Raw genomic sequence first — 115343 nt, 5'->3', positions numbered from 1 at the left:
TTTAGAGAAAGCATTAGTAGGTGAAGAGAAGTGAAAGTAAATCAAGTTGAATTAGTGATCAGTGCCGTCAGGCCGGAACAGTATCCAGAAGGAGACCTGCCTGAATTTGCACTCGCCGGCCGTTCGAACGTGGGGAAATCATCGTTCATCAATAAAATGATCGGCCGCAACAGCATGGCCAGGATTTCATCCAAACCGGGTAAAACACAGACGCTTAACTTTTATAAAATAGAAGAAACACTTTATTATGTGGATGTACCAGGATACGGGTACGCAAAGGTATCCAAGAAAGAACGCGAGGCATGGGGGAAAATGATCGAAACGTATATTACCTCCCGTGAACAGCTGAAAGCCGTCATTCTGATCGTCGACCTCCGCCACCCGCCGACAAACGATGATGCAGTCATGTATGAATTTCTTAAGCATTATGACATCCCATGCATTGTGATTGCCACAAAAGCCGATAAAATACCGAAAGGCAAATGGCAGAAGCATCTGAAGGTAACAAAAGAAACCCTTGCAATGGATCAAGAGGATGAATTAGTATTGTTCTCTTCTGAAACTGGCCTTGGTAAAGACAAAGCATGGTCCGCCATTAAATCTTTTTATAAGTAATCAAGGAAATAAAAGAATGCCTTGCGTGAAAATCTCCATAAGCGGTATATAAAACAGTATAAAAATTCTATACGACTAATAAAAAAGAACTGCTTCAATAGTGGAAGACAAACTATTGAAGCAGTTCTTTTTTGTGTGAATGGATATTAAAGGGAGTTAGTACCTAAGTGTATCGAGAAATATACAGGATATGAAAGGAATGTGACGCATACTTGTCCATATGCGAGGTCAGTGACTGTCACCTTTAATTATGCGTAATTATAAATAATTATTAGGATATTTGAATTTTGAGAATTTTCTCTTTTGTTGATACAATTATGAAAGATATATGGTACATAAAAAAGGGGGACTTCAAAGAGTGAAGAAATTGACAGGTTTATTGGTAGTGTTATTCGTACTGATCCTCTCTGCATGCGGAGGGAAAGCGGAAACAGAAAGCGGAGCAAAGCTTGTAGAAGAAGGAAAGCTGATATATGCAGCTTCAGGTGAGTTTAAGCCCTTCAGTGTAACCGAGGGAGACGGTACGATGTCAGGATTTGATATCGAGGTTGCCGAAGCCGTTGCCAAGGAACTCGGACTTGAGCCTGAACAAAAGAAATTCAAGTTTGCAGGAATCGTGGAAGGAGTTAAGTCGGGCCGCTTCGATGTAGCGGTGGCCAGTCATACGATTACGGAAGACCGATTGAAGGAAGTGGACTTCTCGACTCCGTATTACTATTCGGGACCTCAGATCTTCGTCCGTCCCGACAGTGATGTACAAACATTGTCAGACCTTGAGGGTAAAGAGATTGCCGTATCAAAAGGATCCACTTATGCAGATACTGCGAAAGAAGTGACAGACAGCATCCAGCAATACGATAGTGATGTCGTTGCACTTGAAGCCTTGAACAAAGGGAAGCATGATGCCGTCATCACTGACTTCATCACAGGTAAAGAGGCGATTGCTTCTGGATTGAAGATTGAAGCGCGTGAACTGATCGGACGCAGCGAGCAGGCAATCGCGGTAGGGAAAGAAAATGAACAGCTTCTGAAAGATATCAATAAAGCACTGGAGAAGCTGAGAGAAGACGGCACATTGAAAAAAATCAGCGAAAAGTATTTCAAAACTGACATCACAACAGACCCGGAAGAGTAAGCGCAGCATGATGATAAGCGAATGTGCTTCGTGTGCACATTCGCTTTTTTTATCGATTGGCCGCTTTGTCCAGACACAAGCAAATAGTTGAATGGAGGGACATTCATGCATTTTCTCGAAACCTTTGCAGATACATATGACATATTTTTAAAAGGGATGCTGCTGACATTTCAGTTGACGGTCGTATCCGTATTGATTGCCATTGTAATTGGACTATTTTTTGCATTTTTAAAGATTTCAAAAGTGAAGCCGCTGGAACTTTTGGCAGATTTATATATCTTTGTCGTCCGGGGCACACCGTTGATCGTACAGATCTTTATTTTCTATTTTGGATTGACCGCACTTCATATTTCAGGATTCTGGTCGGTCGTTCTCGGTCTTGCCTTCCATAATGGGGCCTATATAGCTGAAATCTTCAGGGGCGCCATTCAATCCATCGACCGCGGTCAGATGGAAGCGGGCCGCTCGCTTGGAATGTCAAACGGATTGACCATGAGAAGGATCATCTTGCCACAGGCATTTCGCAGAGCCCTGCCGCCACTCGGGAATCAGTTTATCATCGCATTAAAGGATTCTTCTCTTGCATCCTTTATCGGTATGTTTGAGCTCTTCAGCGTCGCCACGACCTTGGGATCAAATAACTTCGACTATATGACATACCTGTTAATCGTTGCAATCTATTACCTGGTTCTAGTCCTGGTGTTCTCGACGATTGTCAATGTAATCGAAAAACGTATGTCTGTCAGTGATTAACGATGGAGGGATGAAAATGAGTCAGGAAATGATCAAGGTTGAAAAGTTGAATAAATCCTTCGGGGACTTGCATGTACTGAAGGATATTGATATGGACGTGAGGGAAAGCGAGGTTGTCTGCTTAATCGGTGCCAGCGGATCGGGTAAAAGCACGCTGCTTCGCTGCCTGAATTTCCTGGAATTGAAAGATAACGGTAAGGTGATTTTTGAAGGGGAGGTAGTGAATCAGGATACACATGATTTAAATGAAATCCGTCAAAAAGTGGGGATGGTCTTTCAGCACTTCTATCTCTTCCCTCATATGACGGTTTTGGAGAACGTCATGGAAGCACCTGTACATGTAAAGCGTGTCCCGAAAGCACAAGCCAGGAAAGATGCACAGGAATTATTGAAAAAAGTCGGATTGGCTGAAAAGGAAAACGTCTATCCTTCGAAGCTTTCGGGCGGGCAGAAGCAGCGTGTTGCAATCGCAAGGGCACTTGCCATGAAACCGGATATCATGTTGTTCGATGAACCTACATCCGCACTCGACCCTGAACTTGTCGGCGAGGTGCTGGCTACAATGAAAGAACTTGCCCTAGAGGGGATGACAATGGTCGTCGTCACTCACGAAATGGGATTTGCCCGCGAAGTGGGGGATCGCGTCGTTTACATGCATGACGGCAGAATCGTAGAAGAAGGCTATCCAAAAGAAATGTTCTCAAATCCAAAAGAACAAAGAACAAAAGAATTCCTGGATTCTGTTCTTTAATATTAAAGGCCATTCCCTTAAAGTACTTTGTTACATTTTGGGATGGGCCTTTTTTGTTCAGTTATTGCTTAGTGTTGCTTGATACCGGTTCCAGCAGTTGATTGGAGTGCAGGACGAAGACTCCTGCGGGAGAAGTGGCCAATGTGAGACCTGTCCAGCTCTGGCGACTAGAGGCTCGAGACATAAGCCAGGGCATCCAAAAAGGTAAAAGGCGCCTTTGTGGCTGCCCTGTCTTATGCTTGTCGCTTCTGAGCAAGCCGCCTCCGCTTTTCTGCCCGCAGGGATGTACGACCGAGGAGGCTCACGGGTCACCCGCGGAAAGCGAAGTCTTGCACGGAAATCAACTGCGGTATTTAACAGCATTTTTATTTTTTCCTGATGAATAATAAATAAACGCCGACAGCGATGATGACAATCGGCCAGAACTCCCATGCAGATCCGACCTGTCCTTTAATTAAGCCGAGATAGCCCATCACTTTATCATAAAATAATAGAATAATAGACAAGATCAAGAAGAGAATGCCTTGAAATAACCCATTCCCTGTTTTTTGGTATCGCAGCAGAAAACCCAACGAAATGATCAAGATGAATGTCCCCATGTGATCCGGCCATATATCCAGCTTATTTACAACGTGAAAATGCAGGCCGAATCCGACAAGGATGGTACCCGGCAAGATAGCCTCATAATCACGTGCACCATAGCCCTGACCTAAAAAGGCAATGCCGACTATCATAAGCAGGGTGGGCCATGTGAAAAACTCCTGAAACAGGACAATATTCGCCTGCTGCAGATAAAAGTAAAGTCCAAAACCAATTAGTATCAATCCCGGAAATATCCTTTGCTGTTTCATGATCGTCCTCCAATAATCCTTTGCAATGAAATAAGTAAATCATAATCCTTCGAAATGCGAGTGAGCAGTTAGGTTTATTTTCGTCAAAATGAGGAAAAATGGTAGAGAGAAGCTTATACTCATACTTTATACGCCGAAAATAGTGTGAATCCTTTCCATTACTTGATTCTTTCAGCTTGTTTTGTTAACCTACATTAGTAGGAAATGTCGAATTTTAAGAGAAATGAAACGGTTTTCAAAGATCATACGATGGAATCCGATCTTTACGGCTGATTTTTTTATATGGTACATCATAACATAGCCAGGTTTCAATTTCTGTTCACATTTACGGACAAAGGATACTTAACGGACATGTTATACTTAAGGTAATGATTTTATTGGGGGTGTAATGCATAGCATGTATACGATTGTCGTTGGTTTAAATTATAAAACGGCCCCTGTTGAGATTCGTGAGCGTTTATCATTCAATGAAACTGATCTTCCATTTGCTATGAGAGCGTTGAAGGAAAAGAAAAGCATTCTGGAGAATGTCATCGTTTCCACTTGTAACAGAACGGAAGTATATGCAGTAGTCGATCAGCTTCACACAGGTCGTTATTATATTAAAGATTTTTTATCTCAATGGTTTGATATAGATAAAGAGGAGTTCACCCCGTATTTGTTCATCTATGAACAAGAAGGAGCGGTCGAACACCTTTTTAAAGTGTCTTGCGGTCTGAATTCAATGGTCCTTGGTGAAACGCAGATACTCGGACAGGTGCGTACAAGCTTCTTCACTGCACAGGAAGCCGGTTCAACAGGAACGGTATTCAATCATTTGTTCAAGCAGGCAGTGACAGTGGCGAAAAAAGCCCATTCCGAAACTGAAATCGGTTCTAATGCCGTATCGGTCAGCTATGCAGCGGTCGAGCTTGCAAAAAAAGTATTCGGCAGCCTTGAAAACAAGCATGTACTGATTCTTGGAGCAGGTAAAATGGGAGAGCTTGCAATCAAGAACTTACATGGCAGCGGTGCAACGAAGGTAACAGTCATTAACCGGACGTTTGAAAAAGCACAGACACTTGCCGATCGGTTCGAAGGAAATGCAAAGACGCTTCAGGAACTTCAATGTGCACTCGTCGAGGCGGATATCATGATCAGCTCCACCGGCGCAAAGGACTTTGTGATTTCGAAGGAAACAATGTCGGTCGTTGAAAGCATGAGAAAAGGACGTCCGCTCTTCATGGTGGATATTGCCGTTCCCCGTGACCTTGATCCTTCCATCGGCGAATTAGAGAGTGTCTTCCTCTATGACATCGATGACCTGGAGGGAATTGTACAAGCCAACCTGGCTGAACGTAAAAAAGCAGCCGAACACATAGAATTGATGATCGAAGCCGAGATCGTTGCGTTTAAAGACTGGTTAAACATGCTCGGGGTTGTGCCGGTCATTTCGGCCCTGAGACAAAAAGCGTTATCGATACAGGCTGACACGATGGAAAGCATCGAGCGTAAAATGCCCAACTTGACAGACAGGGAACGAAAAGTGTTGAGCAAACATACGAAAAGCATCATTAATCAATTGCTGAAAGACCCGATTTCACAAGCGAAAGAACTTGCTGGCCTGCCTGATGCCGATGATAAACTGGATTTATTCGTTTCCATTTTCAATATTGAGAAACAAGTGCAGGAACAGACACAACTGAAAGCAGCCAATGAGAAGAGTGAAACGGGACCGAACTTCACTCCGCAACCTACTTTTCATGCTTAAGTGAGGTTATTGTCTATGTTTGAACAAACGATGACTAGGCTGCACGAACTGATGATTGTTCTGTATGCTATTAGTATTCTGTTTTATTTTATAGATTTTTTAAACAAAAACCGGAAGGCAAATCTTTTTGCCTTCTGGCTGCTTGCAATTGTTTGGGTCCTTCAAACAATTTTTTTATTTCTTTACATGATCAATACAGGCAGGTTCCCAGTCCTCACGATTTTTGAGGGACTTTATTTTTATGCCTGGGTACTGATTACACTGTCGCTGGTCATCAACCGGCTGCTCAGGGTCGACTTTACCGTCTTTTTCACCAATGTACTGGGGTTCATCATCATGGCCATACATACCTTTGCACCCGTCCAGGTGGAATCGCAGGCGATGGCGGAGCAGATGGTGTCTGAACTTCTTCTGATCCACATCACGATGGCGATTCTTTCTTACGGCGCATTTTCATTGTCCTTTGTATTTTCACTTCTCTACCTTCTGCAATTCAAGCTGCTGAAAGAGAAAAAGTGGGGACAGAGGCTGTGGAGGATCAGTGATTTGTCCAAACTGGAGAAGATCTCTTATATCCTGAACTCGATCGGGGTTGCCATGCTTCTGCTCAGTCTGATTCTCGGTATGCAATGGGCATTCATCAAGCTTCCGGATTTCATATTGTATGACCCGAAGATCATAGGATCATTCATTCTATTAATTTTATATAGTACGTATTTATATTTGAGGATAAAGAAGAACGTTTTTGGCAAATCATTGGCATTGCTTAATGTCGCGGCTTTCTTGATCATCTTGATCAATTTCTTCTTGGGGAGCCGGCTTTCATCTTTTCATTTCTGGTATTCATAAGCTTTCAGGAGGTTATTATGAGAAAAATCATTGTTGGATCTAGACGCAGCAAATTAGCACTTACTCAAACAAATTGGGTGATCGATCAGCTGAAGGCAATCGATCCCGCCTATGACTTCGAAGTGAAGGAAATCGTGACAAAAGGGGATCAAATCCTTGATGTCACTCTTTCCAAGGTTGGAGGAAAAGGTTTGTTTGTGAAAGAAATCGAGCAGGCGATGCTCGATAAAGAGATCGATATGGCGGTTCACAGCATGAAGGATATGCCGGCCGTTCTGCCTGAAGGACTCACAATCGGATGTATACCGGAACGTGAAGATCACCGTGATGCGTTCATCAGTAAGAATCATGTTGCGCTGAAAGATCTTCCTTCGGGTGCCATTGTCGGCACCAGCAGTTTGCGAAGAGGGGCGCAGGTTCTGTCAGTGCGTCCAGACCTGGAAATAAAATGGATCCGCGGAAATATCGATACACGCCTTTCAAAGCTGCAAAATGAAGATTATGATGCCATCATCCTGGCAGCAGCAGGACTCTCGAGGATGGGTTGGACGAGTGATGTCGTGACTGAATTCCTTGATCCCGATCTTTGCCTGCCTGCAGTCGGTCAGGGAGCGCTCTCGATTGAATGCCGTGAAGATGATGCAGAACTTCTTGATTTACTAAAGCATTTCTCGGACGAAGAAACGACTCAGACGGTCACAGCGGAAAGGGCTTTCCTTCATAAAATGGAAGGCGGATGCCAGGTTCCGATCGCTGGTTATGCAGAATTGAAAGATAATGGAGAAGTCGCACTGACCGGCCTCGTGGCGTCGCCGGACGGTCATACTATCTACAAAGAGTATATGATGGGCACAGATCCCGGGACAGTCGGTGAAAGAGTAGCGGAAAGCTTGACTGAACTTGGCGCGAAAGCCTTGATTGACCGCGTCAAAGAGGAGCTGGATCAATAATGGATGGTGAAAAGCCTTTAGATCAATTAAAGGTACTCATCACCAGGGGAAGAGAGGGAGCCAAGGAATTGAGCTCCCTTATTGAAGGTAACGGAGGGGTTCCGGTGGCGGTCCCACTCCTTGACTTCAAACCGTATGTTGACCCGCGCGAAGCGACGTTCATAGCGTCGATACATAACTATCAATGGATCATCTTCACAAGTAAAAATGGTGTTGCTTTCTTTCTTGAAAAATTGAAGGCGTATCACATCAACGTATCCTCATTCTCTGCAAAAATCGCTGCAGTAGGGACAAAAACGAAAAAATTCTGTGAAATGCATGGTCTTTCCGTTACATTCGTCGCCGATGATTTTACCGGGGATGACTTAGTACGGCAGTTCATTTCTGAGAGGAATCCATCGGGTAATATCCTTGTGCCAAAAGGGAATCTTGCGCGAAATGTCATTGCGGCGGAATTGAAAGAGGCTGGTGTCCATTGTGACGAATGGATCATATATGAAACGATCTTCCCCCAAGAAAGCATCGAAAAGCTGAAAGAGATCATCGAAACGGGGGGCGTGGATATTTTGACGTTCACAAGTTCATCGACTGTCCGTCATTTTATGAAGGTGGTCGAAGGAAACGACCTATATGAGAAAATCAGCAAACTCCCTGCAGCCTGTATAGGTCCGCTCACCAAAAAGACGGCTGAAGAGTGCGGATTGCATGTAAAAATATGCCCAAACACGTATACTGTAGATGAAATGGTTACAGAAATCATACAGTTTGTTTCTGCAGCCGGCAGCCAATCATGATAACCCTATCTATTGGAGGTTTTAAAGTGAAAGATATAATGTTCAACCGTCATCGCCGATTAAGACAAACAGAAAATATGCGTTCCCTGGTAAGGGAAACACATCTTAGAAAAGAAGATTTGATTTACCCGCTATTTGTGGTCGAGGGTGAGAATATCCGTAACGCAGTATCATCGATGCCTGGTGTCTTCCATATTTCCATGGATAACTTAAAAGCCGAAATGGATGAGATCGTCTCACTGGGTATTAAATCGATCATTCTTTTCGGTGTACCGGCAGAGAAAGACGATCTCGGTAAGCAGGCTTATCATGAGCATGGAATCGTTCAGAGAGCGACCCGATTTGTGAAAGAGCTTTACCCTGAAATGGTCGTCGTGGCAGATACGTGCCTGTGTCAGTATACTAGTCACGGCCACTGCGGAATTGTTAAAGAAGGAAAAATCCTGAATGATCCAACGCTTGACCTGCTGGCGAAAACGGCAATAAGTCAGGCGGAAGCAGGCGCGGATATCATCGCCCCTTCGAACATGATGGACGGCTTTGTCGCTGCGATCCGCCGCGGCTTGGATGAAGCAGGATTTACAGAAGTACCGATCATGTCATACGCAGTCAAGTATTCTTCCAGTTTCTACGGACCATTCCGTGATGCCGCTCATTCCACACCTCAATTCGGTGACAGAAGAACGTATCAAATGGATCCTGCAAACCGATTGGAAGCATTGCGCGAGGCACAGTCCGATATCGAAGAAGGAGCAGATTTCCTGATTGTCAAACCTGCTCTATCCTATATGGATATCATGAGAGAAGTGAAGGATCGTTTCAACGCCCCGGTTGTTGCTTATAATGTAAGCGGGGAATACAGCATGGTCAAAGCCGCTGCAGAAAATGGCTGGGTCAACGAGAAGGAAATCGTGATGGAAAAACTGACAAGCATGAAGCGGGCAGGGGCAGACCTGATCATCACGTATTTCGCAAAAGATGCAGCAGGGTGGCTGTCCTAAAACCAGTTCATCATTCCTGAATATCTTTAAAGGAGGAAATCGGATGCGTACATTTGAAAAATCACAAGCAGCATTCAAAGAAGCAAAAAAACTAATGCCAGGCGGTGTCAACAGTCCCGTCCGTGCATTTAAATCAGTCAAGATGGATCCCATTTTCATGGAGAGGGGAAAAGGGTCCAAGATCTATGACATCGACGGTAATGAATACATCGATTACGTCCTGTCATGGGGACCGCTCATCCTGGGACACAGCAATGACCGTGTAGTGGAATCGATCAAGAAAGTGGCAGAAAGCGGGACAAGCTTTGGAGCTCCGACTGAAATCGAAAACAAACTCGCCCAATTGGTCATCGACCGTGTACCAAGCATTGAAATCGTCCGTATGGTTTCTTCCGGGACGGAAGCGACCATGAGTACACTTCGTCTTGCACGCGGATATACCGGCCGAAATAAAATCATCAAGTTCGAAGGCTGCTATCACGGCCACGGAGATTCACTCTTGATCAAAGCAGGTTCCGGAGTGGCAACGCTTGGTCTGCCTGACAGCCCGGGTGTGCCTGAAGGAGTAGCGAAAAATACGATTACCGTTCCATACAATGATCTTGAAAGCATCCGTTATGCATTCGAACAATATGGTGACGATATCGCAGGTATCATCGTAGAGCCGGTAGCAGGAAATATGGGAGTTGTCCCTCCTAAGCCAGGGTTCCTGGAAGGGCTTCGTGAAATCACTGAACAGCACGGTTCACTATTGATCTTTGATGAAGTCATGACCGGTTTCCGTGTAGGATACGGCTGTGCTCAAGGCTTTTTCAATGTGACACCTGATTTGACTTGTTTAGGAAAAGTGATCGGCGGTGGACTTCCCGTAGGAGCTTATGGCGGAAAAGCCGAAATCATGGAACAGATCGCACCGAGCGGACCGATCTATCAAGCGGGAACCCTGTCAGGAAATCCGCTGGCTATGACAGCCGGTTATGAAACGCTCAGTCAATTGACACCTGAAAGCTATGAAGAATTCGGGCGCAAAGCCGATCTTCTGGAAGACGGGCTGAAGAAAGCGGCTGAAAAACATGGCATCCCTCACACAATCAATCGTGCAGGTTCGATGGTCGGATTATTCTTCACAAATGAAGAAGTGAAGAACTATGAAGGGGCAAAGTCCTCCGACCTGGAAATGTTCGCAGATTATTACCGGGAGATGGCGAATGAAGGAGTATTTCTACCACCCTCACAATTCGAAGGTCTGTTCTTATCGACAGCCCACAGCGATGAAGACATCGCCAAGACAATTCAAGCAGCAGAAAGAGCATTTGAGAAAATTAGTAAGAAATAATGATATGAGAAGAGGCTGGGACAGAAGTGTTTTAGTCTAAATCAAACCCGAACTAATTTGAATTCAAGGATTCAAGTAAGTTCGGGTTTTTATTCAACTGTTCATTTAGTATATAGCCTGTTCCAGCGGTTGATTGGAGTGCAAGACGTAGAATCCTGCGGGAAAAGTAACTTATGTGAGACCTGTCCAGCTCCGGCGGCTAGAGGCTCGAGGTCATAAGTCAATCAAGCCAAAAAGGCAAAAAGCGCCTTTCCGGCTTGCTCGTCTTATGCTTGTCGCCTCTGAGCAAGCCGCCTCCGCTTTTCTAATTGTCCAGCTCCGGGGCTTAGAGGCACATGTCATAAGTCAACTCGTCCAAGAAGGCAAAGAACGCCTTCGTGGCCGATTCGCCTTATGCCACACACCTCTGAGCAAACCCCCTCCACTTTTCTTACCCGCAGGAGCGAACGCGACGAGGAGGCTCACGGGCTACCCGCGGAAAGCGAAGTCTTGCACGGAAATCATTAGCGGCATTTAGAGTCTACACTCAAAATGTACACCTCTAGATAGATGTTTTTTTGTTTTGTCCCAGCCTATTTTTATTTTGATTCAAGGAACGGAAATCAATTGCGGTGTTAGAAGGGGGAGCTCTATTTTCTAAAACTTCTGCATCTCTATCATATTTCTCCCATTCAAATCATAAAGTGATAATGACATTGTCATACATTTCTTTGGTTTGGAACTTGAAAGGAGGAATTTCTTTGTCACAAGATCAACAATCGTGCCTGCGATTTTCTTTGGAAGAATCAATTTGGTTCAAAAAAGGACAGGAAGTTGAAGAATTGCTATCTATCTCCTTAGATCCACATATAACGATACAAGAACAGGAACAGTACGTCCTCATTAGGGGAACACTCGATTTATCAGGTGAATACCTGCCGAGCAGTCCAAGGGCTGAAGACGATGATGATCAATCTGAAGAAAGCGGTAAATTCGTTCAGATTGTAGAGAAAAGGGAAAGAGGGGAAAATGAATTTGTTCATCGTTTCCCTGTGGATGTGACGATCCCGAAAAACCGGATTGCCAACTTAGGGGACATTGATGTGTATGTGGAATCCTTTGATTATGTCGTGCCGGAAAATGCCTGCTTGAAACTGAATGCTGATTTGACCATCACAGGGATTTACGGTGAACAGCAGACCCATACCCCGCTTGAAGTGGAGTATAAGGAAGAAGAACTCTATGCCCCTCTGTATCGATCAGAAGCGTTTGCGGAAACACCTGTTGAAGAAGAGGAGGCAGTAAGACTTCAATACAATGATGCAGATGAGGATGAGAACGAAGAATCTGAAGATGACCAGTACGAAAATGATGATTCTGAAGAGGAATCAGCAGATGATTCTAAGGAAGATGATGAATATCAGCCATTCTCGCTGGAAGGGAGGACGCCACCTGCAGGTGAAGAGGATGAAATACCGGTTCAAATCCAGTATGATTCACATCCTTCCCATGAAGAAAGTTACTTCCGGAAAGAAAATGTATTCGAACTTCCGGAGCATGAATTAAGCGAATCTTCCCAGGAACAGGAAATACCTCCGCCTGCAGTTGAACAGAAGAAGATGCAAACTCCTGCACCGGTTCAGCAACAGTTGAAAGAAGAAGAGGAAGAAGAGTCGTCTTCGATGGAAGCGGAATTGGAAAGTGCTGAAGAACCAGCGGATAAAAAGAAAAAAATCAAAGGGAAGAAAAAATATGAAAGCATTTCGCTGACTGATTTCTTTGCAAGGAAAGAAGAGGAACGAGGTGCAAAACTCAGGGTGTGCATTGTACAGGAAGGGGAAACCCTCGATCACATTGCTGAAAAATATGATTTGACGATCGCCCAGCTTTTACGGGTCAATCATCTGGAAGCAAATCAAGAAGTATATGGCGGCCAGGTGCTCTATATTCCAAATGAAGAGCCGGTGTTCAAGATATAAGTTAAAAATGAACCAGAATGATAAATCAGGACTGACACCAACATACTGGCGGCAGTCCTTTCTTTTATATAATGGGGTCCAGTGAACGGGAATAAAGATGGGGAGGTGAACTATATGCAGACCATCGACAGTTTAAAACCTGTCTTGCAGCCATACGGAGTAGAACCTTTTTTTGTGGAAGACACAGGGAAGGTATGCAGGGTGTACTCGAACAAAGGGACGCTTGCGGTCAAACACATACCTGCTGAAAACGGTGTGGATTTCGTCAGGAACGTCCAGACACTCTTTCAAAGGGGATACAACCGGATCGTCCCCATTTATCCGACCATGGATGGAAGGTATGGTGTCTGGCACGAAGGAGAACTATTCTATTTGATGCCGTGGCTGAACAATCAGGAGAAGGAAGATCGATTTGAAAAACATCAGAAACTGTTCCGCGAACTAGCCAGGCTTCATACGATATCCTCGCAGGATGTGAAGATAAACAAAGAAGAAAGGGAATCACATTATGAACAGTTGACTTCAAGATGGGAAAAGGAACAGCAGTTTCTTGATGAATATGTGGAAACGTGCGAGAAGACAGCCTATATGTCCCCGTTTCAATATCACTTTTGTATGTTTTATAAAGATGTGTCACAGGCACTTAAGTTTTCACGGAAGATGCTCGACGAGTGGTATGAGAACACTAAGGAACTTGAAAAGGTGAGGACGGTCATCATTCATGGAAAAGTGTCGACCGAACATTTCCTATTCGACGACAGGGGATTGGGGTATTTCCATAACTTCGAAAACTCGAAAATCGCTTCGCCTTTTCACGACTTGCTGCCTTTTCTCTCCAGAACATTGAAGACGTACCCCAAGTATTATGACGAATGTGTAGAGTGGCTGGAAACGTACTTTCACCATTTTACCGTCCGAAACGAGGAAAGACTGCTGTTCATGAGTTATTTAGCCTATCCAAGTTCAGTGATTGCAGTGGTAGAAAAATATTTTCATACTGCCAAAGGGAAGAGGAATGAGCGGAAATCGCTTAAGAAACTGCAGCGTCACTATTGGCTTCTTAAAAATACCGAATATGTTGTCATGCGTCTGGATGAAATGGAAAAAAAGAAGCAGGAGCAGTCAGCCGAAACAGAATAAAAAAAGAACTGACGAAGACTGCATTCGTCAGTTTTTTAAATCCAATCGAAGTAAATGGCCAGGCCGATACCGATGAACAGGGTCAATAGGAGGACATCGAATGTGGTTGGAAGCAAAATGGTGCGGATCCCTTGAAAGACAGTGAAGGGTATGATGAATTGCTTACATATTAACCGGGCATTCCCCATCCACTTCTGCAAGGTGTATTGATTGATTTTTTTCATAATTATCCACTCACTTTCCTGGGTGAATTCACTACTTTATCTTATGATTTCAGTACGGAAGGGTGCCTGAGGCAGGCGGATTGAATATTTTTCAGTAAAATTGGCGAGAATGATTGACGAAAGTTCAGTAAATCCTATACTATAGTGAGTACATAAATAATTTTAAAAGCGTTGAACAGGAAGAGTACATTGCCCCCCGCTTTAAGAGAGGAAAATCATTTGCTGAGAGATTTTCCAAGCGAAGACGATGGAAGGTCGCCTGAAGAGCTGCTTCTATGAAGACAGTAGTAGAAGCCGGTTAAAAGCCGTTATTGTTCATTGAGAGTTCAGGAGTATTTTATGGCTTCTGAGAAAAAAGGTGGTACCGCGAAACGAATCCTTCGTCCTTTTACAGGGCGAAGGATTTTTTGTGTTCCAAAAATAAATCACCTTTATAGAAAACGATAACGATTCAGGGAGGAAATCACATGGAAACTCAAGATCAATTATCGATGCCGACCAAATATAATCCCAATGCGATTGAGCAGGGAAGATACAAATGGTGGCTGGAAGGAAAGTTTTTTGAAGCGAAAAGCGATAAAGAGAAGGAACCGTATACGATCGTCATTCCGCCGCCGAACGTAACGGGCAAGCTTCACCTCGGGCATGCTTGGGATACGGCGCTTCAAGATATCCTGACAAGAATGAAGCGTATGCAGGGTTACGATGTATTATGGCTGCCGGGTATGGACCATGCAGGAATCGCCACACAGGCAAAAGTAGACGAAAAGCTGCGTAACCAAGGCATTTCAAGGCATGATATGGGACGTGAGAAATTCGTAGAAGAAACATGGAAATGGAAAGAAGAGTACGCAGAGCATATCCGTAAACAATGGTCGAAAATCGGATTGGGCCTTGATTACAGCCGTGAACGATTTACGCTTGATGAAGGCTTATCACAAGCCGTACAAAAAGTGTTCATTGATCTTTATAATAAAGGCTTGATTTACCGCGGTGAATATATCATCAACTGGGACCCTGCCACGAAAACGGCTCTATCCGACATCGAAGTGATCCACCAGGATGTTCAGGGTGCATTCTATCACATGAAGTATCCACTGGCTGATGGAAGCGGGCATATCGAAATCGCTACGACACGTCCAGAAACGATGCTTGGGGATACGGCTGTTGCTGTACACCCTGAAGACGACCGTTACAAGCATTTAATAGGTAAGAAGGTCACTCTTCCAATCGTTGGACGCGAAATACCGATTGTCGGTGATGATTATGTGGATATGGAATTTGGTTCCGGAGCAGTGAAAATCACGCCTGCTCACGACCCGAATGACTTTGAAATCGGGAACCGCCATAATCTTGAGCGCATCCTAGTGATGAATGAAGATGGCACGATGAATGAAAAAGCAGATAAGTATAAAGGGATGGACCGCTTTGACTGCCGTAAACAGATTGTCAAAGATCTTCAGGAAGCAGGCGTTCTGTTTAAAGTCGAAGAACATATGCATTCGGTAGGGCACTCAGAACGCAGCGGAGCGGTTGTAGAACCTTATTTATCCACACAGTGGTTTGTCAAGATGGATCCATTGGCTCAGGAAGCAGTCATACTCCAGGAACAGGAGAACAAAGTCAACTTTGTTCCTGACCGTTTCGAAAACTCTTATCTTCGCTGGATGGAAAATACACGTGACTGGTGTATTTCACGTCAACTATGGTGGGGACACAGAATCCCTGCATGGTACCACAAAGAAACAGGTGAAGAATATGTAGGTAAGGAAGCACCTGTTGACAGTGAAAACTGGACACAGGAAGAGGACGTTCTGGATACATGGTTCAGCTCAGCGCTTTGGCCATTCTCCACAATGGGCTGGCCGGATACTGATTCTGAAGACTTTAAGAGATACTACCCGACCAGTACCCTGGTAACGGGCTACGATATCATCGGTTTCTGGGTTTCCCGCATGATTTTCCAAGGTCTTGAGTTTACAGGGGAGCGCCCATTCAAAGATGTATTGATCCACGGTCTCGTTCGTGCTGAAGATGGACGCAAAATGAGTAAATCCCTTGGAAATGGTGTCGATCCGATGGAAGTCATCGAGAAGTATGGTGCAGACTCACTGCGTTACTTCTTATCGACAGGCAGTTCACCTGGTCAGGACCTGCGCTTCTCATTCGAGAAAGTGGAATCGGTTTGGAACTTTGCCAATAAAATCTGGAATGCATCACGCTTTGCATTGATGAACATGGATGGAATGACCTATGAAGAGATTGATCTGAGCGGAGAGAAATCCGTAGCGGATAAATGGATCCTTACCCGTTTGAATGAAACGATCGAAAACGTTACACGTCTTGCAGACCGTTATGAATTCGGCGAAGTGGGAAGAATCCTTTATAACTTCATCTGGGATGACTTCTGTGACTGGTATATCGAAATGGCGAAGCTTCCTTTATACGGTGAAGACGAAGCGGCCAAGAAAACCACCCGTTCGATTCTCGCATACGTTCTCGACAACACAATGCGGCTTCTGCATCCGTTCATGCCGTTTATTACCGAGGAAATTTGGCAGAACCTGCCGCATAAAGGCGAATCGATCACGGTTGCAGCCTGGCCGGAAGTAAAAGAAGAACTTACCGATGCAGATGCCTCCGAAGAAATGAAACTGCTCGTGGAAATCATCAGGGCTGTACGTAATGTCCGTGCAGAGGTAAACACGCCGATGAGCAAACAAATCAAACTTATCCTGAAAGCGAAGGATGAAAAGATCCTGCGTACGCTGGATAAAAATAAAGCGTATATCGAGCGTTTCTGTAATCCGGAACAATTGGATATGGGGACAGATATTACACCTCCGGAAAAGGCGATGACTGCAGTCGTGACGGGAGTTGAATTGTTCCTTCCATTACAAGGACTGATCAACATCGATGAAGAAGTCGCCCGCCTTGAAAAAGAACTTGAGAAGTGGACGAAAGAGGTAGCGCGCGTACAAGGAAAATTGAATAACGAAAAGTTCGTAAGCAAAGCTCCTCAAAAAGTAGTAGACGAAGAAAAAACCAAAGAAAAAGACTATCTGGAGAAGCAGGCAACAGTAAAAGCGAGAATCCAGGAACTGAAAACTGTATAAGAACGAACTCAGAAGGCTTGGGAGAAGGAGTCTAATTGTATGGGGATGGCCCCTGAAAGCAGCTAGGCTCCCCTCCTGCCTTTTTTTGATTGGAGTGAAGCAGAATTGGATACATATGAAGAAGCAGTGGGGTGGATTCATGCGCGTCTCAGACTTGGAATCAAGCCGGGGCTGCAAAGGATGAACCATCTGTTAAAGGAGCTTGGAAATCCGCATGAAAGCATTAAATCCGTCCATATAGGCGGAACTAACGGGAAAGGATCGACGGTCACTTATTTACGTCATATCCTGCAGGAGGCAGGCTATTCGGTCGGCACATTCACCTCTCCATATTTCGAACGGTTCAATGAACGTATTTCTGTTAATGGAAACCACCTCTCCGACCAAGATCTTATTTCTCTTGTTTCCCTCATTAAACCGATTGCTGAAGGAATGAAAGAAAGTGAGTGGGGGGAACCGTCCGAGTTCGAAATCATTACGGCGATGAGCATGGTCTATTTTGCAGAAACGGCAAAGCCGGATCTCGTTCTATTTGAAGTCGGACTTGGCGGCAGATTGGACTCTACAAATGTGATCAATCCGCTTGTTTCGGTCATTACAAGTATCGGGATGGATCATATGCAGTTCTTAGGGGATTCAATCGAGGAAATCTCGTTTGAGAAAGCCGGGATCATCAAACCCGGTGTACCGGTGATATCCGGTGTAATACAGCCTGAAGCAATAAATGTAATCATGGAAACGGCAAAAGAGAAGGGAAGTCATGTCTTTCAAGCAGAGAAGGATTTTCATACCGAGCGGGCTTCCATCTTGCATAACGGGGAAAGTTTTCAATACGAATCATCCGGCCGGAGTTCATCCTACGAGATTGCCATGATGGGGGCACATCAAGTAAAGAATGCAGCCATCGCCTTAAAAACCGCAGAGTTACTTCGGTCTCAACATGAAATCACCTATACAGATGCAGAACTGAAAGCAGGATTGAAAAATGCATACTGGCCGGGCAGATTGGAATTGGTCAGTGAAAAGCCGGCGGTCATCTTGGACGGCGCTCACAATCCTGAAGGGATTCAGGCCCTGGTGACGACGATCAAGGAACGTTTTCCAACTGAAAATGTGACGATCCTCTTTTCTGCTTTAAAGGATAAAGAACTGAAACATATGATCGAATTGCTTGAGGAAGCAGCATCGATCATAAGTTTCACTTCCTTTTCTTTTCCCAGAGTAGCGGAGGCGGAAGAATTATTCGCCCTATCCGATCATCCCTGTAAAGAGAAGACAGGGGACTGGCAGCATTATATAGAAGAAAAGCTGGAATCGATGGGTGATGATGAGGTGTTATTTATCACGGGCTCTCTCTACTTTTTATCAGAAGTCAAACCTGTACTTCTCCAGAAGTTAGAAAATTCTAGAAAAAACAAGTGACTTTATTCATTTACTCTGATAAAATATTCTTAAACTTGTGACTATTTAACTATTTTAGTGTGCGATAGCATATCATGTAAATTGAGGAGGATAGAGATGCAGCTTTCACTTAACAAGAAACTTTGGATACTTTTTGCGTGGCTGGCCATCGTACCTGCCGGCCTGTATTATACGTATCAATTCTATCCTCCTCAAAATGTCGAAGGCAATGGGTGGGAACTGTTCACGCTCGTGTTGTTTGCCACATTCATCCCGCTCATGCCGATCGTCATCAACGGCTCCACCATCTTCTTTATCCAGTGGGTAACCCTTGTAGGATTCTTAAAGTACGGTTTATTCGTGGAAATCGTCCTGATGCAGTTTTCGATCATCCCTTTATTGATCCGCCTTCGGATGGCCAAAACAGATTGGCACAGGGCGCCTTTAAATTCCCTCATGTTTTTTCTTGTTTCTATTTCAAGCGGTTTAATTTATTTTCTGCTTGGAGGTGAAATTGGTGCGACAGGTATAGGGGAAATGCTTCCTGCCGCCTTGGGTTACCAAGTGGCATCCATCATGATTAATCAATTCCTTCTATTAGCCTACCAGCGTTATGTAGTCGTGAACGATATCCGTTTTTACAGCAAAGATTTTATCTGGGATTTCATTGCGAATATGATCATGTTCCCAATGTCCCTTTCACTGTATTTCCTCACTTTTCAAATAGGTCCATTTGCCTCGCTGCTGATTGGTATTCCATTCATTAGTTTATCGATGATATTAAAAATGTATAATTCCTCAGAGAAAATTAATGAATACCTTCAAAAAGCCGGAGAAATCGGGCATCAGTTAACAGAAAGCCTAAAGGTAGTAGAAGTTCTCGATATCTTTCTGGAAAAGATCATCGAAACCCTTCCAGTGGAGTATGCGTACATCCTGGACTGCAAAGGCGATGAACTGATCCTTTTAAGAAGGGTAGAAAGCAGGGAGAAGGATCTGCACAAATTCCCGGCATTGAAAAAAGGGAGGGGCATCAGCGGCATGGTATGGAATTCCGGCAAATCGGTCATTTACGGCTCCCGTTCTGAATGGGGAGGGTTGGCAGATGGTTATATGCCGGCCGGAGTGGAAAGCGTTTTATGTGTACCGATCGTGAGAAGTCAGAAAGTGAGGGGGATCCTCCTCCTGGCCTCTTCCAAAAAGCGTGCATATGAAAAGTTCCAGTTGATGATCGTTGAAATTCTGTGCTCCTATTTCGGTGTGGCCATCGAAAACGCGAGACATCATGAACAAACAAAGAAAAACAGTGAAAGATGTGCCTTGACCAATCTTTATAATTACCGTTATTTTGAAGACATGCTGTCACTTGAATTCAATGAACTCGAGAAGGGGAGCAGGACCTCGTTGTCGCTCATCATGCTCGATCTCGATCACTTCAAAGTCATCAATGATAACTATGGTCATCAAAGCGGAAATGAAATCCTGATAGAACTTGCGGAAAGATTATGCAAGTTGATTGGACCAATAGGCACCGTAGCGAGGTATGGCGGGGAAGAGTTTGTCATCCTTTTGCCGGACACAGAAAGAGATGATGCGATCAGGCTTGCGGAACGGGTCAGACAGACTATCGCGAACCGCCCTTTTGTGCTTCACGATACACTACAAGCATCAAATAGAAAGTTGATGGTCAGGATTACCGCAAGTATCGGAGTTGCCTCCGCACCACAAGATGCAGATGATACGATGGCGTTGATCCGCCATGCCGACAGGGCCCTGTATACGGGGGCGAAGCAGGCAGGACGTAACCGTGTGGCCGAATATGTGAAATAAGGGGAGACACCTTCAGGCTAAGCCTCGAGGTGTTTTTTCTTTTCTGGTGAAAAATCATAGTCGTTTTGCCCTGTTTTTTTTGAGATGGCAAGCAATCCTTTTGTTTCATTTTTAATCGTTGTGTAATAAAATAGTAATAGTTGAAATTTGTAGAATTCTAGCGAAATGTGAACCGTTTGAAAGGGGGACTATAATGAACACGATCCTATTTGCCGCCGCTGCCTATCTTTTCTTACTGCCGTTACTGAAATTCATTCCTGTAAAGTTAGCGGTTAAACAGAAAGTGATCATTTCTTCCCTCTCATTTTGTATAGCCATACTGTCTCTGATCGGCGGTGAGTTCCTCCCGCTGATCAGTTTGATTGCCCTAGTGATCCTGTTGACAGGTCTGACCGCCTATTTTGTTGAGTCAAGACTTCAGAACCTAACAGCCTTGCAGCCCGATCCTCAACCAGAGAGCATCCCTTCCGCCGTCCGACACCATGAACCCATTGTCTATGAAACTACTGATGAGAATTTAACCGATTACGATCGGGAGCCAGCCCTGAGTGAAGGATTTGAAGAAGAATCCTTTGCAGAGGGTGGAGATGGATATATTGATGAATTGAATTGGGAAGTCAGTCAGCAGGAACAGACTGTTGATGATGAGATTCTGGCCATACAGGACCGCAAAATGATGAACGGGGTGGATGAGCTCTCTGTACTCGAAAAAAGGATTCCGGATCGTACAGTCGAACCCGCTTCATTTGATGAGGACGAAGAAGAAGAATATAATCGTTTGTTTTCAGGGATGGAAAGATAAATTCACAATCAGACAGGAGGTCCCTCAATGAAAAAAAGGTTCCATACAAGTACCGTTTTTTTAGTGTTATGCACCGTGTATCTGGTCGGTTCTGCCCATTTAGGGGCCAAGTTGTATGACCGGTTTTTCCATACTGAAAGCGTTTCTGCCAGCGGAATGATCATTGCCGGAATGGAGATGGCAAATGAAAGCAGGAGTGGAATAAAAAATAAATTGAACAAAGAAATTCATGTCTGGAAAGAGAATCAGGATTTGAAGGCTGCTTATTTAGACGAAGAGGTGCGCATTTCTTCAGAAGTATTTCAGTTTGATGTTAATGCAAGCGTTGACAAGGCTGTAAATGGGGAAAATTCTCCCCTGATTATACATATAGATGAAGAGCGATTCCTTGAACTATTGACATCGCTTGGGATGGATATGGACATGCTCGATATAGATAAGCTGCAAGAAGCAGTGATGGTAAAGGCTTCAATGCTTGACAGTGATGTGAAGAAATTTGCTCTTGAAGATTTTATGAAGAGTCAGGCTGATGTGACGGTACTTGCTGAAAATGAGATAGGTGGCGTCGATTCGACTCCGGGACTTGAATCGTTTCTCTCTGCCTTTTCGGAAATCGTGATCGAGCCCTCATCCGCCTTCTCACTACTGAAATCGGTGGATGAGAAGCAGGTCACAAGTATGACGAGTGAAGAGCTGAGTGTCATATCGACAGGTTTATATGAAGTCTTGCTCTACTCTGATCTCCAAGTCATTCAGCGCCACCAGGGACGCTCGCTTCCTGAATATGCCGAGCTTGGATTTGAGGCAAAGGTTGATAGGGAACTTCAACAGGACTTGGTGTTCATCAATCCGACCGATCAGTCTGTTAAGATCAGGTTCGATCTGACCGGGGATACGCTGATCTTTGTTTTAGAAGGACCCCGTCTGCCTTACGAGGTGGAAATCTCAATAGAGAACAAGCAGAGCATCGAACCCCGGGTGATCAAACAATACAGCCCATATATGAATCAAGGGAAAACGAAAGTAAGGGCAGAAGGGAAAGATGGCGTACAGGCAGAAGTACGGAAGAGAATGGTCGCTTCCGGCGGGGAAGTATTGAAAGAAGAGTTGATTTCAAAGGACTATTATCCGCCTGTACACCGGGAAGAGCTCGTAAGTCTGGAAGAATATATGAACAATAAAGAGGATGCTTTACAAGAAAAGGAAGAACCCGCCGCTTCGACCGGGACTGGTGACGGCCAGACAGAAGAATCTGGCCTGCAGGAAAACGATGACACTGACAATGCAGTGGAAGATAAGGATGGTGAACAGGAATTGCTGAAAGTGAGTCCTGAAACTCAGCCTTCTGCTAATGGGGAAATTCAAGATCCTGATACGAAGTAATAGTAAAGTAGGGTGAAATGAAAATGCTACAAGACCGGAAACGATTAGGGGATTTATTAGTGGAAGCGGGACTGCTGACCGAGGAGAAGCTTCTGCAGGCTCTGGCAGAGAAAAGCAAAGATCAAAAACTCGGCGATGCCATCCTTCAAAAGGGATATATCACGGAACAGCAATTGATTGAAGTGCTCGAGTTTCAATTGGGCATCCCTCACGTCAGCTTATTCCGTTATCCATTTGATCAAAAGCTGTTTCATCTGATTCCTAAAGAGATGGCGAAACGGAACTTGATCATTCCGCTGAAAAAAGAAGGGGACAAGCTGTTTGTAGCAATGGCCGATCCAATGGATTTCTATGTGATTGAGGATTTGCGGTTATCTACTGGATTTTTTATCGAAACAGCAATTGCGACGAAAGATGACATCCTTCGCTCGATCAATAAATTCTATGATATGGACGAAAGCTTTGAAGAGTTGAAAGGTCTCGGGAACGAACCGCAGACAGAGCAGGATGAAACCATACAGGATCAGGATTCGCCGATAGCCCGGCTCGTGAATCAAATCCTCTCGAATGCGATGACCCAGAAGGCAAGTGACATCCATATCGATCCCCAGGACACGAGGGTGCTGATCCGGTACCGGGTCGACGGCATCCTGCGGACGGAAAGGGCGATCCCGAAACATATGCAGAGCATGCTGAGCGCCAGGATTAAAATCATGTCCCAGCTCGATATCACGGAGCACCGGATCCCCCAGGATGGACGGATCAAGACGAATATCGATTTTCGTCCCATCGATTTAAGGGTTTCGACGCTGCCGACCATTTATGGGGAAAAGATGGTGCTCAGGATCTTAGACTTGAGTTCGTCGCTCAATGACCTGACCCAGCTGGGTTTCAATACGCTGAATATGAAACGATTTCAGTCCCTGATCGAACGTCCGACGGGCATTGTTCTCATCACCGGACCTACGGGATCAGGTAAATCTTCTACCTTATATGCAGCCTTGAACAAGCTGAATAGTGAAGATGTCAATATCATTACCGTAGAAGATCCGGTCGAGTATCAGCTTGAGGGGATCAATCAGATCCAGGTGAATGCAAATGTCGGGCTGACATTTGCTAAAGGCTTGCGGTCGATTCTGCGGCAGGACCCGAATATCATAATGGTCGGGGAAATCCGTGATAAAGAAACAGTGGAAGTGGCCATACGAGCTTCCCTTACCGGCCATTTAGTACTCAGTACGCTCCATACCAATGACTCTCTGACGACAATCACACGGCTCATCGATATGGGCGTGGAGCCTTTCCTTGTGGCCACTTCACTCAGTGGGATCGTGGCACAGAGATTGGTGCGGAAGGTGTGTCGTGACTGTGCTGCCGAGGAAATCCCGACAAGAAGGGAAACCGATATTTTCAAGCGGAGAGGGCTGACGATCGAGAAAATCAACCGCGGAAAAGGCTGTGCAGCCTGTAATATGACGGGATATAAAGGGAGGCTGGCGATTCATGAAGTGCTGGTCATCAATGAAGAAATGAAGAAGATCATCATGAACAATGAATCGCTGTCAACCTTAAGGGAAGCGGCTTACAGATCGAAAACGATCTTTTTATTGGATGATGGTTTATTGAAAGTGAAGCAGGGAATCACCACGACAGAGGAAATCCTCCGGGTTGCAATTGAGTAAAGAAGGTGAGCACTATGAAAGAACGCATCAATCATTTATTAAGAGCAGCATTTGAATTAAAGGCTTCCGACATCCATCTTACAGTGGGCTCCTCTCCTGTCTTCCGGATTCACGGAGATTTGAAGCGGTACGGACAGGAGTCACTGAAGCCGGACGATACAGAACAAATGGCGAAAGCCGTCGTCCCCGAAGAGTTATGGGGGGAATTTAAGGAACGGGGGGAACTTGACTTCTCTTACGCCATTCCCGGTGTCTCAAGGTTCAGGGTGAATGCATACCATCAGCGTTCGTGCATATCCATCGCCCTCCGAGTCGTACCGACAAAAATCCCGACGCTCGGCGAACTGGATCTTCCGGACGTACTGACGAAAATAGCGGAAAAGCCACAAGGGCTGGTGCTCGTCACCGGGCCGACAGGAAGTGGAAAATCCACGACATTGGCATCGATGATTCAATACATGAATCAAACGATGAGGAAGCATATCATCACACTCGAGGATCCGATCGAGTATTTGCACAAGCACGGTTCTTCAATCATCGATCAGCGTGAAGTCGGCTTTGACACGAAATCATTCGCATTTGGACTGCGCAGTGCTTTGAGGCAGGATCCAGATGTCATCCTCGTAGGTGAAATGCGGGATCTTGAAACGATTCATACGGCGATCACCGCGGCTGAAACCGGTCACCTCGTACTGGGGACCCTCCATACGTCGAGTGCCGTGTCCACGATCGAACGGATCATTGATGTCTTTCCTTCTGTACAACAGTCTCAAATCAGGGTACAGCTCGCTTCCGTCCTTCAAGGGATCATTGCGCAGCGTCTGCTACCGACTGCGGACCGGCAGGGGAGGGTGGCTGCAACCGAAGTGCTCCTGAATAGTTCTGCTGTCGCCAACTTGATCCGTTCTGAGAAAATCCATCAGATCCCGAGTGTCATGCAGACTTCAAGGTCGCAGGGGATGGAGCTTCTCCAATCGACGGTCAAACGATTTGTTGACACCGGAAGGATATCACGTGAAGTGGCGCAGCCTTATATTCAGGAGACCGTTTCTGTATGACCCGGTTCAAATATGAGGGTCGGGACAGAGCCGGAAGGAAGCGGGGATTCATTTCAGCTTCCTCTAGAAAAGAAGCAATGCTGAGACTGAAGAATCAGGGAATCCGGGTCATCTCTGCCGAAGAAGTTCCGGAAACACTTCTGACAAAAGAGATTACACTTGGTAATCCCGTCAAACTTCAGCAGATGGTCGTTTTCCTGCGGCAGTTTTCCACGCTGCTAAAAGCAGGTGTCACCGTCGTCGATGCGACGAGGATCCTCTCTGCCCAAACAAGCAGCAAACCACTGTCGAAGGTGCTTGCCGACATCGAGGTGGAATTGAGAGAAGGAAATCCGCTTTCCGATGCGTTTGCCAAGCATCGAAACGTATTCGAACCGCTGTTCATCAATATGCTGAAAGCTGGGGAAGCAACAGGAAGTCTGGATGAAACGCTTGAACGCCTTGGCGATCATTATGAAAAACAGCACAATACCCGCCAAAAAGTCATCGCTGCCCTGTCTTATCCCGCAGTGGTCGGCATCATTGCCATCGGTGTCGTCATTTTTCTGCTGCTTGCAGTCGTTCCCACCTTTGTCGATATGTTTGCTGAAATGGGAGGCGAGCTCCCGCTTATCACAAGGGCCGTACTCGGAGCGAGCGGGATCGTCCAGAGCTATTGGTATATCCTGCTGCTGTTGATTATTTCAGTTGCTGCAAGCATCACAGTGATTCGGAGAAAGAATGAAACGAAATATTATTTGGATTACGCCATTTTAAGGATACCAATTTTCGGCAGCCTGATTCAAAAAGCGGTACTGGCAAGAATGACAAGAACATTCAGTTCGTTGTTCTCAAGCTCGGTCCCCATCCTTCAGTCCATGCTCATCCTGGAAAAAGTGGTGGGAAATGAAGTGATAGCGAGAGTGATAAAGCAGTCGAGGGATTCACTCGAAAGCGGAGGCTCCCTCACCGGACCTATGAAAGAGCACTGGGCCATCCCGCCGCTCGTCTCGCATATGATTTCGATCGGGGAGGAGACGGGCTCGCTTGACGCCATGCTATCCAAAGTGGCCGACTTCTATGAAAAAGAAGTGGAAAACACGACGGATCAGCTTAAATCACTGATCGAGCCCTTGATGATCGTTGTTCTTGCAGGACTTGTCGGGACGATTGTCACAGCCATCATGGTTCCGATGTTTGAAATGTTTAACAACGTTCAAAATTTCTAGCAATACTGATAAAATTTTACACATTCTTACTATTTTTTTGCAGGACGTAATGTATAATGGTAGTAGATTGATAGAGTACTAAAGTACTACATACTACCATTTTGGGAGGAAAAAAGATGTTGAAGAAATATTTAAAAAATGATAAGGGATTAACACTTGTCGAATTGCTTGCTGTTATTGTTATTTTGGGGATTATTGCTGCGATTTCTGTTCCCAGTATTGGGGGGATTATTGAAAAGTCTCGAGCGGACGCTGTAAAAGCAGAAGGCATCCAGGTTTTAAATGCTGCTAAATTGTACATTGCATCAGAAGGTGCTCCAAGTACGAAGTTAACTTCGCAAGAATTAAGTGAATATATTTCAGAAAATGATGATGTTTGGACTAAAGATTATTCGGTAAAAGTAACGGGAACCGACACAATTACCTTGAATGGAACTGGTGAAAAAGGAAATGTGAAAATTATTTTTAAGAACGCTACTATTAAGGGGATCAATGACTTTGAGAGCGAGTCTGGAACCATTGATGAATAAGGTTTGAAATGAGTATTTTACTAATCATCACCCTCTATGCACTCCTCCTGGGCTCCTTCTACAACGTAGTCGGCCTGAGGGTGCCATTAAAGAAATCAATCGTCAAACCAAGGTCGAGCTGTCCATACTGCCATCATCAATTGACCGCACTTGAGCTCATACCTGTATGTTCATATCTCATCCAAAAGGGGAAATGCCGCCGGTGCAAAGGGCGCATTTCTCCTTTATATCCATTTATGGAGGCATTGAATGCCGGGCTATTTGTACTAGCTTATCTGCAGCTTGGGATGCAATGGGAGCTGCTGGCCGCATGGACCCTGATATCGATGCTGGTCATCATTACGGTGTCCGACCTTAAATATATGGTCATTCCTGATAAGGTCCTTCTTTTTTTCCTGGTGCTGATCATTCCAGAACGTCTCTTCATCCCGCTTTCGCCCTGGTGGGACAGCCTGGCAGGGGGAGCGCTCGGGTTCGGGCTGCTTCTGCTCATTGCGATCATAAGCAGGGGCGGAATGGGTGGAGGGGACATCAAACTATATGGGGTCATCGGTCTTGCTGCAGGTGTGAAGGTGACGATCCTCTCCTTTATGATTGCCACATTCCTTGGGGCGGTCATCGGACTGACTGCCCTGGCTTTCAAGCTTATTGAAAAAGGGAAGCCGATTCCATTCGGTCCATTTATCGCGGCAGGGACGATTCTGGCTTATCTGTATGGAGACACGATTATTTCTCTTTATCTATCATCATTCTATTAAAGTAATGCAAAGGAAGGGTCCGGTTCATGGGTTTTCTATCGTTTCTTTCAAATTCTTCTAAAACAGCAAATATTGTATTCACAGACCATTGTATCCGATTTCTCGAGCTGAAACAGTCTTCCGCAATGCTGGTCGCTTCAATGGGTGAGCGCCTTCTCCCGGATGGAGTGATCAAAGGCGGAAAGATCTTCGATCGGGAAACACTTCTGTTTATTCTGGAAGAGTGCATAGACGAATGGAAAATCAAACGGAAATCGGTCCGTTTCGTGGTACCGGATCCATTTGTGGTCCTGAGAAAAGTATCAATCCCATCTGATATCAGGGAAGATGAGATGGAGGGATATCTCTTCCTTGAAATCGGATCAAGCATTCATCTACCCTTCGAAGACCCGGTGTTCGACTATTCTTTATTGGAAAGACCGGGTGAGAATCAGGAGGTATTACTGGTTGCCTCCCAGGAGGAAATCGTCAAGAGCTACAAAGGGCTGCTTGAAGAAGTGAAATTGAAGCCTGCTGCTGCGGATATTGCACCGCTTGCCTTATATCGCTCCATTCTTCTTGACAGAAAGGCATTGCCGAATGAGCATACCATGCTGCTTCATATGGATGAACAGCTCTTGACCATCTCGATCTTTCACAAGCATGAACCAATTTTCACCCGGCCGATCGTCTTGGAGGTTGAAATGACGGACAAGGCAACAGAGCAGTTATACCCGGTGCCCATTCTTCAGGATGCGCTTAATGAAATCGAGAAAGTGATGAACTTTTACCATTACTCCTTAAACAAAGGTGAGCAATCTGTCGAGAAAGCGGTTGTCAGCGGCGACCATCCCCGATTGAATGAGCTTAAAGAACAATTGCAGGAGAGGGTTTCGATACCCGTTGAATTCCTGCAGTTGAAAAACGCTGTGACACTTAATGATGAAAGAGTGCCGCCGGGGTTTGCCATCGCTTTAGGTCTAGCATTAAAAGAGGTGCAGCATAGTGAAACTTATTGATATTAACCTATTGCCCCAAAGAGAAAAAAAACGGACGGCTTTTACATACAGCGTCCTGGGTACTGCGGGGGTGTTCATTCTTATTGCTCTTTTCATGATGCTGACCTGGCAGAATTTGCTTGCTGATATAAAGAGGACAGATGAAAAGATTGTTTCAGTTAAAAAAATCATCGACTTGCAGCAGTCTAAAGTACTCGGTGCAGAAACATCTGACGGTACCGGTCAATTGAGTGAAGCGGTTCAAAAAATGATGACCTACAAGGTTAAAACAGTGCCGCTTCTGAACGAATTGATCTCCCTCTTACCCGAAAGAGGCTTTATCCGGGAATTTGAGTATAGTGACAAAGATGCCATCAGCCTGACCATTCAATTTGATTCCTCCAGGGAAGCGGCATTCTATCTTTCTCATCTTAGAACCATGAAGTGGATCAAGGATACTGAAATCCTTGAAATCACGACGGAAGAAATCGATGAGAATGAAGCGGAAGACATCCTGCCGAGATATTTGGCATCCTATAGACTCCACCTGGATTCCGGCAAACTACATGCACTTCTTTCTGAAAAGGAGGAAGTCGAATGAAAATCGATTTTACTAGAAAGCAATGGTCAATATTCATAAGCCTGATTGCGGCCGGTATACTCATGGCTCTGGTTCTCCACTTTTTCCTCATTAAGCCGTTGGAGGAAAGGCTCCAATATAAAGAGGAGGAACTTTCGATTCAGAGTAAATTGCTGGAAGCCGTCGAGAACAAAGTAAACAGTATCGATGAAAACATGACGGCCGATTCCGCATCACTGCAACAGAAAATACCTGCCGGACCCTTAACCGAGAGTGTGATACTGGATCTTGAAAAAGCAGAACTGATTTCCGGGAGCACGATTCAATCCATTCACTTCGAGAAAACTGACGGCCCCCTTGCAGCTCAGAAAGATGAAGAGTCAGACGGTGACCCCGTCAAGGAAACTCAGCTTCCACCTCTATTAAAAAGGCTGCAAATGACGATGATCGTAGAGTCACCGTCCTATTTCGAGATGGAACAATTCCTTGAAGAACTGGAAAGCCTTGAACGCATTGTCGAAATCAACGGTTTCTATTTCGAAGGTGAGGAGGAACTGAAGGAAAGCATGGAGGGGTACAGTGAGGACACGATTACCTTTGAACTGACTGCATCCGCTTTCTTCACCCCGAAACTCGAAGACCTTAAAGACGGACTACCGTCCATTCAAAGCCCGTCACCTTCCTTTAAAAAGGACCCGTTCCCTCAATTTCCAAACGAATAGGCCCTCCTTTTCTTAAATGAAAAATTTGACGAAAACCTCTTAGGACAAGACGACAAAAGTCTTGTTCTTTTTTTTATGGGATGTGATAGCATGGAAAAAAATAGATGAAGGAGGGTGGCGATGGTGGACAAGTCTAAAGGTGATAAAAAAATCTCCATCAAAATAAATGGTGAGAGTACGGATTTCGAAGAGGATTATCGTGTACACGATTGGAAGCTGGGGAAAAAGGAAACGGCAGCAGGAGAAGAGAAGCTTGAAGATCAGGGCTTTGATTGGATCCTGCCTGACGAAGCTCCACAGCCTCCAAAGGAATACAAAAAAATCAATTATGTGAGCGGCAAGAAAGTGAAGAAAAAGAAATCATTTAAAAATCCTTTTCATCATTCCGTAAATCTTCTCATGTCCATTATCGGGGCGGTAGTCGTCGGAGCCGTACTCGGATTTGGAACCCTGAAAGTAATCACGACAACGGATGGAGGAGCCGTACCGGCAGCTTCATTACAGGACAAGACCGAGGCAGGCGTGGCAGAGGGAAGTGAAACTGCATCCGTTGTCGGACTGAAGGAATTTTCGACTTCCGTCCTGCAGGGGGGAGTCTTTTCCTCCCAAGAAACATTGACTGCCATGCAGGACACTTTGACCTCAAAAGGGATCACCAGCGCCTCTATTGAAAAGGATGGGCAGTGGTTCCTGCTGCTTGGAGTGTCAGCGGATCTCGAAACGGCTAAACTTCTCGGGGAAGACATGAAGAAGGGTGGAGTGGAAGTATACGCCAAAGACTTCCAGCTTGGTTCAAAAGAGGTCAAGGCAACAAAAGAAGAAAAATCATTCCTTGAAAAAGCCAGCGGGCTCTATGCCATTCTAGCCGAAGAGAGCAGCAGTGGCGTGTTGAATGGAAAAGCGAATGAATCTGCCTCGGAAACCATTGAATCCGGATTGAAAGAAATCGAGAAGTTCAACGTTCAGCAAGAAACAATCGTGGAAATGAAAGAATCGGTAGCGAATGCCGCCAAGCAGACACTGGCAATGAAGACATCAGAGGATGCGGCGAAAGTCCAGGGAGAGCTCTTGGGATATCTTGAATCATACAGCAAATTACAATAAACACGGTTTTACGACTATTTTCCAGGAAATAATAAATGGGGCGACAAGTGGTGCAACTACTTGTCGCCTTCTGCTTGTTTATGGAGGAAGGATTTGGTACGATTATTCTGTATCTCCCAATCTATACTGGAAAGGACTGGTATGGTGTATGTCCAACCTCATACTTGCTTCACAATCTCCTCGACGCAAAGAGCTTCTTCAGCAAATTCAACTTTCCTTCTCTGTTATGAGCAGCCAGGTCGTTGAAACAGTTGCCCCACATTTAAAACCCCATGAAGTGGTAATGGAACTTGCCATGAAAAAAGCAAACGAAATTTCAAGAAAATATCCTGAGTCATATGTATTAGGGGCAGATACAGTAGTGGCGCTCGGTGATTCGATCCTCGGAAAACCACGGTCGAAAGAAGAGGCAAACGAGATGCTTGCCATGCTGTCTGGTGAAACACACGAGGTATATACTGGTGTGGCGATTCTTCATGGTGAAAACCAATCTTTATTTTATGAAAAAACAGATGTTACGTTTTGGGAGTTGACATCCAGGGAGATCGAAGGCTATATCGCTTCTGAAGAACCTTTCGATAAAGCCGGGGCTTACGGAATCCAGGGACTCGGGGCAAAACTCGTGAAAGAAATTAAAGGGGATTATTTCTCTGTCGTCGGCTTGCCCCTCTCAAGGGTTTACCGGGCACTGCACGAGATGGGACATCTTCAATAGAACGACTCCTTTAACGGATAAAGGAGGACCAATGGAAAAAACACTGCCGAAACAGAGTGAGAATAAATTGATGATACGGGACTTCCCCCAGGATGAAAGACCGAGGGAGCGGCTAGTCCAAAGCGGTGCCGCCAGTCTCTCGAATCAGGAATTGCTGGCGATCCTGCTCCGTACAGGGACAAAATCCGAATCTGTTCTTCAGCTGTCAAACCGGCTGCTGACAAGTTTTGACGGTCTGAATTTATTAAAGGACGCGTCGCTTGAAGAAATCACGAAAACTAAAGGCATCGGGCTTGCAAAGGCCGTCCAGATCATGGCTGCCGTCGAACTTGGCAGGAGGATCGGCAATCTTGCGTTCGATGACCGTTACAGCATCCGCTCCCCGGAAGACGGGGCTAATTATGTCATGAATGACATGAGATTCCTGGCTCAGGAACACTTCGTATGCCTCTACCTCAATACAAAAAATCAAGTTCTCCATAAACAGACCATATTCATCGGCAGCCTGAACGCGTCGATCGTGCACCCCAGGGAGGTATTCAAAGAAGCATTCAGGCGATCGGCTGCATCGATCATCTGTATCCATAACCACCCGTCCGGGGACCCTACTCCAAGCAGGGAAGACATCGAGGTGACGAAGAGATTGGTAGAATGCGGTCGAATCATTGGTATTGATATACTGGATCATCTTATAATAGGAGAGAAAAAATTTATCAGTTTAAAAGAAAAAGGTTATTTATGACACTAGGATTTTTTTAATGATTACGATATAATTATGCTTATGATTTTTGCAAATAGGCGATTCAAAACGTAGCTCATTAAAAAAGAGTCATTCTCTCTAAGGATGGGTCTTTTCGTTATGTCATGAAATATCAATTATTGTAAAAAAATCGAGGATTAAGAGTTTGGACAACTCTCCTGTTTAGTTAAATATAGACCAGCCAATTTGTATCAGAAAGGGAGATACCATTCATGTTTGGAACGAAGGATTTAGGAATTGACTTAGGAACAGCTAACACATTGGTGTATGTAAAAGGAAAAGGCATCGTTGTGCGCGAGCCTTCCGTAGTGGCACTTCAAACTGATAATAAACAAATCGTTGCCGTCGGGAACGATGCAAAAAATATGATTGGAAGAACACCGGGGAATGTAGTTGCACTACGACCGATGAAAGACGGAGTCATTGCAGACTACGAAACGACTGCTACAATGATGAAATATTACATAAAGCAGGCTGTGAAAAATAAAAATGCATTTTCAAGAAAGCCGTATGTTATGGTATGTGTCCCGTCCGGAATTACCGGTGTGGAAGAACGTGCGGTCATTGACGCGACAAGACAGGCAGGGGCAAGGGATGCGTATACGATCGAAGAACCCTTCGCAGCTGCCATCGGTGCCAACCTTCCAGTCTGGGAGCCGACGGGCAGCATGGTCGTGGACATCGGCGGCGGGACGACAGAAGTTGCCATCATTTCGCTCGGGGGGATCGTGACCAGTCAATCCATCCGTGTAGCAGGCGATGAAATGGATGATGCCATCGTCAATTACATCCGTAAGACGTATAACCTGATGATCGGTGACCGTACGTCTGAAACGATCAAGATGGAAGTCGGTTCAGCAGGAGATCCTGAAGGAATCGAATCGATGGAAATCCGCGGACGCGACCTTTTGACAGGTCTGCCGAAAACGATTGAAGTGACAGCTGCTGAAATTGCTTCTGCACTTCATGATACGGTATATACGATTGTCGATGCTGTTAAGAGTACACTGGAGAAGACACCACCTGAACTGGCAGCAGACATCATGGATAGAGGGATTGTGTTGACAGGCGGTGGCGCGCTGCTCCGGAATATGGATAAAGTGATCAGTGATGAAACGAAAATGCCAGTCCTTATCGCTGAAGAACCTCTTGATTGCGTTGCGATCGGCACAGGTAAAGCACTCGATCATATCCACCTTTTCAAAAATCGCGGTAAATAATCTTTAGATAAGAAGTGGGGACTGTTCCTTAAAGTACTTCACCTTAGTACATTTAAGGCGGCCCCATCTTTTTTACGCTTAGTAAATGTCGAAAAAATGAATAATATGGTGAACGATATCAAAAACGATGAAGTTTTGATATAGTATTTAATAGAATTAAAAAAAGATTGAGGTGTACAGCATGCCACAATTCTTCCTGAATAAACGACTCATCATCCTGCTTGTCAGCATCATCGTCCTCGTAGCTTTAATTGGGTTTTCGTTACGGGAAAGAGACAGCATCAGCTGGCCGGAGCAGTTTGTGAAAGATATGGTAGGATTCGGACAATCATTGGTTTCCAAGCCCGTCAATTATACTGTCGGAGTAATAGAAAATGTTCAAGATCTTCATAATACATACACTGAAAATGAAAAATTGAAATCCCGCCTCGACGAGCTTGTAAAGCTTGAAACGCAGGTAAGGGACCTGAATCAGGATAATGAAGAGCTGAGAGCTGTTTTAGAAAAGAAGGAAGATTTAAGAAGCTATGATACCATTCAGGCTACGGTCATTGCGAGAAACCCTGATCAATGGCATGAACTGATTACAATCGATAAAGGTGAAGTGAATGGCATTAAATCCGATATGGCTGTGATTTCATCTTCCGGATTGATCGGAAAGGTTAAAAGCGTCAATGAATTTTCTTCAACTGTTGAACTCATTTCAACAAATAACACGAAGAACCGCATATCAACTGTCATCCAGGGAAAGCAGGATATCAACGGCTGGATTGAAGGATATGACAATGAGAAAAAAGAAATCCTGGTCAAACGGATTCCGAATGATTTGAAAGTCGAGAAAGGCTCTAAAGTGATCACTTCCGGTCTTGGCGGCGTATTTCCAAAAGGGCTGGTGGTCGGAGAGGTTAAAGAGGTCAAGCCTGATCAATACGGACTTACCCAGACTGCTTATGTCAAACCGGCAGCCGACTTCTATCATTTAGAGCACGTCATGGTGATCGACCGTGAAATGAAAGGTGTTTCCGAGACAGGGACTGAAGAGGATACCGGGGAGGAAGGGCAATGATCAACCGGCTCATCCTTCCTTTAGTGACTCTCTTTATCTTTTACAGTGAAAGTCTGTTCGTCATGCTTTTTCCCGAAATGGAATTATTCGATCAGCGCACACTTGTGCCTCATTTCTTGATCATCTTCATTCTTTTCATATGTGGTTTCTTTCAATATAAAACGGCATTATTATATGGATTCATCTTTGGGTTCCTGTTTGATATTTACTATACGGAAATCAACGGGATTTATTTAGTGTTCTTTCCATTTGTCGTTTTTCTTACACACGCAATGATGAAGATCCTGCACAATAATCTGGTTGTATTCGCGCTCATTGTTCTAGTGAATCTATCCGTGCTCGAATTTCTTGTGTATCAGATCAATGTCATCATCCAGCGTACAGACATGACGCTAATCCAATTTGCCGATTCACGCTTATGGCCAACATTGGTGCTGAATGCCGTCTTTTATATCATCTTTTCTTATCCTTTCAAACTACTTCTTCAAAGGAAGCAAAAGCAGCTTTTGGAAGATTGACAGCTTGATTGTTAAAAGAGAGGAAGAAAATATTTTTTTGCATGGAAATTGCGAAATTTGTCTTGTGAAAAAAAGGATATGCCCGTGCTTATGTCGAATTTATAGACGACTGAGGTGAAAAATTACGCCATGAAAAAGAAACCAAATGTAATGATCAAGGGAACAAAGGAAGGACTTACCCTTCATCTCAATGATCAATGTTCGTTTGATGATGTAAAGAAAGAGTTGGACGAAAAACTGTCTGCACATTACCGTGAATCGGAAGGGACCCCTTTACTCACGGTTAATATCCAAACGGGTAACCGTTATCTGACAGAAGATCAAGTGGAAGAGCTGAAAGAAATAGTCAGGCAAAAACGCAATCTGGTCGTAAACGAAGTATGGAGTAATGTCGTCACAAAAAGTGAATCAGAAAAATTAATGAATGAACGAAATATAGAAACGATTACAGGTGTCATTCGCTCAGGACAAGTGATCGAAACACCGGGGGATATGCTGATTGTAGGTGATGTGAACCCCGGCGGCAGGATCCTTGCAGGAGGGAACATCTACATATTGGGTGCTTTAAAGGGAATTGCCCATGCAGGCTGCAAAGGGAAAGAAGAGGCCGTCATCGTCGCTTCGAAAATGCTCCCGTCCCAGCTGCGTATCGCAGAATGTTTGAATCGTGCACCTGATCGGCCGCTTGATGAAGATCTGCACGATATGGAATGTGCTTACATAGATGATCAGGGTCAGATCGTTGTCGACCGTCTGCAGGTACTGAAGCATCTTAGACCAAATATTACGAGTTTTAAAGGAGGAAGCTAATGTGGGTGAAGCCATAGTTGTTACTTCAGGTAAAGGCGGGGTCGGTAAGACGACTACTTCTGCCAATGTTGGTACAGCATTAGCTCTACAAGGGAAAAAAGTGTGTCTGATTGATACGGATATCGGTCTCAGGAACCTTGATGTTGTGATGGGGCTCGAAAACAGAATCATATATGATTTAGTCGATGTCGTGGAAGGGCGCTGTAAAGTTCATCAGGCACTGGTGAAGGATAAACGGTTCGAGGACAAATTGTTCCTGCTCCCTGCAGCACAGACAAGTGATAAATCAGCGGTGAATCCAGAACAGATGAAGAAGCTGGTGCTGGATCTGAAGCAGGACTATGATTACATCATCATTGACTGCCCTGCCGGAATCGAGCAGGGATACAAGAATGCAGTGGCGGGTGCGGACCGCGCCATCGTTGTGACCACTCCGGAAATCTCCGCTGTCCGTGATGCAGACCGGATCATCGGACTGCTTGAGAAAGAGGAGATCGAACCGCCTAAACTGATCATCAATCGGATACGCAGCCATATGATGAAAAATGGTGAAATGCTTGATGTGGATGAAATCACTGCCCATCTTTCAATCGACCTTCTTGGGATTGTCGCGGACGATGACAATGTCATCAAATCGTCTAATAAAGGTGAGCCGATCGCACTTGATTCTACAAGCAAAGCGTCCATTTCTTACCGGAATATCGCGAGACGGATCCTTGGTGAATCCGTGCCCCTGCAATCGCTTGAAGAGAGCAAATCAGGCGTCTTCACAAAAATCAAAAAGCTTTTCGGAGTCAAAGCCTGACAGATTAATAGAAATCAGAAACCCGATAGTGTCCACCCGGACATTGTCGGGTTTTTTTACATGCATCCGTGTTTTGAGCCAGGCACAAATGGTGTGTTTTGAGCCAGGCACAAATGGTGTGTTTTGAGCCAGGCACAAATGGTGTGTTTTGAGCCAGGCACAAATGGTGTGTTTTGAGCCAGGCACCACCCAGTCCGCCCTCTCATCGCCAATTTTGTTTTCTTTCATGAATAATCCCTTCGGACAAGTCATACATTGTAGCATGCGAAAAAAATCAGAATCGTTTGGCGCTGAGCTGGACAATACCTTATAAAAAGGAATGGTGTTCATGGGGAATCGAGCGGATGAAATAAGAAAGCGGATCGCTAAAAGGAAGAAAACGAATAATATGACTTCTCAGCGTGGATACACGCAGGGTTCTTACTTTCTGCCGAGTGATGAAGAACGCTATGGATCAGAGCGGTATTCAAGCTTTGAAGGCGGACCACCCCCGGAAGGATTTCACCCCTTATTCAAAAAAGAGACCTTCATGTTGAAGATCTTAGGTGCGGGCATCATGGTTTTGATTACAGCGATTATGTTCAAGAGCCCTTCTCCTGTTTTTGATGAGGCGAAGACGGCTGTGAACAGGGCGATGGAAACAGAATTCCAATTTGCCGCGATATCTTCCTGGTATGAGGATCAGTTCGGTAAGCCATTGGCATTACTCCCGGGAGGATCTGAGGATAAAAACCCTTCTTCCGCTGTTACCACAGAGGAATATGCACAGCCGGCTTCCGGAAAAGTGGTAGAGAATTTTAAGACAAATGGACAGGGCATCATGCTTGAAACCGAATTTGGAGAAGATGTGGCAGCGATGAAGGGAGGTCTGGTTATTTTTGCAGGAAAGAAAGATAAGCTTGGCAATACAGTCGTCGTCCAGCACAAAGATAAGTCGGAATCCTGGTATGGTCATCTCGAATCAATTGAAGTAAATCAATATGAATATGTCGACAAAGGCTCATCATTGGGAAAAGTTTCAACCAGCGGGGAAAGCGATGTCTCCGGGGAATTTTATTTGGCCATTAAAATGGGTGATGAATTCATCGACCCGATACAGGTGATATCATTTGACTAATTTTACTTCGGCGGTAAAGAAACTTTATATTCATCCACTGCTCTGGCTTGTCATGGCGATCGGCATAGCGACAGCTCATTTCCTTGAGTTGATCATGCTTCTCTTCATCATTACAATTCACGAATTGGGGCATGGAATGATGGCTCAGCATTATTCGTGGAGAGTGAAAAGAATTGCGCTCCTCCCATTTGGGGGAGTGGCTGAAATGGATGAACACGGGAACCGCTCGCTTCATGAGGAATTCTGGGTGATCATTTCGGGACCGCTTCAACATATCTGGCTCGTGGGGGCTGGATGGATCCTGATGCAGGGAAGCTTCATCAGCGAGGAGTTATTCACACTCTTTTTTCAATTTAATCTGATGGTACTGCTCTTCAATCTTCTTCCGATTTGGCCGCTTGACGGCGGAAAGCTGATTTCGCTGCTTTTATCGCTTAAATACACATACCTTAAAGCATATGAAATGACGCTGATCAGTTCCTTGTCTCTGCTGATCTTGTTTCATTTAACCGTACTTGTAATCGCTCCATTTCATTTGAATCTTTGGATTGTGTTATCCTTTCTCTATTTTTCACTATGGATGGACTGGAAGCAGAGAAGGTTTACCTTCATGAAGTTTCTGTTGGAACGTTATTATGGCAACAGTCATCAATTCGCCGATTTGAAACCCCTGCCCATCGAAGGAGAGGATACACTCCTGACGGTAGTGGAACGATTTCAACGCGGGGTGAAGCATCCACTTGTCGTCCTTGATGGAGGGATGGAAGTGGGGAAGCTTGATGAATATGAACTTCTTCATGCATTCTTTGCGGAAAAAATGACCGATGCCAAAACAAAGGACCTGCTCTACCTTTATTGACGAATGCCAGAAGACTGTATAAAGTGAATAGTAGATAATACAAAGGTTTGACGATCGAAGTCAATCCTTTTTCTTTTGACTTATACAGAAAGAGGGGTCGTCCGTTGGAAGAAATCATTGTGCATGGAAAAGGAAGGGAAAAACGCTGGGTTCTGCGTAAAGATCAAAAGGTCAGCGGACTCTATACGTATCAGCCCCAGGAAGAAACACTGACCGGGAATATTTATTATGGGAAAGTTGTCAAGGTGCAAAAGGGTCTTGGCGCAGCCTTTGTGGATATCGGCCATGATAAAAACGGCTATCTCCACGAAAAGGAATTCCCTCAAAACATCGAAGCTTATCACAGCGGAGATACTGCTTTGCCGATCGGGAAATGTGTGCATGAAGGGCAAAAACTCCTTGTACAGGTGACGAAGGATGCGGCAGGGACCAAAGGCCCGAAATTGTCGGCTGTGATTGAACTGAAAGGCGAGCATCTTGTCTATATGCCTGAAGGCCATTATATCGCCGTATCAAAGAAACTTGATGAAACGAAAAGACGGGACCTTAAACGGGCGGGAAAAGAGTGGAAAAATGAAAAAGAAGGCATTGTTTTCCGTACGAATGCTTCAACGGCCGAATGGAAAGAGTTGACGGAAGAACTGGAAGCGCTGCGAACCCGGTTCCGTGCACTCGAGGGATTGAGCCGGCGCAGTAAAGCTCCTGCTCTCTTATATAAAGAAGACGCATTCTATACGGACTTGTTTGAACAATTGAAAAGAGGTAAAGGCGGGAACATATATGTAGATGACTTCTCCTGCTTTGAACACTTGAAGACTTGGATCAATGCTCAATACAGCGAAAAATGGTCGATCGAGCTTTATCGGCAAAATGAAAATATTTTTCACCATTTCGGGGTTGCTGCTGTTTGGAAAAACGCCTTAAAAAAAGTGGTCTGGCTTGAGAACGGTGCATTTCTGCTCATTGAATCGACAGAAGCGCTGACTGTCGTGGACGTCAACTCGGGTAAATTCACGGGTAAAGATGATCTCGAACAAACCGTATTGCAGACAAATAAACTTGCTGCAGTGGAGATGGCGAAGCAATTGGTCCTCAGGAATATCAGCGGGATCATCCTGATTGATTTCATCGACATGAAAAAAGAAAGTCACCGTCAGGAGGTGCTGTCACTCTTCAGCGAAGCTCTTCAAGCTGATTCACAGCGAACGAACGTTTTGGGATTTACTTCACTGGGAGTCCTCGAACTGACAAGAAAAAGAACAAGGCCATCTCTGCGTGAATATTTAACCGTACCATGTCCTGTGTGCAGCGGAACCGGCAGGATCGTCAGCCCAGAGAGCAAAGCATTTCAACTGGAGAGGGATCTGTGGGAATACCAGGGCAACGACACAGCGAACATCACCATAGAAGCAACGAAGGATGTACTTGATGTGTTTACCGGCATTGACAATCAACATGTGAGAAGACTTGAGAAAGCACTGAATAGTAAGCTTGATCTTAAAGTCATCGAACTTTCACATCCGCATTATCAAATCGCAAAGATTATATGAATTTCGGGAATTATATTGACACACACTCTCGAATTGTGATAGGATTCTAATGTTATTGATTGTAGCACCCGTGCTACAACCGCTCAGAACAGGTCTTAAAGTGTGGAGAGATCCAGCACCTGTGATTGGCGAGTCTGAGTTTATAAGGAGGTGCGATTATGTACGCAATTATCGAAACAGGTGGTAAGCAAATCCGTGTAGAAGCTGGTCAAGCAATCTACATCGAAAAGCTAAACGCAGGTGAAGGTGATACGGTAACATTCGACAAGGTTCTTTTCGTTGGTGGTGACGATGTGAAGGTAGGAAGTCCATTAGTGGGTGGAGCTACTGTAACAGCGAAGGTTGAAAAACAAGGCCGCGCGAAAAAGCTTGTAGTATTCAAGTACAAGCCTAAGAAGAACTACCGTCGTAAGCAAGGTCACCGTCAACCTTACACTAAAGTTGTAATTGACAAAATCAACGCGTAAGGCGTGATTGAATGATTAACGTTTACGTTGAGAAGTCCGGCGAAAGAATTCGTTCTTTTTCTATGGACGGTCATGCAGATTTTGCCGAACATGGGCAGGATATCGTTTGTGCCGGTGCCTCAGCTGTTTCATTCGGAAGTGTTAATGCCATTATGTCATTAACCGGTGTAGAACCTTTAATCGAGCAATCTGCCGATGGGGGATTTTTGAGCTGCGTCATCCCTGACGGCTTATCGGAAGAAACGGATATGAAGGTCCAGCTGCTGCTCAGTAGTATGGTGATCAGCCTGCAGACAATTGAAAGAGACTATCGTGATTTCATTAAAATAACCTTCAAAAAGTAGGAGGTGGAACAGATGTTAAGATTAGACCTTCAGTTTTTCGCGTCTAAAAAAGGAGTAGGTTCGACTAAAAATGGTCGTGACTCTATCTCTAAGCGTCTTGGTGCTAAGCGTGCAGACGGACAAATGGTTACAGGCGGATCGATTCTTTACCGTCAACGCGGTACAAAGATCTATCCGGGTTTGAACGTTGGCCGTGGCGGTGACGATACACTTTTTGCTAAAACAGACGGTGTTGTTCGTTTCGAACGCATGGGTCGTGACAAGAAAAAAGTGAGCGTATACCCTGTTGCGAATGAAGCTTAATCGCATATCTTTAACGAAAACTCTAACCGACTTTCGGTTAGAGTTTTATTTTTTTGTGGAGAAAACTTGAAAACTGGCCATTTTTCGACTTGTTTTGAACGAACGATGATTTGTATTTTTCAACCATCTAGGTCTTATTTTCAACTAACGGTGCATTATGATCAACTTCTGCATTTCGCTGCGCCGATCATGATACTCAACGTGCCCGTCCTGAATACCGTTCCTTCGACACTTTTTTCATAAACAATATACGAAGCATGCTCATCTTTGATATACTAACTAATAGCACATAAAGTATAGGAGTTATTATATGAGCGAAAATTGGGGTATAGTGGACGCATTGAGACATGCCCGTCATGATTGGATGAACGATCTGCAGTTAATCAAAGGCAATCTTGAGTTAGATCGGGTGGAGCGTGCCAAACAAGTCATAGATACCATGGTACTCTCGGCGCAAAATGAATCAAAGCTATCAAATCTGAAACTTCCATTATTGGCAGAATGGATTTTAACATATAATTGGTCGACCCATTTGGTGAAATTGGAGTTCGAAGTCGGGCAGACAGAGTATGCCCGGACGCTTAACGATCGAAAGCTCGTCCTCTTATGCAAAGAGGTTATGGAACTTATTGAATCCAATGCAGTGGCCAAAGCGGAAAACCAGCTTTCTTTAATCATCAACCTTTCCGAGGAAAATCCCCGTTTTATATTCGATTTCACAGGTATACTAAAAGAAACGGATGGTTTGGAAGAATGGATTAAAAATAAACTGGAAAACGGACAAAATATAGAGACGGAACTGCTTCAAAATGAAGCGTTTGTGATTCATCTTTCAGTTGAATAGCATTTACATAATGATATCAACGTGATGGATAAGTTAGGAGTGAAAGTATGTTTGTCGATCAGGTCAAGATCTATACAAAAGGCGGAGACGGCGGTAACGGGATGGTTGCATTCCGCCGTGAAAAATATGTGCCTAAAGGCGGTCCTGCCGGCGGGGACGGCGGTCATGGGGCCGATGTCATCTTTGAAGTGGACGAAGGACTCAGAACGCTGATGGATTTCCGTTATCAGCGTCATTTCAAGGCACCTCGCGGAGAGCATGGCATGAGTAAGAACCAGCATGGAAGAAATGCGGAAGATATGGTCGTGAAAGTGCCGCCGGGTACGGTCGTCAAAGATGATGATACCGGTGAAACGATTGCCGACTTGATTCAGCATGGACAGCGTGCAGTCATCACGAAAGGCGGTCGCGGCGGTCGCGGGAATTCACGATTCGCAACTCCGGCAAATCCTGCTCCCGAGCTGTCGGAAAAAGGCGAGCCGGGTCAGGAACGCTACATCGTGATGGAATTGAAACTGCTGGCTGATGTCGGTCTTGTCGGATTTCCCAGTGTTGGAAAATCAACATTGTTATCGGTCGTATCTGCAGCGAAACCTAAAATCGCTTCTTACCACTTTACGACGATCGTCCCGAACCTTGGAATGGTCGAAACGGCGGATGGAAGAAGCTTTGTCATGGCCGATCTGCCGGGACTGATCGAAGGGGCTCATGAAGGAATCGGCCTCGGTCATCAGTTCCTTCGTCATATCGAGAGAACCCGTGTCATCGTTCATGTCATTGATATGAGCGGCATGGAAGGCCGCGACCCTTACGAGGATTATCTGACAATCAATGAAGAGTTGAAGCAGTATAACCTTCGTTTAACCGAACGTCCGCAAATCATCGTGGCAAACAAGATGGATATGCCGGAGGCGGAAGGAAATCTGGAAATATTTAAAGAAAAGCTTCAAGATGATTATCCTGTCTTCCCGATTTCTGCATTTACTCAACAAGGCTTGAAGGAGCTCCTGTTTGCAGTGGCAGATAAGTTGGAGACCACGGAAGAATTCCCGATCACAGAAGAAGTAGAAGAAACAGGCATTCACCGTGTGGTATACAGGCACGAAGAAGATCAGCGCGACTTTGTGATCACGCGTGATCCGGATGGAACCTTTGTTGTAAGCGGTGCGAAGATTGAACGGTTGTTCAAGATGACTGATTTCTCCCGTGAAGATTCCGTCAGACGTTTTGCAAGACAGCTTCGTTCTTATGGAGTGGATGAAGCCTTGCGTGAACGCGGTGCTGAAAACGGAGACACAATACGCTTGTTAAAATATGAATTTGAATTCGTTGATTAAGCCTGGTCGTATTGGAGGAATGATCGGTGGGGAAAAAATTTCAGGACGGTAAATTTTATTTAGTGCGTGAAGATGTGCTGCCGGAAGCGATGAAAAAAACGCTCGACGCCAAAGAGTTGATCGAAAGAGGAAAGGCTGACTCAGTGTGGGAAGCCGTTAATCGTGTAGATCTCAGCCGGAGCGCGTTTTACAAATACCGTGACACGGTCTTCCCGTTCCATACGATCGTGAAGGAAAGAATCATCACGCTATTCTTTCATTTGGAAGATCGTTCAGGTACCCTGTCGCATCTTCTGAGTGAAACGGCGAAGCATGGATGCAATATTTTAACCATTCATCAGACGATCCCGCTGCAAGGGAGAGCGAACGTAACGCTGTCCATTAATGTAACGGATCTCACAGTCGGCTTGGAAGATTTACTGTCAAATTTAAGAAGGCTTGAATTTGTGGAGAAAGTGGAAGTGTTGGGCTCAGGGGCCTGACACTTCTTTTTTTGTCTGGAAAGTATATGTTAACCCGTCATGAAAAATGATTTTGATATAACTTTTTTTAAAAGATGTAGTATACAAAACGATCCTTTACATGTTAGAATGTTCAATAAATTTCTTGAGAGGAAGAGACCATTTGAAAATTGCTTATTTAGGACCTCAGGCTTCTTTCACGGACCTTGCCGTGAAGAAAGCTTTTCCAGTAGAAAATAAAGTACCCTGTGTTACGATACCCGATTGTATAGAGGCTGTCATTGAGGGAGAGGCTGACTATGCTGTCGTCCCTTTGGAAAACGCACTGGAGGGTTCTGTACATATTACGGTTGATTACTTGTTTCATGAAGCGAATTTATCCATTGTTGCCGAGCTTACTTCCCCTATTCAGCAGCATCTGATGGTGCATCCCGGCCATGGCGGAGATGAAAGCAAGGTAGAGAAGATTTTGTCCCATTCTCATGCACTCGCTCAGTGTCATAAATTCCTTCATCAGAATTTCCGGGGCACTCCACTGGAGCAGGCGACGTCAACCGCAGCAGCTGCCAAATATGTAAGCGAGCACGGGCAGGAAAGGCTGGCGGCAATCGGCAATGAATTGGCTGCTCTAGAGTACGGGTTAACGATCATACATAAGAACATCCATGATTTTGCTTACAATCATACACGGTTCATCGTTCTGCATAATCAATATGATTCTCTTGAACTTCCCCATGAAAAGAGCGGAGACAAGACGACACTGATGGTTACTCTACCGAAAGACCGTTCAGGAGCGCTTCATCAGGTTCTTTCCACGTTTGCCTGGAGGCAGCTGAATTTAAGCAAGATCGAATCAAGGCCGTTGAAGACCGGTTTGGGGGATTATTTCTTCCTGATCGATGTTGCCCATGGCATGGACGAGGTGCTGCTGCCGGGAGCCGTCAGCGAGATGGAGGCACTGGGTTGTGAAGTGAAAATGATCGGGACGTATGCATCTTACCTGTTGGAGAAATAAATCATGCTGAGCCCGTCCGAGTAAAAGCCCCGGTCCTGATTTTGAGGACCGGGGGTTCATTTTATCCATATGATTTCATTAAAAAACCGGCTTCCTTAAGGGCATTTTCTGCTTTCAGCAATGTTTCCTCATTGTGAGCCATAAGCGTATGTAAATGCACACCTTCTGTTAATTCAGATAAGTATGCGGCTTGCGTTGTTTCGATTTTGGTTAGGAACTTTTCCACTTCTTTCCGGTTCGAGACCATGATGGATGCTGTCAGGTCACCGTAAACGCCGTGCTCGATTTTTACATCCTTCACGGTGACACCGTGATCCACGAGTAACAAAAGTTCCTCTTCTGCCCTGTCCGGAGCGTGCTGACAAGCGACGATCCGTTCCGCCATCATGTCACGATTCGAACTTGGCATATACAGATAGCCTTGACTCGTAGCAAGTATCGGCTCTCCTTTGGCCTTCAGCAAAGTGATATCACTGACGATGACCTGCCGGCTTACATTTGCGAGCTTCGCGAGGTCGCCGCCTGTTATCGGGGCTTGTTTCGATAAGAGAAGATCCAGAATGACCTGCCTTCTTTCCTCTCCAAGAATCTTTTTCCCTGCCACTGCTATCTCCTCCGTTTTTTATTATATGGCTCTTTTCGTAAACTTTGTTACTTTGCACACTAGAAAATACCACAAATTGGGTATTGTCGGTTATTAAAACTTGGGTTCGAAAAGAGCATGTGCGAGCACTTCAATCAGTCTCCTTGATACGTACGACAGCAACAATCTTGTAGAAAAGAGCATTTTATATAGGAAATCATACCATAATTGATTGTTCAAGTTAAGAAATGTATGCATCGTGCCGAATATGGGAGAGGACTTCTGCAAGTTCTTCGATTTGCCCGCGGGTTGTATCCCTCCCGAGGGAAATGCGGATAAATTCTTTTCCTTCCCTTTCTCCCAATCCCATGGCATCCAGCGTCTTCGAAATGGAGTGTTTTCCCGACTGACAGGCACTGCCTGTCGAAAGATGAATGCCTCTCCGGTTACACTCAAGCATAAGCCATTGACCTTCTACTCCGTCGATTCTCATCCCGATTATATGGGGGAGCTGGCGGGCCTCGGGAGCACCGTATACAGTGAACGGGGTTTCTGATGAGCTTCCCAGCACCTTGAAGAAATGGTTTCGCAGTCCGGTAAAGTGATCATATTCATCAAGGGGGTTTGTTTTTAATGCAGCCGTTGTCAGCCCTGCTATCCCGGGAAGATTTACAGTGCCCCCCCTGAATCCATGTTCATGGGTTTGGTGCGGCATATAGGGACGGATATCTGAACTAGGATGAAAATAGACGGCACCGACACCTTTTGGCCCGTAGATTTTATGAGATGAGATCGTCAAGCTGTCTACGATCGAAGCAGCTTGTTTACTATCCAACTTTCCAAAGGATTGTACCATATCACTATGAAATAAAATATCTTTACCATGAAGCAGTTTCTTTATATCCAGAAGCGGCTGAATCGATCCGATTTCTCCATTGGCATGACTGACGGATACCACCGTCGTTTGATCTGTAATGGCTTCTTCCAAAGCATCCAGATCGATAAGACCTTCTGAAGTATAAGGAATCATTGTGATCAGGAAACCTTCTCTCTCCAAAAAGGCAGCGGCACTGTGAAGGGAAGAATGTTCCGCCCCGCTGATGATGACATGTCTGCCCTTCTTTTCATAACTGAATGCCAATGAAAGAAGGGCGAGGTGATTTCCCTCCGTTCCGCCGGAAGTAAACGATATTCCCTGAGCCGGAACACCTAAGACCCCTCCAAGCCGCTTCCGGCAATTCTCCAGCAGAAGCTGAGCTTTCCCGCCCGTATCATGCAGGCTGCTGGCATTCCCCCAATAATCTTCACTGACTTTCGCATAAATCTTTAAACATTCCGGATCTACCGGTGTCGTTGCCGCATAATCGAAATAAAGCATCTTTCATTCTCCTTCAGCTAGCAGTCTATAAAAAAACTCTTGTCATTAGTTTAATAATGTGTAAATATATGTGTCAAGACACCTGTAAATAATCAGGAGGATTTTCGCATGATAAAAACCGACGTAATCATAGTGGGCAGCGGAATTGCAGCATTGCAGCTTGCCCGTCAGCTACAGGAGCACTTGAATGTGATGATTATCACAAAGAAAAAGTTGAGGGACAGTAATTCCTATCTTGCACAGGGCGGGATTGCGGCACCGGTAGGCAAATGGGATAAGGTGGAACTCCACACAAAAGATACCTTGAAAGCAGGCTGCCATCATCAGCCTGAACATATTGTAAAGAACGTGATCAGTGATGGAAAAAGAATAGTAGATTACATGATTGGGGACGGAGCACCCTTTGACAGAAAAAGTGATGGGGAACTCGCGCTCGGAATGGAGGGTGCTCACAGCATCGCCAGGATCCTGCATAGCGGCGGTGATCAAACGGGCAGATTCATGGTGGAATACTTATTGAATGCACTTGATGAGAAAACAAGGATCGTCGAGGGGGAAATGGTCTTTGAACTCGTCAAGAATATACGGGGTAAGTGCTGTGGTGTCAAAACAAAACTTGTTGACGGCTCCATCAACTATTATCCTGCTTCTCACGTGGTCCTTGCCACCGGAGGCGCTGGTGCCGTGTATTCGGTGAACAGCAACGCGCCGACTGCAGCCGGTGACGGAATGGCTTTGGCGTTCCGGACAGGTGCTGCGCTGTCTGATATGGAATTCATCCAATTTCATCCGACCCTTTTGTCCCTGCGCGGCGAGTCAGGCGGGCTCATTTCAGAAGCTGTCCGGGGAGCGGGGGCCCTTCTCATCAATGAAAGAGGCGAAAGGATCATGGAAGGGGTCCATCCGCAGCTGGAGCTTGCGCCGCGCCACATTGTCGCTGAAAGGATAAATGGTGAGCGGCTCTCGGGGAAGACGATTTATCTCGATATTTCACCGGTAAAAGATTTCGAAGCGAAATTTCCTTCGATTACAAAAATGTGTAAGATTCATCAAATACCTTTGGATGAGGGTAAAATACCTGTTTCCCCCGGGTGTCATTTCACGATGGGAGGGATCCTGACCGACGAAGTGGGAAATTCCACCATTGAGGGGTTGTATGCAATCGGGGAGGTTGCCTGCACCGGATTGCATGGGGCAAACCGGCTTGCATCCAACTCGCTGCTTGAAGGACTGGTATTTGGAGAGCGACTGGCAAAACATCTGATAACGTCCAATAAGAACGCTCCTCCTGAGATCATGGAATCAGAACAATGCGGGAACCCGCCTGAAATCAACTTTAATGGAGCTGAGCTAAAAGAGCGGATGATGAGGGATGTGGGAATCATCCGGAATGAAAAGAATTTGACTCGTCACCTCAACTGGTTGAACGCACGATCATTATCCTTTAATACAGACCTGGATCCGTTATCACAAAGTGAGATACAAACATACTTGATGTGGGTGGTCAGTACGCTTATTACACAGTCAGCACTCATCAGAACGGAAAGCAGAGGCGGGCATATCCGGTCTGACTACCCGCTAGAAAACGATGAAGAATGGTTTAAACGCTCGATTTTATTAATGAAAGAAAATCATCAATTGAAGGTGGTATATGATGAACAACATCAAATTGAAATCTATGCTTGAAGAATTTTTCATAGAAGATCTGGGAGATGGTGATCTCTCATCGGAAAGTGTTTTTGCTGCCGAAGACAAAGGGACATTTTTCTTAATCGTGAAGGAAGAGGGTATTTTCTGCGGCAAAAGTGTGATTGAGACGGCATTCTCACTATTGGATCCGGGTGCCGAAGCAGACGTGCATGTGCAAGATGGGGACAGGGTAAAGGAAGGGCAGCTGCTCGCCAAGGTGACCGGGTGTATGAGAACCCTGCTGCAGGGAGAACGGGTCGTGTTAAATCTTATTCAGCGCATGAGCGGCATAGCGACAGCAGCCAACCGGGCAGTTCAAGTGACATCGGGAAGCGGGGTCAGGATCTGCGACACCAGAAAAACGACACCGGGTCTGCGGATGCTCGAGAAATACGCCGTCAGGACTGGAGGGGCTTACAACCACCGGAACGGACTGTACGATGCAGTCTTGTTAAAGGATAACCATCTTTCATTTGCAGGTTCGATTTCGTCCGCTATTAATAAGGTGAAGCAGAAGTGCGGTCATACAGTGAAAATAGAAGTGGAAGTGGAATGTGAAGAGGATCTCAAGGAAGCCGTGGAAAGCGGTGCAGACATCATCATGTTTGATAACTGCAGCCCCGGGCAGATCAAGGAATGGATTCACCATGTCCCCCCTCACATTGTGACTGAGGCATCGGGGGGGATTACGGAAGTCAATTTGTCTGAGTATGCACATACCGGAGTCGGATATATTTCACTTGGGTATTTAACTCATTCCGTCAAATCGCTGGATATAAGTGCCAGAGTATTCATTCATGAGGGGGCTTCATAATGGGATTGCTGGAAGAACTTACGGTACAAACAGGTGTCCTGCCTGAGTCGATCACCTCTCTTACGAAGGAAGAGATGGAGAACAGAGTATGGAAAATCAAAAAGGTACTGGGAAAAAAGCTCTTCATCCCGGGCCACCATTATCAGAAAGATGAAGTCATCCAGTTTGCCGATGCAGTCGGAGATTCGCTTCAATTGGCGCAGCTTTCATCAGAAAACCAGGAAGCAGATTATATCGTATTCTGCGGTGTACATTTCATGGCGGAAACTGCTGACATTTTAACGCAGGAACATCAACAGGTCATTTTGCCGGATATGAGAGCGGGATGCTCAATGGCTGACATGGCCGATATTCATCAAACAGAAAAAGCCTGGCGAAGGCTGCAGGGGATATATGGAGATACGATCATCCCTCTTACCTATGTCAATTCAACTGCTTCCATTAAAAGCTTTGTCGGCAGGAATGGCGGGGCTACCGTCACATCATCAAACGCGCACAAAATGGTGGAATGGGCACTGGAGGAAAAGGAACGGATCCTGTTCCTCCCTGATCAGCATCTCGGCAGGAATACAGCAGCAGACCTTGGAGTGAAAATGAATGAAATGGCTGTGTGGGACCCAATCACGGAAGAATTGATGTATGCAGGGGATGTGGAAGACATCAGGGTGATCTTGTGGAAAGGACATTGCTCGGTCCATGAAAACTTTACAGAGAAAAACATGGAACATGTACGGATGGCCCACCCTGAAATGAAAATTATCGTCCATCCCGAATGCCGGCGGGAGGTTGTTGAGAAATCAGACTTGAATGGGAGCACGAAGTTCATCATCGAAACGATCCGGAGTGCATCAATGGGCAGTTCCTGGGCAATCGGGACCGAAATGAACCTGGTCAAGCGGCTGATTGCGGACCATCCCGATAAGCTGATCATTTCCCTCAATCCATATATGTGCCCATGCCTGACAATGAACCGGATCGACCTTCCCCACTTACTTTGGGCATTGGAAACGGTCATGGAAAACAGAACGCAAAATATTATAAAAGTAGACGAAGACACATCAAGAAACGCCATCCTGGCACTGAACCGGATGCTGAGCAGGGTGTAGAACCCCCGGCAGATTGGTCCTCGGGGATGAAGCGGGCAGAAAAAATTTTCTGTCCGTTCTTTTTTGTTCTGAAGACTTTGTTGAATTGAAAGCATATACAGCTTACTATCTGGTATATTTTCCCCTGCCATTTCATAAGTTTTTATGTAGATGATTAGCAATTTGCCTATCTTGTCATAGGATATATAGACTTATGCCTGAGGAGGGAAAAAGAGTGAAAATCCATATTGTTCAAAAAGGGGACACTCTTTGGAAAATCGCCAAGAAATATGGTGTGAATTTCGAAGAGTTAAAGCAAATGAATGCCCAACTGTCGAACCCTGATATGATAATGCCGGGAATGAAAATCAAAGTTCCGGCTTCAGGTGGATCCGTAAAAAAAGAAACCCAGATAAAATTCGGATCCAAAGAAGCACCTAAGAAAGAAATGCCAATGAAAGAGATGCCTAAAGCTGAGCATCCTTTCAAAGAGCAGAAACCGATTACACAGCCTGCTGCTGAACAGCCGAAGAAAGCACAGAAGCCGTTTACTCCGAAGATGCCGAAGCCGGTCGTCCCGGAAATTGATATTAATAATTATTACATGATGAACATGGCGAATATGCAAATGCAGCAGCCGATGCAACAACCGATGCAGAAACCGATGCAGAAACCAATGCAAAAACCAATGCAACAACCGATGCAGAAACCAATGCAGAAACCAATGCAAAAACCGGTCCAGCAGCCAAAACCGCAGCCAAAACCTCAGCCGAAAACTCAACCCAAAATGAAAGAAATGCCTAAAATGCCGCCTAAACCTTCCAATATTCTTCCAAAAGCCAAAGATAAGATAGAACCAAAAGCTGAGAAACCTAAACAAAACAATGTAAAAGGAATTCATGACGAAGAAGAAAGCTTACAAATGCCGGCTCAGCCACAACAACAAGGAGGGTACAATCAACCTATGTATTTCAACCCGTATAATTGCGCACCTGCTTCACCAGTAATGCCAGGTTCAGGTTTTGGAGGTCCACATGGGGGAATGCATCCAGGTCATGGAATGCCGATGGGACCCGGTGGTCAGGTTCAAGGTGCATCGATGATGCCTGGAATGCAGCAAATGCCCATAATGCATGGAATGGGTTATGATGATGACGAATCTTCAATGATGCCATTCATGCCAAACCAAAGCCCGATGGGTCAGCCATCCGGCGTGATGGGAGCGCAAAGCCCGATGGGTCAGCCATATGACGTGATGGGAGCGCAAAGCCCGATGGGTCAGCCATATGACGTGATGGGAGCGCAAAGCCCAATGGGTCAGCCATATGGCGTGATGGGAGCGCAAAGTCCGATGGGTCAGCCATCCGGTGTGATGGGAGCGCAAAGTCCGATGGGTCAGCCATATGGCGTGATGGGAGCGCAAAGTCCGATGGGTCAGCCATCCGGGGTGATGGGAGCACAAAGCCCAATGGGTCAGCCATCCGGTGTGATGGGAGCGCAAAGTCCAATGGGTCAGCCATCCGGTGTGATGGGAGCGCAAAGTCCAATGGGTCAACCGTCCGGTGTGATGGGCGTCTTTGATGAAGATGACGATTATCCTTCTGCACAAATGCCTTTCCAATCAGCACCGGGTCAGTGGATGCCATATGAGAACTGCTACCCTTCTTCTCCAGTAATGCCTGGATCCGGATTTCCGGGAGGCATGCATGGTCAGCCGATGTGGCCACATGGTCAAGTCCAGGGAGCAATGGAAGAGTCACCATCTTCTGGACAATGGCCAATGGGTCAGCCATCCGGCGTGATGGGAGCGCAAAGTCCAATGGGTCAGCCATCCGGCGTGATGGGAGCGCAAAGTCCAATGGGTCAGCCGTCCGGTGTGATGGGAGCGCAAAGTCCGATGGGTCAGCCGTCCGGTGTGATGGGAGCGCAAAGTCCGATGGGTCAGCCATATGGCGTGATGGGGGCGCAAAGTCCGATGGGTCAGCCGTCCGGCGTGATGGGAGCTCAATGGCCAATGGGTCAGCCATCCGGCGTGATGGGAGCTCAATGGCCAATGGGTCAGCCATCTGGCGTGATGGGAGCGCAAAGTCCAATGGGTCAGCCATCCGGCGTGATGGGAGCTCAATGGCCAATTGGTCAGCCGTCCGGAGTAATGGGAGCGCAAAGCCCGATGGGTCACCCATCTGGTGTGATGGGAGCAAGCGATCATGATTGCGGCTGCGGCGGTCCAAAAGGATATGGAATGATGCAGCATCATATGCCTCAAGGAATGCCATACGGACCGGGGCCGGGAATGATGGGTCCTGGAATGCGGATGGACCAGGGGATGTTCGGACCGGGAGCCTTTGCCATGCCAAACTTCCAAGATGACGACCTTGACGGTTGATTTGCATCCGGGAGGAGACGATTATACGTATCGTCTCCTTTCTTATTTAAGAAATAAATTAAACGATTATTCCGCATCCCTAAAAAAATTAAAAGAAGGAAAATGGATGTTATACAGTAATGGAATGAGGTGGTTCGTAAAAAGATTCCCGAGCCAGTCCAGATTCATTATGCAAGAAACATTGATAAATACATTATTGCAGCAGAATTTTCCCCACGTCCTGCCATTCCACCCAATCCATCATAGGGAAGTACTTTTATTCGAAGGTCATCCGATCGGACTGACGATGTGGCTGGAAACGAGTGAAACCATCAACTATGGCAACGCCAAGGACAGGAATGATGTCTTATTTGTACTGAAAAAATTTCATGACACAACTGGCACATTCCATGGTAAGTGGCTGGAGGAACTTCCTAAATATAAATGGATGAAGAAGTGGAAGAAACGTTTGAGTCTATTTGAACATAATATTCCCTTTCTTCAACCGTTCATTCAGCCGTATTACCTGTATACTTATCTGCAGTGGGGGAAACGTGCAGTTGAACAATTGGAAGAACTCAATCATCCTGAAAAACCTTTCTGCATCACACATGGAGATGTAGCGCATCATAATTTCCTGCGGGGGAAAAACGGCAATGTGTATATGATTGATTTCGACTTGATTGCTCTGTCTGCGCCTTTAATGGATGACCTGCAATTCTGTAACCGCATCCTTCCTTTTATCAATTGGTCGCTGAATGACTTGAAACAATTGGATGTGTATCAAAAATATCATCATCAACTGGCTTTTTATCTTGGTTTACTTTATCCGACAGATGTTTTCAGGGAATGGAACAGGTTCCTCAGGGAAGATTCCCATTATAAACAGCGGGCATGGAATTATCTCATCAATTTAACAATCCACCAATTTCCCCAGAGGATGCAATTCTCTCAAGAGCTGCATCAGGAAGCAAACCGCATCCTAACCCATAATGTAGGAGAAGCCTCCAACTACTTGAAGGAATGAAGACAGCCGCTCTTTCACAACCTAATGGTGAGCAGTAATTATGCTCAATCAGCGGGTTGAAGGAGGTAACACCATTGAATAAACGATTATTCATGGTACCATTGACGGCCGTAATGACATTTGGGCTGGCAGCCTGTAATACAGGAGAAGAAGAAGCTCAAAATAAGTATACAGATTCCTACGAGCCACTGGGATATTACTCCAATGAAGGCCATGGGGGAGATAAGCGGGATGAAAGAGATGGACCGCTGACGGAGATGTATGACCATTCAGTCGGCGGGGAAGGACAGGATATTCGTCAAAGGAAGCGTGAGTATCTTCAAGTCAAAGACGATAATGGAAATCCCAGAAACCCATCTGCTCCGCTGGCGGATCACGACAAGAGCTTCTTTGAACAGGACGGCCGCGCAAGTCATGGAGACGCGAATTATCATGGGCATTTAGATGATAATACCAGAAAAGCAAACAGATCATATTACACTGCTTACGAAGGTGATCTGGCCGAAAAAATCGGGGATGTTACCGGTAATGTTGAAAACGTAAGCGATGTTCGTGCAGTTGCTTATGGCACCGACGTACTGATAGCGGTCGAACTTCAAGACCACAGCAAAAGGAAAGAAGAAGTAACAAAAACAAGCATCAAAAAAGCTGTGAAACCATATCTTAACGGCCGTTCCGTAAAGGTTGTTACCGATGAAGGAACGTTCAGCCGGGTTAGAAATATCGATAATGATCTGCGGGACGGCGGTCCTTTTGAAGGAATCAACCTGGATATCGATAATATGTTCAAGGCGTTAAAGAATAATGATTGAAAGTAATGGGTCACTAAAAGAGTCAGGCTCTTTTAGTGATCTTTTTTTGTTTATAGGAGGAAACATGAAATAAATTAAAAGGTGTTGGATATTCTTAGTAAAGTTTGGTCACACTAATTATTGAAGAATGACACAAAATTAGTACGAGGTGATCACGATGACGATGAAGATTCGGATCGTGTTTATGGTGATGCTGCTGCTTGGTGCTTTTTACTTTACGTTTTTTTATACGGAAGAAAAACAGGCTGCAGACCGTGATAATGTCCTGCAGACAGAAACGGGAGATCTCCCGGTTGATGTCGCTTCGGCTCATACTGTTACGGTGAAACTGGAAAGAGTGTATCTGGATGGGGAAATCAGTGAAGAAATCGTACAGGAAACGATCTGGAGTATGGAGGATTTCTGGGCGGCGTATGCTGAATGGCAGCTGATTGATATGACAGAGGAAGAAGTCATCTTCCAAAAACAAGTGGATGATATTTCACCGCTGTTAAAAACGAACGGCTACTTCGGTATCTCAGAAAACGGGGTTCTTTCCATTTTTAACGGAAAGCCGGGTCAGGCGGAAATCATACAGTCCTTCTTTCAAATCGATATGAAAAAACTCGAAAGCAACAGTCATGAGACTTTGCTGAAAGGGATCCCTGTAAAGTCCAAGCAGAAGTTTGAAGAGGTGTTGGAAAGCTTTAAACAGTATTCAGTACTTGAGTAAAAAGAAATGCCGGCCGCTGAAGAGTGCATATAGAATGAAAACAACCAGAATGACACATGATTCTGGTTGTTTTTTGTTCATTTCCAGAAAAAAACAGGTTCTTTAATTCGAATTCCTCCCATTTAATAATAGTTACCGCCCAGTGAGACAATCATCCAGAAAAATTACTTCCCATACTGATTCACATTCGGTGAATTTCTGATAAAATAAGAACAGGTGTTTCTCTAAAGACCGGTATTTTCCGACTTTATGGCCAAAAATATGATACAATGAGTATTTACATAGACAGGGAGAGAATTCGATGTATGAATATATAAGAGGGACTGTCACTCAAGTCGGTCCTGAGTACGTAGTGGTTGAAAACAACGGAATCGGCTATCAGCTCAATGCTGCGAATCCATTTATCTATTCAAACTATCAGAATCAGGAAATACAGATTTTCACATATCAGCATGTGAGGGAAGATCTCATTGCCCTTTATGGATTCCTGGCATTGGAAGAAAAATTATTGTTCATGAAATTATTGAACGTATCGGGAATAGGGCCAAAAGGTGCATTGGCCATCCTGGCATCCGGTGCTCCGCAGCAGGTCATCACCGCGATTGAAGAAGAAAATGAAAGCTTCCTGACGAAGTTCCCCGGGGTAGGGAAGAAAACGGCACGCCAGATGATCCTTGATCTGAAAGGTAAACTTCAGGATGTCGTTCCGGATTACTTCCCCAATCTCTTTAACGAACATGATGAATCAGCTGCAGGGTCAGCCGGCAAAGACGAGGCGTTTGAAGAAGGGGTACTTGCCCTTAAGGCTCTTGGCTATTCGGACAGGGAGATCAAGAAAGTGACACCAAAATTGAAAGGTGAAGGCTTGTCAGCGGATGAAATCATCCGTAAAGCCCTTCAGCTGCTTTTGAAATAATAATAATAGAAATGAAGAAAGGAGGAAGGCTGAATGGAAGACAGGATTGTATCAGGAGAATCCGAATTAAACGAGGATTCCTTTGAGTATTCGTTGAGACCCCGGACGATAAAGCAATATATCGGACAGGACAAGGTGAAACACAATCTCGAGGTGTTCATTGAAGCAGCAAAAATGCGTCAGGAAACATTGGATCATGTTCTTCTCTATGGGCCGCCGGGGCTCGGGAAGACAACCCTTGCAGCTGTCATCGCCAATGAGATGGGTGTGAATCTCCGCACGACTTCGGGACCGGCAATCGAGAGACCGGGGGATCTTGCAGCAGTCCTTACTGCGCTGGAGCCCGGGGATGTACTGTTTATAGATGAGATCCACCGGCTGCCGCGGGCAATCGAAGAAGTATTGTATCCGGCAATGGAAGATTTCTGCCTCGATATCGTAATTGGTAACGGACCGAGTGCGCGGTCCGTTCGTTTGGATCTTCCGCCTTTCACGCTGGTAGGAGCCACGACCCGAGCAGGAGCTCTTTCTGCACCGCTCAGGGACAGGTTTGGAGTTTTATGCCGATTGGAATATTATAATGAGGAGCAATTGAATGAAATTGTTCAGAGGACCGCGGCGATTTTACATACTGAGATTGAAGCGTCAGCTTCTGAAGAGCTTGCAAGGCGTTCGAGGGGTACCCCGCGTATAGCGAACAGATTGCTTCGCAGAGTCAGGGATTTTGCCCAGGTGAAAGGAAACGGGGACATCACTTCCCAGGTTTCAAGGGAAGCTCTGGAGCTTCTCCAAGTCGATAAGCTCGGTCTGGACCATATCGATCATAAGCTGCTCAGGGGGATCATCGAACGTTTCAGGGGCGGTCCCGTGGGACTTGATACGATTGCCGCAAGCATAGGGGAAGAATCACATACAATTGAAGACGTGTACGAACCTTATCTTTTGCAGATCGGCTTCCTGCAGCGCACACCTCGGGGGCGTATCGTCACGCATCTTGTGTATGAGCATTTCCAACTGGAGGTGCCGGCCAAGTGACAGGTCTTCCGAAGCTGCTGATGATCATCGGGGGAATCATCCTGATCATCGGCTTTCTGATGCAATTCATTAAAATAGGGAAACTCCCTGGTGATATCGTGATCAAAAAAGAAAATACAACATTTTATTTTCCACTTATGACTTCTATTTTGTTAAGTGTTATACTTTCACTTGTCTTTTATATCATTGGACGATTCAAATAGACCTCATATGTGAGATTGAAAAGCTGGGTGACATAAAGTGAATGTAGAAGATTTTGATTTTCATCTGCCGGAGGAGTTGATTGCTCAGACACCTCTTGAGCATCGATCCGAAAGCAGGTTGATGGTACTGGATAAAGAGCGGGGAGCGATTGAACATTACCGATTCAAGAATATTGTCGATTTCCTAAATGAAGGAGACTGCCTCGTTTTAAATGACACCCGTGTACTGCCGGCACGTCTCTTCGGACAGAAACAGGATACCGGCGCTAATATTGAAGTGCTTCTGTTGAAGCAGGAAGACGGAGATCAGTGGGAGACACTCGTAAAGCCTGCAAAACGTGTCAGAGTGGGAACGGAGATCGTATTTGGTGACGGGAAACTGAAAGCGACTTGTGTCGGGTTGAAAGACCATGGCGGAAGAATACTTGAATTCCAATATAATGGTATTTTCTATGAAGTATTGGATGAGCTTGGAGAAATGCCGCTGCCCCCGTATATCCGTGAACGACTGGACGAGCAGGAAAGATATCAGACGGTGTTTGCCAGGGAAAGGGGTTCCGCTGCGGCACCGACTGCAGGGCTCCACTTTACTGAAGAGCTTCTTGAAGAATTGAAGGCAAAAGGGGTACATATCGCCTTTATCACCCTTCATGTCGGGCTGGGTACGTTCAGGCCGGTATCGGTGGATACTATTGAAGAACATGATATGCATGCAGAGTTTTATCAGGTTTCAGGAGGCACTGCACGCCTGCTTAATGAAGTAAAAAGGAACGGCGGACGAATCATTACTGTCGGGACAACTTCGACGCGAACGTTAGAAACGATTGCTTCGAAACATGGGGAATTCGTTGAAGAAAACGGATGGACCAATATCTTTATCTATCCGGGATATGAATTTAAGGGAATTGATGGACTGATCACGAATTTCCATCTTCCGAAATCAACGCTGATCATGCTTGTGAGCGCCTTAGCCGGAAGGGAAAATGTTTTAAAAGCGTATGAAACAGCGGTTAAAGAACGGTATAGATTCTTTAGCTTCGGCGATGCAATGTTCATCAAATAACCTTGGCTTTACCTAATTCGGAAGGAGAATCACCACCTTGACTGCAATAAAATATGAATTGATCAAAACTTGTAAACAGACCGGAGCGAGACTCGGACGTGTGCATACACCTCATGGTTCCTTTGAAACACCAGTCTTTATGCCGGTAGGAACATTGGCCACCGTTAAAACGATGTCCCCTGAAGACTTGAAATCAATGAATGCGGGCATCATCCTGAGCAACACCTATCATTTGTGGCTCCGTCCTGGTCATGAAATCATCAGGGAAGCGGGCGGCCTTCATAAATTCATGAATTGGGACCGTGCCATTCTCACGGATTCTGGGGGATTCCAGGTCTTCAGCTTGAGCAAGCTCCGTAAGATCGAGGAAGAAGGGGTGCATTTCCGTCACCATTTAAACGGTGATAAATTATTCCTGAGTCCCGAAAAAGCGATGGATATTCAAAATGCTCTAGGATCCGATATCATGATGGCATTCGATGAGTGTCCTCCATATCCTGCTGAATATGACTATATGAAGAGCTCCGTGGAAAGAACATCAAGATGGGCTGAGCGATGTCTTGCTGCTCATCAACGGCCGCAGGATCAGGGGCTGTTCGGGATTGTACAGGGAGGGGAGTATGAAGAACTCCGTAAACAAAGTGCCCGTGACCTTGTATCCCTTGACTTCCCAGGCTATGCTGTCGGAGGGCTTTCAGTAGGCGAGCCTAAAGATGTCATGAATACAGTTCTCGATTTTACGACACCGCATCTGCCGACGGATAAACCCCGTTATCTGATGGGAGTCGGTTCCCCAGACTCACTGATTGACGGTGCAATCAGAGGGATTGATATGTTTGACTGTGTACTTCCGACTCGTATTGCACGTAACGGTACACTGATGACGAGTGAAGGGCGCCTGGTCGTTAAAAATGCGAAATACGCAAGGGATTTCAGACCCATTGATGAAAAATGCGACTGTTATACATGTAAGAATTACAGCAGGGCGTATATCCGTCATCTTATAAAATGCGATGAAACCTTTGGAATACGCCTTACGACTTATCATAATCTTCATTTTCTGTTAAACTTAATGGAGCAGGTCAGACAAGCGATTCGAGAAGATCGACTGGGGGACTTCAGAGAAGAATTTTTCGAGCTATATGGTTTTAACCGTCCGGATGCGAAAAACTTCTAAGCTAATAGTGATTTCATGCTGATATTGAAAGGAGGGGAAATGAATGGATAGTTTAGGTACGATTTTACCGTTGATTCTTATGTTCGTGCTTTTCTACTTTTTGCTTATTCGACCGCAGCAAAAGCGTCAAAAAGCAGTTACGAAAATGCAAAGTGAACTGGCTAAAGGTGATAGAATCGTCACGATCGGCGGTTTACACGGAACGATTGATGCCATTGAAGAAGGCAAGATAGTCATCCTCTGCGGAGACGGAAGCCGACTTACATATGATCGCAATGCAATCAGAGAAGTAGTTAGCGTATAAACTCATCTTAGGTCAAAAAGGCTGTCCCTATGTGTCATACACAAAGGAACAGCCTTTCTTTATGTTCACTGTCTTGTCGAGCGAAACCTACTCCCTTGAAGGTCCGCCGCTCAAATTGACCCCAAGAATACCGCCCATCATCGCTGTTACGATATAGCAGCCATGATATACCATCTGTTCGATTGAAAAGAGGCTGTCGTATCCCAAATATTGAAACAGGAAAACGATGACAGTGTATATTAGTCCGGTAGATCCGCCGAGCATCCAGCCTTTCATCTTTCCTTTTCCACCTGACATGAATCCCCCGATAAATAATGCCAAAAATGAAATTATCGTGACAAATAACGAGATCGAACTTTCAGTCAGCTCTGTAAATCGAAGCATTAATGAAAATACTACACTTGCCACAACTGCTATTAAAAAAATGGTTAAAGTTCCGTAGAGTACGGCTCCCCCGATTTTTTTCGCTTCGATGATGGCTCTCCCCTTTCTGCCTCACTTATTTAATTTCTACTAGTACAAGCATATTCGCATAACTGTAAAAAAAGACTAGAAATTTTTCATGGTCAAGCCTCATAGAATTATAATGAACTCGACTTCGGGCAGAAGGAGCTTGATTTATGTCACCGACTCTCATTCTTATCGTTTTCGTACTTGTATACATTCTTTTGATCACAGAGAAATGGAACCGGGTGCTTGCGGCAATGGCCGGAGGTTCAGCCATGCTGTTGATTGGCGCGTTCCCGATTGAAAAGGCATTGTTCACCTATATCGATTGGAAGACCATCGCTCTATTATTTTCAATGATGCTCATCGTCACGATGACAAGTAAGACGGGCTTCTTCGAATATATCGCGATTCGTCTGGCACAATCCGTAAACGGAAACGGATTGTCCCTTCTTATTCTTTTCTCCTTACTGGCGGCAGTCGGATCCGCATTTCTGGCAAATGTCACGATTGCGATGCTGCTGGTCCCCATCCTTTTCAAGCTTACAAGGTTACTTGATCTGCCTCCGATCCCGTATTTGATCATGACAATACTTGCCTGCAACATCGGAGGAACCGCGACGCTGATAGGGGACCCTCCGAACATGATGATCGGACAGGCAGTGAAACACTTTACTTTCAACGCATTCCTGGAAAATCTGCTGCCGGTCGCAGCGCTTGTATATGTCGTCACATTATTGATTATGGGGCTGCTGTACAGGGAGGTCCTTCATGTAAAAGAAGATCGCAAACTGCTTCTTAAAGGTGTGGTCGCAAAAGATTACCTGAAAAGAAATAATGGTCTTTATCAATCGATCGCCGTTCTTTTTATGGTCCTGACCGGATTTTCCCTCTACCCGATGTTTCATCTTGATGTAACAACGGTGGCGATAGCGGGGGCAGTGCTGTTGATGCTGCTGCTGGAAAAAATTTATCCGCCTGAAAGTATATTAAAAGAGGTGGAATGGGGGACATTATTCTTTTTCATCGGTTTGTTCCTTCTTGTCGGAGGGATTGAGGAAGCGGGATTCATTGATGAAATAGCGCGTGAAATCATCAGAACGACTGATGGGGATATGCAGAAAACATCCTTTGTCATTCTTTGGGGGACTGGAATCCTCTCGGCCGTCGTCGATAATATTCCGTTCGTGGCAGCGATGATCCCGGTCATACAGGAGTTCGGCGAATTTGGAATGGTCAACATGGATCCGGTATGGTGGTCGCTGGCATTGGGAGCATGTTTGGGAGGGAACGGCACGCTGTTGGGATCTTCTTCAAATTTAGTCATTGCCGGGCTTGCTGCCAAAGAGGATGTACATATCAAGTTTTCCCAGTACATGCTGATCGGCATCCCCATAACGCTCATTTCACTGGCTGTTTCTTCTGTGTATGTGTATGTCAAATATTTGCGGCCATTCATGGGTGGTTAAAAATACCTCCGATTATTTTTTCACTGACGCTCATACTAGTAGGTGAAATGTTTTTTTGAGGGGGAAAAGTTGTGGAGGAATATGGGCTCATTATCATACGCACGCTTTTTCTTTATTTATTAATTACGTTTATCTTCAGAATCATGGGAAAAAGAGAAATCGGGGAACTAAGTATTTTGGACCTGGTTGTCTTTATCATGATTGCCGAAATGGCAGTAATGGCCATTGAGGAGCCGACAGATCCAATCATTCATACGATCCTCCCGATGAGTGTGATGGTCATTGTGCAATTCATATCTGCATGGTTTTCATTGAGGTCAAAATCTTTCAGGGAGTTTGTCGATGGAAAACCGACCGTTCTCATCCATAATGGGAAAATAGATGAAAAAGTGATGAAGAAACAGCGGTATAATTATGATGATTTATTGCTTCAGCTGCGTGAAAAAGATGTCTTTAATATAGCAGAGGTGGAATTTGCCGTTCTTGAGCCGTCCGGCAGTTTATCCGTCTTAAAAAAAGAAAAAAAATCTTCAGGCTCATTGACCCTCCCCCTGGTACTCGATGGGCAGGTTCAGAGCAGTCATCTTGAGATGATGGGGAAAACATCTTTCTGGCTTCGGAAAGAACTCAGGGAAAGAGGGTATAAAGAAATATCCGAAATTTCATTTTGCAGTTATCATAATGGCCAATTTTATATTGATACGATCGATAAGTGAAGCCCCTTTCTGCTTGATTACTCATCAGAAAGGGGCTTTGTATTTATGTTTAAGCATAGTGTGTATTGCAGCAGGATCCAGTGGTGGACTGAAATCAGGAGAGCAACGAAAACTAAACGATGAATCTCCGTATGAAGGGTACCCTGGCCAGATCATTTTTGACGATAAGCTTTAATGCAAGAGAAAGCGCAGTATAGACCACAGTTGTCGATACGACCCCGAAAATAAGTCTCCAAACCACCCCTTCCCCGGTAAAGAGAGTAAGGTAGGAGAAATGTGCCCATAAGCTGGATGCTGCGAGTATCAGCGTGATTTTGACATAGTCCCTGAGGTAAATGGTCATCGGGATATACTTAAGGATCGTCATCATGTGAAGCATAGTGACAAGCAGGAACCCTGTTACGATTCCTAAAGCCGCACCCTTAATTCCGAATGCCGGCTGTGAAGCAAGAATGAAGATCACCGCAGTCTTTACGACTGCTCCGATCAGGCTGTTGATCATCGCCGCCCGTGCAAGATTCAATGCCTGCAGCACCGCTTGCAGCGGTCCCTGATAATAATAGAACAGGAAGAAAGGTGCCATGATCATGAGGAAGACAGCCCCGTTTTCACTGCCGTACATGATGTGCATGAGCGGTTTGGCATACACATACAAAATGACGACAGAGATGCCGCCCGTGATGAGACAGAACCGTAAAGCCTGCTGAAGTCTGTGTTCGATAAGGGCATAATCTTTGTTCGAATTTGCTTCACTGATCGCAGGCACGAGAGACTGTGAGAGTGATAACGTGACAAAGGAAGGCAGAAACAAAAGCGGAAGGGCATATCCTGTAAGGGATCCGTACTGTTTGGTTGCCATCGAAGCTGCGACCCCGGCAATCGCAAGGCTGTGTGCGACGACAATCGGTTCAAAGAACCAGGCAATCGAACCGATCATCCTGCTTCCTGTTGCAGGAAGGGCAACGCTCATCAGTTCGGTGAAGGTCTGCCGTCCATCTTTCATCGATTTGAAGAAATTCTTTCTTATTTTAAACTTCTTTCTTAACTTGAAGCTTGCAAACAAATAAAGAAGCGAAGCAAGCTCGCCGAGGACAGATGCCGCCATGGCCGCAGCCGCCGCATATTCAATGCCATAAGGAAGGAATGTTTTTGTCAATACCGCGATCAGGGTGATGCGAACCACTTGTTCAATGACCTGTGAGATGGCAGACGGCTTCATATTCTGCCGTCCTTGGAAATATCCTCTGATCACCGATGATACGGCCACGATCGGAATGATCGGGGCGATGGCCACTAGCGGATAATAGATACGTTCATCCGTAAACAGTGTCTCGGTCAAATAGGGGGCAAGTAGCACGAGAGCAGGAGTGAACAGGATGGATAGGAGTAAAGTAGTGGATAAAGAGACAACTAATATTTTTTTTACTTTGCGCAGATCACCCTTTGCTTCCGCTTCGGCTACATTTTTTGAAATGGCAACAGGGAGGCCGAGTTGAGTGATGGTGATGACAAGGATGAGGGTGGGAAATGCCATCATGAAAAGGCCGACGCCTTCCTCACCGATGAATCTGGCAACGACGATCCGATTGACAAACCCTAATATCCTTGTAATAAAGGCCGCAGCCATCAGGATGATTGTGCCTTTAAGAAACTTTGACATAAAATTCCCTGCCTTCTCAAAAATGGTATAATCGTATACAATAATGTATATGCAGGCAAGTGGACAAAGCATGACAAGTTGTACATAATTCTGGCTAATTGCGATGATTTAGCCCTAGGCGGTGACCGGGAATGAAGACAAATCAGCATCCTTATGATCGATACTATGATTCATTGGAACCAGCGCTATTGAGCAAGGTGGAGGAATTTGAAGTCTTGGGATACGGTAAAGCGAATGTTGAGAGGCTTTGGGCTTATCTGACGAAGAAGAAGTGGAAAAAGCCGGAACCCCATGTGAAACTATATCAATTGGTGAGTGATGTGTTGACCGTCAAGCCCGGAGAATATATGAGCTTCGAGACCGTGGAAGCGTATCGTTCCCCAAACTGGTTCGAGGATATTAACGAAGAGGAGTTAAACGAACTTCTGAGACCCGGAAAGAAAAAGTAAATAGTCTGAAATTTAATTGACACTCCCATCATTCTCATAGATAATGAGTATGGATTTGTCGAGATTTTACAAAAAAAATTTTATCATATGGTGAAAAACGGCAAGGAGGATTTATACATAATGGTAAAGCGCGGCCGAATAATCGCCTTCTTCTTACTTGTGTTATTACTGGCAGGTACGATGGGAGGTACAGCTAAGAACATACTGGATAACATTAAATTAGGGCTGGATCTCCAGGGGGGATTCGAAGTCCTGTATGAAGTAAAGCCACTCAAAAAAGGGCAGGAAATCACCAAAGACACTGTCTCGAATACAGCAGATGCACTGGACAAGCGTATCAACGTCCTTGGTGTCAGTGAACCAAATATCCAAATCGAGGACGGGAATCGAATCCGTGTCCAACTGGCAGGTGTAGAGGATCAGAATCAGGCGAGGGAAATCCTGTCTACTGAGGCAAACCTCTCTTTCCGCGATGTGAATGATGAGCTGCGCCTTGACGGATCGGACCTTGTATCCGGAGCTGCTAAGCAAACCTTCGATGAACAGAATAACCCGATCGTTTCATTGAAACTGAAGGATCGTGAAAAATTCTATCAATTGACGAAGGACATTCTGGCAATGGATCCCCAGAACCAGCTCGTGATCTGGCTTGATTATGAAGAGGGGGAGGATTCCTATAAAGCAGAAGCTGGTAAAGAAGATCCTAAATTCTTATCAGCGCCTGCAGTCAGCAAGCCGATCAACTCAGATGAAGTCATCATCGAGGGGAATTTCACAGTGGAAGAAGCGCAGAATCTGGCATCATTACTGAACGCCGGTGCACTTCCGGTTAAATTGGATGAAGTCTATTCAACATCCGTCGGCGCCCAGTTCGGACAGCAGGCTCTGGATAAAACGGTGCTTGCAGGGATTGTCGGCATCGCGATCATTTTCTTATTCATGATTGCTTATTACCGCTTCCCGGGATTCATCGCGACGATCACGCTGTCAGTCTATATTTATCTGGTATTGTTGATCTTTGACATGATGAACGGAGTATTGACGCTGCCGGGTATTGCAGCCATTATCCTCGGGGTCGGTATGGCAGTGGATGCCAATATCATCACCTACGAACGGATCAAAGAGGAAATGAAGGTCGGGAAACCGATCCGCTCTGCATTCCAGGCAGGAAATAAATCATCGTTCCTGACGATCCTGGATGCGAATGTAACAACCATCCTTGCAGCTGCTGTGCTGTTCATGTACGGTACAAGCTCTGTTAAAGGATTTGCAACCATGTTGATCGTGAGTATCCTGACAAGTTTCATCACTGCCGTATGGGGCTCCCGCCTGCTTCTGAGCTTGTGGGTGAACAGCAGGATATTCAATAAGAAACCAGGCTGGTTCGGAGTTAAGCAAAGTGAGATCAAGGATCTTGCAGAGAACTATGATACGCTTGATCTGCCTACTAGATTTGACAAGCTTGATTTCGCGAAACAGCGGAAAAAATTCTTTGCTTTTTCAGGAATATTACTTGCAGCCGGAATCATCATCCTGGCCATTTTCCGCTTGAATCTGGGTATCGACTTTGAAAGTGGTACCAGAATGCAGATCCTTGCAGATGAAAGCCTGAAAACAGAAGAAGTGAAAAACGAATTGGAAGAAGTTAATCTCTCTTCTGATAACATCGTCATTTCCGGGGATGATCAGAATGTGGCAGTGGTACGATATACTGATGATTTGAATAAAGATCAAATCGCGGAATTGAAAGATCACTTTAACAAGCTTTATGGAGCCGAACCAAGTATCAGCACCGTTTCACCTGTGATCGGTAAGGAACTTGCGAAGAATGCAATGATCGCAGTCGCGATTGCATCCGTCGGAATCATCCTTTACGTCACGTTCCGCTTTGAGTGGAGAATGGGACTTGCTTCCGTACTGGCATTGGTGCATGATGCATTCTTTATCATCGCTTTCTTCAGCTTGACGAGACTTGAAGTGGACATTACATTTATCGCAGCTGTATTGACCATTGTCGGTTATTCGATCAATGATACAATCGTAACCTTTGACCGGATAAGGGAGAACCTTCATAAAAAGCGCCGCTTGAAGACGGTTGGCGATATTGAAGATGTCGTCAATCAGAGTCTCCGCCAAACAATGGGACGATCAGTGAATACAGTATTGACCGTCGTCATTGCCGTCATCGCACTGCTGATCTTCGGCAGCCCATCAATCCTTAACTTCTCAATCGCATTGTTGGTCGGTCTCGTTGCAGGTACCTATTCTTCCGTGTTCATCGCGGCACAGCTGTGGCTGGTCATGAAGAAAAAGGAACTGAAGAAAAAAGGCACGATCAAAACGGTTAAAGAAAAGAAGAAGTGGTCGGACGAACCACAAGTTTAATACGAACCAAAAAGGTGAGGTCCAGGGAAAATCCCCTGGACTTTTTCTTTTATCTTATTTAAAAAACAAACCCGTGAATTCTCAAACTGTCGCGTTTTTTTACGGTGTTGGGTTACAATAGTAGAAGTAAGTGAAGGAGGTTTTCTTCATGAATCCTGAAGACCGGTTTAAAAAAGCTGAATTCGCAGCCATGGTTGGAATCATCGGCAACATTTTTCTCGCCCTAATCAAATGGGGTGCAGGGGTCGCAGGAAACAGTCGCGCCCTGATAGCGGATGCCGTCCATTCTGCTTCGGATGTAGTGGGGTCATTGGCGGTGTTCATCGGCCTGCGTGCAGCTAAACAGCCACCCGACCAGGACCATCCTTATGGTCACGGGAAGGCAGAATCGATCGCAGCGATCATTGTCGCCGTTTTATTATTTCTGGTGGGCATTGAAATTGGTAAGTCATCCATCGAATCCTTTTTTCACCCCCTGTCTCCGCCAGGCATGATCGCGGTCTATGCCGTACTATTTTCCATTATCGTTAAAGAAGCGATGTTTCAATATAAATACCGTTTGGGTAAAAGGTTAAAGAGTGACGCACTGATCGTCAACGCTTATGAACACCGGTCCGATGTGTTTTCTTCAATAGCTGCACTGATCGGGATATCAGCATCCATCATGGGCGGAAAACTGGAAATCGGCTGGCTCGTTTACGCAGATCCGGTCGCAGGGATTCTCGTCGCACTCCTTGTTCTTAAAATGGCATGGCATTTGGGAAAGGAATCCATACATAATACACTCGATCATGTACTTCACGAAGAGGATATCGTACCTCTGCGGAAAATCGTTGAATCAGTGCCAGACGTAAAAGAAATAAACGAATTGCATGCAAGGGAGCATGGACATTATGTGATTATCGATTTGAAGATCAGTGTCGATCCTTTTATGACTGTGGAAGACGGGCATCGGGTAGGAAAAGCCGTCAAAGAGAAACTGATGGAAGAATCGAATGTAAATGACGTATTTGTTCACATCAACCCATATAATCCAGCAGAAGGTGTTTCAAGAGAATCGGTTGATTTAATGTAGGAGGGGATAATATGAAATTTCAATGGACGCTGCTGTTAGGTATATCATTTGCTTTAATCGTCGCAGTCTTTGCAGTCATAAATGTTGATCCGGTGACGGTCAATTATGTATTCGGTCAGGCTGAATGGCCGCTGATCCTGGTCATCCTCGGTTCTGTCCTGATGGGCGGCATCATCATCGGTTCTGTCGGCCTGTTCCGCTTATATGTGGTTCAGCGCAGAGTGAAGGCTCTTGAGAAAGAGAACCTTCTGTTAAAAGAACAGGCAGAAAAAACGCATACAGACCAACAGAAAGAGACCACCCTCAAAAAAAAGCACGCCCCCGATTCCATCGGAGAAACCGGCGAATGAGGAAAACCCCTGCGGTCCATGCCGCCGGGGTTTTTTTAGGCTCAAATGCTCCCCCGAGATTGAAACACTTCCTTCCTTTTTGTATAATAAGTAAGGCTGAGGAGTGAACGTATGTTAAATTCAAAAACACGCTGGATGATTGCAGAATCTGACCAGAAGAAAATAGAAGAACTTGAAAAAGAATTAAAAATACCATCGCTTGTAGCAAAATTGTTATTGAACCGGGACTTGGAGGATGTAGAAGAAGCTCGGGCTTTTTTGTTTGATTCGGGTGAATCCTTTCACGACCCATTCTTATTCAATGATATGGAAAAAGCAGTAGGAAGAATTCGCGAAGCGGTACATAACCAGGAAAGAATCCTTGTGTTTGGAGATTATGATGCCGATGGAGTGAGCAGTACATCGGTCATGATGACTGTTCTGCGTGACATCGGGGCACAAGTGGAATTTTACATCCCTAACCGCTTCAGTGAAGGCTACGGTCCGAATGAACCGGCATTCCGCCGGGCTAAAGATGAAGGTTTCAACTTGATCATCACGGTAGATACCGGAATATCTGCCGTACATGAAGGACAGGTTGCAAAAGAATTGAATATAGATTTGATTATCACCGACCATCACGAACCCGGTCCGGTTCTCCCTGAAGCACATTCGATCATCCACCCTAAAATAGAGGGTTCACAATATCCTTTTGAAGAACTTGCAGGGGTAGGTGTAGCCTTTAAGCTTGCGCATGCTTTATATGGTGAGCTGCCGGTCCATCTTCTTGACCTTGCCGCGATCGGGACGATTGCTGATCTGGTTCCGCTGCGCGGGGAAAATCGGGTTCTTGCCAAACGCGGAATAGCCAAGCTGCGTACGACAGAAAGAAAAGGCATCAAAGCTTTATGCAAGGTAGCGAATGCCAAGCAGCATGAAATGACGGAAGAATCGATCGGTTTTATGATCGCCCCCCGCATAAATGCGGTCGGACGCCTGGGTGACGCTGATCCTGCAGTGGATTTGATGCTGACGGAAGATGATGAAGAAGCAAAAGCCCTGGCGGAAGAAATCGATTCCCTTAACAAAGAAAGACAGGCCATCGTCAACACCATGACACAGGAAGCCATTGAGATGGTGGAGAAGGAATTCCCTTTAGAAGAAAACTCCGTACTCGTAATCGGGAAAGAAGGCTGGAATTCAGGAGTCGTAGGTATCGTCGCTTCAAGATTAGTGGATAAATTCTACCGTCCCACCATTGTTCTGAGCTTTGACAACGGTAAAGGGATCGCAAAAGGGTCAGCGAGAAGCATTGCTGGATTTGATCTATTTAAGAGTTTATCGAAATGCCGGGACATCCTCCCCCATTTTGGCGGCCATCCGATGGCTGCCGGGATGACATTGGATTTTGGTCATGTGGAGGAGCTCCGAAGCAGACTGAATGAAATTGCAAGTGATGAATTGAATGAGGAAGATTTTATTCCCGTCACGGTACTGGATGCAGCTGTCAAAATGGAAGAAATCACAATCGAATCAATCGAGAAGCTCGGACTTCTTGCTCCATTTGGCATGCAGAATCCCAAACCAAAGTGGGTCATAGATAATGTCTCGATCGATCATTACAAAAAAATCGGGTCGAATCAAAATCATCTAAAAGTGGTCCTTGGTGATGAAGTGAATAAATTGGACGGGGTCGGCTTCGGACTGGGAGAACTCGCAGATCATATCACTCCGTTCACAGAAGCGTCGATCATTGGTGAACTATCGATCAATGAGTGGAATAATCGAAAAAAACCCCAGATATTCCTGCACGATATCAAAATCGATCAATGGCAGCTCTTCGATGTTCGCGGCATCAAACAAGTCGGCAAATGGGAGAAACAGGTTCCTGAAGAAAACAAATATGTATTCTGTTTTCATCCGTCCACCCTGGAAAAGCTGGACATGAGAGATCGCGAGGATATCCTGCTGGTAGAGGATGCGGAAACCCTGCGTGATGTACAGACAGACGGGGCGAGTATCGTGTTTCTCGACATGCCGGTGTCCAGGGAACAAGTGAAAGCGATCGTTGGAAGAGGAAACCCGCACCGTATTTATGCACACTTCTTCCAGGATGAAGATCATTTCTTCAGTACCATGCCCACCCGCGATCATTTCAAGTGGTATTATGCTTTCCTGTCAAAGCGTGGCTCTTTTGACTTAAATAAGAACGGCAATGATCTTGCCAAATACAAAGGCTGGTCGAAAGAAACGATCGATTTTATGTCACAGGTGTTTTTTGAATTGAAGTTTGTTACAATAGTGAATGGATTTATTTCTCTTAATCCTGTTAAAACCAAGAAAGACTTATCCGAGTCCTTGGCGTATCAAAAGAAACAACAGCAATATGAACTTGAAAATGAGTTGTTGTATTCTTCTTACAATGAGTTAAAGGCTTGGTTTGATGAGAGGATGAAAGAGTCCGTTACATTTGAGGAGGAAGTAGAAGCATGGACTTAAAACAATATGTTACAATCGTTGAAAACTGGCCGAAAGAAGGAATCAAATTCAAAGACATCACAACATTGATGGACAATGGTGATGCTTATAGATATGCTACTGACCAAATCGTGGAATACGCCAAAGAGAAAGAAATCGATCTTGTTGTAGGACCTGAAGCAAGGGGATTCATCATCGGCTGTCCTGTAGCTTACGCTTTGGGTGTGGGTTTTGCACCGGTCCGCAAACCGGGTAAACTGCCTCGTGAAACAATTCAAAAAGAGTACGGCTTAGAGTATGGAAAAGATGCGCTGACGATTCATAAGGATGCAATCAAACCGGGACAGCGGGTGCTGATCACGGATGACCTGCTTGCTACAGGCGGAACCATCGAAGCAACTATCAAACTGGTAGAAGAATTAGGCGGAATTGTTGCAGGAGCAGCCTTCCTCATCGAACTCACCTATCTGGACGGCCGCGAAAAGCTTGAAGGATTTGACGTTCTTACACTTATGCAATACTAAGTTTACATTCTTTCATCAACGTCAATACTACACATAAACGTATCAATAAGGGACTGGCATTGCGAAATGTCAGCCCTTTTTTATATATTTGGTTATTTATTACATTTATCACACTGAGCGGTATTTATAGATCAATATAAACATGTGTAAAAAATCGACTAATTTCGACAAAGTTTGATGAAATCTGAGATTTTTACTCTAAACACTTTACAGAACCACATTATTTATTTGATAATAGTAACAATCATTAAAATGAGACAGCACTGAAAATCTTTTAATATAAAGGTGATTTTGATCATGTCCAAAGATCAAGTACTAACCCCTGAACAGGTTATTGATAGAACAAGAGAATATCTGAATGACGAGCATGTGAAAATGGTACAGAAAGCGTACGATTTTGCAAAGGATGCTCACAAGGAACAATATCGGAAATCCGGTGAACCATATATCATTCACCCCATTCAAGTCGCCGGTATTTTAGCAGACCTGGAAATGGATCCGTCCACTGTCGCTGCCGGGTTTCTTCACGATGTAGTGGAAGATACCGACATCACTCTTTCTGAGATTGAAGAATCCTTCAATGCAGAAGTGGCCATGCTCGTGGATGGGGTTACCAAGCTTGGAAAGATCAAATATAAATCTCAAGAAGAACAGCAGGCTGAAAATCACCGGAAAATGTTTGTTGCTATGGCTCAGGACATAAGGGTCATCCTGATCAAGCTTGCCGACCGTCTTCATAACATGAGGACGCTGAAGCATCTGCCTCAGGAAAAACAAAGAAGAATCGCCAATGAAACGCTCGAAATCTTTGCACCCCTTGCACATCGATTAGGGATCTCGAAGATCAAATGGGAGCTCGAGGATACTTCCCTGAGGTATTTAAATCCTCAGCAATATTACCGTATCGTCAACTTGATGAAGAAAAAACGCGCAGAACGTGAAGAATATTTGGATGACGTTGTGAATGAAGTGAAAGACCGCCTGGGGGATGTTCAGATCGATGCGGAAATCTCAGGACGGCCTAAGCATATTTACAGCATTTACAGGAAGATGGCTCTCCAGAATAAACAGTTCAATGAAATATATGATCTTCTTGCCGTCAGGATCGTGGTAGGCAGCATCAAAGATTGCTATGCGGTCCTCGGGATCATCCATACATGCTGGAAGCCCATGCCCGGCCGGTTTAAGGATTATATCGCCATGCCTAAACCAAATATGTATCAATCCCTTCATACGACAGTCATCGGGCCCAAGGGGGATCCTCTTGAAGTACAGATAAGGACCTTGGATATGCACCAGATCGCCGAGTACGGGGTGGCGGCCCACTGGGCATATAAAGAAGGAAAAAGTTTCGATGATAAAATTTCATTTGAGAAAAAGCTATCATGGTTCAGGGAAATCCTCGAGTTCCAGAATGAATCGGCCAATGCCGAGGAGTTCATGGAGTCTCTTAAGATCGACCTGTTTTCCGATATGGTGTTTGTGTTCACGCCGAAGGGTGATGTCCTTGAATTGCCTTCGGGATCAGTACCGATTGATTTCTCATACCGGATCCATTCAGAAATCGGCAATAAAACGATCGGTGCTAAAGTGAACGGGAAAATGGTGACACTCGATTATAAATTAAAGACGGGTGACATCATTGAGATACTCACCTCAAAACACTCCTACGGACCGAGCCAGGATTGGCTTAAGCTTGCCCAGACTTCTCAGGCGAAGAATAAGATAAAACAGTTCTTCAAAAAACAGCGAAGAGAAGAAAATATTGAAAAAGGCCGCGATCTCGTTGAAAAAGAAATTAAAAATCAAGACTTTGACCTGAAAGAAATCCTGACTTCTGAAAATATTAAGCGTGTTTCTGAGAAGTTCAATTTCTCCAATGAAGATGATATGTATGCAGCTGTCGGCTACAATGGGATCACGGCTGCACAAATTGCCAACCGCCTTACAGAGAAGGACCGAAGGAAGCGTGAACAGGAAGATAAGCTCGAAGAAACAATGAAAGAATTGAATACCCAGCCTGTCAAACGCAAAAAGGATGCCGGGGTTCAAGTGAAGGGGATCGACAACCTGCTCATCAGGTTATCCCGATGCTGCAGTCCGGTACCAGGGGATGAAATCGTCGGATTCATCACGAAAGGCCGCGGGGTTTCCGTCCACCGTGCTGATTGCACGAATGTGCAGACGGAAGAAGTGGAACAGCGCCTCATTCCGGTTTCCTGGGAAGGGGACGGTCAGGATCGCAAGGAATATAACGTCGACATTGAAATTTCAGGCTATGACCGGAGAGGTCTCTTAAATGAAGTATTGCAAGTGGTAAACGAAACAAAAACGAATATCACTGCCGTAAGCGGTAAGTCAGATCGAAATAAAATGGCAACCATCAATATGTCGATTTCGATACAAAATATCTCCCACCTTCACAGAGTGGTGGAGAGGATTAAACAGATATCTGATGTTTATGCTGTGCGCAGAATCATGAACTAGGGAGGTTTCTCTTATGAAAGTCGTACTGCAGAGGAGCAAAGAAGCCTCCGTGACTGTAGGGGAAGAAGTGACCGGACAGATTCAATCAGGCTTTGTTCTGCTCGTGGGCATAACTCACGGTGATACAGAAAAAGACGCAGGCTATCTTGCCGATAAAGTGGTCAACCTCAGAGTATTTGAAGATGAAGATGGAAAGATGAATCATTCATTACTGGATGTAAAAGGAGAGATCCTGTCCATTTCACAATTCACTTTATACGGAGACTGCCGTAAAGGCAGAAGGCCGAATTTCATGGAAGCCGCAAAACCCGATCAGGCACTTCAACTATATGAATTCTTCAATAAGATGCTAAGAGAAAAAGGCGTCGAGGTGGCAACGGGTGTGTTCGGGGAAATGATGGATGTCAAACTGACTAATGACGGACCGGTTACGCTCATCCTTGAAAGTAAATGATCATATGAAAAAGCTGTCCTTAAGCAGGACAGCTTTTCTGTTTGTTCGATCGTATCAGTTTGAGAAATAGTCATTCAAACCATGGTAAATCGCTGTAGCAGCCAGGTCCTGATAATGATGGGAAGTCACGTTCGCTTCTTCTGCAGGATTACTTAAAAATCCTAATTCAAGGAGGATGGCTGCCTGTTTATTTTCACGAATGACGTGATAATCCCCCGTACGTACGCCCCTGTCCCTTGAAGGAAGCCTGTCTGCAAGACTTTCATGGACATCATACGCCAGGTCCTTCTGGTAATTTCGATAATAATAAGTAGTATGGCCAGCGACACTGCTGTCATAAATACTGTCAAAATGGATCGATATAAAGGCATCCGAATCATAATAATGGGAAAGTGATACACGTGAAGGCAATGAAACATATTCATCGTTTTTCCTTGTAATAATGACTTCGGCACCTGCGCTTTTAAGCTTATCTGCCAGCAGTTGTGCCGTTTTCATTGTCAACAGTTTTTCGAGTGTACCCCTTGTACCGATTGTACCGCTGTCACGTCCCCCATGTCCCGGGTCAATAGTGATGACTTTGTTCCGTATGCCTCCGCTAGTATTTCTGGAAGGGGAAGACTCGGAACCGCTGCCCGTCCGTATGGACACAATCCACCCTGCAACATACGCTGTGCTGCCATCCTTTAATTTGATTTCATACCAGTTCCCTTGTTTTCCTGTTACAGAGAAGGTTTCGCCGCTATCCGCCCTTTTGACAACGTTCGACTGTACATCAGCACTGCTTCGGATATTTGTCCCGTTATGGAGGATGGTAACCTTCTCACCTGCAGGCTGCGTGGAGGAAGTGGATTTCTTTTGCTCACCGGCAACTGTCTTTTGTACAAACCAGCCTGCGATCCATCCGGACTTACCACTCTTGAGCTTGATTTCAAACCAGTTATTCCGTTCCGATAAAATTGGATACTTTTCGCCTTTTGAAACTTTGCCGGCGATGTTTCCGTTCAAAGACGGCTCACTTCTTACGTTGAGTGAATTTACCGTGATCTTCCCGGTGAATTCGGAAGAAGTGGCTGGAACTTCAACCGGAGTGCTTGATAATTCAACGTAATTGTCGGAAATCCATGCTTTCGACTTTCCGAACTGAATTTCATACCACCCAGTGACGCTTCCGGTGATCGATACAGGGTTTCCTCTATGGACAGCTCCGGCGACGGGGCTGTTCAGTGAAGGTGATTTTCTGACATTCAATGTACCAGCTGTGATGACTCCTTGCTTTGCTTCCTTATTTTTAGAAGGAGAAGCTGATGCACTGGAATGTGCGCCCAGATCAATATAGTCCTTATGGACCCAGCCGCCGGCATTCCCTGATTGTACTGACAGCCAGCTGCCGCTGGTTTCCGAAATCGATACAATGTCGCCTTTGTTAAGAATTGTAACGACCGGTTCGGACGTGCCCGGCCCCTTTCTCAGGCGCAATCCATTGGTGCTCACTGTCCCTTGCTGTCCGGTTTCATTTAAAGATCCTGTGGATTCACGGGTCACCAGCCAATCTGCCACCCAGCCTTCTCCTTTATCGGTGGAAATCCTGTACCAGTCTTTCTTGGATTCCACGATACTGAATGTTTGATTTCTATGTACCTGGGTCAAGACAGGGTAGCTGAGACCGGGTCCTGTACGAACATTGAGCGTGGCTGTACTGATGGATACTTTGCCTTCTTGCGCATGAACATAAGGATCAGTCAGTGGCTGGAAAGAAAAGATTAATATAAGTGCCAGTATGACTGCTGTTATTCTTTTGATCGCTTACACCACCCTTGGTTGATTTTTCTTACTCTTATACTATCGGAAATTTTCCCGGAACGTTTATTTTATCATCGCTTTTCGTATTTTTTCACGGGGTGTCTCTCCGGAAATTCCCATTACTGTTTAAATACGATAAAAAAATTAAAATTCCTCTTTGACGAAAGAAAAATGGGTAATTGGAAATGATAGTAGATAGGATAAATGAAAGGATGATCTGAATGAGGTCAAGTGATAAACATTTTATGAGTGCGAATGGAGAGAATCAGTTATACGGAGTGGATTTTCATCATTTTGTGGAGCGGGAGAAAGATGCCCTGAACGTTGAACTTGCTTCTGAATTCGGTCTATCCTTGAGGGAAGTCAAGTTATTGAAGAAGAAAATGGAGAGATCCTGATAAAATTTCGTTCTGCCCCCTTGACATGAACATGCGCCGTACGTATCATTATAGAAATAAAATAACATTTAATAAAACCGATGATCGAGAATAGTAACTGAGTAATCACTTGGATAAGAGAGGAATGCCGCGGCTGAAAGCATTCTGCAAAGTGACTCGGTGAATGAACACTCGGGGAGGTTTCGCTCTGAACATATTTTTTAGTAGGAGATGAACGTACCAGGCGTTAACTGGCTGAGTGGAAGTCTTATAGACTTCAATTAGGGTGGCACCACGGGAATAACAGCTCTCGTCCCTTGTATTATTACAAGGGATCGAGGGCTTTTTTTATTTACATAAATTAGTTTTATTGAAGGAGGAATTCAATTTGTCCATTCAAATACCAAGAGGTACTCAGGATATACTGCCAGGCGTTGTGGAAAAGTGGCAGTACGTAGAGGAAGTGGCGAAGAATCTATGCCATGCCTATCAGTATAAAGAAATTCGCACGCCGATTTTCGAATCGAGCGATCTGTTTACAAGAGGCGTCGGGGATACGACGGACATTGTCCAAAAGGAAATGTATATGTTCGAAGACAGGGGAGGGAGAAGCCTGGCTTTACGTCCAGAGGGAACGGCATCTGTCGTCAGATCCTTTGTCGGAAATAAGATGTTCGGGAATCCGGGACAGCCCGTGAAGCTCTATTACTCAGGACCAATGTTCCGTTATGAACGTCCCCAGGCCGGACGCTACCGCCAGTTTGTTCAATTCGGTGTCGAAGCGCTTGGAAGCGAGGATCCGGCAATCGATGCGGAAGTTCTTTCGCTCGCCATGGGTATTTACCGGGAACTGGGTTTAAAACAATTAAAGCTTGTCATCAACAGTCTTGGGGATTCCGGCAGCAGAAATGCACACAGGGAGGCACTGATCAATCACTTTAAGCCAAGAATAAGTGAGTTTTGCGGTGACTGCCAGAACAGGCTGGAAAAGAATCCATTGAGAATACTGGATTGCAAGAAAGACCGTGATCATGAATTGATGTCATCGGCTCCATCGATCCTTGAGTATTTAAATGATGAATCCAGGGAGTACTTTGAGAAAGTCCAACGCTACCTGTCAGACATGGATGTAGAATTTGAAGTGGACCCCACTCTTGTAAGAGGGCTTGATTATTACAATCATACAGCCTTTGAGATCATGAGTAATGCTGAAGGCTTTGGAGCGATCACGACGCTTTGCGGAGGAGGCCGTTACAACGGACTTGTGGAAGAAATCGGCGGTCCGGAAACGCCTGGAATCGGGTTCGCATTCAGTATTGAAAGATTATTGTCCGCATTGGAAGCTGAAGGGGTAAACCTTCCGATCAATGAAGGCATTGATCTGTTTATCGTATCACTCGGTGATGAAGCCAAGGATTATGCAGTGAAACTTCTTCACAAGGTCAGAAGGGAAGGGATTGCTTCCGAGAAAGATTATCTTGACAGGAAGCTGAAAGCACAGTTCAAAGCAGCAGACCGCTGCAAGGCGAAGTATGTGGCCGTGATCGGTGAAAATGAGCTGAAGGAAAATAAGATCAATCTGAAAGATATGGCGACGGGAGAACAAGAAGAAGTCAATCTTGATCATTTCGTCGATAGAATCAAAGGAAAGTTATCCAAATAGAAGATGCAGGATGAAGGAATTCATCAAGGAGGAGAACAAGATGACAAAAAGAACAGCTTACTGTGGTGAAATTACAGAGACTTTCATCGGTGAAAAAGTGACCATCAAGGGATGGGTCCAAAAAAGAAGAGATTTGGGCGGCTTGATTTTCATCGACCTCAGGGACAGGGAAGGAATCGTGCAGGCGGTTTTTAACCCCGATCTTTCAGAAGAAGCGCTCGCTCTTGCGGAGAAAATCCGTAACGAATATGTATTGAGTATTACCGGTACGGTAGTGGAAAGAAGAGAAGGCACCGTCAATCCTAACTTGAAAACCGGTAAAGTCGAAATTCAGGTTGAGAAGGTAGAAATCATAAATGAAGCGAAAACCCCGCCATTCATGATTGATGATCAAATGGAAGTGTCTGAAGATGTCCGTTTGAAATACCGCTATATCGACCTTCGACGCTCTGTCATGGCGGATACGTTTAAAATGCGCCACAATGTAACGTCCTCTTTTCGTTCATTTTTGAATGATAACGGATTTTTGGATGTTGAGACACCGATTCTGACAAAAAGCACTCCAGAAGGTGCACGTGATTACTTGGTGCCGAGCCGTGTTCATCCGGGAGAATTCTATGCTCTTCCCCAGTCTCCTCAGATTTTCAAGCAGCTCCTGATGGTTTCCGGGTTTGATCGTTATTATCAGATTGCACGTTGTTTCCGTGATGAGGATCTTCGTGCCGACCGCCAGCCGGAATTCACTCAGATTGATATGGAAATGAGCTTCATGGATAAAGAAGACATTATTGCTCTTGTAGAAGACATGATGAAGAAACTGATGAATGACGTCAAAGGTTTCACGGTTGACACACCATTCCCGCAGATGACGTATGACGATGCCATGAGCCGTTTTGGATCAGATAAACCGGATACACGCTTTGCCATGGAACTGATCGATGTATCTGAAATCGTGAAGGATTCAGGATTCAAAGTCTTCTCCGGTGCTGTGGCGAATGGAGGACAAGTGAAGTTGATCAATGTTAAAGGGGCAGCATCGAACTATTCCCGTAAAGACATTGATTCATTGACCGAATTCGTTTCCCGCTACGGTGCAAAAGGGCTTGCCTGGTTGAAAGTCGAAGAAGAAGGCTTGAAAGGTCCGATTTCAAAATTTGTAACGGGGGAAGATGCAACTCAGATTTCTGCTGCAGCTGCTGCAGAGGCAGGGGATTTACTTTTATTCGTTGCAGACAGGAAATCAGTTGTAGCCGATGCACTGGGTGCTCTCCGAATGAAATTAGGAAAAGAGCTTAATCTGATCGATGAAAGTAAGTATAATTTCCTTTGGGTGACAGACTGGCCGCTGCTTGAGTTCGACGAAGATGAGAACCGATACTATGCAGCGCACCATCCGTTTACAATGCCGGTCCGTGAAGATATCGAAAAATTCGAGTCCAATCCGGCAGAGGTTCGTGCGGAAGCATATGACCTTGTTCTGAATGGCTATGAATTGGGCGGGGGCTCACTTAGAATCTATGAACGCGATATTCAAGAAGAAATGTTCAAGGTACTTGGATTCTCCGAAGAAGAAGCAGTGGAACAATTCGGGTTCTTATTGGAAGCATTCGAATATGGGACACCTCCTCATGGCGGCATCGCTTTAGGATTGGATCGCCTGGTCATGCTGCTTGCGGGACGTACGAACCTGCGCGATACCATCGCGTTCCCTAAAACGGCAAGTGCAAGCTGCATGCTGACGGAAGCTCCGGGCGGTGTGAGTGAAGCCCAATTAAAGGAATTATCATTGTCGCTCGATTTAAAGAATGAGTAAAAATTCCTAAGGGGAGTTCATTGAAAATTCAAAATCCTTATGGTATGATTTAAACAATCACAAACGAGTCCTGATGTGTACGACGTTAACCCTGACAGTTTTGACCGAACAATTAAAACTTTGGGAGCTTGTCGTTTCTGTTACACGTTCATGCCTCTTCAGAGGACTAACAACTAGCAGAGCAAAGCACCCACCTGCCGAGAGCGGGTTCAAAACGAAGGAATCGCAGCGGCGGCACGATTGGGACTCGTTCCTACTTTTCAAACTTCCTTAAATGAGCATACAAAACCAGGCTGTTATCCAGTCTGGTTTTTTCTATTTGTTTCTTATAAATGGGTAAACAAGTAATCAGAAAAGATTTCAAGTTGATTTTCCACCTGCTATCCTTTATTCTAATTCAGTATAAACCTAGTCGAATACTTATAATGGAGATGATTGAATTGCTACACCAGTTTTCCAGAAATGAATTAGCGATCGGAAAGGAAGGACTAGATATCCTCAAGAACAGCACAGTTGCCGTACTCGGTATCGGCGGTGTGGGTTCCTTTGCAGCAGAGGCATTGGCGCGTTCGGGTGTAGGGCGCCTTGTATTGGTGGATAAAGACGATGTCGACATCACAAATGTAAACCGCCAGATTCACGCGCTCCTTTCTACCGTAGGAAAGCCCAAAGCTGATTTAATGCGTGATCGCATCAAAGATATTAACCCTGAATGTGAAGTGATCTCATTAAAGATGTTCTATACCGAAGAAACCTATGAAGAGTTCTTCAGTCATGGATTAGACTATGTCGTTGATTCCTCCGATACGATTGCCTATAAAATTCATTTAATGAAAGAATGCCTGAAAAGGGATATACCTTTGATTTCGAGTATGGGTGCGGCAAATAAAACAGATCCAACCCGTTTCCAAATTGCTGATATCAGTAAAACTCATACAGATCCGATTGCAAAAGTCATCCGTACACGATTGAAGAAAGAAGGAATCAAAAAAGGGGTGCCCGTCGTATTTTCGGATGAAAGCCCGATTGTCATACGCGAAGATGTCAGGAAGGAAGTCGGGAAAGACGATGCCAAGATCAGAAAAGCTCAGATGCCACCGTCTTCCAATGCGTTTGTACCATCCGTGGCAGGATTGGTACAGGCAGGCTACGTAGTGAATCAATTATTGAAAGATATCGAAATCAAAAGAGTGAAAGATAAATAATAAAGAGCAGGGCCTGTCTCATCAGACGGGCCCTTTCCTTTTTTTATACATGAAAATTTAATGAATGATCGGTGTTATGACAGGGCTCTCCGTATAGTTCTCGGCTTCCTTTATAATGGAAAGTAATTGTTGAAGCTTCTTCTGCTGACCGGAAAGTATTGAGTACCTATCCTTCAACCTCTTCTGAACGAGCAGGAGTTCCTGTTTTTCTTTCTTTAACATCTTGTTCTCCCTTAAAAGCGTTTCCTGCTGTCTGGTCCTGTCACTTAGATAATGGATGCAATCCTCAAGAGTGATCGCTGAATCCCCACTGGAGATGGGTTGATTATTTCTGATGGCATAATAGTGATGAGAGCAAGTGGCCGGTGTTCGGTTTATTTTTGCTGAAACTTCTTCAAACGCTGCTTTTTTAGAAATTCCCTTATCCATATAAGACTGGACGATTTCCATCAGCAGCGTCTCCTCAGCTTCAGTCCACCCTTTTTTCGAAGATTTCATACGTCCTCACCCCTGCTTCTGATCTTTCTTATAGCTTTACACAACAGACAAAATAAATGAACCCATTTTTTGTTAAAAATGGATTGACGGTTACTCGTGTTTTAGTGTACTATCTAACTAGAACACTAAAACACTTTAAGGAGTGCTGGATATGAAAGCGTTTAAAGGCCTTCTATGGAAAGATTTTCACACCTCAAGAATATGGTTTTACGGCTGGATTGCCATCATTCTATTTATTTACGCATTGGGACTGATACTTGGCAAAGTGACAGGGGAGTCGTCGGTTGTGGTTGTATTTGTCATCATGCTTGGAATCTTTCATCTGGCTGTGATGCCGGTCATTGTCTTCTCCATGCTCAGGATGGAGGGTAAGACGCAGCTGTGGCTTCACAGCCCCCAAAGCGGATTTAAACTGATCGTTCCAAAGCTGATCATAGCCTTCATATATTCAACCTTATCTTTCTTATTGGTGGATATTCTCGGGGCCGTCAGCCTAGCGCGTCTTCCGGAAGATACCTTTTTTTCATATTGGCCGCTTAAAGAAGGGATTTTATTCAATCTCGGAATTACGGTCGCAGCGTCTAACTTTTCCATTTGGATCCTCTTTTTTTGGACGTTTTACCACGCCCTGGGGAAATTCCCTGCCATAAAAAACATAAGGTGGTTATTCATCATAGGGTTCATCGTCATCTATCAGGGTCTCACAGCGATATTGATGAGCTTTGAGTGGGTGCAGAGGCTGTTTGAATCATGGACGATCAAGGTACCTGCAGGGCTTGCTTTTTCAGCGGGCCGTGGGGATGCGGAAGTAAGTTTTATGAATGAAATCATTCCCTTTCCTGTTCTGCCATTCGCATTTGAAGGGCTCGTCATGATCACTCTGTTTATTATTTCCTGCCGGTTATTAGACCGTAAAGTAGAGGTGTAAGGAATGACAGAAGAATATACAGCATCGAAACCGATTTATGTTCAGATTGCAGACCGGATTATTCGGGAAATCGTGAGAAAGGAATTGCAGCCTGGAGATAAGCTTCCTTCAGTCAGGGAGATGGCGATTCATTCAGGTGTGAATCCGAATACCATTCAAAGGACTTACAGCGAGTTGGAAAGGATGGAGATCGTGGAGACAAGGAGAGGGCAGGGAACCTTTGTAACGGAAAATCAAGAAATCCTTTCGGTACTGAATGAAAAAGTTCAAAAAGAAATAGTGGGGCAATTCATAAGGAACATGAAAGAACTCGGGTTATCCAAAAATAAGATGATTGAAAGTCTCGAGAAGTATCAGGATGAATAGATGGAGGGGGGATGAAACATGATCCGTTTTCAGCATGTAACAAAAAAATACGGTCACGAGGTCGCTCTGGAACATACTTCGATGCAGTTCGAGAAAGGAAAAATATACGGTCTGCTTGGACCGAACGGAAGCGGTAAATCGACCACTTTGAAAATGATTGCCGGTCTTGTGCTTCCAAGCAGCGGCAAAGTGATGTTCAAAGATATGCAAGTATCCAGGAAGATAGCTGACAAGGTCTCATATTTGACTGAATTGGATATGTTTTATGAAGCATTCACGGTAGAAGGAATGATCCGTTTCTACGCTTCCCAATTCGAAGACTTCGATTCAAAGAAGGCAAAAGAACTGACAGCCTTCATGAATCTGGATGAAAATAAAAAAATTAAACATTTATCAAAAGGAAATCGGGGAAGATTGAAACTTATCCTGACCCTGTCACGTAATACAGAGGTACTTCTTTTGGATGAACCGTTTTCAGGATTGGATCCGATGGTGAGGGATTCAATTGTGAAGAGCCTGATTTCATATATCGAGTTCGGAAATCAGACGGTGATCATCGCCACGCACGAAATTGATGAAATCGAAGCGATCCTGGATGAAGCATATATCATTCACGAAGGAAAGATCGAAGGACATTGCGAGGTGGAGAAGCTGAGGGAAGAGGAAGGTTTATCGGTTCTGCAATGGTTGAAAAAAACAACGGCTGGAGGGAAAAGAAAAGAATGAATACAATTGTGAAATTACAAAATGTATCGAAAGTCATTAAAGGAAAAAAGATTATAGATGATCTTTCTTTTGATGTGTTCGAAGGGGAAGTTTTTGGTTTCCTTGGACCAAATGGCGCAGGAAAGACGACCACCATCAGGATGATCGTCGGATTGATGAGTATCTCTGAAGGAGACGTTGTCATCTCGGGCAAGAGCATCAAAAAAGATTTCGAAGGTGCGATTGCTTCAGTGGGAGCGATTGTCGAGAATCCCGAGCTATATAAGTTCATGTCTGGTTATAAAAACCTGCAGCATTTCGCCCGCATGCAGAATGGGATCACGAAAGAGAGGATAAATGAAGTAGTCGAATTGGTCGGCTTGACCGACAGGATCCATGACAAGGTTAAAACGTATTCGCTTGGTATGAGGCAGCGTTTAGGACTCGCACAATGCCTGTTGCACAGACCGAAGATCCTCATTCTCGATGAACCGACGAATGGCCTGGATCCAGCAGGTATTCGTGAAATACGTGCATACATCAGAAAGCTTGCACAGGAAGAAGGAATGGCTGTCATTGTATCAAGTCACCTGCTTTCAGAAATGGAAATGATGTGCGACCGTATCGGGATCATTCAAAAAGGGAAGCTCATCGATGTTCAGACAGTGCGGGATTTTGTGGACGGTAAGGAGCTCGTCTATCAATTTGAAGTGAACAATGAGGAGAAGGCACGTGTTGCCATGAATGCCTTCAACCCGTCTCTAGTATTCGATGTTAAAAGCAACAAGCTGCAGACAAGCATCACAAAAGAACAGGTACCACAGCTGATCAAAGCATTCGTGGAGAACGAAGTGGAAATATTCAGCGTTATGCAGGTTGCGAAGTCATTAGAGGACCGCTTCCTGGAAATCACAAATGAGAAAGGGGAGGTCCTGCATGCTTAACCTGATAAAGAATGAATGGATGAAAATATTTAAGCGGGTCGGCACCTATGTCATGATTGGTCTATTGATCCTTGTCATTGGAATCGTCGGTGCTTTTGAGAAATATGAAGATTCCAGAGCGAAGGAAACAGAGAATTGGAAGCAGGAGCTTTCCATGCAAGTAGAAGGGGATAAGAAAGCATTGTCCGAGGGACAGATGGATCGTCTCAGCACTTCGATGATCAAGAGTAACATTGCCCTCAACGAGTACAGGATTGAAAACGATATTGCACCGAAAACAAAGGAAACGGTATGGACCTTTGTGGAGACGAATGGTTTTGCAGTGACGCTGGTCGGCTTATTTGCCATCATCGTCGCAGCGGGAATTGTCGCCAGTGAGTTTTCATGGGGGACGATTAAGCTCTTATTGATCCGTCCTATTTCCAGAACGAAGATATTAATCTCTAAATATATTACGGTCATTTTGTATGGTGGGACACTGCTTGGTATTCTTTTCGCTGTTTCCTTCCTGATTGGACTGATTCTCTTCGGAGGCACAGATCAATCCGTCCACCTGGCTTATATCGATGGTAAAGTGGTTGAACAGAATATCGTAGGATATCTGATCAAAACCTATTTATTGAAGTCGATCGATGTGACGATGATGGCCACGATGGCATTCATGATCTCGACTGTATTCAGAAGCTCTTCGCTCGCTATCGGGATTTCATTATTCCTGCTGTTTATGGGAGCAAACGCTACAGGATTACTTGCCATGAAGTTCGATTGGGCAAAATACAGCCTGTTTGCCAATACAGACCTTACGCAGTATACCGGATTCAGTCAACCGCTGGTGGACGGGATGACCATGGGCTTCTCGATCACGATGCTCATCATTTACTTTGCCATCTTCCAGCTCCTTGCATTCTTCGTATTCAAAAAGCGGGATGTAGCGGCTTAGAGATAACGCTGCCTTCGCCAGTTTATGGCGAAAGTCCTGAAGAGGACGTTCTGGTTTACTAAAATTCATATAAAAAATGACGGTCTATTCGAAGACCGTCATTTTTTATGAGTATTTATACAGTTCCGGGAACTGAAGCCGGGTGGTCTGGTTCAATTGGAATGCTGAACGTGTTGCATTCATCCTTCGTAACGTATTCAGTGCCTCGATCATTTTGTTATGGGTGACGATTCCGATTCCATGGCCGAAATACTGATTCTTTTCCAGGAAAACAGCATTCTCGCCCATCCAGATCGGATCTTCATAGTCGGGATTTGAAAAGTAATATACATCCCCCGGGATATTGTCTATCCCTTCATATGTCACCATGTGCATGGCGTCATTGAAATTATGACCCCAAATGAGCATCGGGGAATACAGGCGGTCGAAATACTCTGGGCGTATCGTGTCCAGGATGGATTTATAAAAAATCAGTACGACAGCGGTCACACATTCAAAACTGTACAAATAGGAATTTTCGAAAACATCCCGTATGGCAGCGGAAGGGCGTCTTGATTCCCTTAACCTGTATCCGCTCATCGTTTTGATCCAATAGTAAGGGTTGAAAGACGAATTGGGAAATGTGGCGAATGTGGCGGCATTGCTGTTGAGCATTCTGCTGTTTATAATGATCCTTTCCCTCAGGTTCAGTTCAAAAGCGAGTTCTTCCAGGTGATTGTATTCATACTTGATCTTGCTCTGTTCAATTGCATTCAGGATATTGGCTTGGGCAGGGGATAAACCTTTTAAACCGGCAGTGGAAGAGCCGTTTTTCAGGGTGATCATCGGCATAACCTCCGAGGCGCTTTTTTATCAGTGTATGTAAGGGGATTTGATTGGGAACATTTTTGATTCTAGGGGACAGGAGACTGTCGATGATTTCCAGTGAGTGAAAGCGGATTAAAAAATCATTTCAATACCTGACAGCAACAAAAGAACCGGATCGATAAAGACCCGGCTTAATCAATCTATTTCATTTGCTTATTAATCTTCTCATATATACCGGCTATTGCCTGCTCGAATTTCCCGGTCGATTTCGGGGTGTAGTACCGGACATTCTTCAGCCGGTCGGGCAGATAGGATTGTGCCACCCAGCCGGATTCATAGTCATGCGGGTATTTGTATTCTACACCTCTGCCTAATTCAGAAGCTCCCTTATAATGGGCATCTTTCAAATGATCGGGAACTTCCCCGCTTTTTCCTTTTCGAATGTCAGCCAATGCGCCGTCGATGGCAAGGATGGCTGAGTTCGATTTTGGAGATAGGCAGAGTTCAATGATGGCATTGGCCAAGGGTATGCGTGCTTCCGGAAACCCGATTTTTTCAGCCGTTTCAATGGCAGCGAGTGTCCTCGAACCTGCACCGGGGTTAGCGAGACCAATGTCTTCATACGCAATGACCAGCAATCGACGGGCAATACTTGGCAGATCGCCTGCTTCCACAAGCCTGCCCAAGTAATGGAGCGCAGCATTTACATCACTGCCCCGTATTGATTTCTGAAATGCACTCAACACGTCATAATGGGCATCTCCATCTTTATCATGTGAAAAGCTCTTTTTCTGTAAACACTCTTCTGCAATCCCGACATTGATGTGAATCGTTCCTTCTTCATCAGGTGAAGTGGACAGGACAGCCAACTCCAGTGCGTTCAAAGAGCTCCTGACATCCCCGAAACTGCTGCTCGCAAAGTGTTCGACTGCTTCATCCGAAATGTCGAGGGAATAGTCGCCCAGGCCCCGCTCCTTATCTTCAATCGCCCTGTTTATTGCGGTTTTCATTTCTTCGGTGGTAAGCGGCTTCAACTCGAAGATTTGGCATCTGCTCCTGATCGCAGGATTGATCGCATGATAAGGATTGCTCGTCGTCGCCCCGATCAAGGTGATCATCCCGTTTTCTAGATATGGGAGAAGAAAGTCCTGCTTTCCTTTATCAAGGCGATGGACTTCGTCGAGCAAAAGAATCACTTTCCCTGACATCTTCGCTTCTTCGGCGACAATCTGTATATCTTTTTTATTATTTGTGACTGCGTTCAACGTTTTGAATCTATATTTCGTACTGCCGGCGATCGCACTGGCAATCGAGGTTTTCCCTATTCCGGGAGGACCATATAAGATCATGGAGGAAAGCTGTTTTGCTTTTACCATCCGGTCGATGATTTTTCCTTCACCCACTAAGTGCTGTTGTCCGATAATCTCATCAATCGTTCTGGGCCTCATTTTGAAGGCAAGTGGTTTAATCGACATATCAAATCTCTCCAAACTGATGTTCTCAGGGTACTTTTACTTTATCACAGGGCAAGTTTAGAAGGAAATGTTTCAATCTGAATCACCGCCAAACCATCCTTTTCACAGCACAGGGACGATTATGCTATAATGACTAAGGTTAATACTGATAAAAACATCATTCAACAAATGACGAATAACTCAAATAATCGCGTTTAATATAAGAATTTAAGAGGTGCTGGAAAATGAAGATATCTACTAAAGGCCGTTATGGTTTAACAATTATGATTGAATTGGCTAAGCGTCACGGGGAGGGGCCGACTTCCCTTAAAACGATTGCTCAACAACATGAGCTGTCCGAACATTATCTGGAACAGCTGGTCGCTCCGCTTCGAAATGGCGGACTGGTCCGAAGCATCCGGGGGGCTTATGGAGGTTATGTCCTTGGCCATGAACCATCCGAGATCACTGCAGGGGATATCATCCGTATTCTTGAAGGGCCGATCAGTCCAGTCGAAGGAATCGAAGATGAGGAGCCTGCGAAACGGGAGTTATGGATCCGTATTCGTGACGCAGTGAAAGATGTATTGGATAATACGACGATTGAAGATTTAGCGAGTCATTCGGATGATGGTGAATCCGATGCTTATATGTTTTATATCTAGGAGGATAGCAGGATGGAAAGAATATACATGGATCATGCCGCCACGTCCCCTATGAATGCTGATGTAATAGAAGAAATGGCTTCAGTTATGAAAGAGACATTCGGCAATCCATCAAGCATTCATTCTTTTGGCCGTTCAGCCCGACATCTTGTCGATCAGGCACGTTTGACAATTGCCGAGCGTATCAAGGCGGATTATAATGATATCATTTTTACGAGCGGCGGGACGGAAGCGGATAATTTAGCATTGATCGGTACGGCATTTGCGAATCAATCCAAAGGGAACCATATTATCACCACACAAATTGAGCATCATGCCGTTCTTCATACATGCAGACATTTAGAAGAACAAGGATTTGAGGTAACGTACTTGCCTGTGGATGAAACAGGCAGGGTCTCCACGCATGACGTAGAATGTGCACTTCGCCCGGATACGATTTTGGTGACAATTATGTACGGGAATAATGAAGTCGGCACCATCCAGCCAATCAAAGAGATTGGACAGATTCTGAAAGAACACAGTGCATATTTTCATACAGATGCGGTTCAGGCATTTGGAATGCTTGATATCGACGTGGCCGGGCTCGGAGTGGATATGATGTCTGTTTCAGGTCACAAAATCAATGGTCCTAAAGGGGCGGGTTTCCTATATTGTCATAAAAACGTGAATCTTCAGCCCGGTTCTTTTGGCGGTGAACAGGAACGAAAGAGACGTGCAGGCACAGAAAATGTACCCGCCATTTCAGGGTTGGGGAAAGCAGTGGAACTTGCTCAGGATTCCTGGAAGAAAAAAAAACAAATGTACGAAGGTTTCAAGCGATTATTCAGACAAACACTATTGGAAAAAGATGTTGAATTTGTGGAAAACGGATCTCTTGAGTACGGTTTACCCCATGTGCTAAACTTAAGCTTCCCCGGAACAGATGTTGAATCGATGCTGATGAATTTGGATATGTCCGGTATCGCGGTTTCAAGCGGATCAGCATGTACGGCGGGGTCGATCGAACCCTCACATGTATTGGTCGCCATGTACGGCAGCAACTCCGAAAGGACGACAAATTCAATCCGATTCAGTTTTGGACAGGGAAATACAGAAGCACAGATCGTGCAAGCTGCGAATGAAGTTGCCAAAGTGGTTAAGCGGCTGGTGTCTTAATCACTTTAACTATAGAAAGCAAAAGGAATAAGGAGGTGGCGTAATTTGAAAAAGGACCCTAAGGATACGAGAGTGGTAGTCGGGATGTCCGGTGGAGTGGATTCATCTGTAGCCGCTCTGCTATTGAAACAGCAAGGCTATGAAGTCATCGGCATTTTTATGAAAAACTGGGATGATACAGATGAAAATGGTGTATGTACAGCAACGGAAGACTACAATGATGTCATTCGCGTATGCAATCAAATCGGAATCCCCTACTATGCTGTCAATTTTGAGAAACAATATTGGGATAAGGTATTTACCTATTTCCTTGATGAATACAAAGCTGGAAGAACGCCTAATCCAGATGTCATGTGCAACAAAGAAATCAAATTCAAAGCATTCCTTGAGCATGCGATGAAACTGGGTGCCGACTATCTGGCAACCGGGCACTATGCTCAGGTCGAATACCGCGACGGGGAATATAAAATGCTCCGCGGTGTCGACAACAACAAGGATCAGACCTACTTCCTTAATCAATTGGGACAGGAACAGCTTGAGAAGGTCATGTTCCCGCTCGGTGGAATCGATAAGAAGAAGGTTCGTGAAATCGCGAAAGAAGCAGGTCTTGCAACTGCAGCAAAAAAAGACAGCACGGGAATCTGTTTTATCGGAGAGAGAAATTTCAAAGAATTCCTCGGAAATTACCTGCCTGCACAGCCCGGAAATATGGAAACGATGGACGGCAAAGTCATGGGCAGGCATGAAGGCTTAATGTATCATACAATCGGACAGCGTCACGGACTGGGTATCGGCGGAGCCGGAGATCCATGGTTCGCGATCGGTAAAGATCTGGAACGGAATGTATTGTATGTCGGACAAGGGTTTGAAAATCCTGCACTGTATTCAGATTCCATCGGAGCGACAGACGTTCACTGGACGTCAAACAGGGAAAAACCGGCAGAATTCAAATGCACGGCTAAATTCCGCTACCGTCAGGCGGACAACCCGGTTACGGTCATACCGCTTGGAAATGGAGAAGTCAAAGTGTTATTCGATGAGCCCCTTCGTGCAGTGACTCCGGGACAGGCCGTTGTCTTCTATGATGGCGATGAATGTCTGGGCGGAGGAACAATCGATACCGTCTTTAAAGAAGATAAAAAATTGACATATGTCGGCTGAAGACTGCCGTCTTTTGAATGAAGTATAAGGACTGAGAAGAAGCGAGTGTATGCCCCCTTCCTCCAGTCCTTTCTTTACGTTCTTTCCGCCTGTGCACTCTGTGTTATACTGAGTACACATATTCGAATAATACATGACTACATAATAGAGGTGCATTAACATGGACAAAAACTTAAAGGGAATCGAGCTATTGCAAGAAGGTAAATTAGAGGATGCCGTCAAGCTGTTTTCAGAAGCGATCGAAGAAAATCCGAAAGATCCCGTCGGATACATCAATTTCGGAAATGTCCTAATGTCAGTGGGGGACAGTGAAAAAGCAAAAACATTCTTTGAGAGAGCGGTCACTGTGGACGAAAATGCTGCAGCAGCCTACTATTCTCTTGGAAACTTGTACTTTAATGAAGGCGATTATGATTCAGCAAAAAATCAATTTGAAAAAGCGGTTCAAAAAGGCATGGAAAATGCTGATGTGTACTTCATGCTGGGGGTAAGCCTTGTGAATCTGGAACAGGCGAAGTTTGCCATTCCTTATCTTCAACGCAGTGTAGAGCTGAATGAAGAGGATATCGAAGCCCGCTTTCAATTAGGATTGAGTCTTGCGCAGGCAGAAGCTTACGAAGAATCTATCGAGCAGCTGTCCAAAGTCGTACACCAGGATCCTGAACATGCAGACGCCTATTATAATCTCGGTGTTGCATATGCAGGTCACAAAGACGATGCGGATAAAGCTTTGGAGTATTTCAACAAAGCAGTCGAAATCCAGCCGGACCATATGCTTGCAGGATACGGGATTAAGATGATCGAGAAATTGAATAACGAAAAGAGTGAATAGTCAGGGGGTTCACAAGCATTGAGCCAGCAAGATTCAATGAAGCTGTTTGGAGATGAAGAAATTTATATCAAGGGCAGGCATCTTGTGACGATTTTTCATAATGAAGAGAATCTGTATACCGTCGTCCGGATCAGGGTGGATGAAACGAACCATGCCTACGAAGAGAAGGAGGCGGTCATCACAGGGCATTTTCCGCGCATTCATGAAGAAGAAACATATGTGTTTTACGGGCGTTTCCAGGAGCATCCGAAATTCGGCATGCAATTCCATGCGAAACATTTCAAAAAAGAAATACCACAAACAACTCAAGGTGTCGTCCATTATCTTTCCAGTGATTTATTCAAAGGGATTGGTAAGAAGACAGCGGAGAAGATTGTCGAGCATATTGGTGCGAATGCCATTTCGAAAATTCTTGAAAATCCAAGCGTTTTGGATGAAGTCCCTAAACTTCCGCCTGATAAAGCGAAAAGCATCTATGATACTTTGACGGAGCATCAGGGGTTGGAACGCGTGATGATCGTATTGAATGATTTAGGATTCGGCCCCCAGATTTCCATGAAGATCTATCAGGCTTATAAAGATCTTGCCCTGGAAACCATTCAGAATAATCCATATAAGCTCGTGGAAGACATTGAAGGGATCGGTTTTACGAGAGCAGATGAGCTGGGCTCGAAAATCGGCATTACCGGAAGCCATCCTGACCGGATCAAGGCAGGCTGTCTGTATACCCTCGAACAGGTATGTGTAAAGCAGGGTCATGTGTATCTTGAAGCGGAAGAACTGATTGTGACGGTAAAGGAATTACTGGAAAAGAGTCAGCCGGAAAAAATCGAGTATACCGATATTTCCAGTCAATTGGTAGCGCTGGAAGATGAAAAGAAGGTAATCGGTGAAGGGTCAAGGGTGTATGTCCCTTCTTTATATTTCTCGGAAAAAGGGATTGTGACGAGCATTGAAACGATTTTGTCCCAAAAACAATATGAGGATCAGTTCCCGCAATCTGAATTCCTGCTTGCTTTGGGTGCGTTGGAGGACCGGCTTGGAGTACATTATGCCCCTTCACAAAAGGAAGCCATTGAAACGGCACTGATGTCTCCGATGCTGCTGCTGACCGGGGGGCCGGGTACCGGAAAGACGACAGTCATCAATGGGATCGTGGAACTCTTTGCAGATCTCCATGGCTGTTCGCTCGATCCAAAAGACTATAAGGATGAGCCATTTCCGGTACTGTTGACTGCCCCGACAGGCAGGGCGGCTAAGCGCATGACCGAATCAACGGGACTCCCTGCAATGACCATTCACCGTCTGCTCGGCTGGAACGGCCAGGAAGGCTTTCAAAATGATGAAGACCGGGCGATAGAAGGAAAGTTACTGATCGTCGATGAAGTTTCGATGGTGGATACCTGGCTTGCACATCAACTGTTGAAGGCACTTCCTGATGACATTCAAGTGATCTTTGTGGGGGATGAAGACCAGCTTCCTTCGGTCGGTCCGGGACAAGTATTAAAGGATCTCCTCCGCTCACAAGTTGTCCCGACAGTGAGACTGACAGACATTTACCGTCAGGAAGAGGGGTCTTCGATCATCGAACTTGCACATCATATGAAAAAGGGACAAGTTCCCCCTGATTTGACGAAGCAGCAGAAGGACCGCTCCTTCTTCCCGTGCAGGACGGATCAAATTGCCGAAGTCGTACGGAAGGTAGTTGAAAACGCAAAGAAAAAAGGGTATACACCAAAGGATATTCAGGTCCTTGCCCCGATGTACAGGGGGGCGGCCGGAATAGATAATCTGAACAAACTCCTGCAGGAAATCTTCAACAGCAATGATGGGACAAGGAAGGAAATTTCTTTCGGGGATGTTCATTACCGCATCGGCGACAAAGTACTGCAGCTCGTGAATCAGCCTGAAAATAATGTATTCAACGGGGATATCGGAGAGATCGTTTCGATTTTCTATGCAAAAGAAAACACTGAAAAGCAAGATATGATCATTGTCTCCTATGAAGGTACTGAAGTAACTTACACACGGCAGGATCTGACCCAGATCACGCACGCCTATTGCTGCTCCATTCATAAATCACAGGGAAGTGAATTTCCCATCGTCATCCTTCCGGTTGTGAAAAGTTATTTCAGGATGCTTCGCAGAAATCTCTTATACACCGCGATTACAAGGAGTAAACAATTTCTTATCCTATGCGGTGAAATGGATGCATTCAAGCTTGGAGTGCAAAGAGAAGACGATTTCATGCGTAAAACCACCCTGAGTGAAAAGCTTTCCCTCACTATGGGCGATAGCGTCAGTGAAGGGGAGGACCAAGGGGATGATGATCATACGGACATGGCAGAAATGTTATTGAAAGAAGATCCAATGATCGGGATGGAAGGGATCACCCCTTATGATTTTATGGAAATTAAATAATGTTCAACGAGGTTAACAAGTTTTTTGTTAACCTTTTTTTATTTTATGTGTCAACCTAAATATATTTTAGGTTGACATTAAGTCTGGAGGAACGATATTCTTAAATAGTAAATAACTTATTATTTTTGGGGGAAAACAGAAATGAACAAAAAACTCAGAACCATCGATTTGACCCTGGCTGGTATGTTTGTGGCCCTGATGGCGGTAGGTGCAAACATTACATCTTTCGTACCGTTCCTGGTCATCGGCGGTGTTCCCATCACACTTCAAACGTTTTTCGCGATTTTGGCAGGTGCTATTTTAGGCAGTCGGATCGGCGCCATTTCCATGGGGGTATATGCCTTGGTCGGCTTAGTGGGAGTTCCGGTATTCGCACGATTCGGAGCTGGTTTCTCCTCGATTATCAGCCCGACATTCGGCTTTATCATTTCGTTTATATTCACCGCTTATCTGACAGGCAAGATCATTCAAAAACATAAAGGAATAAAAGCTTATGTCATTGCAGCTTTAGTCGGAATGGCAGTGAACTATCTTGTTGGGACAAATTGGATGTATGCAGCTTACAAGCTTTGGGCTTCGGCACCTGACGGCCTGACATACGGACTTGTATGGTCATGGATGATTGTCCCGCTTCCGAAAGACATCATATTAGCGGTGTGTGCGGGCATCATGGCTCACCGGTTGGAAAAGTCGGTACTGTCCAAGAGCACGTTCAGGAATGTAAATCGAGCTGCATAATATCAATTGGGGGGATATATTTTGAAAAAATCATGGAAGAGTCTTGCACAGGAAGTTCTTGAGGGGAAAGAACTCAGCGACGCAGAAGCATTATCAATTCTGAACAGTCCCGACGAAGACCTGTTGGAGCTTCTGGACAGTGCCTATCATATCAGAAAACATTATTATGGCAATAAAGTGAAACTGAATATGATCATAAATACGAAGTCAGGTCTTTGTCCGGAAAATTGCGGATACTGTTCACAGTCGATCGTATCGAAAGCTCCGATTGAGAAGTATGCGATGGTTGATAAGGATTCAATCATTAAAGGCGCCGAAAAGGCGCATCACTTAAACGTAGGGACCTATTGCATCGTTGCGAGCGGCCGCGGGCCCACAAACCGTGATGTCGATAAAGTGGTGTCAGCAGTGAAAGAAATTAAAGAAAACTACAGCATGAAGGTATGTGCATGCCTCGGCTTGTTGAAAGAAGAGCAGGCACAGAAGCTGAAAGAAGCAGGAGTGGACCGTTACAATCATAATATCAATACTTCCGAAAATCATCATGAGCAAATAACGACCTCCCATACATACGAAGATCGTGTGAATACGGTTGAAATCGCTAAAAAACAAGGGATCTCCCCTTGCTCCGGGATCATTGTCGGCATGAAAGAGAGCGATCAGGATGTAGTGGATATGGCAAGGAGCCTAAAGATACTAGATGCAGATTCAATCCCGGTTAACTTTCTTCATGCCATTGACGGAACACCACTGGAGGGTACAGATGAACTCGATCCAAGATATTGCTTGAAAGTATTGTGCCTGATGAGGTTCATCAACCCGACAAAGGAAATCAGGATATCAGGTGGACGTGAAGTAAATCTTCGCAGTCTTCAGCCTCTCGGACTGTACCCGGCAAACTCAATCTTTGTAGGTGACTACCTGACAACAGCCGGCCAGCAGGAAACCGCCGACCACCAAATGCTCAAAGACCTCGGCTTCGAAATTGACTACACCAATGAAATAACTGCGGAAGATCTTGTGAATCAGTAAAGTATGTTAATTTGATGAAAAATAATATAACGTGATAACAGGTGAAACTTCGGTTTTGCCTGTTTTTAGATTGTATCTAAGTACTTTTTGTGCATTTTCAGAAACGTTTGTCATTTGCTACCCTTAGTTGATTGGAGCTCCAGGCACTCGACTCCTGCGGGAAAAGCGAGACCCCGCAGGAGCGAATGCGACGAGGAGGCTCACCGGCCGCCCGCGGAAAGCGAGTGCCTGGAGCGGAAATCAACGGCCTCCATTCAAAGGCTGGCTCTTATGGAAAAAGTATCTCCTTATGAAATAAGAAAAATGTCTCACACTAAATAAGAACGGTGAATGATTTTTGTACCGTTCAGGCGTATTTTCTTATCGAGCAGGTATATTTTTCACTCAGATTGGACATGATTGTAGGGAATAATCACCAGTTTTACTGGTGCAATAGAGGTGAACCTTACGATGAAATGTCCAAACTGCCAGAGTAAAGATATAGGAAAAATCGGCATCAACCAGTATTATTGCTGGGGATGCTTCATTGAACTTTCCTTGTCCAAGGGAGTCATTCATACACATCAGGTGGAAGAAGATGGATCTTTAAGCTCTTTAGACGACTTGTTCGATGAGGAAGACCGCCAATTAATCTAGGAAGAGGTGTCTTTCTTGAACAAAACATTTGCATCGATTGTTGGTTTTGGAGCGGGAATCGCTGCGTCGATCTATTCTCAGCGATCAAATATGATGAATCAAAAACAAATGAAAAGACTTCGTAAACAAATGAAGAAAATGTTTTAAGACACATTCTTTTAACTGGCTCTCCGTCCCGGGGAGCCGGTTTTTATATTTATTGTATAAAAACCTCCCCAAATTTCTCACAATAAAGGATAGGAAGGAGGGATGCCGGGTGGAAACAAAAACATATGCCAAATGGCTGTACAGGCTTTCAATCGGACTGTTATGCGCCGTTTTTCTATACATCCTTTTTTTATTGAAGCCTGTCTGGCATCCGGTTTTGGACATTCTGCTGTTATCACTCCTGCCGTTCCTGATCGGTGGATTCATTGCCTATTTGCTTCACCCCTTAGTGGAGAAGATCCATCAAGCAGGCATACATCGAGGCATTGCCATCATGCTCATTTATATCCTTTTTTTTGGAGGTCTGGGGTATGGTCTATATAAAGGGACCCCAATCATCATTCATCAGTTGAGGGACCTGTCTGAAAACGCTCCTTTATTCACGTCCCAGTACCAGAAGTGGCTTCATTATATACAAAGTGAAACATCGACATGGCCGGACGGGATCCAGACCCAATTGGAAGACAGGATCAATGGAATCGAAGGCTGGCTCACCGGTCTCGTAGCTTCGGCACTTGCTATTCTTTTGAAGCTGATGAACAGCCTGCTTCTCATCGCGATCATTCCTTTCGTATCCTTTTACCTATTGAAGGATATGACGAAGGTAAAGAGATTCTTCTGGGAACTGACCCCTCGCAGATGGAGGCAAAGCGCATTGAGGTTCCTGCAGGATGTGGATGAATCTTTAGGAGGCTACATCCGCGGGCAGCTGCTGGTTTGCTTGATCATCGGCGGTATCTCTGCAGCCGTTCTGTGGTTCTTGGATATGAAATATCCTCTGATACTTGGTGTCATCATGGGGGCAACGAATGTCATCCCTTACTTTGGACCGATCATCGGGGCGGTTCCGGCAGTGATCGTTGCAAGTACCATTTCTTTGAATATGATCCTTTATGTCGTCATATTGGTCGTTGTATTGCAGTTCCTGGAAGGAAACATACTTTCCCCGATGATCGTAGGGAAAAGTCTCCACATGCATCCTCTATTCATCATGGGAGCCCTTATCATCGGGGGGGAAACAGGCGGAGTCATCGGCATGATCGTCGCCGTTCCGGTCCTAGCGATAATAAAAGTTGCTTTCTTGCATGGAAGGACACACTTCATTCATACAAAAAACTGACGTGATAACATTGACAAAAGGTTTGAATATTTCTATAATCCAACATATACAATAAAGTTATAAACCAGAAAATGATGAAGGATCCAGTAGATTATAGCCCATCTGAGTGCACCGGCACATAAGAGAGGAATTCCCACGGCTGAAAGGAATTCCAGATGAAGGATAATCGAACGCTAATCCAGAGTGCAGGAAAAACCTGCCGCCTGACCCGCGTTAAAGTGTTTTTTGAGGGGTGAAAATGAGATTTTTCCATTTTCACAACCAGGGTGGTACCGCGAGCCAGCTCTCGTCCCTGTTTTTGGGATGAGGGCTTTTTTGTATGCTTTTTTAAGTACATAAACCAAAGGAGGAAGTTCAAATGAACAAATTAACCGGAGCACAAATCCGCCAGATGTTTTTAGATTTCTTTAAAGAGAAAGGTCATAGTGTAGAGCCCAGCGCACCACTCGTGCCACATGAAGATCCTTCGTTATTATGGATCAACAGCGGGGTGGCGACGTTAAAGAAATATTTTGACGGCCGTGTCATTCCTCAAAACCCGAGAATTGTCAATGCACAGAAATCCATTCGAACAAATGATATTGAAAACGTTGGAAAAACAGCTCGTCACCACACATTCTTTGAAATGCTGGGGAACTTTTCAATCGGCGACTATTTCAAAGTGGAATCAATCGAATGGGCTTGGGAATTCCTGACTGATAAAAAGTGGATTGGATTTGATCCCGAGAAATTATCCGTCACCATTCACCCCGAGGATGAAGAAGCGTTTGAAATCTGGAACAAGAAAGTCGGAGTCCCGGCTGAGAGAATCATCCGCATCGAAGGGAACTACTGGGATATCGGGGAAGGTCCAAGCGGTCCCAACACTGAAATCTTCTACGACCGGGGTCCGGATTACGGAGATGATCCGAAAGATCCGGAATTATATCCAGGCGGGGAAAACGACCGCTATCTGGAAGTATGGAATCTGGTTTTCTCCCAGTTCAATCACAATCCTGATGGAACGTATACACCACTTCCAAAGAAGAATATCGATACTGGGATGGGACTTGAAAGAATGACATGTGTGGTTCAGGAAGTCCCAACCAACTTCGATACAGATTTGTTCATGCCTATTATGAAAGAAGTTGAAAGAATTTCAGGAAGCACATATGGAAAAAATGATGAAACCGATGTGGCATTTAAAGTGATCGCGGATCATATCCGGACTGTTTCATTTGCAATCGGGGACGGAGCGCTCCCATCGAATGAAGGCCGCGGATATGTATTAAGACGTTTACTCCGCCGTGCCGTCCGGTTTGCCAAGCAAATTGAGATCAACCGTCCGTTTATGTATGAGTTGGTGCCGGTTGTTTCTGAAATCATGGTGGATTTCTATCCAGAAGTAAAAGGCAAAGCTGAATTCATTCAAAAGGTAGTGAAAAATGAAGAGGAACGCTTCCATGAAACCCTGAATGAAGGATTGGCAATTTTGTCATCCATTGTAAAACGGGAGAAGCAAGCTGGAAGCAATACGATTCCAGGAGAAGATGTATTCAGACTTTATGATACGTACGGCTTTCCGGTTGAACTGACGGAAGAATATGCGGAAGAAGAAGGTCTTTCCCTCGACCATGCAGGCTTCGAGAAGGAAATGAAAGGGCAGCGTGAAAGGGCGCGTGCAGCCCGTCAGGATGTTGGAAGCATGCAGATTCAGGGCGGTATTCTGAGTGATATCAAAACTGAAAGCAAGTTTGTCGGCTATGACAGCCTCGAAACCTCTGCCATTGTAGTAGAGGTAATCGTTGATAAGGAACGCCAGCCGAAAGTGGAGAAAGGTCAGAAATTCCAGTTCATCCTGGACAAAACTCCTTTCTATGCAGAAAGCGGCGGGCAGATCGGGGACAAGGGTTCTCTAGAAGCTGAAGGTGTTAAAGTCCATGTGACCGAAGTGAAAAAAGCGCCGAACGGACAGAACCTCCATACCGGAATCGTGGAAGAAGGCACATTGGAAATCAATCATGCTGTAGTGGCGAAAGTATTCCGCGAATCAAGGAAGAAAGTGGAGAAGAACCATACGGCCACTCACCTTCTGCATCAGGCATTGAAGGACGTGCTCGGTGAACACGTCAACCAGGCAGGATCTTTAGTCGAGCCGGACCGTCTGCGCTTTGACTTCTCTCACTTCGGTTCTGTAACATCAGAAGAAATGGAGAAAATCGAAAGCATAGTGAATGAACAGGTATGGAGAGCCATCTCGGTGAATACTGACCTTAAATCATTGGCTGAAGCAAAAGAAATGGGCGCAATGGCATTGTTCGGGGAGAAATATGGTGAAGTCGTCCGTGTAGTTTCAATCGGCGATTACAGCCTGGAGCTTTGCGGAGGCTGCCATGTATCAAATACCTCCGAAATCGGCCTGTTCAAAATCGTTACAGAAAGCGGAATCGGTGCAGGCACACGCAGAATTGAAGCAGTTTCAGGGGAAAGTGCATATAAACTTCTGAATGAACAAGTATCACTTCTGAAAGAAGCGTCCAATAAACTGAAGGCGAATCCGAAAGATCTTGTCAATCGTGTGGATGCCTTGATGCTTGAAATGAAAGAACTGCAAAGGGAAAATGAATCATTGGCTGCGAAGTTGTCTAACATAGAAGCAGGCAGCCTGACTGATCAGGTGAAAGTAATCGATGGAATCAATGTACTTTCAGCAAAAGTAGCTGCGGGAGACAGCAATGCATTGAGAACAATGATGGATGATCTGAAGCAGAAGCTCGGCTCCGCAGTCATTGTGCTGGGGACTGCAGGAGATGGCAAAGTAAACGTGATTGCCGGGGTGACCAAGGATTTAGTGGACAAAGGCTATCATGCTGGAAAGCTGGTTAAAGAAGTTGCATCCCGCTGCGGAGGCGGCGGTGGCGGGCGACCTGACATGGCCCAGGCAGGCGGGAAAAACCCGGAGAAATTGGAGGAAGCACTGCAATTTGTAGAAGAATGGGTGAAATCCGTTTAACTCTGCGGTAAAGTGGTGTACAATGAAGGTAACGATTAACAATTCGTTTGTTGAAGAAACAAGCCTAAAGAGAGGTGCTAAAAATGAGTTCTTTTGACAAAACGATGCGATTTGATTTTTCTGATGAGCCATTTGAACATGACGTTAAGGAAGTACTGCTTCAAGTTCATGACGCGCTTCAGGAAAAAGGGTATAACCCGATCAATCAAATTGTTGGGTACTTATTATCTGGGGATCCAGCTTATATCCCAAGACATCAAGATGCCAGAAATATCATCCGCCGTTTGGAACGCGATGAAATCATCGAAGAATTAGTCAAATCGTATTTGAAACTGCATAAAGAGGGATAATGAATGCGAGTAATGGGACTGGACGTTGGCTCTAAAACTGTAGGCGTTGCCATAAGCGACGCCCTTGGCTGGACTGCCCAAGGAATTGAAACAGTAAGAATCAATGAAGAAGAAGGCGAATTCCGTATCGACCGCTTAAAGGAACTAGCCGAAGAATATGAAGTGGAATCCGTTATCGTCGGTCTTCCCAAGAATATGAATAATACGATCGGACCCCGCGGGGAAGCTTCGATGGCATACGGTGAATTGATTCAGAGTGAGCTTGCGATACCGGTTAAATATTGGGATGAACGCTTAAGTACGATGGCTGCCGAGAGAGTTCTCCTCGAAGCGGACGTCAGCAGGAAGAAACGCAAGAAAGTGATCGATAAAATGGCTGCAGTGATGATTCTGCAAGGATATCTTGACAGTCAAAAATAATGAGGTGAATGTTCAATGGAACACGGAGAAAAGCAAATTACAGTAGTAGATGAACAAGGAAATGAACAGCTGTGTGAGGTCCTGTTCACGTTTGAATCTGATAAATTCAATAAGTCATATGTTCTGTATTATCCGCTTGGAGCAGATCAGGATGACGAAGAAGAAATCGAAATTCACGCTTCAGCATTCCAGGCAGGCGACGAAGGTCAGGAAGGCGAATTAAAGCCGATTGAAACAGAAGAAGAGTGGGACATGATCGAAGAAATGTTAAATACGTTCCTCGATGAAGAAGAAGAAGGCGAATAATCTTCATCATGGATCATAATGGACAGGGACCGGCAAAGGGATTATTTTCATCCCTTTTTGCCGGTCCCTGTTTCACTTTGTGCAAAATATTGTATAATAGGGAAGATGATGTCGAAAACTTTGACTGATATCAAGCTTTTTTGCTCGAAAAGGGGAATAAAGAGATGGAAGATAAAAAGAATATAAAAGAAGCGCTTATGAAAAAACTTTTGGAAAGACAGGAAGAGGCGAAAGTCATCCGGAAAATCGTCGGACTTATCATTTTATCACTTATCATCATCATCGGAGGGACTGCGGTTGGCGGATATTTATATATAAACTCTGCCCTTAAACCGGTAGACCCGGATGATACCAAACCTGTGAAAGTAGAAATTCCGATAGGATCGGGAGTCACGTCCATCGGAAGTATACTCGAAGAAAATGGTATTGTGAAAAATGGAACAGTATTCAAATACTACGTAAAATTCAATAATGAATCAGGTTTCCAGGCCGGTTCATATGATTTGACACCTTCCATGACGCTGAGTGAAATAGTCAATAGTTTAAAGACCGGGAAGGTAATGAGGAAGGCTGAATTTAAAATTACGATACCCGAGGGACTTCAACTGGATAAAATTGCAGATATCATCGCAGATGAGTCTCCTTATAAAAAAGACGAAATCGAAAAGAAACTGAATGATACGAAATGGCTCGAGCAATTAATAAAGGAATTTCCGAACTTGGTAACAGACGAAATCCTTAATAAAGATATTAAGAGGCCGCTTGAAGGATATCTTTACCCGGCAACGTATTCTTTCTATGAAAAGAAACCTTCTTTAGAAAAAATCCTTACGAAAATGATTACTCAAACCGATGAAGTGCTGGCTCAATATCAAGATTCAATGGCTGAAAAGGAGTATACTGCTCACGAATTATTGACGTTGTCTTCACTGATCGAAGAAGAAGCAACCGAAAAAGCGGACAGAGGCAAGATTTCAAGTGTATTCTATAACCGCATTGAGGAGGGTATGCCCCTTCAAACCGATCCGACTGTCCTGTATGCACTGGGCGAACATAAATCCCGTACAGTTTACAAGGATTTAAAAGTGGACTCTCCTTATAATACATATCAGGTGAAAGGTCTGCCTCCGGGTCCGATTGCAAATGCCGGAACTTCATCAATTGAAGCCGCACTGCAGCCGGAAGAAACAAATTATTATTATTTTCTCGCTTCTTCAACTGGATCCGTCTATTATTCAGAAACGCTTGAGGAGCACAATGAGAAGAAAGAGAAATATATTACCAATCAATCCGAATAATTGACGCTGTGAAAGATATGAACAGCTGCCGCTGCAGCAGGAGAAGAGGAAAGAATCATTCGCTTTCCTCTTCTCTTTGTGTTAAAATAGTACAAGTTATTTTCATAAATGTGCGTTATTTTTGCGAGTGCGTATTAAAGCAGAAAGCTCATAGTAGCTTTCTTCTTTTCATGTTATGCCGCAACAGTAGGGCAGTTTATAAGTGAGGATCGTGAAGACTTATGATGAACGAGAAGGTTATTAACTATATAGAATCGATCACTGGTAAACGTACACCGCTCTTGGAAGAAATGGAACTGTATGCAGAAGAGAACAATGTGCCCATCATGGAACTGGTGGGGATTGAGTCACTGTTGGGCATCTTAGCCATTCAACAGCCCTCCCGTATACTTGAAATCGGGACAGCCATCGGTTATTCTGCACTGCGAATGGCGGAAGCTCTGCCCGGAACGGAAATTACGACGGTCGAGCGTGACGAAGGGAGATACGGTGATGCCCGGGATTTCTTGGCACGTTCCGAACACGGCAGCCGCATCCACGCTCTTTTCGGGGATGCCCTGGAACTTCAGGAAGAAGTGAAGAAACACGGACCTTATGATGCGATCTTTATCGATGCGGCAAAAGGACAATATCAAAAATTCTTTGATCTCTATTCTGTGATGCTTACTGAGAACGGAGTCATTTATTCAGACAATGTTCTATTCAAAGGGCTTGTAGCGGAAGAGGAAGTTGAGCAGAAAAGAATCAGGAACATGGTCAAAAAATTGAAGGAATACAACGAATGGCTGATGAGTCATGAAGAGTATGAAACATCCATCCTGCCGGTCGGTGATGGTATTGCCATTAGTAGAAAAAGAGGTGAACGGAAGTGAAAAAGCCGGAACTGTTGGTGACTCCGACCTCCCTTTCTGACATTGAACCACTATCGCTTGCCGGTGCTGATGCATTTATCATCGGTGAACAAAGATACGGCTTGCGCCTGGCAGGGGAATTCACAAAAGAAGAAATAAAAAAGGCCATTACGACCGCCCATGCTCATGGAAAAAAAGTATATATTGCAATGAACGCCATTTTTCATAATGAGAAAGTGGAAGAGTTGGAAGAATATATCGCTTATATGAAAGAAGCTAAAGCGGATGCCGTTGTGTTCGGAGATCCAGCCGTATTGATGGCTGCAAGGGCAGCAGCACCGGACATGGTGCTGCACTGGAACACTGAAACGACGGCGACTAACTGGTATACGTGCAACTATTGGGGAAGGAAAGGCGCTAGACGTGCCGTCCTCGCCCGCGAATTGAGCATGGATGCCATCGTGGAAATTAAGGAAAACGCTGAAGTGGAAGTCGAGGTTCAAGTTCACGGGATGACTTGCATGTTCCAATCGAAACGTTCTCTGCTCGGAAACTACTTTGAGTACCAGGGGAAAGTGCTGGAGATTGAAAACCGCAAGATGAAAAAGAATATGTTCCTGCATGACAAAGAACGGCATAATAAATATCCGATATTCGAGGATGAAAATGGAACTCATATCATGAGTCCCAATGACATGTGCATCATCGATGAACTCGGGGAAATGATTGAAGCGGGAGTCGACTCATTCAAGATCGATGGGGTGTTGAAATCGACTCAATACGTAGTGGAAGTCACGAAACTGTATCGGAAAGCGATCGACATGTTTGTGCAGAAGCAAGAACAGTATGACGAGGTAAAGGATGAACTCTTAGAAGAAGCAAAGCAGCTTCAGCCCCGAAACCGACCGCTGGATACAGGGTTTTTCTTTAAAGAAACGGTCTATTAAATCAGTGCAAGAAAGAAGAAGAGAACGGAGGAGTTACGTTGACCATGGTTGTAAAAGACCCTATCTCTAACGTTGTTGACGGAAAACGTGTTATCGTGAAGAAGCCTGAATTATTGGCTCCTGCAGGTAACCTTGAAAAATTGAAAATAGCAGTGCACTACGGCGCGGATGCGGTTTATATCGGCGGACAGGAATTCGGACTTCGTTCAAACGCAGGAAATTTCACATTGGAAGAAATGAAAGCGGGCGTTGAATTTGCACAGGAATATGGTGCAAAGATCTACGTAACGACTAATATCTACGCTCATAATGAAAATATGGATGGCCTCGAAGATTACCTGATCGGTCTTCAGGAAGCAGGGATTGCCGGAATCATCGTAGCAGATCCCCTGATTATTGAAGCGTGCAGAAGAGTGGCCCCGAAGGTCGAGGTTCACTTAAGTACGCAGCAGAGCTTATCCAATTGGAAAGCCGTCCAGTTCTGGAAAGAAGAAGGGCTTGACCGTGTTGTTTTGGCGCGTGAAACAAGTGGTGAAGAAATCCGCGAAATGAAAGAGAAGGTGGATATCGAAATCGAGACCTTCATACACGGTGCGATGTGCATTGCCTATTCCGGGCGCTGCACACTCAGCAACCATATGACTGCACGTGACTCAAACCGGGGAGGCTGTTGTCAATCATGCCGCTGGGACTACGATCTGTATCAGGATGACGATGGTGAGGAAGACGCTCTATACAATGAAAATGATGCTCCTTTTGCAATGAGTCCGAAAGATTTGAAGCTCGTTGAATCGATTCCGAGAATGATTGAGCTTGGCATCGACAGTCTCAAGATCGAGGGACGAATGAAATCGATTCATTATGTTGCAACTGTGGTAAGTGTTTACCGGAAAGTCATCGATGAATATTGTAAGGATCCGGACAGTTTCAGCATAAGAAGAGAGTGGCTCGGAGAACTCGAGAAATGTGCGAACCGTGAAGCTGCGCCTGCATTCTTTGAAGGGGTGCCGGGGTTTAAAGAGCAAATGTTCGGTGTCCATACTAAAAAGAATACGAACTTTGAATTTGTCGGACTTGTGCTGGATTTTGATGAGGAAACGGGAATTGTCACACTCCAGCAGCGAAATTATTTTAAAACCGGCCAGGAAGTGGAATTTTTCGGGCCGGAAATATCGAATTTCACTCAAGTGATTGAAAAAATGTGGGACGAAAAAGGGAATGAACTCGATGTGGCCCGTCACCCGCTGCAAATAGTGAGATTCAAAGTTGATCAGAGAGTCTATCCTGACAACATGATGCGAAGGGAGAACATAGTATAGTGATGAAACAAAAACCGGTTGTGATTGGTGTAGCAGGAGGGTCCGGGTCTGGAAAAACAAGTGTGACCAAGGCTATTTATGAGCAATTCCAGGGCCATTCGATTTTAATGCTGCAGCAGGATTATTATTATAAAGATCAAGCAAACCTGCCTTTTGAGGAGCGGTTGAAAACCAATTATGATCATCCTTTGGCATTCGACAATGACCTTCTCATCAAGCATCTGACTGAACTTATCAACCACCAGGCGGTAGATAAACCTATGTATGATTATAAAATGCATACCCGCTCAGAAGAGACTATTTTGGTAGAACCCAAAGATGTCATCATTTTAGAAGGAATTTTAGTATTAGAAGATGAAAGATTGCGCAACTTAATGGATATCAAGCTTTACGTCGATACGGATGCAGATCTTCGCATCATCAGAAGGATGCTCCGTGATATTAAAGAAAGAGGCCGTTCGATTGATTCAGTGATCGATCAATATATAACGGTGGTACGTCCGATGCATAATCAGTTCATCGAACCGACGAAGCGTTATGCCGACGTCATCATTCCTGAAGGCGGACATAATCACGTTGCAATCGACTTAATGGTAACAAAAATTCAAACAATTCTTGAACAAAAGTCATTTTTGTAATACGATAACATAGATAAACATATATAGGTTAAATTCCCATCAATGTTCAGGTATCAGGGAATGGAGGAAAGAGTACTTCCCTTCATTCCCTGCCTTTACATCTTAAAACATCATGTATCACTACATAAAGAGCTCGGGAAGCTCTAAGACAGTTAAGGAGTGAAGAGGGTCATGAGTACAGAAAAAGTATACCCTATGACGTTAGAGGGTAAAGAAAAACTAGAGAAAGAATTAGAGAATCTTAAATCGGTAAAGCGTAAGGAAGTTGTTGAACGCATCAAGATTGCGAGAAGTTTCGGAGATTTATCGGAGAACTCTGAGTATGACGCAGCGAAAGATGAGCAGGCATTCGTCGAAGGCCGTATCTCAACGTTGGAAAATATGATTCGCAACGCTAAGATCATCCAGGAAGATGACCTGAATTCAGATACAGTTCAATTGGGTAAGAAAGTAACATTTGTGGAGCTGCCTAATGGTGACGAAGAGACGTATACAATCGTCGGAAGTGCAGAAGCAGATCCGTTTGAAGGGAAAATCTCCAATGATTCTCCAATTGCAAAGAGCCTTCTCGGCCACAAGATTGGGGCGAAAGTAACGGTTCAGACTCCAGGCGGGGAAATGAGCGTTAAAATTGTAAAAGTAAGCTGATGGATTAGAACAAAAGGAAGAAGCCCATACAAAGGGGTTCTTCCTTTTTTTTGTGCATTTGTACCTGGTTAGAAAGGATAAATCTCGTCAACAATGTAGACGAGGTGAAGAGGAATGATACGAAAAAGGGTCAAGCTGTTGAGCGTCCTGCTGGTAATTGGTCTATTGACATTATCCGCAAGGTTGATGCAGCTGCAATTATTCCAGACAGAATCTTTCTCGAAGCATAAGATCAACCTGATCGAGGAAAGTGTGGCACAACGGACGCAGCAGCTGATCATTGATGAGGGAAGGGGGCAGTTCCTTGATCGAAACGGGAACCCGCTTACATTCAAAGAGAAAAATGTTCTTGTCCTATTTCCTTTCTTAAAAAGAATGGAGTGGCCGGTCGAGGAAGTCGCACGCATCATCCATGTCACCCCTGAAATCATTGAAACAAAGCTGGAGCTTGCCAAGGGACCGATTGTATTTGGGGGTCAAGAAGCTTATCAGCTTTCCGATGAACAGATGAAAGAGATAAATGCGTTGAAAATCCAAGGGGTTTTTGCCGTAACCAGAAAGTTTAAGAACGATCATGTTCCTGCTTCCCAGCTTATTGGGATAACGGGGGAAAACACAGAAGAATTTCATGAGCGCTATCCTGATAAAGTAAAAGGGGTACATCAGAAGATAGGTGTCACCGGGATGCAGGAAATCTTTGACGAGTGGCTCATATCTGAAGAACAGTCGAAGCTGATCTATCATGTTGATGCCATCGGCGGACCATTATTCGGAGCCGACGTGAAGTATCTTGCCCCCGCCAATCCATTTTACCCGCTAAATGTCAAAACGACAATCGACGTTAAGATGCAGGAAGCTCTGGAAGAAGTCGCGGATCAGTATCATATTAATAAAGGCGGCTTGCTTCTGTTGGATATCGAAAATAGTCGAATTGTTGCCAATGTGTCGCGTCCCGCGGTTAACAACAGTGACCCGTTCAGCGGCGGCGCCTCCAATTATATGCTGAAAGCATTGGCGCCTGGTTCCGTTTTTAAAACAGTCGTCGCGGCTGCAGCCCTGGATGAAGGAATCGTGGATGAATCACGCATGTTCAACTGTGATGAAGATATATACGGTAAACCTGCAGATAAGCAGCATGGCAGAATTAATATTGAAACGAGTATAGCTGTCAGCTGTAATAGGACCTTCGCGGACCTTGCAAAGGAACTGGTGGAAAAAGATCCCCATTCTCTTGAGGAATATGCAGGAAAGTTGGGATTATTAGGCGACCTGTCCTGGAAGGGGAATGTATTTCATTATGAAGATTTTTCACAGCTGCAAGTGAGCGATGGAAGGATCTTTGTCTCGGATGAGGAACGAAAAGATCTTAATTATATCTCTCAGACCGGAATAGGGCAGAGAGAAGTAAGAGTGACCCCGCTTGGGATTGCCAACATGATGGCAACTATAGCAAGGGGAGGGGAAAAGTACATGGTCAATGCGGCGACGTCGATCGATTATCAAAACGGGACGAGCATGTTTTCTTTCCCAAAAAAGAAGATGGAAGGAGAAAAGATTTCCCCTTTCACCGCTATGAAGATGCAGAAGTATTTAAGGGGAGTGGTCAACTCGCCTGAAGGGACAGCACCTTATTTAGACACCGCCCTTTATGAAATTGCAGGTAAGACAGGGACGGCTCAAACAGGTAAAAAACAGGAAGGAAAAGAGCTGTACAATAAATGGTTTGCCGGTTATTTTCCATTTGAAGATCCTAAATATGCCTTAGTGGCAGTCAACATGGATGTCTTCATCGATGAAGGAGGTATTTATCCGATTTTCAAAGACAGTGTGGACGCTGTTTATAAACTCGAGAATGAGTAAAATCTCCCGTTCCGAACGGACCAATCTACTTCTCTACGGGAAATTGGTTAATGTTTCGCTTTATTCTTTTTACTCTATCATGTTAAAATGTTTAGGATAATAGGAGGTAATCTTATGGCGAAATATAATTCCAGATTAGATCGACGCTCAAAAAGTAAATCCAATAAAGTCCTAAATATAATGATCGCTGTTGTTGTTCTCTTGATCGTTGTGGTAGGCGCCACGATTCTTACCGGCAATGGTTCCGATAAGGAAAATGCATCAACAGAAGTTAAAGATGAAGATAAAAATACCAATGAAAACAGTGCAGATCGCGAAAGTGAACAAAAAGAGGATGAAAACACTGTTTCCATGGATGAAGAATCAAATTCAGCAGAATCAGAAGATCAAGATAAGAAGAACGAAGAAGAGAAAGAAGATGTTCCAGAGGAAAAAGAATCTGTCGCACTTGATGACAGCAGCGCCCAGATAGAAGAAGGCAGTGAACCCAATGTAGAGAAAACGATTGTGCACCCTGATTGGGAACCGGTCGGAACACAGCAGTCAGGCGAGCACGTGTCTTCATATGATATGGGAACACCCGACTGGCAGGAAAAAGTCAAAGCTCTTTCTTATGCCACAGGTATCCCGGAGGATAATATGACGGTCTGGTATATCGAAGGAAACGGTGGGCCGCAAAAGTCCATCGGGACGGTAACAGAGAAAGGCGGTTCTACAGCTTACAGGGTCTATCTACAATGGACCGACGGACAAGGATGGCAGCCGACAAAGGTTGAGGAATTAGTCGAAAATGATAAAGATTGATGAATAAATAAGCTCCGGGTGCTTGCACCCGGAGTTTTTCATTGTCTCTCTTTCTTTACTTTAAAATGAACAACAGCGGTATAGGACTTTCTGCCGTTTTCATCGATGGATACATTATGCTGAACATGATGCACATGCAGCATGATCGCTTTATTATGCTGGATTTGCTCATCTATTTTCTTCTCAAGGGACTTTAGTTGATCTGCTTCGAAAAACTCCACTTTGTCTTCAATCAACTCAAATGAGATATTCATCGGAATTCCTCCTTTATATGGTCATCGCCTCTATCATTTTAGAGTGTGACACGGATTATTACAAATTTTATTTGTTGAATTGGGGAAAGTAATATGTTACTTTAATAACAGTTTTAAAATTAATTCATACTATGTTGATAGGAATTATAAACTTAATTTTAAACTGGGGTGCTTATTGATGGGTAGAGAATTTCTGGATTTGTTCGAAGACTGGGCAGATTCATATGATGATACGGTCGCAGGAAAAGATGCAGAGTATAAAGATGTTTTTGCTAAATATGAAGAAATCCTTGAAGGGGTAGTGTCCCTTTCAAGCGGAACGGTGGTGGAATTCGGTCCGGGTACAGGAAACCTGACTGCGAAGCTATCTGCAGCAGGGTTAAATGTGATTCCATTTGAACCTTCTCCTGAAATGAGAGTGATTGGACAGCAGAAGCTTGGTGATAGGGTACCTTTTTTCGATGGGGATTTTCTGGATTTTAAGCTGGATGGCAACGTTGATACGATTGTCAGCACCTATGCTTTTCATCATTTAACAGACGAAGAAAAAGGAAAAGCCTTTGGCATCTATGGAAAGTTGCTTGCACAAGGTGGTAAAATAGTATTTGCCGATACAATGTTTGAAACTGAGCAGCATTATCGGGCCGCCATCGATCAGGCAATGGATAAAGGCTATCTGAACCTTGCAGAAGATTTAAAACGGGAATATTATACGACCTTGGCAGCACTTGAAGAGTTAGCAAGTGCGGAGGGATTCACCGTGCATTTTCGTCAGATTAACAACTTTGTCTGGATTATGGAGGCGACTAAACAATAGAAAGAGGTCAAATCATGAAAATCGCCATCATTGGGGCAATGGAAGAAGAAGTTGCATTATTAAGAAATAACATTTCAAATCCGCAAACAGAAACAATTGCAGGTTGTGAATATACAAGTGGAATGATGAAAGACAAAGAAGTCATCCTCCTCCGTTCGGGGATCGGCAAGGTAAACGCTGCTATGTCAACAGCCGTTTTACTGCAGCATTTCAAACCGGATGCCATCATCAATACAGGGTCAGCCGGAGGGTTCGATCCTTCTTTGAACGTAGGGGATGTCGTGATCTCAACAGAAGTCCGCCATCATGACGTGGATGTTACAGCTTTCGGTTATGAATACGGGCAGGTGCCGCAATTGCCTGCTGCGTTTACAGCGGATGATCAATTGATGAAGGCAGCAGTTGAGAGTGTCAGGGAACTGGGAGACGCCCAAGTGGTAGCAGGATTGATTGCGACAGGGGATTCCTTCATGAATGATCCTGCACGGGTCGAAGCGATCCGGGATAAATTCACTGGGTTACAAGCTGTTGAAATGGAGGCGGCTGCGATTGCGCAGGTGGCCCATCAATTCAATATCCCGTTTGTGATCATCCGATCTTTATCTGATATTGCAGGGAAAGAGTCAGACGTTTCCTTCGAGCAGTACCTGGAGAAAGCAGCCCTTCATTCTGCTCAGATGGTTATGAATATAGTAGAATCCGTATAAGCCATTATCATAAAGCTGACCCGGGCCGCTATTTTTTCACTTTTTCCTGCAAGTTGTGGTGAACCCACTTTGCTCTAAGAACAGTGAAGAGTAGTGTGCCCAGGGCGGCTTTTTCTCGGAAAAGGGGGCAGTGAGATGGATGTATATAAAAACGTGCATGAACTGATCGGCAACACGCCTATACTGGAATTGACACATTTTCCATTGAAAAATGGGGTGCGTCTTTTTGCCAAATTGGAATTCCTGAATCCCGGGGGAAGTGTCAAGGACCGGCTGGGTCTAGAATTAATGAAGGAATCCATTGAGACAAACAAGATAAAACAAGGCGGCGTTTTTATTGAACCGACTGCCGGCAATACCGGAATCGGTCTGGCCCTGGCAGCTGTTAACTCAGGTTTCAGAGTGATCTTTTGCATACCTGAGAAGTTCAGCATCGAAAAACAGGAATTAATGAGGGCGTTGGGGGCTGAAATCGTCCATACTCCCACAGAGCTTGGGATGAAGGGGGCCATCGCGAAGGCGAAAGAGCTCCTGAAGGAAATCGATCATTCCTATTCACCTGCACAGTTCGAAAATGAAGCCAATCCGAACACGTATTATAAAACACTTGGACCAGAGGTATGGAAGCAGATGGATGGCAGGATTGATACCTTTGTGGCTGGAGCCGGGACGGGTGGTACATTCATGGGCACTTCCCGTTATCTCAAGGAAATGAATCCGGCAATAAAGACAGTCATTGTTGAACCGGAAGGCTCCATCTTAAATGGTGGAGAGTCTGGTCCTCATAAAACCGAAGGAATCGGAATGGAATTCCTGCCTGATTATATGGACACGTCTTATTTCAATGCCATCCATACTGTCACGGATGAAGATGCTTTCATGAGAGTGAAAGAAGCCGCGTTAAAGGAAGGGATGCTTGTAGGAAGTTCGTCTGGCGCAGCACTCCACGCGGCTCTGATCGAAGCTGGAAATGCAGAGCCCGGCAGTCACATTCTCACCATCTTTCCGGACTCAAGTGAACGTTATTTAAGCAAGAAAATATATGAAGGAGGAATCTGACATGAAAAAGAAGACTCAATTAATCCACGGAGGCGTGGGACTTGATCCACAAACTGGAGCGGTCTCAACACCGATTTATCAAGTAAGCACATACAAACAGGATGAAGTGGGAAAACATAAGGGGTTCGAATATTCACGTTCAGGCAACCCGACAAGACATGCACTGGAAGAACTCATCAAAGATCTGGAAGGCGGAAAAAAAGGTTTCGCTTTCGGTTCAGGAATGGCTGCGATCACAGCAGTCATGATGATGTTTAACAGCGGAGATCATGTCGTGTTGACGGATGATGTATATGGCGGTACTTACAGGGTCATGACGAAAGTGTTAAACCGACTCGGAATTGAATCAACTTTTGTTGATTCAAGTGAGCTGAAAAATATCGAAGAAGCAATCAAGCCGAATACCAAAGCCGTCTATATTGAGACGCCTACAAATCCTTTATTGAAAATTACCGATATAGAGGCTGCGGCGGCACTTGCCAAGAAACATAGTCTATTGACGATCGTCGATAATACATTCAGTACACCATACTGGCAAAATCCGTTAAGCCTTGGTGCTGACATCGTTTTGCATAGTGCTACGAAATATATTGGAGGGCATAGTGACGTAGTTGCCGGGCTTGTGGCCGTAAACTCTGAAGAACTGGCTGAAGAGCTCTTCTTCGTCCAAAACTCCACTGGCGGTGTTCTTGGTCCGCAGGATTCATGGCTCTTGATCAGAGGAATCAAAACACTGGGTCTCAGAATGGAAGAGCATGAAGAAAACACAAAAAAAATAGTGGACTACCTGGTCAAGCATCCGAAGGTGACAAAAGTCTATTATCCCGGTCTTGAATCACATCCACACCATGACGTAGCGAAAAAGCAGGCTGCAGGGTTTGGAGGAATGGTATCATTCGATGTAGGCAGCGAAGAAAATGCGGACCGCCTGCTCACGAACACAAAGTATTTTACATTGGCAGAAAGCCTTGGGGCGGTTGAGAGTCTTATTTCAGTACCTGCACGCATGACACATGCTTCGATTCCTGCAGACCGCCGCAGCGAATTGGGCATCACGGACGGCTTGGTGAGGATTTCTGTAGGGCTTGAGGATGCAGAGGACCTTATTGACGATCTGGAAAGTGCGCTTTCCAAATAAATAATCTTGTCAGTACCTATTGGAAGAACTGGTATCAATTACATGGGGGGATACCGCCTCTCCTGTGTTACGATTATTAAGAGATTACTAGTTCAAAAGTAGGTGATTGGACAATGAAACAAACATTGGATAAAAAGAATATACAGCATAAAATCAATGACTTTAAACGGTTTGGATTTACGCTTTTGGCACTGAGTGTGTTTATGTATCTGGGTGTGGTGATCCCATCCGAAACAGTGACTGCTGTCAAGACGATCACACTTATGACGGGCACCGTCATTTTACTTGGACTTTCACTCATCTTCTTCACCAAAGCGATAAAATATAAAAAAGATCTGCAGTCTGCGGATGAATAGCTGACAGGCCCTAAAATGGGCCTG

Annotated in this window: 115 protein-coding genes, 1 other RNA gene and 3 other annotated features (1 of these 119 running past the window's edge); of the genes, 104 read left to right on the top strand and 12 right to left on the bottom strand. The window is 44.9% G+C overall.

Going from position 1 to position 115343, the window contains the following annotated elements; genetic code table 11:
* The 5 genes from lon to V6B33_RS11125 all read left to right on the top strand — a co-directional run.
* Window positions 1-34, top strand: partial view of an endopeptidase La gene (lon, locus tag V6B33_RS11145; RefSeq protein WP_334217829.1) — the 3' end only. Its footprint begins 2291 nt before the window's first position; 34 of the gene's 2325 nt are visible here — the last part of the coding sequence; its start codon lies beyond the left edge, outside the window; it ends in the stop codon at window positions 32-34.
* Window positions 31-615, top strand: coding sequence for a ribosome biogenesis GTP-binding protein YihA/YsxC (gene yihA / locus V6B33_RS11140; RefSeq protein ID WP_334217828.1), 585 nt, complete (start codon window positions 31-33; stop codon window positions 613-615). Before lon ends, yihA begins: the two co-directional genes overlap by 4 nt.
* A gap of 328 nt (window positions 616-943) precedes the next feature.
* On the top strand, window positions 944-1750 hold the full coding sequence (locus V6B33_RS11135) for a transporter substrate-binding domain-containing protein (RefSeq protein ID WP_442915518.1): 807 nt from the start codon (window positions 944-946) through the stop codon (window positions 1748-1750).
* 105 nt (window positions 1751-1855) lie between these two features.
* Window positions 1856-2503 carry an amino acid ABC transporter permease gene (locus V6B33_RS11130; RefSeq protein ID WP_334217826.1) on the top strand — a complete coding sequence of 216 codons (648 nt, stop codon included), beginning with the start codon at window positions 1856-1858 and terminating at the stop codon, window positions 2501-2503.
* 16 nt (window positions 2504-2519) lie between these two features.
* Window positions 2520-3254 (top strand): amino acid ABC transporter ATP-binding protein, encoded by a 735-nt coding sequence (locus V6B33_RS11125; protein WP_334217825.1) that lies wholly within the window; start codon window positions 2520-2522, stop codon window positions 3252-3254.
* A gap of 365 nt (window positions 3255-3619) precedes the next feature.
* Here V6B33_RS11125 and V6B33_RS11120 read toward each other — a convergent pair whose 3' ends face one another.
* Window positions 3620-4105: a LiaI-LiaF-like domain-containing protein gene (locus V6B33_RS11120; protein ID WP_334217824.1), complete on the bottom strand. Its 486-nt coding sequence runs from the start codon at window positions 4103-4105 to the stop codon at window positions 3620-3622.
* A 397-nt stretch (window positions 4106-4502) separates the two neighbouring features.
* On the opposite strand from V6B33_RS11120, the gene hemA reads away from it, so the two are divergent.
* The 8 genes from hemA (at window position 4503) to ysxE (ending at window position 13883) form a co-directional block, all read left to right on the top strand.
* Window positions 4503-5855, top strand: a complete 1353-nt coding sequence (gene hemA / locus V6B33_RS11115; protein ID WP_334218000.1) for a glutamyl-tRNA reductase — start codon at window positions 4503-4505, stop codon at window positions 5853-5855.
* A 15-nt stretch (window positions 5856-5870) separates the two neighbouring features.
* The gene (locus V6B33_RS11110) at window positions 5871-6704 is read left to right on the top strand and encodes a cytochrome C assembly family protein (RefSeq protein WP_334217823.1); all 834 of its coding nucleotides are present in this window, start codon (window positions 5871-5873) and stop codon (window positions 6702-6704) included.
* 17 nt (window positions 6705-6721) lie between these two features.
* Window positions 6722-7654 (top strand): hydroxymethylbilane synthase, encoded by a 933-nt coding sequence (gene hemC / locus V6B33_RS11105; RefSeq protein WP_334217822.1) that lies wholly within the window; start codon window positions 6722-6724, stop codon window positions 7652-7654.
* Window positions 7654-8448 (top strand): uroporphyrinogen-III synthase, encoded by a 795-nt coding sequence (locus V6B33_RS11100; protein ID WP_334217821.1) that lies wholly within the window; start codon window positions 7654-7656, stop codon window positions 8446-8448. The genes hemC and V6B33_RS11100 overlap by 1 nt, the downstream gene beginning before the upstream one ends.
* 26 nt (window positions 8449-8474) lie before the next feature.
* Window positions 8475-9449 (top strand): porphobilinogen synthase, encoded by a 975-nt coding sequence (gene hemB, locus V6B33_RS11095; RefSeq protein ID WP_334217820.1) that lies wholly within the window; start codon window positions 8475-8477, stop codon window positions 9447-9449.
* A 43-nt stretch (window positions 9450-9492) separates the two neighbouring features.
* A complete protein-coding gene (gene hemL / locus V6B33_RS11090) occupies window positions 9493-10785 on the top strand; it encodes a glutamate-1-semialdehyde 2,1-aminomutase (protein WP_334217819.1) in 1293 nt (430 codons plus the stop codon).
* Between the two features lie 740 nt (window positions 10786-11525).
* Window positions 11526-12743, top strand: coding sequence for a stage VI sporulation protein D (gene spoVID, locus V6B33_RS11085; protein ID WP_334217818.1), 1218 nt, complete (start codon window positions 11526-11528; stop codon window positions 12741-12743).
* Window positions 12744-12857: 114 nt separating this feature from the next.
* Window positions 12858-13883, top strand: a complete 1026-nt coding sequence (gene ysxE, locus V6B33_RS11080; RefSeq protein WP_334217817.1) for a spore coat protein YsxE — start codon at window positions 12858-12860, stop codon at window positions 13881-13883.
* Window positions 13884-13918: 35 nt separating this feature from the next.
* On the opposite strand, the gene V6B33_RS11075 is transcribed toward ysxE, so the two are convergent.
* Window positions 13919-14107 (bottom strand): hypothetical protein, encoded by a 189-nt coding sequence (locus V6B33_RS11075; RefSeq protein WP_334217816.1) that lies wholly within the window; start codon window positions 14105-14107, stop codon window positions 13919-13921.
* Window positions 14108-14269: 162 nt separating this feature from the next.
* Window positions 14270-14498 (top strand) — a binding site (T-box leader).
* Window positions 14499-14574: 76 nt separating this feature from the next.
* On the opposite strand from V6B33_RS11075, the gene V6B33_RS11070 reads away from it, so the two are divergent.
* From V6B33_RS11070 to minD, 21 genes are all read left to right on the top strand, one after another.
* Complete coding sequence (locus V6B33_RS11070) at window positions 14575-17223, top strand: valine--tRNA ligase (protein ID WP_334217815.1); 2649 nt, start codon at window positions 14575-14577, stop codon at window positions 17221-17223.
* Between the two features lie 105 nt (window positions 17224-17328).
* Window positions 17329-18645 (top strand): bifunctional folylpolyglutamate synthase/dihydrofolate synthase, encoded by a 1317-nt coding sequence (locus tag V6B33_RS11065; RefSeq protein ID WP_334217814.1) that lies wholly within the window; start codon window positions 17329-17331, stop codon window positions 18643-18645.
* A 96-nt stretch (window positions 18646-18741) separates the two neighbouring features.
* The gene (locus tag V6B33_RS11060) at window positions 18742-20454 is read left to right on the top strand and encodes a sensor domain-containing diguanylate cyclase (protein ID WP_334217813.1); all 1713 of its coding nucleotides are present in this window, start codon (window positions 18742-18744) and stop codon (window positions 20452-20454) included.
* A gap of 193 nt (window positions 20455-20647) precedes the next feature.
* Window positions 20648-21256: a hypothetical protein gene (locus tag V6B33_RS11055; RefSeq protein WP_334217812.1), complete on the top strand. Its 609-nt coding sequence runs from the start codon at window positions 20648-20650 to the stop codon at window positions 21254-21256.
* A 27-nt stretch (window positions 21257-21283) separates the two neighbouring features.
* The gene (locus V6B33_RS11050; RefSeq protein WP_334217811.1) at window positions 21284-22639 is read left to right on the top strand and encodes a VanW family protein; all 1356 of its coding nucleotides are present in this window, start codon (window positions 21284-21286) and stop codon (window positions 22637-22639) included.
* A 23-nt stretch (window positions 22640-22662) separates the two neighbouring features.
* Entirely contained in the window at window positions 22663-24321 is a 1659-nt protein-coding gene (locus tag V6B33_RS11045) for a GspE/PulE family protein (protein ID WP_442915517.1), read from the top strand.
* A gap of 14 nt (window positions 24322-24335) precedes the next feature.
* Window positions 24336-25379, top strand: coding sequence for a type IV pilus twitching motility protein PilT (locus V6B33_RS11040; RefSeq protein ID WP_334217809.1), 1044 nt, complete (start codon window positions 24336-24338; stop codon window positions 25377-25379).
* Window positions 25376-26587, top strand: a complete 1212-nt coding sequence (locus V6B33_RS11035) for a type II secretion system F family protein (RefSeq protein WP_334217808.1) — start codon at window positions 25376-25378, stop codon at window positions 26585-26587. Before V6B33_RS11040 ends, V6B33_RS11035 begins: the two co-directional genes overlap by 4 nt.
* 116 nt (window positions 26588-26703) lie before the next feature.
* The gene (locus tag V6B33_RS11030; RefSeq protein WP_334217807.1) at window positions 26704-27117 is read left to right on the top strand and encodes a type IV pilin protein; all 414 of its coding nucleotides are present in this window, start codon (window positions 26704-26706) and stop codon (window positions 27115-27117) included.
* A gap of 8 nt (window positions 27118-27125) precedes the next feature.
* Window positions 27126-27875 carry a prepilin peptidase gene (locus tag V6B33_RS11025; protein ID WP_334217806.1) on the top strand — a complete coding sequence of 250 codons (750 nt, stop codon included), beginning with the start codon at window positions 27126-27128 and terminating at the stop codon, window positions 27873-27875.
* Between the two features lie 26 nt (window positions 27876-27901).
* On the top strand, window positions 27902-28873 hold the full coding sequence (gene pilM / locus V6B33_RS11020) for a type IV pilus biogenesis protein PilM (RefSeq protein WP_334217805.1): 972 nt from the start codon (window positions 27902-27904) through the stop codon (window positions 28871-28873).
* A complete protein-coding gene (locus V6B33_RS11015; protein WP_334217804.1) occupies window positions 28860-29453 on the top strand; it encodes a PilN domain-containing protein in 594 nt (197 codons plus the stop codon). The genes pilM and V6B33_RS11015 overlap by 14 nt, the downstream gene beginning before the upstream one ends.
* A complete protein-coding gene (locus V6B33_RS11010; RefSeq protein WP_334217803.1) occupies window positions 29450-30154 on the top strand; it encodes a hypothetical protein in 705 nt (234 codons plus the stop codon). Before V6B33_RS11015 ends, V6B33_RS11010 begins: the two co-directional genes overlap by 4 nt.
* A 120-nt stretch (window positions 30155-30274) precedes the next feature.
* Window positions 30275-31258 (top strand): hypothetical protein, encoded by a 984-nt coding sequence (locus V6B33_RS11005; protein ID WP_334217802.1) that lies wholly within the window; start codon window positions 30275-30277, stop codon window positions 31256-31258.
* The gene (locus V6B33_RS11000) at window positions 31233-31973 is read left to right on the top strand and encodes a Maf family protein (RefSeq protein ID WP_334217801.1); all 741 of its coding nucleotides are present in this window, start codon (window positions 31233-31235) and stop codon (window positions 31971-31973) included. Before V6B33_RS11005 ends, V6B33_RS11000 begins: the two co-directional genes overlap by 26 nt.
* A 31-nt stretch (window positions 31974-32004) precedes the next feature.
* Window positions 32005-32715: a RadC family protein gene (gene radC / locus V6B33_RS10995; protein WP_334217800.1), complete on the top strand. Its 711-nt coding sequence runs from the start codon at window positions 32005-32007 to the stop codon at window positions 32713-32715.
* Between the two features lie 230 nt (window positions 32716-32945).
* A complete protein-coding gene (locus V6B33_RS10990; RefSeq protein WP_334217799.1) occupies window positions 32946-33953 on the top strand; it encodes a rod shape-determining protein in 1008 nt (335 codons plus the stop codon).
* A gap of 181 nt (window positions 33954-34134) precedes the next feature.
* Window positions 34135-35019, top strand: coding sequence for a rod shape-determining protein MreC (gene mreC, locus V6B33_RS10985; RefSeq protein ID WP_334217798.1), 885 nt, complete (start codon window positions 34135-34137; stop codon window positions 35017-35019).
* A complete protein-coding gene (mreD, locus tag V6B33_RS10980) occupies window positions 35016-35537 on the top strand; it encodes a rod shape-determining protein MreD (RefSeq protein ID WP_334217797.1) in 522 nt (173 codons plus the stop codon). The genes mreC and mreD overlap by 4 nt, the downstream gene beginning before the upstream one ends.
* Window positions 35538-35666: 129 nt before the next feature.
* The gene (minC, locus tag V6B33_RS10975; protein WP_334217796.1) at window positions 35667-36347 is read left to right on the top strand and encodes a septum site-determining protein MinC; all 681 of its coding nucleotides are present in this window, start codon (window positions 35667-35669) and stop codon (window positions 36345-36347) included.
* Window position 36348: 1 nt separating this feature from the next.
* Complete coding sequence (gene minD, locus V6B33_RS10970; protein ID WP_334217795.1) at window positions 36349-37152, top strand: septum site-determining protein MinD; 804 nt, start codon at window positions 36349-36351, stop codon at window positions 37150-37152.
* On the opposite strand, the gene V6B33_RS10965 is transcribed toward minD, so the two are convergent.
* Window positions 37105-37380: a hypothetical protein gene (locus tag V6B33_RS10965; RefSeq protein WP_334217794.1), complete on the bottom strand. Its 276-nt coding sequence runs from the start codon at window positions 37378-37380 to the stop codon at window positions 37105-37107. The two genes, minD and V6B33_RS10965, sit on opposite strands and share 48 nt — an antisense overlap.
* 100 nt (window positions 37381-37480) lie before the next feature.
* On the opposite strand from V6B33_RS10965, the gene V6B33_RS10960 reads away from it, so the two are divergent.
* From V6B33_RS10960 to pheA, 10 genes are all read left to right on the top strand, one after another.
* Complete coding sequence (locus V6B33_RS10960; RefSeq protein WP_334217793.1) at window positions 37481-38269, top strand: M23 family metallopeptidase; 789 nt, start codon at window positions 37481-37483, stop codon at window positions 38267-38269.
* Entirely contained in the window at window positions 38262-39128 is an 867-nt protein-coding gene (locus tag V6B33_RS10955) for a M50 family metallopeptidase (RefSeq protein WP_334217792.1), read from the top strand. The genes V6B33_RS10960 and V6B33_RS10955 overlap by 8 nt, the downstream gene beginning before the upstream one ends.
* A gap of 104 nt (window positions 39129-39232) precedes the next feature.
* The gene (locus tag V6B33_RS10950; RefSeq protein ID WP_334217791.1) at window positions 39233-40678 is read left to right on the top strand and encodes an Rne/Rng family ribonuclease; all 1446 of its coding nucleotides are present in this window, start codon (window positions 39233-39235) and stop codon (window positions 40676-40678) included.
* 67 nt (window positions 40679-40745) lie between these two features.
* Window positions 40746-40824: a sequence feature (ribosomal protein L21 leader region), on the top strand.
* Window positions 40825-40836: 12 nt separating this feature from the next.
* Window positions 40837-41145 carry a 50S ribosomal protein L21 gene (gene rplU, locus V6B33_RS10945; RefSeq protein WP_334217790.1) on the top strand — a complete coding sequence of 103 codons (309 nt, stop codon included), beginning with the start codon at window positions 40837-40839 and terminating at the stop codon, window positions 41143-41145.
* A gap of 11 nt (window positions 41146-41156) precedes the next feature.
* Entirely contained in the window at window positions 41157-41489 is a 333-nt protein-coding gene (locus V6B33_RS10940; protein ID WP_334217789.1) for a ribosomal-processing cysteine protease Prp, read from the top strand.
* Between the two features lie 12 nt (window positions 41490-41501).
* A complete protein-coding gene (gene rpmA / locus V6B33_RS10935) occupies window positions 41502-41792 on the top strand; it encodes a 50S ribosomal protein L27 (protein WP_044339518.1) in 291 nt (96 codons plus the stop codon).
* 310 nt (window positions 41793-42102) lie between these two features.
* A complete protein-coding gene (locus V6B33_RS10930; protein ID WP_334217788.1) occupies window positions 42103-42636 on the top strand; it encodes a Spo0B C-terminal domain-containing protein in 534 nt (177 codons plus the stop codon).
* A gap of 47 nt (window positions 42637-42683) precedes the next feature.
* Complete coding sequence (obgE, locus tag V6B33_RS10925; protein ID WP_334217787.1) at window positions 42684-43973, top strand: GTPase ObgE; 1290 nt, start codon at window positions 42684-42686, stop codon at window positions 43971-43973.
* A 26-nt stretch (window positions 43974-43999) separates the two neighbouring features.
* On the top strand, window positions 44000-44455 hold the full coding sequence (locus V6B33_RS10920; protein WP_334217786.1) for an ACT domain-containing protein: 456 nt from the start codon (window positions 44000-44002) through the stop codon (window positions 44453-44455).
* Between the two features lie 142 nt (window positions 44456-44597).
* Entirely contained in the window at window positions 44598-45449 is an 852-nt protein-coding gene (gene pheA / locus V6B33_RS10915; RefSeq protein ID WP_334217785.1) for a prephenate dehydratase, read from the top strand.
* Window positions 45450-45510: 61 nt separating this feature from the next.
* Here pheA and V6B33_RS10910 read toward each other — a convergent pair whose 3' ends face one another.
* Window positions 45511-46053 carry a transcription repressor NadR gene (locus V6B33_RS10910; protein ID WP_334217784.1) on the bottom strand — a complete coding sequence of 181 codons (543 nt, stop codon included), beginning with the start codon at window positions 46051-46053 and terminating at the stop codon, window positions 45511-45513.
* A 220-nt stretch (window positions 46054-46273) separates the two neighbouring features.
* Window positions 46274-47410, bottom strand: a complete 1137-nt coding sequence (locus V6B33_RS10905; RefSeq protein WP_334217783.1) for an IscS subfamily cysteine desulfurase — start codon at window positions 47408-47410, stop codon at window positions 46274-46276.
* A 108-nt stretch (window positions 47411-47518) separates the two neighbouring features.
* On the opposite strand from V6B33_RS10905, the gene nadB reads away from it, so the two are divergent.
* From nadB to yajC, 13 genes are all read left to right on the top strand, one after another.
* Entirely contained in the window at window positions 47519-49096 is a 1578-nt protein-coding gene (gene nadB, locus V6B33_RS10900) for an L-aspartate oxidase (RefSeq protein ID WP_334217782.1), read from the top strand.
* Window positions 49065-49913 carry a carboxylating nicotinate-nucleotide diphosphorylase gene (gene nadC, locus V6B33_RS10895; protein WP_334217781.1) on the top strand — a complete coding sequence of 283 codons (849 nt, stop codon included), beginning with the start codon at window positions 49065-49067 and terminating at the stop codon, window positions 49911-49913. The genes nadB and nadC overlap by 32 nt, the downstream gene beginning before the upstream one ends.
* Window positions 49913-51019, top strand: coding sequence for a quinolinate synthase NadA (gene nadA / locus V6B33_RS10890; RefSeq protein WP_334217780.1), 1107 nt, complete (start codon window positions 49913-49915; stop codon window positions 51017-51019). The genes nadC and nadA overlap by 1 nt, the downstream gene beginning before the upstream one ends.
* 214 nt (window positions 51020-51233) lie before the next feature.
* Entirely contained in the window at window positions 51234-53384 is a 2151-nt protein-coding gene (gene safA / locus V6B33_RS10885; RefSeq protein ID WP_334217779.1) for a SafA/ExsA family spore coat assembly protein, read from the top strand.
* Between the two features lie 106 nt (window positions 53385-53490).
* Window positions 53491-54390 carry a phosphotransferase gene (locus V6B33_RS10880; RefSeq protein WP_334217778.1) on the top strand — a complete coding sequence of 300 codons (900 nt, stop codon included), beginning with the start codon at window positions 53491-53493 and terminating at the stop codon, window positions 54388-54390.
* Between the two features lie 74 nt (window positions 54391-54464).
* Complete coding sequence (locus tag V6B33_RS10875) at window positions 54465-55202, top strand: YhcN/YlaJ family sporulation lipoprotein (RefSeq protein WP_334217777.1); 738 nt, start codon at window positions 54465-54467, stop codon at window positions 55200-55202.
* 157 nt (window positions 55203-55359) lie between these two features.
* Window positions 55360-55914 (top strand): intercompartmental signaling factor BofC, encoded by a 555-nt coding sequence (locus V6B33_RS10870; protein WP_334217776.1) that lies wholly within the window; start codon window positions 55360-55362, stop codon window positions 55912-55914.
* A 301-nt stretch (window positions 55915-56215) separates the two neighbouring features.
* Window positions 56216-56830, top strand: coding sequence for a Holliday junction branch migration protein RuvA (ruvA, locus tag V6B33_RS10865; protein WP_334217775.1), 615 nt, complete (start codon window positions 56216-56218; stop codon window positions 56828-56830).
* Between the two features lie 33 nt (window positions 56831-56863).
* The gene (gene ruvB / locus V6B33_RS10860; protein WP_334217774.1) at window positions 56864-57865 is read left to right on the top strand and encodes a Holliday junction branch migration DNA helicase RuvB; all 1002 of its coding nucleotides are present in this window, start codon (window positions 56864-56866) and stop codon (window positions 57863-57865) included.
* A complete protein-coding gene (locus tag V6B33_RS10855) occupies window positions 57862-58068 on the top strand; it encodes a DUF2905 domain-containing protein (protein WP_058297873.1) in 207 nt (68 codons plus the stop codon). Before ruvB ends, V6B33_RS10855 begins: the two co-directional genes overlap by 4 nt.
* A gap of 37 nt (window positions 58069-58105) precedes the next feature.
* Entirely contained in the window at window positions 58106-59131 is a 1026-nt protein-coding gene (queA, locus tag V6B33_RS10850; RefSeq protein ID WP_334217773.1) for a tRNA preQ1(34) S-adenosylmethionine ribosyltransferase-isomerase QueA, read from the top strand.
* A gap of 37 nt (window positions 59132-59168) precedes the next feature.
* Window positions 59169-60308 carry a tRNA guanosine(34) transglycosylase Tgt gene (gene tgt, locus V6B33_RS10845; RefSeq protein WP_334217772.1) on the top strand — a complete coding sequence of 380 codons (1140 nt, stop codon included), beginning with the start codon at window positions 59169-59171 and terminating at the stop codon, window positions 60306-60308.
* 43 nt (window positions 60309-60351) lie between these two features.
* Window positions 60352-60612, top strand: coding sequence for a preprotein translocase subunit YajC (gene yajC, locus V6B33_RS10840; RefSeq protein ID WP_334217771.1), 261 nt, complete (start codon window positions 60352-60354; stop codon window positions 60610-60612).
* Between the two features lie 87 nt (window positions 60613-60699).
* Here the strand turns inward: yajC and V6B33_RS10835 are convergent, their stop codons facing one another.
* Window positions 60700-61071 (bottom strand): TIGR04086 family membrane protein, encoded by a 372-nt coding sequence (locus V6B33_RS10835; RefSeq protein WP_442915520.1) that lies wholly within the window; start codon window positions 61069-61071, stop codon window positions 60700-60702.
* 161 nt (window positions 61072-61232) lie between these two features.
* On the opposite strand from V6B33_RS10835, the gene V6B33_RS10830 reads away from it, so the two are divergent.
* Together V6B33_RS10830 and V6B33_RS10825 are read left to right on the top strand one after the other, a co-directional pair.
* Window positions 61233-62528: an ArsB/NhaD family transporter gene (locus V6B33_RS10830; protein WP_334217770.1), complete on the top strand. Its 1296-nt coding sequence runs from the start codon at window positions 61233-61235 to the stop codon at window positions 62526-62528.
* A gap of 71 nt (window positions 62529-62599) precedes the next feature.
* The gene (locus tag V6B33_RS10825; RefSeq protein ID WP_334217769.1) at window positions 62600-63244 is read left to right on the top strand and encodes a DUF421 domain-containing protein; all 645 of its coding nucleotides are present in this window, start codon (window positions 62600-62602) and stop codon (window positions 63242-63244) included.
* A gap of 112 nt (window positions 63245-63356) precedes the next feature.
* On the opposite strand, the gene spoVB is transcribed toward V6B33_RS10825, so the two are convergent.
* Window positions 63357-64904 carry a stage V sporulation protein B gene (gene spoVB, locus V6B33_RS10820; protein ID WP_334217768.1) on the bottom strand — a complete coding sequence of 516 codons (1548 nt, stop codon included), beginning with the start codon at window positions 64902-64904 and terminating at the stop codon, window positions 63357-63359.
* 131 nt (window positions 64905-65035) lie between these two features.
* Here spoVB and V6B33_RS10815 point away from each other — a divergent pair, with 131 nt between their 5' ends.
* From V6B33_RS10815 to dtd, 8 genes are all read left to right on the top strand, one after another.
* Complete coding sequence (locus V6B33_RS10815) at window positions 65036-65353, top strand: post-transcriptional regulator (protein WP_334217767.1); 318 nt, start codon at window positions 65036-65038, stop codon at window positions 65351-65353.
* 120 nt (window positions 65354-65473) lie between these two features.
* Window positions 65474-67738, top strand: a complete 2265-nt coding sequence (secDF, locus tag V6B33_RS10810; RefSeq protein ID WP_334217766.1) for a protein translocase subunit SecDF — start codon at window positions 65474-65476, stop codon at window positions 67736-67738.
* A 148-nt stretch (window positions 67739-67886) separates the two neighbouring features.
* Window positions 67887-68813, top strand: coding sequence for a cation diffusion facilitator family transporter (locus V6B33_RS10805; RefSeq protein WP_334217765.1), 927 nt, complete (start codon window positions 67887-67889; stop codon window positions 68811-68813).
* Between the two features lie 11 nt (window positions 68814-68824).
* Window positions 68825-69163, top strand: coding sequence for a LapA family protein (locus V6B33_RS10800; RefSeq protein ID WP_334217764.1), 339 nt, complete (start codon window positions 68825-68827; stop codon window positions 69161-69163).
* Between the two features lie 111 nt (window positions 69164-69274).
* Window positions 69275-71641 carry a single-stranded-DNA-specific exonuclease RecJ gene (gene recJ, locus V6B33_RS10795; protein ID WP_334217763.1) on the top strand — a complete coding sequence of 789 codons (2367 nt, stop codon included), beginning with the start codon at window positions 69275-69277 and terminating at the stop codon, window positions 71639-71641.
* A complete protein-coding gene (locus tag V6B33_RS10790) occupies window positions 71632-72144 on the top strand; it encodes an adenine phosphoribosyltransferase (RefSeq protein ID WP_334217762.1) in 513 nt (170 codons plus the stop codon). Before recJ ends, V6B33_RS10790 begins: the two co-directional genes overlap by 10 nt.
* Window positions 72145-72441: 297 nt before the next feature.
* Entirely contained in the window at window positions 72442-74631 is a 2190-nt protein-coding gene (locus V6B33_RS10785) for a RelA/SpoT family protein (RefSeq protein WP_334217761.1), read from the top strand.
* A 13-nt stretch (window positions 74632-74644) separates the two neighbouring features.
* Window positions 74645-75085, top strand: coding sequence for a D-aminoacyl-tRNA deacylase (gene dtd / locus V6B33_RS10780; RefSeq protein ID WP_334217760.1), 441 nt, complete (start codon window positions 74645-74647; stop codon window positions 75083-75085).
* Between the two features lie 54 nt (window positions 75086-75139).
* Here the strand turns inward: dtd and V6B33_RS10775 are convergent, their stop codons facing one another.
* The gene (locus V6B33_RS10775) at window positions 75140-76789 is read right to left on the bottom strand and encodes an SH3 domain-containing protein (RefSeq protein WP_334217998.1); all 1650 of its coding nucleotides are present in this window, start codon (window positions 76787-76789) and stop codon (window positions 75140-75142) included.
* Between the two features lie 320 nt (window positions 76790-77109).
* Here V6B33_RS10775 and V6B33_RS10770 point away from each other — a divergent pair, with 320 nt between their 5' ends.
* The 5 genes from V6B33_RS10770 to V6B33_RS10750 all read left to right on the top strand — a co-directional run bounded on the left by V6B33_RS10770 (window position 77110) and on the right by V6B33_RS10750 (window position 81946).
* Window positions 77110-77286, top strand: a complete 177-nt coding sequence (locus tag V6B33_RS10770; protein WP_334217759.1) for an RNA polymerase subunit sigma-70 — start codon at window positions 77110-77112, stop codon at window positions 77284-77286.
* Between the two features lie 71 nt (window positions 77287-77357).
* Window positions 77358-77586, top strand: a binding site (T-box leader).
* Between the two features lie 67 nt (window positions 77587-77653).
* On the top strand, window positions 77654-78928 hold the full coding sequence (gene hisS, locus V6B33_RS10765) for a histidine--tRNA ligase (protein WP_334217758.1): 1275 nt from the start codon (window positions 77654-77656) through the stop codon (window positions 78926-78928).
* Between the two features lie 40 nt (window positions 78929-78968).
* Complete coding sequence (gene aspS / locus V6B33_RS10760; protein WP_334217757.1) at window positions 78969-80741, top strand: aspartate--tRNA ligase; 1773 nt, start codon at window positions 78969-78971, stop codon at window positions 80739-80741.
* Between the two features lie 64 nt (window positions 80742-80805).
* A non-coding RNA gene (gene ssrS / locus V6B33_RS10755) (6S RNA) lies at window positions 80806-80992 on the top strand.
* A gap of 189 nt (window positions 80993-81181) precedes the next feature.
* Window positions 81182-81946 carry a tRNA threonylcarbamoyladenosine dehydratase gene (locus tag V6B33_RS10750; protein WP_334217756.1) on the top strand — a complete coding sequence of 255 codons (765 nt, stop codon included), beginning with the start codon at window positions 81182-81184 and terminating at the stop codon, window positions 81944-81946.
* A 57-nt stretch (window positions 81947-82003) separates the two neighbouring features.
* Here V6B33_RS10750 and V6B33_RS10745 read toward each other — a convergent pair whose 3' ends face one another.
* Window positions 82004-82444 carry a hypothetical protein gene (locus V6B33_RS10745; protein ID WP_334217755.1) on the bottom strand — a complete coding sequence of 147 codons (441 nt, stop codon included), beginning with the start codon at window positions 82442-82444 and terminating at the stop codon, window positions 82004-82006.
* A gap of 151 nt (window positions 82445-82595) precedes the next feature.
* On the opposite strand from V6B33_RS10745, the gene V6B33_RS10740 reads away from it, so the two are divergent.
* From V6B33_RS10740 to V6B33_RS10720, 5 genes are read left to right on the top strand one after another with little or no spacing between them, the layout of a single operon-like run.
* Window positions 82596-83372, top strand: coding sequence for a hypothetical protein (locus V6B33_RS10740; RefSeq protein ID WP_334217754.1), 777 nt, complete (start codon window positions 82596-82598; stop codon window positions 83370-83372).
* 3 nt (window positions 83373-83375) lie between these two features.
* Window positions 83376-83738 carry a GntR family transcriptional regulator gene (locus V6B33_RS10735; protein ID WP_334217753.1) on the top strand — a complete coding sequence of 121 codons (363 nt, stop codon included), beginning with the start codon at window positions 83376-83378 and terminating at the stop codon, window positions 83736-83738.
* An 18-nt stretch (window positions 83739-83756) separates the two neighbouring features.
* Complete coding sequence (locus tag V6B33_RS10730) at window positions 83757-84464, top strand: ABC transporter ATP-binding protein (protein WP_334217752.1); 708 nt, start codon at window positions 83757-83759, stop codon at window positions 84462-84464.
* Window positions 84461-85387, top strand: coding sequence for an ABC transporter ATP-binding protein (locus tag V6B33_RS10725; RefSeq protein WP_334217751.1), 927 nt, complete (start codon window positions 84461-84463; stop codon window positions 85385-85387). Before V6B33_RS10730 ends, V6B33_RS10725 begins: the two co-directional genes overlap by 4 nt.
* Window positions 85380-86327 (top strand): ABC transporter permease, encoded by a 948-nt coding sequence (locus V6B33_RS10720; protein ID WP_334217750.1) that lies wholly within the window; start codon window positions 85380-85382, stop codon window positions 86325-86327. Before V6B33_RS10725 ends, V6B33_RS10720 begins: the two co-directional genes overlap by 8 nt.
* Before the next feature lie 105 nt (window positions 86328-86432).
* On the opposite strand, the gene V6B33_RS10715 is transcribed toward V6B33_RS10720, so the two are convergent.
* Window positions 86433-87152 carry a protein-glutamine gamma-glutamyltransferase gene (locus tag V6B33_RS10715; RefSeq protein ID WP_334217749.1) on the bottom strand — a complete coding sequence of 240 codons (720 nt, stop codon included), beginning with the start codon at window positions 87150-87152 and terminating at the stop codon, window positions 86433-86435.
* A 182-nt stretch (window positions 87153-87334) separates the two neighbouring features.
* Window positions 87335-88609, bottom strand: coding sequence for a replication-associated recombination protein A (locus tag V6B33_RS10710; protein WP_334217748.1), 1275 nt, complete (start codon window positions 88607-88609; stop codon window positions 87335-87337).
* 224 nt (window positions 88610-88833) lie between these two features.
* On the opposite strand from V6B33_RS10710, the gene cymR reads away from it, so the two are divergent.
* The 22 genes from cymR (at window position 88834) to V6B33_RS10600 (ending at window position 110988) form a co-directional block, all read left to right on the top strand.
* Window positions 88834-89253 carry a cysteine metabolism transcriptional regulator CymR gene (gene cymR, locus V6B33_RS10705; protein WP_175990924.1) on the top strand — a complete coding sequence of 140 codons (420 nt, stop codon included), beginning with the start codon at window positions 88834-88836 and terminating at the stop codon, window positions 89251-89253.
* A 12-nt stretch (window positions 89254-89265) separates the two neighbouring features.
* Window positions 89266-90408 carry a cysteine desulfurase family protein gene (locus tag V6B33_RS10700; protein WP_334217747.1) on the top strand — a complete coding sequence of 381 codons (1143 nt, stop codon included), beginning with the start codon at window positions 89266-89268 and terminating at the stop codon, window positions 90406-90408.
* 45 nt (window positions 90409-90453) lie between these two features.
* A complete protein-coding gene (gene mnmA / locus V6B33_RS10695) occupies window positions 90454-91569 on the top strand; it encodes a tRNA 2-thiouridine(34) synthase MnmA (RefSeq protein ID WP_334217746.1) in 1116 nt (371 codons plus the stop codon).
* Window positions 91570-91729: 160 nt separating this feature from the next.
* Window positions 91730-92401, top strand: coding sequence for a tetratricopeptide repeat protein (locus V6B33_RS10690; RefSeq protein ID WP_334217745.1), 672 nt, complete (start codon window positions 91730-91732; stop codon window positions 92399-92401).
* An 18-nt stretch (window positions 92402-92419) separates the two neighbouring features.
* Window positions 92420-94822, top strand: a complete 2403-nt coding sequence (gene recD2 / locus V6B33_RS10685) for an SF1B family DNA helicase RecD2 (RefSeq protein ID WP_334217744.1) — start codon at window positions 92420-92422, stop codon at window positions 94820-94822.
* 141 nt (window positions 94823-94963) lie between these two features.
* Window positions 94964-95560 carry a biotin transporter BioY gene (locus tag V6B33_RS10680; RefSeq protein ID WP_334217743.1) on the top strand — a complete coding sequence of 199 codons (597 nt, stop codon included), beginning with the start codon at window positions 94964-94966 and terminating at the stop codon, window positions 95558-95560.
* A 21-nt stretch (window positions 95561-95581) separates the two neighbouring features.
* Window positions 95582-96592 carry a biotin synthase BioB gene (gene bioB / locus V6B33_RS10675; RefSeq protein WP_334217742.1) on the top strand — a complete coding sequence of 337 codons (1011 nt, stop codon included), beginning with the start codon at window positions 95582-95584 and terminating at the stop codon, window positions 96590-96592.
* Between the two features lie 450 nt (window positions 96593-97042).
* Window positions 97043-97228 carry a hypothetical protein gene (locus V6B33_RS10670; protein ID WP_071619022.1) on the top strand — a complete coding sequence of 62 codons (186 nt, stop codon included), beginning with the start codon at window positions 97043-97045 and terminating at the stop codon, window positions 97226-97228.
* Window positions 97229-97243: 15 nt separating this feature from the next.
* Window positions 97244-97375, top strand: coding sequence for a YrzQ family protein (locus tag V6B33_RS10665; RefSeq protein ID WP_216663281.1), 132 nt, complete (start codon window positions 97244-97246; stop codon window positions 97373-97375).
* 109 nt (window positions 97376-97484) lie between these two features.
* Window positions 97485-98555, top strand: a complete 1071-nt coding sequence (locus tag V6B33_RS10660) for an AI-2E family transporter (RefSeq protein WP_334217741.1) — start codon at window positions 97485-97487, stop codon at window positions 98553-98555.
* A gap of 358 nt (window positions 98556-98913) precedes the next feature.
* Window positions 98914-101547, top strand: coding sequence for an alanine--tRNA ligase (gene alaS / locus V6B33_RS10655; protein WP_334217740.1), 2634 nt, complete (start codon window positions 98914-98916; stop codon window positions 101545-101547).
* Between the two features lie 83 nt (window positions 101548-101630).
* On the top strand, window positions 101631-101897 hold the full coding sequence (locus V6B33_RS10650; RefSeq protein WP_172249140.1) for an IreB family regulatory phosphoprotein: 267 nt from the start codon (window positions 101631-101633) through the stop codon (window positions 101895-101897).
* A gap of 3 nt (window positions 101898-101900) precedes the next feature.
* Complete coding sequence (ruvX, locus tag V6B33_RS10645) at window positions 101901-102317, top strand: Holliday junction resolvase RuvX (protein ID WP_334217739.1); 417 nt, start codon at window positions 101901-101903, stop codon at window positions 102315-102317.
* 15 nt (window positions 102318-102332) lie between these two features.
* A complete protein-coding gene (locus tag V6B33_RS10640; protein ID WP_334217738.1) occupies window positions 102333-102623 on the top strand; it encodes a DUF1292 domain-containing protein in 291 nt (96 codons plus the stop codon).
* Window positions 102624-102787: 164 nt separating this feature from the next.
* A complete protein-coding gene (gene mltG, locus V6B33_RS10635) occupies window positions 102788-103921 on the top strand; it encodes an endolytic transglycosylase MltG (protein ID WP_334217737.1) in 1134 nt (377 codons plus the stop codon).
* A gap of 221 nt (window positions 103922-104142) precedes the next feature.
* Entirely contained in the window at window positions 104143-104793 is a 651-nt protein-coding gene (locus tag V6B33_RS10630) for an O-methyltransferase (protein WP_334217736.1), read from the top strand.
* On the top strand, window positions 104790-105719 hold the full coding sequence (locus tag V6B33_RS10625) for a peptidase U32 family protein (RefSeq protein ID WP_334217735.1): 930 nt from the start codon (window positions 104790-104792) through the stop codon (window positions 105717-105719). The genes V6B33_RS10630 and V6B33_RS10625 overlap by 4 nt, the downstream gene beginning before the upstream one ends.
* Window positions 105720-105763: 44 nt before the next feature.
* Window positions 105764-107038, top strand: coding sequence for a peptidase U32 family protein (locus tag V6B33_RS10620; RefSeq protein ID WP_334217997.1), 1275 nt, complete (start codon window positions 105764-105766; stop codon window positions 107036-107038).
* 2 nt (window positions 107039-107040) lie between these two features.
* The gene (udk, locus tag V6B33_RS10615; RefSeq protein ID WP_334217996.1) at window positions 107041-107676 is read left to right on the top strand and encodes a uridine kinase; all 636 of its coding nucleotides are present in this window, start codon (window positions 107041-107043) and stop codon (window positions 107674-107676) included.
* A 171-nt stretch (window positions 107677-107847) separates the two neighbouring features.
* A complete protein-coding gene (greA, locus tag V6B33_RS10610; protein ID WP_334217734.1) occupies window positions 107848-108324 on the top strand; it encodes a transcription elongation factor GreA in 477 nt (158 codons plus the stop codon).
* Window positions 108325-108438: 114 nt separating this feature from the next.
* A complete protein-coding gene (locus V6B33_RS10605) occupies window positions 108439-110184 on the top strand; it encodes a peptidoglycan D,D-transpeptidase FtsI family protein (protein WP_334217733.1) in 1746 nt (581 codons plus the stop codon).
* Window positions 110185-110298: 114 nt separating this feature from the next.
* Complete coding sequence (locus tag V6B33_RS10600; protein WP_334217732.1) at window positions 110299-110988, top strand: YrrS family protein; 690 nt, start codon at window positions 110299-110301, stop codon at window positions 110986-110988.
* 38 nt (window positions 110989-111026) lie between these two features.
* On the opposite strand, the gene V6B33_RS10595 is transcribed toward V6B33_RS10600, so the two are convergent.
* On the bottom strand, window positions 111027-111242 hold the full coding sequence (locus V6B33_RS10595) for a DUF2536 family protein (protein ID WP_334217731.1): 216 nt from the start codon (window positions 111240-111242) through the stop codon (window positions 111027-111029).
* 178 nt (window positions 111243-111420) lie between these two features.
* On the opposite strand from V6B33_RS10595, the gene V6B33_RS10590 reads away from it, so the two are divergent.
* The 5 genes from V6B33_RS10590 (at window position 111421) to V6B33_RS10570 (ending at window position 115319) form a co-directional block, all read left to right on the top strand.
* Window positions 111421-112059 carry a class I SAM-dependent DNA methyltransferase gene (locus V6B33_RS10590; RefSeq protein WP_334217730.1) on the top strand — a complete coding sequence of 213 codons (639 nt, stop codon included), beginning with the start codon at window positions 111421-111423 and terminating at the stop codon, window positions 112057-112059.
* A gap of 14 nt (window positions 112060-112073) precedes the next feature.
* The gene (gene mtnN / locus V6B33_RS10585; RefSeq protein WP_334217729.1) at window positions 112074-112766 is read left to right on the top strand and encodes a 5'-methylthioadenosine/S-adenosylhomocysteine nucleosidase; all 693 of its coding nucleotides are present in this window, start codon (window positions 112074-112076) and stop codon (window positions 112764-112766) included.
* Window positions 112767-112901: 135 nt separating this feature from the next.
* Complete coding sequence (locus tag V6B33_RS10580; RefSeq protein WP_334217728.1) at window positions 112902-113825, top strand: PLP-dependent cysteine synthase family protein; 924 nt, start codon at window positions 112902-112904, stop codon at window positions 113823-113825.
* Between the two features lies 1 nt (window position 113826).
* The gene (locus V6B33_RS10575) at window positions 113827-114963 is read left to right on the top strand and encodes a bifunctional cystathionine gamma-lyase/homocysteine desulfhydrase (RefSeq protein ID WP_334217727.1); all 1137 of its coding nucleotides are present in this window, start codon (window positions 113827-113829) and stop codon (window positions 114961-114963) included.
* Window positions 114964-115076: 113 nt separating this feature from the next.
* Complete coding sequence (locus V6B33_RS10570; protein ID WP_334217726.1) at window positions 115077-115319, top strand: YrhC family protein; 243 nt, start codon at window positions 115077-115079, stop codon at window positions 115317-115319.
* Window positions 115320-115343: the final 24 nt, after the last annotated feature.

This window comes from Mangrovibacillus sp. Mu-81, from assembly GCF_036867415.1.
Lineage (GTDB): Bacteria > Bacillota > Bacilli > Bacillales > Bacillaceae_B > Rossellomorea.
Note: the sequence above shows the minus strand (reverse complement) of the source record. Positions and strands in the feature narration are given on the sequence as shown.

Excerpts from the sequence above, each read along its gene's own strand:
- V6B33_RS11135 (WP_442915518.1), top strand. The coding sequence starts at position 944 with ATGGTACATAAAAAAGGGGGACTTCAAAGAGTGAAGAAATTGACAGGT.
- V6B33_RS11130 (WP_334217826.1), top strand. The coding sequence starts at position 1,856 with ATGCATTTTCTCGAAACCTTTGCAGATACATATGACATATTTTTAAAA.
- V6B33_RS11125 (WP_334217825.1), top strand. The coding sequence starts at position 2,520 with ATGAGTCAGGAAATGATCAAGGTTGAAAAGTTGAATAAATCCTTCGGG.
- V6B33_RS11120 (WP_334217824.1), bottom strand. The coding sequence starts at position 4,105 with ATGAAACAGCAAAGGATATTTCCGGGATTGATACTAATTGGTTTTGGA.
- hemA (WP_334218000.1), top strand. The coding sequence starts at position 4,503 with ATGTATACGATTGTCGTTGGTTTAAATTATAAAACGGCCCCTGTTGAG.
- V6B33_RS11110 (WP_334217823.1), top strand. The coding sequence starts at position 5,871 with ATGTTTGAACAAACGATGACTAGGCTGCACGAACTGATGATTGTTCTG.
- hemC (WP_334217822.1), top strand. The coding sequence starts at position 6,722 with ATGAGAAAAATCATTGTTGGATCTAGACGCAGCAAATTAGCACTTACT.
- V6B33_RS11100 (WP_334217821.1), top strand. The coding sequence starts at position 7,654 with ATGGATGGTGAAAAGCCTTTAGATCAATTAAAGGTACTCATCACCAGG.
- hemL (WP_334217819.1), top strand. The coding sequence starts at position 9,493 with ATGCGTACATTTGAAAAATCACAAGCAGCATTCAAAGAAGCAAAAAAA.
- ysxE (WP_334217817.1), top strand. The coding sequence starts at position 12,858 with ATGCAGACCATCGACAGTTTAAAACCTGTCTTGCAGCCATACGGAGTA.
- V6B33_RS11075 (WP_334217816.1), bottom strand. The coding sequence starts at position 14,107 with ATGAAAAAAATCAATCAATACACCTTGCAGAAGTGGATGGGGAATGCC.
- V6B33_RS11070 (WP_334217815.1), top strand. The coding sequence starts at position 14,575 with ATGGAAACTCAAGATCAATTATCGATGCCGACCAAATATAATCCCAAT.
- V6B33_RS11060 (WP_334217813.1), top strand. The coding sequence starts at position 18,742 with ATGCAGCTTTCACTTAACAAGAAACTTTGGATACTTTTTGCGTGGCTG.
- V6B33_RS11055 (WP_334217812.1), top strand. The coding sequence starts at position 20,648 with ATGAACACGATCCTATTTGCCGCCGCTGCCTATCTTTTCTTACTGCCG.
- V6B33_RS11050 (WP_334217811.1), top strand. The coding sequence starts at position 21,284 with ATGAAAAAAAGGTTCCATACAAGTACCGTTTTTTTAGTGTTATGCACC.
- V6B33_RS11045 (WP_442915517.1), top strand. The coding sequence starts at position 22,663 with ATGCTACAAGACCGGAAACGATTAGGGGATTTATTAGTGGAAGCGGGA.
- V6B33_RS11040 (WP_334217809.1), top strand. The coding sequence starts at position 24,336 with ATGAAAGAACGCATCAATCATTTATTAAGAGCAGCATTTGAATTAAAG.
- V6B33_RS11035 (WP_334217808.1), top strand. The coding sequence starts at position 25,376 with ATGACCCGGTTCAAATATGAGGGTCGGGACAGAGCCGGAAGGAAGCGG.
- V6B33_RS11030 (WP_334217807.1), top strand. The coding sequence starts at position 26,704 with ATGTTGAAGAAATATTTAAAAAATGATAAGGGATTAACACTTGTCGAA.
- V6B33_RS11025 (WP_334217806.1), top strand. The coding sequence starts at position 27,126 with ATGAGTATTTTACTAATCATCACCCTCTATGCACTCCTCCTGGGCTCC.
- pilM (WP_334217805.1), top strand. The coding sequence starts at position 27,902 with ATGGGTTTTCTATCGTTTCTTTCAAATTCTTCTAAAACAGCAAATATT.
- V6B33_RS11010 (WP_334217803.1), top strand. The coding sequence starts at position 29,450 with ATGAAAATCGATTTTACTAGAAAGCAATGGTCAATATTCATAAGCCTG.
- V6B33_RS11005 (WP_334217802.1), top strand. The coding sequence starts at position 30,275 with ATGGTGGACAAGTCTAAAGGTGATAAAAAAATCTCCATCAAAATAAAT.
- radC (WP_334217800.1), top strand. The coding sequence starts at position 32,005 with ATGGAAAAAACACTGCCGAAACAGAGTGAGAATAAATTGATGATACGG.
- V6B33_RS10990 (WP_334217799.1), top strand. The coding sequence starts at position 32,946 with ATGTTTGGAACGAAGGATTTAGGAATTGACTTAGGAACAGCTAACACA.
- mreC (WP_334217798.1), top strand. The coding sequence starts at position 34,135 with ATGCCACAATTCTTCCTGAATAAACGACTCATCATCCTGCTTGTCAGC.
- mreD (WP_334217797.1), top strand. The coding sequence starts at position 35,016 with ATGATCAACCGGCTCATCCTTCCTTTAGTGACTCTCTTTATCTTTTAC.
- minC (WP_334217796.1), top strand. The coding sequence starts at position 35,667 with ATGAAAAAGAAACCAAATGTAATGATCAAGGGAACAAAGGAAGGACTT.
- V6B33_RS10965 (WP_334217794.1), bottom strand. The coding sequence starts at position 37,380 with ATGAAAGAAAACAAAATTGGCGATGAGAGGGCGGACTGGGTGGTGCCT.
- V6B33_RS10960 (WP_334217793.1), top strand. The coding sequence starts at position 37,481 with ATGGGGAATCGAGCGGATGAAATAAGAAAGCGGATCGCTAAAAGGAAG.
- rplU (WP_334217790.1), top strand. The coding sequence starts at position 40,837 with ATGTACGCAATTATCGAAACAGGTGGTAAGCAAATCCGTGTAGAAGCT.
- V6B33_RS10940 (WP_334217789.1), top strand. The coding sequence starts at position 41,157 with ATGATTAACGTTTACGTTGAGAAGTCCGGCGAAAGAATTCGTTCTTTT.
- rpmA (WP_044339518.1), top strand. The coding sequence starts at position 41,502 with ATGTTAAGATTAGACCTTCAGTTTTTCGCGTCTAAAAAAGGAGTAGGT.
- V6B33_RS10930 (WP_334217788.1), top strand. The coding sequence starts at position 42,103 with ATGAGCGAAAATTGGGGTATAGTGGACGCATTGAGACATGCCCGTCAT.
- obgE (WP_334217787.1), top strand. The coding sequence starts at position 42,684 with ATGTTTGTCGATCAGGTCAAGATCTATACAAAAGGCGGAGACGGCGGT.
- V6B33_RS10905 (WP_334217783.1), bottom strand. The coding sequence starts at position 47,410 with ATGCTTTATTTCGATTATGCGGCAACGACACCGGTAGATCCGGAATGT.
- nadB (WP_334217782.1), top strand. The coding sequence starts at position 47,519 with ATGATAAAAACCGACGTAATCATAGTGGGCAGCGGAATTGCAGCATTG.
- nadC (WP_334217781.1), top strand. The coding sequence starts at position 49,065 with ATGAACAACATCAAATTGAAATCTATGCTTGAAGAATTTTTCATAGAA.
- nadA (WP_334217780.1), top strand. The coding sequence starts at position 49,913 with ATGGGATTGCTGGAAGAACTTACGGTACAAACAGGTGTCCTGCCTGAG.
- V6B33_RS10880 (WP_334217778.1), top strand. The coding sequence starts at position 53,491 with ATGTTATACAGTAATGGAATGAGGTGGTTCGTAAAAAGATTCCCGAGC.
- V6B33_RS10870 (WP_334217776.1), top strand. The coding sequence starts at position 55,360 with ATGACGATGAAGATTCGGATCGTGTTTATGGTGATGCTGCTGCTTGGT.
- ruvA (WP_334217775.1), top strand. The coding sequence starts at position 56,216 with ATGTATGAATATATAAGAGGGACTGTCACTCAAGTCGGTCCTGAGTAC.
- ruvB (WP_334217774.1), top strand. The coding sequence starts at position 56,864 with ATGGAAGACAGGATTGTATCAGGAGAATCCGAATTAAACGAGGATTCC.
- yajC (WP_334217771.1), top strand. The coding sequence starts at position 60,352 with ATGGATAGTTTAGGTACGATTTTACCGTTGATTCTTATGTTCGTGCTT.
- V6B33_RS10830 (WP_334217770.1), top strand. The coding sequence starts at position 61,233 with ATGTCACCGACTCTCATTCTTATCGTTTTCGTACTTGTATACATTCTT.
- spoVB (WP_334217768.1), bottom strand. The coding sequence starts at position 64,904 with ATGTCAAAGTTTCTTAAAGGCACAATCATCCTGATGGCTGCGGCCTTT.
- V6B33_RS10815 (WP_334217767.1), top strand. The coding sequence starts at position 65,036 with ATGAAGACAAATCAGCATCCTTATGATCGATACTATGATTCATTGGAA.
- secDF (WP_334217766.1), top strand. The coding sequence starts at position 65,474 with ATGGTAAAGCGCGGCCGAATAATCGCCTTCTTCTTACTTGTGTTATTA.
- V6B33_RS10805 (WP_334217765.1), top strand. The coding sequence starts at position 67,887 with ATGAATCCTGAAGACCGGTTTAAAAAAGCTGAATTCGCAGCCATGGTT.
- V6B33_RS10800 (WP_334217764.1), top strand. The coding sequence starts at position 68,825 with ATGAAATTTCAATGGACGCTGCTGTTAGGTATATCATTTGCTTTAATC.
- recJ (WP_334217763.1), top strand. The coding sequence starts at position 69,275 with ATGTTAAATTCAAAAACACGCTGGATGATTGCAGAATCTGACCAGAAG.
- V6B33_RS10790 (WP_334217762.1), top strand. The coding sequence starts at position 71,632 with ATGGACTTAAAACAATATGTTACAATCGTTGAAAACTGGCCGAAAGAA.
- V6B33_RS10785 (WP_334217761.1), top strand. The coding sequence starts at position 72,442 with ATGTCCAAAGATCAAGTACTAACCCCTGAACAGGTTATTGATAGAACA.
- dtd (WP_334217760.1), top strand. The coding sequence starts at position 74,645 with ATGAAAGTCGTACTGCAGAGGAGCAAAGAAGCCTCCGTGACTGTAGGG.
- V6B33_RS10770 (WP_334217759.1), top strand. The coding sequence starts at position 77,110 with ATGAGGTCAAGTGATAAACATTTTATGAGTGCGAATGGAGAGAATCAG.
- aspS (WP_334217757.1), top strand. The coding sequence starts at position 78,969 with ATGACAAAAAGAACAGCTTACTGTGGTGAAATTACAGAGACTTTCATC.
- V6B33_RS10745 (WP_334217755.1), bottom strand. The coding sequence starts at position 82,444 with ATGAAATCTTCGAAAAAAGGGTGGACTGAAGCTGAGGAGACGCTGCTG.
- V6B33_RS10740 (WP_334217754.1), top strand. The coding sequence starts at position 82,596 with ATGAAAGCGTTTAAAGGCCTTCTATGGAAAGATTTTCACACCTCAAGA.
- V6B33_RS10735 (WP_334217753.1), top strand. The coding sequence starts at position 83,376 with ATGACAGAAGAATATACAGCATCGAAACCGATTTATGTTCAGATTGCA.
- V6B33_RS10730 (WP_334217752.1), top strand. The coding sequence starts at position 83,757 with ATGATCCGTTTTCAGCATGTAACAAAAAAATACGGTCACGAGGTCGCT.
- V6B33_RS10725 (WP_334217751.1), top strand. The coding sequence starts at position 84,461 with ATGAATACAATTGTGAAATTACAAAATGTATCGAAAGTCATTAAAGGA.
- V6B33_RS10720 (WP_334217750.1), top strand. The coding sequence starts at position 85,380 with ATGCTTAACCTGATAAAGAATGAATGGATGAAAATATTTAAGCGGGTC.
- V6B33_RS10715 (WP_334217749.1), bottom strand. The coding sequence starts at position 87,152 with ATGATCACCCTGAAAAACGGCTCTTCCACTGCCGGTTTAAAAGGTTTA.
- V6B33_RS10710 (WP_334217748.1), bottom strand. The coding sequence starts at position 88,609 with ATGTCGATTAAACCACTTGCCTTCAAAATGAGGCCCAGAACGATTGAT.
- cymR (WP_175990924.1), top strand. The coding sequence starts at position 88,834 with ATGAAGATATCTACTAAAGGCCGTTATGGTTTAACAATTATGATTGAA.
- V6B33_RS10700 (WP_334217747.1), top strand. The coding sequence starts at position 89,266 with ATGGAAAGAATATACATGGATCATGCCGCCACGTCCCCTATGAATGCT.
- V6B33_RS10690 (WP_334217745.1), top strand. The coding sequence starts at position 91,730 with ATGGACAAAAACTTAAAGGGAATCGAGCTATTGCAAGAAGGTAAATTA.
- V6B33_RS10680 (WP_334217743.1), top strand. The coding sequence starts at position 94,964 with ATGAACAAAAAACTCAGAACCATCGATTTGACCCTGGCTGGTATGTTT.
- V6B33_RS10670 (WP_071619022.1), top strand. The coding sequence starts at position 97,043 with ATGAAATGTCCAAACTGCCAGAGTAAAGATATAGGAAAAATCGGCATC.
- alaS (WP_334217740.1), top strand. The coding sequence starts at position 98,914 with ATGAACAAATTAACCGGAGCACAAATCCGCCAGATGTTTTTAGATTTC.
- V6B33_RS10650 (WP_172249140.1), top strand. The coding sequence starts at position 101,631 with ATGAGTTCTTTTGACAAAACGATGCGATTTGATTTTTCTGATGAGCCA.
- ruvX (WP_334217739.1), top strand. The coding sequence starts at position 101,901 with ATGCGAGTAATGGGACTGGACGTTGGCTCTAAAACTGTAGGCGTTGCC.
- V6B33_RS10640 (WP_334217738.1), top strand. The coding sequence starts at position 102,333 with ATGGAACACGGAGAAAAGCAAATTACAGTAGTAGATGAACAAGGAAAT.
- mltG (WP_334217737.1), top strand. The coding sequence starts at position 102,788 with ATGGAAGATAAAAAGAATATAAAAGAAGCGCTTATGAAAAAACTTTTG.
- V6B33_RS10630 (WP_334217736.1), top strand. The coding sequence starts at position 104,143 with ATGATGAACGAGAAGGTTATTAACTATATAGAATCGATCACTGGTAAA.
- V6B33_RS10620 (WP_334217997.1), top strand. The coding sequence starts at position 105,764 with ATGGTTGTAAAAGACCCTATCTCTAACGTTGTTGACGGAAAACGTGTT.
- udk (WP_334217996.1), top strand. The coding sequence starts at position 107,041 with ATGAAACAAAAACCGGTTGTGATTGGTGTAGCAGGAGGGTCCGGGTCT.
- greA (WP_334217734.1), top strand. The coding sequence starts at position 107,848 with ATGAGTACAGAAAAAGTATACCCTATGACGTTAGAGGGTAAAGAAAAA.
- V6B33_RS10605 (WP_334217733.1), top strand. The coding sequence starts at position 108,439 with ATGATACGAAAAAGGGTCAAGCTGTTGAGCGTCCTGCTGGTAATTGGT.
- V6B33_RS10600 (WP_334217732.1), top strand. The coding sequence starts at position 110,299 with ATGGCGAAATATAATTCCAGATTAGATCGACGCTCAAAAAGTAAATCC.
- V6B33_RS10595 (WP_334217731.1), bottom strand. The coding sequence starts at position 111,242 with ATGAATATCTCATTTGAGTTGATTGAAGACAAAGTGGAGTTTTTCGAA.
- V6B33_RS10590 (WP_334217730.1), top strand. The coding sequence starts at position 111,421 with ATGGGTAGAGAATTTCTGGATTTGTTCGAAGACTGGGCAGATTCATAT.
- mtnN (WP_334217729.1), top strand. The coding sequence starts at position 112,074 with ATGAAAATCGCCATCATTGGGGCAATGGAAGAAGAAGTTGCATTATTA.
- V6B33_RS10580 (WP_334217728.1), top strand. The coding sequence starts at position 112,902 with ATGGATGTATATAAAAACGTGCATGAACTGATCGGCAACACGCCTATA.
- V6B33_RS10575 (WP_334217727.1), top strand. The coding sequence starts at position 113,827 with ATGAAAAAGAAGACTCAATTAATCCACGGAGGCGTGGGACTTGATCCA.
- V6B33_RS10570 (WP_334217726.1), top strand. The coding sequence starts at position 115,077 with ATGAAACAAACATTGGATAAAAAGAATATACAGCATAAAATCAATGAC.